Raw genomic sequence first — 115343 nt, forward strand, 5'->3', positions numbered from 1 at the left:
GTCGGAACTGAAGGACGCCCTGCCGGTAGCCTATACCAGCCTGACCATGAGCCCCCACTGCGGCGACGAGGTCAAGTACGAGGTGCTGGAGCGCATCGTCAAAGAATACGAAGGTTTGTTTGCCGCCGGCACCGAAATCCTCGGCCGCAAGATCACCGAGGTCATCACCGTCAACGGCGCCCGTGTCCATCTCGACGACGGTTCGTGGGTCCTGGTCCGCGCCTCGTCGAACAAGCCGGAACTGGTCGTGGTCGTGGAATCCTTACGTTCGGAAGACGACATGCGCGACCTGTTCCGCAAAGAGGTCAAGCCGCGCCTCGCCGCCTATCCCGAAATCGGCGCCTACAACCAGGAAATCTAATCGAACATTTCAAGCTGTTAAGTCGATATATCTACGAACGAACGTGTTTTGTCGTCTCTGGCTGTAAGGGCTTTTGACACAGATGTCTCAGATGAACACAGATGATCATGGTCAGTTGCACTGGTTATGATGTCAGGAAATGAAGGACGCGCCAGGCGCGTCTATGGATGCAGATAAACGACAGCTTCAGTTTCACGGCGCTCTACATCTGTGCGGCCGCATTTATGCGGCATCTGTGTTCATCTGTGCCACCCAACGCGCAAGCGGAGGGTGATCTGTGTTAAAAAGCTATTGTTCCGCCACACGAACAGGTTGGGTTGTGCAACCTACCAGCCGCGATAGTCATGGCTGACGCCAGAACATGACTGCGACACGACCGATCAAGTAACGGATTCAGGCATTTTGAGGAGCGAATCATGCCGGTTGAAAACGAGCGCAAATTCGTCCTGCCGCCCACCTTCGACGCTGGGCGGCTGGACGACTGGGCGCGCGCGGATATCCGTCAGGCCTATCTCGATGACGGCCCGCGTATCCGCCAGATTGGCGGCGAATACCTGTTCACCTATAAGAAATGGGTCCCCCAGGCCAGGGAACTGGTCGAGATCGAAACCTCGATATCACGCGACGATTTTGAGCTGTTATGGCCTCTGCGCGTCGAAGCCGTGCAAAAGACGCGCTATGTGAAGAACATCGGCGACCACGAATGGGTCGTCGATTTCCTGCACGACGACGATGGCGCGACCTATTTCGTCCTGGCCGAGGTCGAGATGCCGCGGTTTCAAGCGGCGCCTGACGTCATTCCCGATGAAATCCGCGACCATATTCTCCATGCCGTCGATGCGGACGATAACCGCTTCACCAACAAGAAACTGTCCGATCGCGACTATGCACGGGACATGCTGGCCAAGGTATCACAATAGGCGGTTAAAGGCTTTCCCATCGCGGCAAGCGGTATTGCCGTGCATCTTCGGCATAATAGGACGCCATGAACCAACCGAATAGGATACCGGAAAATACACCACTTGCCGGCCCCAGCAGGGGAAGCCATGGCTCTGCGACACCCACTGCCATGAAAGCTGCCGAAACAGCACAGACGAGGGCTCCCATGACTCCGCCGAACACGAAACCTGCGATCAAGAAGTTGGCCAGATAGCCGTTGAAGTGCGGCGGTCGCATTGGCAGGCCCAAGGCCCACAGAAAACGCGTTATCGGCGGCGCGTAGTTGTCCGACGATATACCCGTCTGCGCCAGCAACTCCAGCGCTGCTGCCCGTTTTGACCGAAAATCCGTCATCCCCATACCTGCCCGGTTCCCCCGAAGGGTGAACCTACTGTCGGGCCGCCGGCTGTCAAGCATCAGCGGCACATATGATACAGCACAATCCCGCTGGTCGTTGCGACATTGAGGCTGTCAAAACCGCCGTGCATATCGATTCGCACGCTGGTGCAGGCCTCCATCAGGTTGGGCGACAGGCCAGGTCCTTCCGCCCCGAACAGAAAAGCCGAGCGCGCCGCCGGCCGGACCTGATCCAGCGCCACAGCCCCCGACGGGCTGAGTGCGTAGGCCGTCAGGCCGTGCGCCTTCAATGTCCCGGGCAGATCGCTCACGCGAAAGTGCGGGACCTGAAACACGCCGCCAACGCTGACACGGATGGCTTTTCGATATAGCGGATCGCAGCAGGCGTCATCAATGATCACGGCCTCGACACCGAAGGCAGCGGCATTGCGCATCAGGCCGCCCATATTGTCGACATTGGCAATGGCCGACAAGCCGACAAGACGGACGCGCTCCCTGCCCGTTAAAATCTGCGTCAAACTCCGCGGCGGCGCGTACCGCCCGAGCGCAAGGTAGCCGCGATGAATCGGAAAGCCGGCGACCTGATCCATCATCGCCGGATCGACAAGGTAGACCGGCGCGCCGTTCAAGTCCGAAATATCTAACGTCTTCAAACGGTCAGGCGTTGTTAGTACGCTGATACAGACGGCAAGCGGCGAGCGAAACAGCCGTTCCAACACCACTTTGCCCTCGGCCATGAACAGGCCCTCACGTCCCGTCAGGTCGCGATCCTTGACATTGCGATAGAGGTCGAGACGCGGGTCTGACGGGTCTGCAATGTCGATTATAGTCACGGCAGACTGGGACATGGGCTTGCCTGCTGTCCTTCCTTCTGGCATATTGTGATCACAATATTCACGACGCTTCGGCAGCCTGTTAGAAACGGGTTGCGGACCATGGGTCGCATCGGCCGTCCAAATGATGGGCTGCCAAATGCTCGGCTGGGTGTCATGATCGTTCAAATCCAACTGTGAAGACGATTCTCATGTCACACGACAGCTATATGAAATCCAAGGGCAAACGCCATAAAATGACCTTCCAGAAGCGCGGCGCCCGCGACGTGGAAGAAGCCCGCGCCTGGCTGCTCAACCAGAATATCGAGGAGATAGAATGCCTTATCCCGGATCTGGCCGGGGTGGCGCGCGGCAAGATCATGCCGTCGAAAAAGTTCCTCGCCGCGCCCTATATGAATCTGCCCCTGGCCGTCTTCTACCAGACCATTACCGGCGACTATCCCGATCTGGAAGGCATTGTCGGCACGGTCCAGTCCGACACCGATATCTTCCTCAAGCCCGATTTTGCCACCCTGGCCGCCGTGCCCTGGGCCCACGATCCGACCGCTCAGGTCATCCATGATGCCTTCCATCCCGACGGACGTCCTGTCGAGGAAAGCCCGCGCCAGGTGCTGCGTCGCGTGCTCAGCTACTACACGGCCAAGGGCTGGAAGCCGGTCATTGCGCCGGAGCTCGAATTTTACCTCGTCGAAAAGAATGTCGATCCCGACTATCCGCTAAAGCCGCCGATCGGCCGTTCAGGCCGGCCGGAAACCGGCCGCCAGGGCTATTCGATATCGGCGGTCAACGAGTTTGATGCGCTGTTCGAGGACATGTACGAATATTCGGAAAGCCAGGGCCTGGAAATCGACACCCTGATTCACGAATCGGGCGTCGCCCAGATGGAAATCAACCTGCGTCACGGCGACCCGCTGGAACTGGCCGACCAGGTGCTGATGTTCAAGCGGACAATCAAGGAAACGGCGCTGGAGCACGACATCTACGCCACCTTCATGGCCAAGCCGATGGCAAACGAACCGGGCTCGGCGATGCACATCCACCAGTCGATCGTCGACGCCAAGACCGGCCAGAACCTGTTTTCCGACCCCAAGACCGGGGAACCAACCGAGGCCTTCTTTGCCTTCATCGCCGGCCAGCAAAAATACATGCCGGCCATAACCTCGCTGCTGGCGCCCTATGTCAATTCCTACCGCCGCCTGGCCAAGGGCTCGGGTGCTCCGGTCAATACCCAATGGGGCTACGACAACCGCACCGCCGGCCTGCGCGTACCGCCAGCCGATCCGGCCAACCGCCGCCTGGAAAACCGCATTCCGTCGTCGGACGCCAATCCGTACCTCGCCATCGCCGCGGTCCTGGCCTCGGGTTATCTCGGCATGGTCGACAAGCTGAAGCCGGCCGATCCGGTCGACAAGGACGCCTCGACCCTGCCTCAGGGTGACCTGCCCTACTCGCTGGTCCAGGCCATCATCAAGCTGGAACGCGCCCAGCCGATTATCGATATACTGGGCCCGGCGTTTGTGACGGCCTATAGCCGCGTCAAACTCTTTGAGTACGAAACCTTCATGCAGACGATCAGTCCGTGGGAGCGCGAATTCCTGCTACTGAACGTCTGACGTATCATGAAGAATTCCGGTCACCCGCAGGAGTCCTGGTACGCCGACTCAAGTCCAATACGTCCTGACTATCCAGCATTGGATGGTGATCTGCGCGTCGACATCGCCATTGTCGGGGGTGGCTATACCGGCCTGGGTGCGGCGCTTGAACTGGCGCACAGGGGCGTGCGCGTCGCCGTTCTGGAAGGGGCTCAGATCGGTTCCGGCGCCTCAGGCCGCAATGGAGGCCAGGTCCATGTCGGCCAGCGCCTCGATCCGCAGACCCTAGACGACATGTTTGGGGCCGATGTGGCGCGGCAATTCTGGGACATGGCGATAGACGCCCGCGCCAGCCTGCTCGATCTGATCGCGCACCACGCCATCGACTGCGATCTGCGCCATGGCCTGCTTCACGCCTGGCACAAGCCGCGCTTTTCCGAAGATGACGCCGCCTATGCCGATTTCGTCCGGCTCAACTATGGCTATGACAAGCTGTCCCTGCTCAGCCAGGAAGAAACCGCCTCCGAACTGGGCACCAATGCCTATTACGGTGGCCTGTTCGACGAAGGCGGCGGCCACCTTCACCCGCTGAAACTGGCCCTGGGCATGGCGCAGGCCGCCGAGCGCGCTGGCGCGCAGCTGTTTGAACAGACCCAGGTCAGCAAGATCGATACGACAGGCGCCCTGCCCGTCCTGACCACATCACACGGCAGGGTGACGGCCAATACCGTCCTGCTGTGCGGCAACGGCTATATGGAGGGCCTGTCAGAGGCCGTCGACAGCCACGTCATGCCGATCAACAACTTCATCCTGGTGACCGAGCCCCTGCCCGACACCACCATCCTGCCCCAGGACTATGCCGCGTCGGATTCGCGCTTTGTCGTCAACTACTGGCGCAAGACTCCCGACAACCGGTTGTTGTTTGGCGGCGGCGAAAATTACATGCCGTGGTTCCCCAAGGACATAAAGGCTTTCGTCCGTCGTAACATGCTGAAGGTCTATCCCCAGCTCGAGGACGTTCGCATCACCCACGGCTGGGGCGGCACGCTCGCCATTACCATGAGCCGGGCGCCGTTCGTGCGCCGGCTATCGCCCAAGGTCTTTGTCAGCGCCGGCTATAGCGGCCAGGGTGTCGTTCTGGCGCCCTATTTCGGTCGCCTGCTGGCCCGCGCCGTCACAGGCGATGCGCGCGATGTCGAGTTGCTGAGCCGGCTGCCGACACCGGCCTTTTTCGGCGGGCGGGCACTACGCTGGCCGGCCCTGGTGGCGGGACTGAGCTACTACGCCCTGCGGGACCGACTGTAACCAACGGGCCTTGCAGGCAATGCGGTAGAAAGATGCTGCATTGCAAACGACAGATTAAGGCGGGATTAACCTTGTGCCCCTTATCAAGATAACGATTGCATCAGCGACATCTTGCGAGGCCTTACCCAGTGAGCGAAACGGATGCAAATCTGCGCGACATCATCGCCCATTCCACCCGCGCCCGTTCTATCATGTCGGGCAAGGTCAATGACATCCGTTCTGTCAATTCGATGCTGCGCATGCTGGCGCTCAACGCATTGATCGAGGCGCGCCGCGCCGGCGACATGGGTGCGGGCTTCGGTGTCGTCGCCGATGAGGTCAAGGCGATTTCCGGCCGCGTCGAAGTCCTGTCCAGAGATCTCGCCGTGGAACTGCTGGGCGAGATCAATGCCCTCGAACAACTGACCCAGGACATGGCCCGTCTGAGCCGCGGCGCGCGCCTGACCGACCTGGCGCACAATGCCATCGAACTGATCGACCGCAATCTGTATGAGCGGACCTGCGACGTGCGTTGGTGGGCGACGGATTCGGCCTTCGTCGACGCCACCACGGCGCGTGATCCCGCCGCCTGCCTACACGCCTCGCGGCGCCTGGGCGTCATTCTCGATGCCTATACGGTCTATCTCGATCTTTGGCTGTGCGACCTCGATGGCCACGTCATCGCCAATGGCCGCCCCCGCACCTACGAGGTGACGGGGCGTGACGTCAGCAACACCGCGTGGTTTCAGCAGGCGCGAACCTTGCGCAGTGGCAACGACTTCGCCGTCGCCGACATTACCTGTAATCCGCTGCTGAATGGCGCCCAGGTGGCGACCTATGCGACCGGCGTACGCGAAAACGGCGACGCAGATGGCCGTTTGCTTGGCGTACTGGGCGTGCATTTCGATTGGGCGCCCCAAGCCATGGCTATCACCCAGGGCGCGCGCCTGTCGGAAGATGAGCGCAAACGCACGCGCGTGCTGCTGGTTGACGCCAAAGGCCGCATCATCGCCGATTCCTCGGGTAAGGCAGGCTTGACCGAACATCTGAACCTGATCACCGAAGGCCGCGACCACGGTCACTCCACCGCCGCCGATGGTACCGTCACGGCCTTCCATCGTACGCCCGGCTATGAGACCTATGCAGGATTGGGCTGGTACGGCGTCATAGTGCAACGCACCGCATAATCGCCGCAAACCATTGCATAACAAGGTTTTGTCGTTGCGGGCGGAGCCTGTCGTAGCATTTCTGCGACACGTAAGGTGATAAGACCAATTTCGATGGCAAAAAAGCTTACCCTGGGGAATAATTTAACCCGTGATTAAGGTTACACCGTCGAATGAGGATATGTTGCAGCGCAAAAGGAAGCTAAGACATGTCCTCCCCCGTCAGTGCCGGTAGCGTATCCAGTAACTTTTCGACTAAGAGTTCCAGTCAGATTTCCCTGGCCGATATCATCGCCCAGACAACCCGCGCCAAGACCGTCACCAGCCAGCGGGTCCGCGACATCCGCCAGGTCACGGCGAAACTGCGTATCCTGGCCCTGAACGCCCTGATCGAAGCAAAGCACGCCGGCGACAAGGGCGCCGGCTTTTCCGTTGTGGCCGACGAGGTGCGCAATATTTCGGGCGAAGTCGAGGGCCTGGCCAAGGATCTCGGTAATGAGATCGTCACCCTGGAAGGCCTGACCCAGTCCATGGCCCAGCAAAGCCAGGGCTCACGCCTCACCGACCTGGCGCTCAATGCCATCGAACTGATCGATCGTAATCTCTATGAACGGACCTGCGACGTGCGTTGGTGGGCCACCGACTCGGCGCTGGTGAGCCACGCCGGCATGGCGACGCCGCAAAGCCGAACCTATGCCTGTGAACGCCTCGGGGTCATCCTCGATTCCTACACGGTCTATATCGACCTCTGGCTATGCGATCTTCAGGGCAATGTCATAGCCAACGGTCGCCCGGATCGCCATCACGTTATCGGCCGCAATGTTCACGACCGGCTGTGGTTTGCTCGGGCGGCTGCCTTACGCAGCGGCAGCGAATTTGCCGTCGCCGACATCACGACTGAGCCCCTGCTCGGCAATGCCCAGATCGCCACCTACGCCACGGGCGTACGCCGCAACGGCGACGTGAATGGCGAGTTGATCGGCATTCTCGGCATCCACTTCAACTGGGCGCCCCAGGCCGCTGCCATAACCCAGGGCGTACGCCTGTCGGACGAAGAAAAGAACCGCACGCGCGTGCTCATGATCGACGGCCAGGGTCTGGTTATTGCCGCCTCGGACAACAAGGGTCTCCTCAGCGAGCACGTTCGGCTTCGCACCGAGGGCAAGGTGTGCGGACACTATACCGACACCAGTGGCGTCATGCATGCCTTTCACCGCACGCCGGGCTACGAGACCTATTCCGGTCTTGGCTGGTACGGCGTCATCCTGCAGAAGCCGACTTGATCCCTACCAGAAATGGAAGCTGCCATAGCCACTGAGCGCCGGTGAAAGGTCGATCCCCAGCAGGTCGGTGATCGCGAACATGGCCGGAAAGATGATCCGCGCCCCCTGGAAGTAGACCAGCGCCATCAGGCCCAGCATGATGACGGCCTTGTATTTCGGCGGAATAACGATCCGCCATTTGCGGGGCAGCCACGGCTCGACAATGGCAAAGCCGTCGAGGCCCGGAACCGGCAGCATGTTGAGGATAAAGGCCATCAGCTCGAAAAAGGCCAGCAGCATCAGGGCGTCGTACAGCGGGGACGAAACGACGTCGTAAAGTAGCACCGCCAGGCCATAGGCAACGATGGCGCAAACCAGGGTCGCCGCAGGGCCGGCTGCGGCGATAAGCGATCTTTGCCACGGCTTGCGGATAAGATCGGTGCGGATCATCACGGCGCCCCCCGGCAGAGCAATTCCACCCATGACCAGAACCAAGACCGGAAGGAGCACGCTGGCGGGCGTAAAATAGGTTCGCGGATCGAGCGTGAGATAGCCGCTCCTTGCAATCGTATAGTCGCCAAATCGCCAGGCCGTGAAGGCATGGGAGAATTCATGCAGGCAAAGCGTAATGATCCAGGCCAGTAGGACAAAGACGAAGGTCAGGGGCGGAAAGTCAAACGGCAGCAGGTCAAGAGCGACGGCACAGACAAGCGTGGCGGCGACGAGGCCGGGAAAGGCCCATCTGGTTTCAAGTTTCATGGCGCCACCATGGCCAGCAAAGTGGCAAAAGGCAAGTCTACAACGCGCGCAGAATCGGCTCAGCCTCGTTCAACGACCGTTCGACGATGTCGACCAGCCGATCAATCTCGGCCTCGGTGACGATCAGCGGCGGACACATGACCAGGCTGTCGCGGATGCCGCGCACCATCAGGCCGTTCTTGATACACAGATCGCGAACGATAGGCCCGGCCATGCCCTCGCGACCAGTAAAACGCTTGTTTGTACCTGGCTCGGCAACGATTTCCACAGCGCCAATCAGGCCGAGCGAGCGCGCTTCGCCCACCAGTGCGTGCCCGGACAGACGTTTTAACGCCGCTGCCAGATAGGGTCCCGACACGTCGCGCGTACGTTCGATCAGGCCTTCATTCTCCATGATCTCGATATTGGCCAGTGCCACGGCGCTGCAGGTCGGATGGCCGCTATAGGTGTAGCCGTGAACGAAATCGCCGCCCTTTTCGATCAGGGTGTCCACTATGTGGCGCGACACGCCAACGGCCGAGATCGGCAGATAGCCTGACGACAATCCCTTGGCCATGGCGATCAGGTCGGGCTTGACGCCCCAGTGTTCGTGGCCGAACCAGTGGCCCAGACGGCCAAAGCCGCAGATCACTTCGTCGCAGATCAGCAATATGCCGTATTTGCGGCAGATCGCCTCGACCTTGGGCCAGTAGCTATCGGGCGGGATAATAACCCCGCCGGCGCCCTGGACCGGCTCGCCGATAAAGGCGGCGACGTTTTCCGGACCGACGGCGAGGATGCGTTCCTCGATCGAATTGGCGCACCGTGTCGCGAAGACTTCCGGGTCCTCGCCGAAGCCTTCGCCGAACAAATAGGGTTGCAACACATGTTCAACGCCGGGAATCGGCAGGTCGCCCTGTTCGTGCATGAAGGTCATGCCGCCCAGCGATGCGCCAGCAACGGTCGAACCGTGATAGGCGTTCTTGCGCGAGATGAAGATCTTGCGCTGGGGCTCGCCTTTCAGCGCCCAGTAATGGCGGACCAGGCGGAAGATGGTGTCATTGGCTTCGCTGCCCGACGAATTGAAAAAGACGTGAGTCAGGTCCGGGTTCGACGCCTGCATCTTCTCGGCGATCTTGGCCGCCAGGCGCACGGGCGGCGGCGTCGCCGTCTTGAAGAAGGTGTTATAGTAGGGCAGTTCCAGCATCTGCTCATAGGCGACGCGGGCCAGTTCCTCTCGACCATAGCCGACATTGACGCACCACAGCCCCGCCATCCCATCCAGCAGCGACTTACCCTCGGCATCGGTGATGGTGCAGCCTTCGGCGCGCGTGATAATGCGTGAGCCGCCAAGCTCATGCTGCAACTTGTAATCCGACTGCGCCGGCAGGTGATGCGCCAGATCGAGCTTTTTCAACTCGTTCATATCGTAATTGCGGAGTGGTTGGCGAATGGGCACAGTCATGGCGTATCCTCGGAACTTTGGCCGCCAATCTCCCGGATATCGCCGCAAAAGTCAAATATTGTGATCACAATTCCGCGTGTATTTTCCCGGGCTCGACCATGGGCAAACCGCGCAGCGCGCGCCCCATGAGGCCAAAATAGACCTGGCTTTGCGGATGGCGTTCGGCCTGCCATTCCGGATGCCACTGCACGCCCAGCACCTGGGCGCCGCCAATATTGGCGCTGAACGCCTCGATCAGGCCATCCGAGGCCATGGCTTCGACCGTCAGCCCCTCACCCAGTCGGTCAACGCCTTGATAGTGCACGGAATTGACCCACATGTGGCCCGTGCCATAGGCGCGATTGAGCACGCCGCCGGGCGTCAGTTCGACGTCGTGGCCGTGGTCGAACATAGCATCGAACGCAACATCGTCCGCCGCATGGTGATCCAGACCATTGCCGCCATCGCGGCTGCGCAGACCGACATCGCCGCGCAGGGAGCCACCCAGCACGACGTTAATCTCCTGAAAGCCGCGGCAAATGCCGAAGACGGGCTTGCCAGTTGTGATCATGGCTTCGATCATGGCCAAGGACACGGCATCGCGACCGGCATCGAACGGTCCCGCGCAAGAATCGGAGCCGTAAAGATGCGGCTGCAGGTTGGACGGCGAACCGGTCAGCATCAGGCCGTCCAGCCGCGACACCAGGTCGCGCGCCACGGACGCCTCGCCCAGCGGCGGAACCAACAGGGCGTGGCAGTCGCCGAAGGTTACGGCGGCGCGAACATAGCGCTCCATCACGGCGTGGGCGTTCTCAACACCGACGGTGCGGTTGCAGGCCATAATGCCGATGACAGGCGTATCTGCCGTCATGTGTCGAGCCTCAGGAGATAGAACCGGTCGTCCTGCGCCATGCGCGGGAAGTTGGACGGTAACCCCAATGGGTTGATTTTGCCAAAGCCATTTTTCTCGTAAAAACGGTGCGCGGCGAGAAAAGCGCTCGTCGTGCCCAAAAGAATGGCCGTCAGTCCCTGGGCGCGCGCATGGGCCACCAGGTGGTCGAGCAGAGCTTGCGCCACGCCATGCTGTGAACCGCGGCGGTCGGCAGCGACGAACATCTTGCGCAGGACGCCATTGCCCTCGTCAATGTCTTTCAGCGCGATGGTGCCGATTACGCGATCGTCGTCGCGGGCACACCAGAATCCGCCGCCACCGCCGCCATAAAAGCCGTCTACGTCTTCCAGGTCAGGCTGATCGGCGCGCGTTATCGCCACGCCGAACTCCCGCGTCTGGATATCGAGGATCAGATCGATAACGGCCTCGCGATCGGCTGGCCGCCAGGGGCTTATAGGCATGGCGCCGCCTCCATATCAGGCCTTTTCGATACGCGCGGCGTAACAGCCATATTTTGCGTAGTGAGCATGCAGATAGGCAGTGCCCGGCTTGGCCAGAAGACGCTCGATACAGGCTTCGATCGCCTCACCCTCCGCCAGATCGGCGTCGATGATCTCGTGGCCGGTGCTGAAGGCGCGCAAGGACAGGGTACGCCGGCGCATGACCTCCGGGATATCATCGCGGCGGTCATAGGCCTGCGTGGCCCCCTCCAGGACGAAGATGGCATGGCTGGCGCGATAAGGCGTGTCGGCCGGTTGATGAACATAGTTGAGCAGCAGGACGTGCTCGCCGCGCTCGGCGTCGCGCAATTCGATCCGGTCGGGGAAGCCGGGACAGGCATCCGCCTGGCAACGCCGGACGCCACCGAGTTCAAGTTCAGCATCGGAAAGGCCGTAGAGAGGGACGAAGGGCTTGGGGTCGAGACCAAGAATACGAAAGGACATGACAGGCTCCACAGGGTTGTGTCCCCATAGTGCCCTGCCCTGCATGATGGCGAACTCCGCATCTTGCGGTCAATTCGCGGCTAGGACAGCAGGATGGCCGGCGAACAGGCATGGAAGCTGAGCCAGACCTTTTCACCGAGGACAAAATCCTCCTGGTCCCAACGCGTCAGGTTGGGACGCACGACCTTGATCATGGTTCCGCCATTGATCTCGACCTCGTAGATCGACTCGGAACCGAGATAGACCAGGTGGCGCACGACGCCGGCGACGACATTATAGCCGTCCGGCGCATCATCGACCTTGGGTGGGGCGTCGGTGCGCTTATGGATCTCGATCTTTTCCGGGCGGACCGCCGCCCACACCGTCGTCCCGGTCGCGCCGGTGACGCCATGATCGAGATAGATGGGGCCCATATCCTTGGTGTTGACGATGGCGTGGTCGGGTTCGTCGACATCGAGCGTGCCTTCGAACATGTTGACGCTGCCGATAAAGTCGGCGACGAAGCGCGAATTGGGGAATTCGTACAGGTCCGACGGCGTGGCAACCTGCTGCAGGATACCACGGTTCATGACGGCGCAGCGCGTCGCCATGGCCAGGGCTTCGTCCTGGTCGTGTGTGACCATGATGAAGGTGATGCCGACCTTCTGTTGCAGGCTGGTCAGTTCAGAGCGCATCTGGTCGCGCAGCTTGGCATCCAGGGCCGACAGGGGCTCATCCAGGAGCAGCACGCGCGGCTTCTTGACCAAAGCCCGCGCTAGCGCCACACGTTGCCGCTGACCGCCGGACAACTGGTCGGGCTTACGCGTGCCGTAACCACCCAGTTGCACCAGGGTCAGGGCCTCTTCGGCCCGGGCCCGGCGTTCGTCGCCGGGAACCCCGTCCATCTTCAGGCCATAGGCGACATTGTCGAGCACCGTCATATGCGGAAATACGGCGTAGGACTGAAACACCATATTGACCGGTCGCTCATAGGGCGGAGTCGTCGATACGTCCTTGCCGTCGATCAGCACACGACCTTCGGTCGGCATTTCGAAACCGGCCAGCATGCGCAGCAGGGTCGTCTTGCCGCAGCCCGAAGGCCCGAGCAGCGAGAAGAATTCGCCTTCATTGATGGTCAGCGAGACATTATCGACCGCCGACACCTTGCCGAAGCGCTTGGAGACGTTCTCGAACTGGATAATTGCATTCGCCATGGGTCAGTTCTTTTCCGTTGCGCCGCCGTCGTGGCCGGCGGTCAGGGCGCTTGAGCCCTGGAATTTGAGAGCGAGGAAGGTCAGCAGCACCGTTACCGCGATGAGGATGGTCGAGGCGGCGTTGACCTCCGGCGTCACCGAGAAACGGACCATGGAATAGACCTTGACCGGGAAGGTCACGGTATCGGGGCCGGCGGTAAAGAAGGTGATGACGAAATCATCCAGGCTGAGCGTAAAGGCCAGCAGCGCGCCGGCAATCAGCGAGGGCTGCAGATGCGGGATAACGACGTCCATAAGGGCGCGGAATTCCGAGGCGCCCAGGTCCTTGGCGGCCTCTTCCAGTTCGCGGTTGAACGAACCCAGGCGGGCACGCACGACGACGGCCACGAAAGGAAAGGAAAACGAGACGTGGGCGATGATGATGGCGCCCAGGTTCAGCGGCCACGGCAGGCCGACCGGCCACGGCAATATCTTGGCGAAAAAGACCAGCATGCCGACACCCATGCAGATTTCCGGCACGACGATCGGCACCGCCAGGGCGCCGTCGAACAGAGTCTTGCCGGCGAAGCGGAAACGCCACAGGACGATCGCCGCCATGGCGCCAATAACCACAGAAATGACGGTGCAGAAAAAGGCGATGGTCAGCGAATTGCCGAACGCGACGAGCAGGCTCTCGTTATGGAGGGCCTTCTTGTAATATTCGAACGAGAAGCCCTTCCATATCGTGGTGCTGCGCGCGCTGTTAAAGCTGAAAATCATCAAGGTGATCAGAGGGCCGTATAGGAAGACGACAACCGCGGCCAGCCAGGCCTGGATGGGCCAGCGCTTGAGATATTCGAGCGGTCCCGGCGGCATCTTGCGCGGTTTTGCGGCGATGTCGGTCATACGGGCCTCCGCTGGCGGCTGCGCGATTCGACCACGCCCTGGATGGCGATGGCGATAAAGGTGAGATAGACCAGCATAAAGCTGAGCGCCGCGCCGAACGGCCAGTTGTTGGCGCGTTTGAACTGGCTTTCGATGACGTTGGCGATCATCTGCGAATCCGGCCCGCCCAGCAGGTCCGGCGTCAGATAGGAGCCAAGGGCCGGTATGAAGGTGATCAGGATACCCGAGGCGATACCGGCGCCGGCCATCGGGACAACGACATTGAACAGGGTGCGCAGGTGACCCGCGCCAAGGTCCAGTGAGGCTTCAAGCAATGAGCGATCCAACCGGTCCAGCGCCGAATAGAGCGGCAGGATCATGAAGGGCAGGTTGACGAAGACCAGGCCAAAAACAACGGCGAAATTGTTGTTGAGCAGTTCCAGCGGCTGAAAGGCCGCCATGTGGCCGCCGGACAGGCCGTTGACGCCGTTCCAGATAGCCTCCAGCCCCATATTGATCAGGCCCTTGGTGCGCAGGACGGCGATCAGGGCGTAGGTGCGGATCAACAGGTTGGTCCAGAACGGCAGCATGATCAGCAACAGCAGCCACGCCTTGGCCTTCTCCGGCGCGAAGGTGATGGCCAGGGCCACGGGAAAGCCGATGATCAGACACAAAAGCGTGGTGATGCCGGCAATCCAGAAGGATTTCAGGAAGATGTTGAGATAGAGCGGCGAAAAAGCATGGGCGTAGTTCGACCACGTGCCGGTAAAGGCGATATCGACCAGACCCTGGTTCTGGCCGAAACTGTAAACCCAGACGATGCTGAGCGGGACGATGAAGAAAAACACCAGCCAAAACAGCGGCGCACTCAACAAGGTCAGGAATATGCTTTTGGCCTGTCGCCAGGATTGCTCCATCGCCCGCTCCCCTTTTCTGTGATTACGCCTCTTCCGGTTCGGCCGGCATGCCGGCGGCGGCCCGCACGCGTGTCACCAGTTCTTCCATCTTCTGCGCCATTTCCGCGCCGGAGAAGGCCGCGTATTCGCACTTGGCCAGGAGATCGGCCGGCGGGAAGATGATCGGGTTATTCCGGTAGCTGTCGGGCATCAGTGCCTTGGCGGCGGCATTGGGCGTCGGGTACATGATTTCGGTCGAGATTTTCTTGCCGACCTCGGCATCGAGCAGATAGTTGATAAAGGCATGGGCCTCGTCCGGGCTGGGCGCGCCGGTCGGGATGGCCAGGGTATCGGAATTGAGCTGGGAACCTTCCTTGGGGACGACGAAATCGACGTCCGGATTGGTCTTCACCTTCGCCTGGGCTATGTCGCCATTATATTCGATGACGATATCGACGTCACCGCCGGCCAACAGGTCCTGGCCATCGTCGCTGTGGAATTTCAGAACATTGCCACCCTTGACCTGCTTGGTCAGCACTGCCTCGACCTTGGCCAGGACGTCGTCATTGATCGCATTGACGCTGTAGCCGAGATATTTAGCGCACAGGCGAACCAGATCCCCCGATTCCGACAGCCAGGCGATCTTCTTCTTGTAGGCGCTCGACTCGAATATCCACTTCCAGGAATCCGGGATATTGCCGTCACGCATGGTCTTGGTGTTGTAGCCGATACCGAGAACCAGCCAGGTATAGGGCATGGAAAATTTGCGGCCTGGGTCGTAGTCGGGATTGAGGAATTGCGGGTCGATATTCTTGATGTTCGGGATCTTGGCGTGATCCAGCGGCATCAGCAGATTGGCCTGCCCCATGCGCGTGACGAAATCGTTCGACGGGACAATGACGTCGAAGCCGGGATTGCCGGCCTTGAGCTTGGCGAACAGTTCGTCATTGCTGGCAAACAGGCTCATATTGACTTCGGTGCCCGTGGCCGCCTTGAAGTCGTCGAGCGTCGTCGGTCCGATATAGGTGTCCCAGTTGTAGAAGTTCAGCTTCTTCGCTGCCTTGGCGCCTGGCTTGTCGCAGCCAGCCAGACCCGTCAGGGAAATGCCGATGGCTGCGGCGCCCGTCGCAGCCAGCAATGAGCGCCGTGACGGGTTGAAACGATTTGCACTCATAAAGCTGTCTCCTCTGATGAACCACGCCCCGGACCCGCAGAGGAATACGCTACGGGCAGGCTGTCAATCCCCTATTGTGATCACAAGCCGCACAAACCGGTGGATTTGACATTTTTGTTGCACTGCCGTGCCGTCAGGTCACGTGCCACGCACGCGATTAAAAGCGGCCTCCACGGCACGCGCCCTGTCGACGCCGGGCCAGACGGCAAAATCACACAGTTTCAAACGATCCTGGGGCGGGAAAATAACCGGACTGTCGCGATAGCTGGGCTGCATCAAGGCACGCGCCGCGGCGTTGGGCGTTGGATACAGTATCTCCTTGCATATGGCAGCATCGGTATCGGGTGCCATCATGAAGTTGAGAAAGGCATGAGCGGCTTCCGGCTGGCGGGCATTCTTTGGGATCGCCCAGGTATCGGTGAATATCCGGCTGCCTTCGCGCGGCACGACGAAATCGAGGTCCGCGTCCTCGGTCATCCTGATCGCGATATCGCCATTATATTCAATGACCAAATCGACATCGCCGGCGACCAACATTTCCTGGCCGTCGTCATTGTGAAACACGACATGGGGCTTTTGGTCGCGCAACAGTTTTTCGGCCTTGGCCAGTGCTTCTGGCGAGGTGTCATCGGCGCGGTAGCCGAGATATTTGACCGCCAGCCCCATCATGTCGTCGGCTTCGGAAGACCAGGCGATACGGCCATGATATGGGTCGGAGTCAAACACCCACTTCCACGAGTCCGGAATTATACCGGCAGGCATGGCCGACTTGCGATAGCCGATACCGAGCACCAGCCAGGTGTAGGGCACGGTGTAATGGCAGCCAGGATCATACGGCGGATCGCGAAACGACGGCACGATGTTGGCCAGGTTCGGCAGACGCGCGTGGTCCAGTTCGCTCAGCAGACCCGCCTTGATCATACGCCCTGCATAGGTGTTGCTGGGGACGATCACGTCGTACCGGTCGTCGCCCTTACTCAGTTTTTCAAACAGTTCTTCATTGCTGGAGAACAGGGTCATATTGACCTGTGTGCCCGTACGTTTTTTGAAATCCACCAGGGTGGTCGGCCCGATATAGGTGTCCCAGTTGTAGAACTGCAGTGGTTTAGCCCTGTGACCGTTTTGGGCCTGTGCCGTATCGCCGAAGCTGAACGTCGCTGCCACCGCGCCAGTCGCTGCCAGCAGCGAGCGCCGTGAGTATTTCCCCACCATAGTTCCCTCCCCCTGAAAGTTATCAGGCGTTGCGCAGATACCAGTCGTAATCGAGCGACGTGATTTCTTCGTAGAAGCGCGCCTGTTCGGTGCGCTTGACCTTGACATACATGTCGACGAAACGCTCGCCGAGATAGTCGCGCAGAACCGCCGACTTGTCGAGATAATCCACCGCCGCGAACCAGTTGGTCGGCAGGGTCGCACCGGTCTCCGCTGCCACGGCATAGCCGTTGCCGACAACAGCCGGGCCGGGATCGGTCTTTTGGGTGATGCCATGGTGGGCGCAGGCCAGGATGGCCGCCAGGACGAGGTACGGATTGCCGTCGGCGCCGGCGACACGGTGCTCGACATGGCGCGTATGGGCCGGGCCGGCGGTGACACGCAAGGATACGGTGCGGTTATTGACGCCCCAGGTCAGGCCGACCGGGGCGTAGGAATTGGCCTTGAATCGCTTGTAGCTGTTGGCGCCGGGCGCCAGGATGCCCATGACGTCGGCCAGGTGATCCTTCATGCCGCCGATCATGTTGAGCAGCAACGGTGAGCCCTGTGGATCTTCGGCGGCGCACAGATTCTTGCCGTCCTTGTCGGCCACCGAGATATGGACATGGAAACCGGAACCGGCGCGATCCGACCACGGCTTGGCCATGAAGGTCGCCTCGATACCCAGCGACAGGGCGACGCCCTTGGCCAGGCGCTTGTACATCACCGCGTCGTCGGCGGCGCGCAGGGCATCCGGCTTGTGCTTCAGCGTCAGTTCGACCTGGCCCGGGGCGAATTCCGAGATGGCGCCTTCCAGCGGGATATTTTGCGCATCGGCGGTTTCCCACAACTGGCGGAAGAAATCGCCGTGAGCCTCTATCTCGGGCAAGCCGTAGACCTGGATGCCCTTCGGTGTTTCGCCGGTCGTGAACGACGTGGCAGGCTTCAGTTCACCACCCTCCCCGCGTTCGATATCGACCAGGTAATATTCCAGTTCGCAGGCCACGACCGGCGTCAGGCCGTCGGCCTTGTAGCGGTCCAGCACCCTTTGCAGGACGTGGCGCGGGTCGAGATCATTGGGCGTGCCGTCCAGTTCGTACAGTGACAACATGACCTGGCCGACATCGTCGCCCAGCCACGGCGCCGGGACCAGGGTGCCAGGCACTGGGCGGGCGACGCGGTCGGCGTCACCGTCTTCCCATACAAGGCCGGTTTCTTCGCAGTCGGCGCCGAGGGTATCGACCACCAGGATCGAACCCGGCAGGAAGCGACCATATTCGTAGATCGGTAGCAGTTCGTGGCGGCGCAGGCGCTTGCCGCGCGGCACGCCGGTCATTGAGGTGAACAGGATCTCGAAATAGACGATGTGTGGGTTGGCATCGAGAAAAGCGCGGCATTCGTCGGGCGTGGCAACCATCGGGTGGGCAGGCAGAGTCATATCAAGGTCCTGTAAATGGCCGCGAAGGCGTCGACCGCGGCGATAAGCCGGTCGATAGCCTGAGTCTCGGTCTGCGGCGAAATGAGCATCATGTTGTGGAACGGCGCGATCAGGACGCCCTGGTTGATCAAAAACAGATGGAAGGCTTCCAAAAGGTCGTGATCGAGCACCGTGCGCATGGCGGCGGCTGTCTGCGGTGGCTCGGCTGCGAAGATCAGTTCAGCGCGCGCTCCGACATGGACCGTGCACCATGGCAGGCCATGGCGGGCGATAACGGCATTGAGACCGGCGACCAGATGTTCAGCCCCGGCCAGCATATGGTCAAAAGCCTGCGGCGTGGCGATTTCGGTCAGGACCGTATGGATGGCGCGCATGACAAGGGCATTGCCGGACAGGGTCGTGCCGATGCCGGACTGGCCGGGTCCGATCCGCGCCTGGGCCTCATCCATGCGAGCGGCGACCTCGGCTGTGACGCCCCAGACGGCGGCGGGAATACCGCCGGCAATGGCCTTGCCGACAACGAATATGTCGGGTTCTAGGTTATGCAGCCCGCAGTAGCCCGATGGGCCGCTGCTCAGGGTATGGGTTTCGTCATAGATCAGCAGCGTGCCATGTTTACGCGTCAGGGCGCGCAAGGCTTCCAGGAAACCGGAAACAGGCTGGATCATGCCGCAGTTGGTCATGACGGGCTCGGCCAGTACAGCGGCAATATCGTTTTCAGCCAGGGCGGACTCGAGGGCGCGCAGATCGTTGAACGGGATGACGGTCGTGGTCTGGGTCTGGTCGTGGACCTGGCCAATCAATCCATTTTTGTTGGCGGCTTGGCCGTCGTAAAGAGCAACGAAACAGTCATCGACCATGCCGTGATAGCAGCCATCGAAGACCAGGATCTTGTCACGTCTGGTAATCTCCCGTGCCCAGCGAATGACCGCGCGATTGGCGTCCGACGCCGTGGTGGCGACCTGCCATTGGTCGAGATTGAAGCGTTGTTGCAGGAGATGACCGACCGCATTGGCGGTCTCGGTCGGCAGCATAAAGCCGACGCCCTGACCTGCCTGATCGACGATGGAAGCGGCCAGTTCCGGGCGCGCATGACCGAACATCGACGGGGTATCGCCCAGGCAGAAATCGTCGTAATCGTGACCATCGACATCGGTCAGGGTCGCGCCTTGAGCGGACTTCACATAGATCGGAAATGGCGTCGCCCAGTCGCGCATCCAATGCATGGGGACACCGGCGCGCCAGGCCGAGGCCTTTTCCGACAAGGTTTTGCTGGTTGGGTGGGCCTCGGCAAACAGTTCTCGTTGTTCGGAAATGAATATTTGAAGTGAGGTCAAGAGTACCCCCTCCGTCGGCTTCGCCGACACCTCCCCCGCAAGCGGTGGAGGACTGGCTTATTTTCTGCCTGCCACGACTTTGACCGCCCGTACGACCGGGAAAACTGGGCCTTCCCACAACGCGTCTCTACCGCGATGGACTCAAAAGAAAGCAGTCCTCCACCGTAGCGAAGCGTTACGGGGGAGGTGTCGGCGAAGCCGACGGAGGGGGCGCTTCTGCAAAAGTTCACAGATCCCCCAGATTGCCATAGGAGATGTATTTGATATTCAGATACTCCTCCATGCCCTCGATGGCGCCTTCACGGCCGATGCCCGATTCCTTGACGCCGCCGAACGGCGTGACCTCGGTCGAGATCAGACCATCGTTCATGCCGACCATGCCGTATTCCAGTTTCGCCGCAACGCGCATGGCGCGGCCGATATCGCGCGTATAGGCATAGGCAGCCAGGCCGAACGGCGTGTCATTGGCCAGGCGTATCGCCTCGTCTTCACTGGAAAAGCGGAACAATGGCGCCACCGGCCCGAAGATCTCGGTCGAGAAGATTTCCATATCTGCCGTCACATCGGTCAGGATACTGCCCTGGTAGAATAGCGGTCCCTGGGCGTCGACATGGCCGCCGGTCACGACATGGGCGCCATGAGCCACAGCGTCGTCGACCAGGCTCTGGACCTTGTCGATGGCCTTCTGGTTGATCAGCGGCCCAAGCGACGCATCCTCCAACCAGCCGGGTTCCAGCTTCATTGCCTTGACCTTCTCGGCCAGGGCAGAGGCGAAGCGGTCGTAAATACCATCCTGGACCAGGATGCGGTTGGCACAGACACAGGTCTGGCCGGAATTACGGTATTTCGAGATCATGACGCCTTCGATGGCGGCGTCGATATCGGCGTCGTCAAAGACGATAAACGGCGCATTGCCGCCCAACTCCATCGACACCTTCTTCATGGTCGGCGCACATTGGGCGTAGAGCAGTTTGCCGACCGGGGTCGAGCCGGTAAAGGACAGCTTCTTGACCCGCGGATCGGACGTCATGACCGCGCCAACCTCGGCCGCGCGCACGGAGGTGATAATCGAAATCACGCCATCGGGAATGCCGGCCTGTCTGGCGAGGACAAACAGCGCCAGGGCCGACAGCGGCGTTTCCTCCGACGGCTTGATGACGACGGTACAGCCAGCCGCCAAAGCCGGCGCGACCTTGCGCGTGATCATCGAAATCGGGAAGTTCCATGGCGTAATGGCGGCGCAGACCCCGACCGGCTGCTTGATGGTCTGCAGGTGCTTGCCCGGCATGGTCGCTGGAATGGTGCGGCCGTAGGCGCGCTTGGCCTCTTCGGAAAACCACTCCAGGAAGGACGCGCCATAGGCCACCTCGCCGCGCGTTTCCTTAATCGGCCGTCCCTGCTCCAGAGTGACCAGCATGGCCATGTCCTCGGCATGGGCCATGACCAGGTCATTCCATTTTTTAAGAAGGATCGAGCGCGCCTTAGCGGTGAGTTTCGACCAGGCAGGAAACGCGGCGTGGGCAGCAGCAATGGCAGCGGTCGTTTCGGCACTACCCTGTGCCTGGACATAGCACAAAGGCTTCCCGGTCGCGGGATTGACCACGGCAAAACGGTCCGACGCTTGTTCCATGAAGATGAGATCGCCGAGAAGGGTGCGGTGGGAGTCGCTGAGATTCATAAGGAATGCCTTTTTGGATTGGCGCAGTTTAGGACGTTGTTAAGTGCCCCGCCCGGCGCTTCGCGCCACCCTCCCCATAAATGGGGCGGGCAAAAGAAACAGAAGCCCTCAAAGACACAACTACGCTTTGAAACTTATCGAGACCGCTTTCAGGTCGGCGTACTTGTACAATGCGTGCAGCGAACGGTCGCGACCGAAGCCTGACTGCTTAACCCCACCGAACGGCGAGGTGATATCGCAGGCGTCCCAGCCATTGACCCAAACCAGACCCGCCTTCAACGCCTTCGCTGCCCGCATGGCCCGATTTATATTGGACGTCCATACGCCCGACGCCAGGCCGTAGATGGTGTCATTGGCGATTTTATAGGCCTCGGCTTCGTCCTTGAAGGTCAAAACCGATAACACCGGCCCGAATACCTCTTCCTGGGCCAGGACATTGTCCGGGTTGATATTGTCGAGGATACTCGGCTGGACATAGGACCCGCCGCTGTCGGCGTGGACCTGCTGCCCGCCCATCAGCAAGCGCCCGCCTTCGGCCTGGCCGCGCTCGAGATATTCTAACGCGGTATGCATCTGGCGGGGTGATATCATGGCGCCGAACTGCGTCGCCGGATCGAACGGATCGCCGACCCTGATCGCTTTTGCGACGGCGACGACCTTCTCGACAAAGGCATCCTTGATCGAGGCCTCGACCAGAAGGCGCGACGCGGCTGTACAGACCTGGCCCTGATTGTAGAAAACACCCCAGGCCGCGTTGCTGGCCGCGCCGTCCAGATCGTCGCTGTCGGCAAAGACGATCTGCGGCGACTTGCCACCCAGTTCCAGCGACACGCGCTTGAGGTTGCTGTCGGCAGACGCCCGCATCAGCATCCGTCCGACTGGACCCGAGCCGGTGAAGGCGATCATGTCGACATCCATATGCCGCGCCAGGGCGTCGCCGGCTTCGTGGCCCAGGCCGGTAATGACATTCCATACGCCGGGCGGCACGCCAGCTTCCAACGCCAGCTGCGCCGTATAGAGCGCGGTCATCGATGACAACTCGGCCGGCTTCAGGACGATGCTGTTACCCATGGCCAGGGCCGGCGCCACCTTCCACATCGCCATATGCAGCGGGAAGTTCCACGGCACGATGGCGCCGATAACGCCCAGCGGTTCATGGACGACATAGGACAGGCGATCGGACGGTGTCGGCGCGACCTCGCCATAGACCTTGTCGACCGCCTCGGCATAGTAGCGCGTACTCTGGATGGCGAGCGGAATATCGACCCCGCGCGCATCGGAGATCGACTTGCCGGTGTCGAGGCTTTCCAGCAGGGCCAGGTTTTCGGCGTGCTCGCTCATCAGGTCGGCGAGGCGATGCAGGATCTTTTTCTTGGCTTTTGGCGCAAGATTGCGCCAGCGTCCATCCTCGAACGCCGCCCGCGCCGATTTGACGGCGCGGTCGACATCGGCGGCGTCGCAGGCGGCAATGCGATTGATCAGGGTTCCATCGCGCGACGACCTGTTATCGAAGGTCCTGCCGGAATTGGATGCGACCTCGACGCCTTCGATCAGCGCCTTGTCGGGCTTGGCCAGGGCGTTAACGGCCGCCAATACGCCGTCGAGCGAGGAGGCCTGGGTTTGCGGCGGCGAGATCGGCATGGGAAACTCCGGAATTGTGATCACAATTACACACCGGCGCCATGCCGCAAGTCAAGGGCGGCAAGCACAAGATTGCCGCACAATATCGCGATGCCGCGAACTATTTTCCAACCCGCTTGCGCTTGGGCTCCGGCTCGGTCCGCGCCTTGATGACGTCGAGCATCAATTCCATGCCTTCGTGGATATCCGCCGCCATGGAAGCGCGCGCCGCGTCGGCATCGCCCGCCTCGAAGGCTGCAATCATGTCCTGATGGTGATCCTTGGGCAGATGGACCGTGCCCAGCCGTCCGAACACGACGCGCATAAAGGGTCCGACCTGGAGCCACAGCGTCCGCGCCATATCGTAGAACAGGTCGGCATCCGCCCGGCCATAGATGCTGAAGTGGAAATCCTGGTTAGCCTGCATATAGCCGGAAACATCGCCCTTGTGCAGGGCTTCCATCAGCTTGGCGTCATCGTCGCGCAAACGCTTGATGCCGTCACGCGTCATATGGGCAGCCGCCAGGGCCGCCAGTTCGGGCTCGACCCAGTCTCGCGCCTTCATGAGTTGACGGACGCGCTTTTCGGTCAGGTCGGGCACGCGCAACCGCTTGTTCGACGGCTGCAGCTCCAGCGCCTTTTCAGCGATCAGGCGGCGCACGGCCTCGCGCACCGGCATGGGCGACACGCCCAGCATCTGCGCCAGAGTGCGCAGGGACACTGGTTTCAACGGCGGGATCTGGCCCTGGATCAGGGCCTCGGCCAGGGCCTCATAGACCTGATCATGGACCTTGATATCGTTCGGGCCATCGCCGGTTCCCTGTGCGAGATTCACAACAACCATACTCTTTACATTCACCTGGTTACGTCCACTTGGGACTTGTATCGAGGCCTTCAATGTGATCACATTATTGGCGCAACCGCCGATAAGAGAACCACAATGAACGCGCCTGTACTGGATAATTTCTGGATGCCATTTACGCCCAATCGGGCCTTCAAGGCAAAGCCGAAACTGCTGACCTCGGCCAAAGGCATGTATTATGTCGATGCCGACGGCCGCGAGGTCCTGGACGCGGTGGCGGGGCTGTGGTGCGTCAATGCCGGTCATGGGCGTACGAAAATCACCGAAGCCATCCAGAAACAGGCGGCGCAGATGGATTTCGCGCCGACCTTCAACATGGCGCACCCCTTAGCCTTCGAATTCGCCAACCGCCTGGCCGACATCCTGCCCTATGATCTGAAACGCGTCTTCTACACCAATTCCGGTTCGGAATCGGCCGATACGGCGTTGAAGATCGCCCTCGCCTATCAGCGAAACCGCGGCCATGCCGCGAAGACCCGGCTGATCGGTCGCGAACGCGCCTATCACGGAACAGGCTTTGGCGGCATTTCGGTCGGCGGCATCGTCCGCAACCGCATGTATTTCGGCAGCCTGTTGACTGGGGTTGATCACATGCCCCATACCCACGGCGTCGACGGCAATCTGTTCGCCAAGGGCGAACCGGAACACGGCGCCGACCTGGCCGACAACCTGGAACGAATCATCGCCCTGCACGATGCCTCAACGATCGCTGCCGTCATCGTCGAGCCCGTCGCCGGATCGACCGGCGTGCTGATCCCGCCGAAGGGTTACCTGCAACGCTTACGCGCCATCTGCGACAAGCACGATATCCTGCTGATCTTCGACGAAGTCATTACCGGTTTCGGCCGGCTGGGCGCGGCCTTCGGCGCCGACTGGTTCGGTGTGCGGCCCGATATATTGTGCATGGCCAAGGGGATCACCAACGCCGCCGTGCCGATGGGGGCGGTCGCGGTTTCCACGCGCATCCATGACACCTTTATGCAGTGTTCGGATACGCCGATCGAATTCTTCCACGGCTACACCTATTCCGGCCATCCCCTGGCTTGCGCCGCCGGCATCGCGACTCTGGAGGTCTATCAGGAAGACGACCTGTTCAACCGCGCCGCCGCCATGGCGCCCTCCTGGCAACAGGCCGTCCATTCCCTGAAGGACGCCCGCCATGTCATCGATATCCGCAATCTTGGCCTGATCGGCGGTATCGAGCTTGAATCAAGGCCGGGTGCGCCGACCACACGCGCGCTTGAGGTCTTCGACCGCTGTTTCGACAAGGGTGTGATGATCCGCGTCACCGGCGATATCATCGCCCTGTCGCCGCCGCTGATCATCGAGGAGGCGCAGATCGATCGCATTGTGGAGACGATTCGCGGCGCCCTGAGCGAAACCGCCTAAACAGACGCGGAAGCCTGATCTACGCCAGACCGGTCAGTCCCGTCGCCATCAGAACAGCGACCAGGGCAAAAAAAGCGCAGCAGCCGATGATGTTAAATACTTGAGCTTTTAGAAACTTCGGCACCAACAGGATACGCGCCAGAACAATGGCCGCGACAAAGCCCAAGGTAATCTGCCCGGCAAGGGGTTGCAGGCCCAGCTGAGTTATGCCGCCCAGGGTAAACAGAATGACCATCAACCAGAACAGGCCAGTTGCCACCACGCTCAGCGAATGCCAAATGGCCTTTAAAAACAACACATCGACCTCATGAACCAAGCGCAATCCGACAAAGTGTGCAGCACTTTTCGGTTAAATTGCGCGACCACTTTAAGACCCCGGCAAGATAGCCTTAAACCTATTGTGCCTTTATAAGGCCGCCGACTAGACTTGTGCCAACGATTTCGGAGACCGGGCATGTTCAATATCAGCCATCAGATCGAGGCACTTAAACAATCCCTGATCGGCTACATCCTGATGCTGGCCGCGGCCATTATCGGCCTTATATGGATCAGTTTCGGCATCTATAGCTGGGCGACCTCCCTGCTCGGGCCGATATGGGGGCCATTGGCCATTGGCGCTGCCTTTATGCTGCCCGTCATCATCTATCTCGTCGTCAAGATGGTCTCACCGGACGACAAGCGGTCCAGGCACCAGAAGATGTTCGATGAGGCCTTCGCGTCGTCACCGGTCGGCGCCCTGTCGAAGATGATCGAAACCATGTCGCCCCATTCGCCCTTCCTGGCGGCGATCACAGCAGTCGCCGGCGGTTTCGTGGCGACGCGCTTCCCGCAGTTTCTGTCGATCATGGCGGAACTGGTCTCAGCCCTGGGCGACGAGCTGTCGCGCTGGAATTCGCGCAAGGCCGAAAAGGAAGAGCGCAAGGCCGCTGATGATGAACGCCGCGGAAGAACGCCACCGCCCCCTGACGTCGAGCCGGTGTCACGACGCCGCAGCAAGGCCAAGGCTGATATGTACTAAGCTAAAAAAAGCTCCCGGTCGGGAGCTTTTTTCTGTTTCAGAGGTCTTCCTTGAGGATGGCCATTTCGAACATATACGAACCTTCCTCGTCCTCGTCGACATAGACCACGCCGACAAACTCCTCGCCGATAAAGACCTCGGCCGAGTCCTTCTGCTTGCGCGCCTTGAGCTCGAGGCCCTTGGTCTTGAAGATGCTGAAGAGATAATCCTGAACCTTGGTGATTTCGCCTGGAGTCATTGTCGTGCCTCTTTGAATTTTGCGGAGCTCCATCCCAAGTCGCCCCCGGCTATGGCGGGCAACATACCTGCAAATCGCGCGGGCGGGGATAAACTTTTCTGTGACAGTGCCTTAGCCGTCAAGGCCTGGCGGCGCAAACCCCAATGCCCGCTTATCCACACATTGCACGGCAAATGACTAGCTACGGGTTTGGAAGGATTTTTACACAGATGGCACCGATTAACACAGATTTTAGGATGGCGCTTCGCGCTTTCAGGCAGCCCAAGTCAGCAGGGCTGGCAAGCCAACCCTGATATCTGTGTTAATCGGTGACATCTGTGTAAAGCCTTACCTAAGGCCGAAACCGTGCCCGAACTGCCCGAAAATCAGATCGAATAGTCGAGATCGAGATCCGGCATGGTGTGGTCCATCTGCCGGGCCGGATCTTCGCAGGTCTTGCAATTGACCAGACGCGCCGGCACACCGGCCGCCGTACAATGCGCCGGAACGGGCTTCAGCACGACCGAACCCGAGGCGATCTTGGCATAGTCGCCGATCTGGATATTGCCCAATACATTGGCACCCGCGCCCAGCAGGACGCCGCGGCCGATCTTGGGGTGGCGGTCGCCGCGTTCGGCGCCGGTACCGCCGAGCGTCACGCCCTGCAGGATCGAGCAGTCGTCGCCGACCACGGCTGTCTCACCGATAACGATGCCAGTGCCATGGTCGAGAAACACGCCCTTGCCGATGCGCGCCGCCGGATTGATATCGATCTGGAAAAGCTCCGACACGCGACTCTGCAGGAAGTGCGCCATGGTGTGGCGGCCCTCCTGCCACAGCCAGTGCGAGACGCGATAGATCTGCAGCGACAGGAAGCCCTTGAAGAACATAAAGGCCTGGAGATAGCCGCGCGCCGCCGGGTCGCGCTCATAGACAGCCTGCAGGTCGGCCTTCGCATATTCGACCAGCGACGGATCGGCGGCATAGGCCTTTTGCGCCAGTTCGCGCAGGGTCATGCCGCGCAGGGTGTCGTCCGACAGTTTGCGCGCGATATGATAGGACAGGGCTGACGACAGGTCGTCGTGCGACAGAATAGTCGAGTGCAGCAGCGAGGCCAGGCCGGGCTCGGCCGCCAGGGTATCGGCGGCTTCCTGGCGCAGGTTAAGCCAGATCGGCTTGTCGTCCGGCGAAATGACCTCAAAAACCTGAGCCATGCTCTTACCTCAAAACTGCTTCCGCCAGATGGGGCGGCAATTCGCCGCTTACCGCCATATGGTAGACACGCAATACACTTGCAACGGTTAAGCCATCGCGAACCTGACCCATAATAACAGATTTGAGCAGTTGCGAAAAGGGAACGCGCGCAGGAACCAGGTTTTCGGTCTCGTCGGGTTCGGTTTCGCCGGCTTGCAGGCCCATTGCCAGGTAGAGAACCGCGACCTCATCGGTCACCGAGTTCGACATATCGAAGCGCAGTATCTCCTGCCAGGTATCGGCGGTCAGGCCGGTTTCCTCACGCAATTCACGCTTGGCGCCGTCCAGCGGTGCCTCGCCATGCGGCACGCCACCTTCCGGCATCTCCCAACTGAAGGTGCCGAGCGCAAAACGAGCCTGGCCTACCAGGGCGACGGTTCCGTCGTCGAACAGAGGCAAAACGCCGACCGCCAGATTGGCAAAGCGCACAACGCCGTAGTGGCATTCGCGCCCGGTCGGCGCCACGACATCGTGGCTTTCGATACGTATCCACGGATTTTGGAAGACGATCTCATGACGCAGGCTGCGCCATTTCGCGCGCCCCGCCGCAGCCGCCTCGTCATCCCATGGTGGCAGGTTGTTGTCGTCAGCCATTGAATTGCCTTCCACCAACAGATATCTGAAGCCGCAGATGAACGCAGATAGACGCTGATCTCAGGATAGTCCATGCCCCTTTCCCTTTCCGAACTGACGCCCCCCGAATTCGGTCAGCCGCTGCCGCAAAAAGCCTCACCCGAGGTGCTGGAGGCGCTATATTTTCGCCGCAGCGCGCCTGCCCCGACCCTGCATGCGCCGGCGCCATCCGCCGACGAGATGGACCTGCTGATTCGCATCGGATTGCGTGTGCCGGACCACGGCAAGATCGGGCCATGGCGCATCGTCCGCTTTACGCCCGAGACCAAGTCGGCCCTGGTCGAAAAGCTGACCGTCCTGGCAAAAGACCAGCCGGAACCGGGCAAGGCGGTCGGCGCATTGCAAAAACTGTCCATTCCGCCCGAAGCCCTGCTGGTGGTTTCCTCCCCCATCCTGCCGCACAAAATTCCGCTGTGGGAACAACAGTTGTCGGCAGCTGCGGTGTGCCAGACCCTGCTCATTGCGGCCGGCGCCCTGGGTTACGGCGCCAACTGGATCACCGACTGGTACTCCTATGACGAGCCCGCCAAGCGCCTGCTGGGCTTAAGCCCGCTGGAAAACGTCGCCGGCTGGATCTTCCTCGGCACGCCGTCGGAAGCGCCGCTGGAACGCGACCGGCCGAACTATGACGAACGCATAAGCTGGTGGGAGGTCTGATGTTCTGCATTCCGACTATCGGCCCCGACTGCTGGCGCGCCCTGCTGGCAGACCCGGTCAAACATTGGGCAACAGGTTACTCTGCGCGAACCTTGGCATATTGCTGGCAGACGGCTCGCGGACTGCCCCCGGAAATCACGACCGTACTGGGCGCGGACGCTGAACTGTTGCTTGGTATTCCGGAGCACAAGACGCGTTTGCCCGGCGGAAATCGCGCAAGCCAATCCGATCTGTTTGCCTTGCTGCGTCTGGGCGAACGCACCTGCGCGGCAACAATCGAGGGCAAGGTGAACGAACCCTTTGGGCCGACTGTAGGAGAATGGCTTAAAGATGCGTCAGCCGGGAAAAAACTACGCCTCGATTACATTTGCCGCCTCCTGGGACTTGACGAAGTTCCAGCCACCATAAGGTATCAACTGCTTCATCGCACGGCTGCCGCGGTAATCGAAAGCGAACGGTTCAAGACCGATGAAGCCGCGATGCTTGTCCATTCGTTTTCACCCGACAAGGCCTGGTTCGCAGACTTTGCCGCGTTTGCTGCAATGTTCAATCTGGCGGCTCAGCCGGAAACACTTATGTCCTTGCATCTACCTTCCGGCAAAAAGCTGTATCTTGCCTGGGTCACGGGCGCCCCAGAGTTTCTGACTTCTTGAGGCGCCGTCTTGCGACAATATAATGCTTTCTGCGTATCAGAAAACGTCCGGCACCTTCGGCCTGACGCGTTTGCTCCGCCACATGTCGTAGGCCGCGGCCGAAAGCCATGCCGGCACCACCGCTGCAAAGGCATAGAGTCCGGTCAGCATTGCCGCCACCACTGTAAATACCAACGCAAAGATCAGGTAGCTGCCAAGCGGCGGTATCCGGCCCGTCCGCCAGGCCACGAATTCGGCCAGGCCCCATATTACGGCAGCGATCGACAGCTGCGCCAAACCCTTGATATGGACGACAGCACCACCGGCAAAGTCGAGCACACCGGCATCGCCAAGATAGCCACCACCCCAGACGAAGGTAAAGTGGCTCAGGGTCACCAGCAACTGCGCTACGACCGCGAGACCCAGCGCGACAAGGCCACGAACCCAGATTTTCCGCCAGTATTTTTCCATCAGAACGCCTCCGCTGCGTCCTGTTTTCGGCCCGCCGCGATAAGCCACCGGCGCACAAAGGGCGATATGGCCAGCCAGCCGAGGATGATGGCCATCACATACGAGATGATAACGATCGCCAGGCTAATCAGCGCTTCAGTCAGCCATTGTCCGGCCTGGCTGGCGGCGACTATAAAGCCCATCAGGAATGCGCCGAAGATACCAATCCATGCCGCCGTCAGACCGATCGGCAGGGGACGGCGACGGCGCGCATTGCCGACCTCCATGGTGATCCACAACGGCACGCTCAGGGCCAATTCGATGAGGACGGCGCCGGTCAGGAACGCCGGTGTCATCATGCCGTCCAAACTGGAAAGCTCATTTAAAAGCAGGCTGATCAAAACAGATGCCACAATAAACACCAGGGTCAGGACGACCGGCACCATAAGAAGCCCAATCGCCAGACGCCACCACCACCGCCGCCAAATCACCTGCCATAAGCCTGCCATATCACCCCTCTATCGAGGCGCAGCCTATCCCTGACGACGGCAGGGTGCAACTTCGATTTCCAGTGCGTCTACCAGACGATATGGCTGAGGAAACTGCTGTCAGTCGGGATGATGTTGAGCACCAGGATGGTGTTGCCACCGCCGAGATCGATCAGGGTATTGCTGCCCTGGGCCGTCAGGGTGACGCCGCCGCCATAGGCCACGCCATTGCTGTAGGCGTGGATATTGACGAGGTCGTTCTGGCTGGACTTGAAGTCGTTGATCGTGTCCTGGCCGCTGCCCAGGCCAAAGAAGAAGATATCGGCGCCCGCCCCCCCGATCAGGGTGTCATTGCCCGCGCCGCCAGTCAGGATATCCGCGCCATTACCGCCATCCAGACTGTTATTACCGCTGTTGCCAGTGATCGTATTGGCGACGTTGTTGCCCGTGCCGTTGATATTGCCGGCGCCCGTTAGGTTGAAAATCTCGATATAGGCCGAAGCCCCCAGGGCGTAGGTGACCGAGGCATTGACGGCGTCTCCCAGGCCGCCCGTGCTGACGTCGACGGTCACGTCGCCGGCATTGTCGATGACAAAGGTGTCGTTGCCCAAACCGCCCGCCATGGTGTCGGCGCCCGCACCGCCATCGAGGAGATTATTGCCGGCATTGCCGTTAACGGTATTGGCCAGGGCGTTGCCGGTGGCGTTGATATTGGCCGTACCGGTCAAGGTCAGGGTCTCAACATAGACCGCGGTACCCAGGGTGTAGGAGACCGAGGCCTGCACCGTGTCCGTGCCTTCGCCGGTGAGTTCGACAACTGAGTCCGTGGCGCTGTCGACGACATAGGTGTCGTTGCCCAGGCCGCCGGTCAGGGTGTCGTTACCCAGGCCGCCATCCAGCCAGTCATTGCCGTCCAGCCCGAGCAGCTTGTTGTTACCGCCGTTACCGCTGAGCGTATTGCCGAGGGCATTACCGGTGCCGACGAGGTTGCCGGCACCCTGCAAGATCAGGTTTTCGACATTGTCGGTCAGGGTGTAGGTGATGGCAGCATAGATCAGGTCCGTGCCTTCGCCGGTATTTTCGGTCACCAGGTCGGTCGCCCGATCAACATAGTAGGTATCGTTGCCCAGACCGCCGGCCATGGTGTCGGAGCCACCACGCCCATCCAGTATATTGTTGCCGGTACCGCCATTCAGTGTCTCGGCGCGGCTCAACGTGCCGCCATAGGCATTGACATTGCCGCTGGAGGTCATGTTGACGACTTCGATATATTGCGCGCCGATATCGAAGCTGACGCGCGCATTGACCACATCGACCCCGGTACTGTTGGTTTCGATGACGACGTCGCCGGCATTGTCGACCGTATAGGTATCGCTGCCCAAACCGCCGATCATGGTGTCGGCGCCGGAACTGCCGTTCAGGTCGTTATTGCCGCTATTGCCGGTCAGGACGTTGTTGAGCCCGTTGCCCACGACATTGATGTCCGCCGAGCCCGTCAGGGTGACATTCTCGATATACTGGGCCGCGGCCGAATAGGTGGCGATGCTGAAGACAGTATCGATACCGCCCAGATCGGCTTCGTAGACCCGATCGCCGGTATTGTCGACATAGTAGGTATCGTCGCCCAGTCCGCCGGTCATGCTGTCGGCGCCTGCCTTGCCGTCCAACAGGTTGTTGCCGTCATTACCGGTGAGGGCATTGTTGGCGGCGTTGCCGGTGGCGTTGATATTGCCGCTGCCGGCCAGGACCAGTATCTCAAGCGTGCTACCCAGGGTGTAGCCTATCGAGGCAATGACGGTGTCCGTGCCCTGGTTGCCGGCTTCGACGACGACGTCACCGGCGTCATCCACGCGAAAACTGTCATTGCCCAGGCCGCCCGCCAGGGTGTCCGCGCCGCTGCCCCCGTCCAGGGAATCGTTACCGGCCAGACCGGTCAAGCTATTCGCCGCGGCGTTGCCGATCAGGCTGTTGTTCAGCGCGTTGCCGGTGCCGTTGACGGCGCCGACCAGATACATGTTCTCGACATTGTTGCTCAGAGTATAGTCGACATAGGCATAGACCAGGTCGACGCCTTCACCGGTCAGTTCAACCATGGTGTCTGAGGCGCTGTCGACACTATAGGTATCGTCGCCAAGGCCGCCGGTCAGTGTGTCGTTGCCGCCCAGGCCGTCGAGATAATCGTTGCCATCAAGGCCGCTCAGCACGTTCCTGCCGGTATTGCCGGTCAGTATATTGTTGTCGCCATTGCCGGTGCCGTTGATCGCCGCAGTGCCCGAAAGCACCAGGTTTTCGAGATTGGCGCCCAGCGCACAGGTAAAGGTCGCGATGACGGTATCCGCCCCCTCATCGGCGGCTTCGTTCACCGTGTCGCCGACGACGTCCAGGACATAGGTATCGTCGCCCGCCCCGCCGGTCAGGGTGTCGGCACCCGCGCCGCCATCAAGACGGTTATTTCCGCTGCCGGTATTGATATGGTTGGCCAGTCCGTTGCCGGTCAGATTGATCGCGGCATTGCCGAGCTGGCCCAGGTTTTCGATATTGGCGCTCAGCGTATAGGTAACGACCGCATTCACGGCATCATAACCGCCATTCGCCGCCTCGACCACCACATCACTGACGTTGTCGACGATATAGACATCATCGCCCGCACCACCGATCAAGGTATCGGCGCCAAGGTCTCCATCGAGATAGTTGTTATTGCCATTGCCCTGGAGGGTATTATCCAGGCTGTTGCCGACCCCGAAGCTGACATGGCTGCCGGTCAGGACCAGGTTCTCGACATTACCGCCCAGCGCGTAGGTGACATAATCAGCCAGATTGGCAAGCACAGTGTCAGTACCCTCAGCGGCAGCCTCGGTCACCACGTCACCGGCGCTATCGACACCGTAGCTGTCATTGCCCAGACCGCCGGTCAGGGTGTCGTTACCCGCGCCGCCGTCCAGCACGTTATTGCCGCTATTGCCGGTCATGGCATTGTCAAGCGTGTTGCCGGTCGCATTGATATTGCCAGGGCCGGTCTGGATCAGGTCCTCGACATTGAAATCCAAGGTCAGGGTGACGGAAGTGTAGGCCAGGTCATGGCCTTCGCCGGTCGTCTCCACGGCGTGGTCACCGGTGGAATCGAAGTCATAGGTGTCGTCGCCCAGGCCGCCATACATCTTGTCAGCGCCTGCCGCACCGTCGAGCACGTTGTTGCCGGTATTGCCGGTGATGGTGTTGGCCACGCCGTTGCCGGTGCCATTGATGGCGTCGGTACCCGTCAGGGTCAGGTTCTCGAAATTGCTGGCCAGCGTCCAGTTGACCGAGGCTGTCACCAGGTCTGTACCCTGGTTGGCCGCTTCCGTGAGGACATCGCCCGCGCTGTCGACGACAAAGGTATCGCTGCCAGTGCCGCCGGTCAGGCTGTCGTCGCCGCCGCCGCCATCAAGACTGTCATTGCTGCCGTCGCCGATCAGGATGTTGCTGCCGCCATCGCCTGTCAGTTTGTCGGCATAGGCGGAACCGCGGATGTTTTCGATCCCGATCAAGGTATCCGTGCCGGAGCCGCCGGTCACCTGCGCCGTTGACAGGGCGAGGCTGAGCTTGACCCCGGCGCTGGTCGCATCGACATAGGTGACGAAATCGTTGTCGGCGCCGCCGTCGAGCGTATCGTTGCCGCTCCCGCCGCTCAACTGGTCGTTACCGGCCAGGCCCGTAAGCTGGTCGTTGCCGGCACCGCCCGCCAGGATATCGTGGAAACTGCCCCCGGTCAGGGTATCGGCGCTGGTGCCGCCCGCCAGGTTGAGGCTTTCCGGCACATTGCTGACCGTCACCAGGAACGGCTGCTCGTCATATAGCCCGCCATCGCTGGCGCGCACCCTCACCTCATAGACATTGTCGGCGCCCTGGTCGCCCGGCAATTCAAAGTCGGGAGCAACCGCGAAGACCAGCTTGCCTGTAGTGGCATCGATGGTGAACAATGCCGCATCGGCGCCACCGGCGACCGAATAGGTAATCGCGGCACCGGCATCGATGTCGGTCGCGATCAGGGTTGCCACGAAGGTGGTATTTTCGGCCATCATGACGGTGGTGACGGAACTCGAACTGTTCGCCGCGCCGGCATCACGTATGATAACCGGGGCTTCGTTGACATTGCTGACGCTGACCGTGACGGCATGGTCGTCGATACGGCTGCCATTTGTCGCGCGCACAACGACCTTATAGGCATTATCGGCGCCCTGGTCTGAGGGCGTCTCGAAATCAGGCGCCGTGATAAAGCTCAGCGCGCCCGTCGTGGCGTTGATCGTAAAGGCCGCCGCATCATCGCCCCCAACAATGGCATAGCTGATTGAGCCGCTCAGCACAGAGGCAAGGGTCGCGACCGCCATACTGTTCTCCGGCCGGGCGAAGGTGTCCTGTTTGCCTGCCGAAATGGCCGTGCCGCCGTGACCGTCATCGAAGACATAGAAGAAGGTTGCGGGCGTATCGGTCAGGGTGAAGTCAAGGCTGTAACCGCCATTGGTCACGTGGAGCGTCGATCCGCCGACCAGGATCGTGGCGCCCGACACATAGGTGAGCCCCGCCAGGTCGATAACGTCCTGCCCGTCGTTGAAGCCGGTCAGGCCGTTGGCGAACATGCCACCGGACCCCGGTCGGGCGCCGGCATCCAGTGTCAGCACACGCGTCGTGGTCATGCTGTCACCGAAGACGATGGCGCCAGAGCCCGCCGCCGCAACCGAGGCCAGTTCGAGATTACCGCCGGTCAGCGAAATCCCGCCGCTGAAGGTGTTGGCGGTCGCACTGGCGCCGGCCCGCGGATCGAGCACGACGTGTCCGCTGGCGACCGCAATCGCACCGCGCCCCGTGGCCGCCGCCACCGATCCATGTTCGTCAGCGATGACGCCGCTGATCGTCAGCAGCTTTCCCGCCCCAGGATCGAAGGTCACGGTCTGATTGCCCTGGATGAACAGGCCCGAGCCGTAGGCCTTGCCGGAATCCCCGTTGCCGTCGTCGAGGAACCAGCTCCCGAAGCCGCCCGCCCCGCCGGTAACCGATCCGGTTCCCAGTGAGGTGTTGCCGCGAAGGATCAGCGTGCCGCCTTCGACGACGAAGATGTCGCCGCCCGCGCCGAGACCGCCACCACCGCCGGCATAGGCGTCACCACCGCCGAAGCCCCCGGTGCCGGGATTCTCGGGGACATTGCCACCGTCCTGGTTTGTTTCCGGAAACTGCGACCCGCCGCCACCGCCGCCGAAACCACCATTCGCGCCCTGAGACCAACTGCTGCCACCGCCACCGCCGAAACCGCCCGGCGTCGCGGCATTGCCGTAGAAGCTGTAATAATATCCCATCCCGCCATAGCCGAACGGTTCCGGCACGCCCTCAGGCGCCGCGCCGTCGAAATAGCTGAAATCCACACCGCCATTGCCCCTGAGGCCACCGCCACCACCGCCGTCACGAACGGGTGGACCGATATTGACCGAACCCGCGCCGCCATTGCCGCCCTGCGCCGCCGTATTGACGAAGCTTACGTCCTCGATCGTCACCGTGCCGCCCGGGGCGATGAACAACCCGCCGCCAAGACCGGCGCCGCCACCGCCACCACCGTGGAGACTGTAGGCGCCGTCGCCGCCCTTGGTGACCGTATTCTGGATGGTCAGGTTTTCGATGATGACATTGCCCTGATAGACAAACAGGCCCGGATTGCCACCGCCGCCATCCAGAGTCCCGCCCGTGCCGTCGATCGTCAGGGTGACGCCGGATTGCAGGCTGATGGCGCCGAGTCCGGCGCTGCTGACGGTGCCGGAAATCAGAATCGTCAGATCGAGTGGCTCACCGCCGGTATGCTGGGTGGCATTGGCCGCCGAGATCGCCGAGGCCAGGCTGTCATAGACCGCCGTCCCGCCGTGGCCATCAGACGCCAGGACGATCGAAGTCGGCACGCGGCCGCCCAGCGTAAGCGTATCGCTTATCGTGCCATTGCTGACCGTCAGGGTCGAACCGGACAGCGTCCAGCTCATCTGACTGTGGTCGGCACTGAAGCTGAGGCCGGTCAGGTCGATCACCGCCAGACCGTCGACGATGGCGTAGGCGCCGGGCTTCAAGTCGTTGATCACCGGCGTAAAGGCGTAGGTCGTGTCGCCGGTCTTGTTAAAGGCAGCCTGGTCGATTTCGAGCGTGCAGATCGCGCCGTAATAGTCCTGGAAGGAAATGGTGCCTGAGGCGTTCGCCGTGTGGAAGGCTACGGTCATCGAGCCCAGGTCTTCCCGGATGGCGAAGTCCTGATGGAAGCCGGTGCCGCCGTCGTTCAGGTCGATGTGTGAATGCTTCACCTGGCCGATATCGTAATTGTAGATCGCCGCCAGGGTATCGGCGAGATCCGTGTCGTTATTGACCTTCAGGTGATCGATGCCCAGGTCGAGGAACTGGTCAAAGGCCGAGGCGTAGATTCGCGTGCCGCCGTGGCCATCGTCGCCGAGCACAAAATGGCTGGGGTGGGATCCCGTCAGGTGGAGGATATCGACTTCGAGGCCGTTGCTGACAGTCAGGGTGCCATCCACCGCCAGTGACCAGGTATTGACGCGAAAAGCCAGATCCGGCAGGTCAATGGTCGCCAACCCTTCGCCGGCAAAATTCTCGATCTCTCCACTCATCTCGAATTCGTAAGTGGCCACCTGGACGAGGGTGCTGTGCGCCAATTGCACCTCGCCGTGGTTGGTGCCGTTAAGGTCGAAAACCACCGTGCCGGTGAAGGGACCGCCGGTGAAGCTGAGCGTCTCCGAACCGCGATCGTGATCCTGCAGGATATAGGTGCCGCTGTAATCGGAACCGTCGACGGTAACCAGGCTGTCGCGCACCCGTGCTCCGGCCAGGTAATGAAGGACGACGGTCAGGTCATTGCTCGTATGAAGATTGAAGATATTGGTGTCCGGCAGCAGGGTCAGCAGGGTGCCGGGTTCACCCTGACGGTCGGGATCGTCGCTCCACTGCGCCAGGGCCTCGCCGTTGGAGGTTAGGCCGACCAGGCGAATATTCCCGTCCACCCGGATGACTCCGAGATGATCATTGTCGTAGCGGCGGGTGAACATGTCCAACGTGCCGCCGGTATCGCCCGGGAAATGGATAATATTAAAGTCCGGGACGTCCAGTCCAAAGTCGAACGTGAAAGGATCGCCAGAACTGAGCGCGGCCATATCGAGCGTACCGCCCCATACAACACCGTCTCCGACCGTCAGCATGCCGCCGGGATTGGCCTTGACGATCATCTCGCTGTTGAACGACGCCCCAGGCTGAAGGTTCAGGTGACCGTTGCCGAAAAAGAAAAAGGCGCTGTGGTTGTTGTGGACGAGCGGCACCTGGGTGGTGTGGTTCGTCACGCCAAGCGCCACGTCACCGATGGTGATGGTGCCGGACAGGAAATTGACTCCGCCCAGCTGGATTTCACCGTCACCGGTGAGCACCAGATTGCCGCGTCCGGAATAGCGGCTGTCGGAACCGTGCATGTCGGCGATGCCGCCGTCGAAGGCAATGACCTGGTAACGCACAGCGCCCAAGGTCAGGGTCTGGTCGCCGGCCAGGAACATATTGTTGCCGTAGCCTTGTCCCGGACTGACGGCGACACCACCCTGGGCGTAGTTGTTGGTGAAGATGGTCCCTGATTCGATCGTAAGGTGCCCACCGGCCTCGACATAGACAGCACCGCCCGCCCCAAGTCCGCCACCGCCCGTAGAAATATAGGGCGAGACCGCACCGGTATCGGGGTCGAGATAGACGCCGTCGGTACCGTCCCCGGCGCCGAACCCGCCGGCACCGCCCTCGGCGCCGATACCGCCACCGCCACCGCCGCCACCGAAGCCGCCATTACCACCGTAAAAATCATAGTCCGCTGTCGGCGCGCCGCCGCCGCCGCCGCCGCCGCCATAACCGCCATTGCCGCCGCCGGCACCGCCGCCGCCGCCGCCGCCGCCCCAGCCACCGTTGCCGCCCTGCGTGGGAACGCCTTTTGTGTCGGCGGGCAAGCCATATACCGTCTGGTGGTTTGACTGGCCCGGCAGATCCGGAACGTGGATGACATGCTTGTGCCGGATAGCCAGATAGGCGTTGTCAAGCAGGTCACGCATGCTCTTATCGCCATCGACGATCTGGTTCATGATGACCGACGGCGCGAGGGCGATCACCTTCCTGCCAAAGGCATAGAAGAGACGCGTAGCCAAACCGGCCTTGGTCGCCGCCTGCAGGCCCTTGAGTTCCGCTAAGGCGGCCGCCTTCGCCCCGTTGTAGGCGCCCTTGACAGAGAAGGCGACGGTAATCACGTCCGAGGCAATTCCGGCTATGGCAGTGAGTGACCAGTCATTGTTGTCCGCATCGGTCTTCAGGTCGGCGGCCAGCTGCGCCAGGCCGGCCGCGAAACCGAATTCGGGAAAAGCAATGCCCGCGACGACGGTCGTGACCGTCGAGACAAGGTCAGCATAAGGAAAGGCTTCGATGTGTTTTGTGTCGGGATTATAGTAGGCCTCCGAGGAGCCGCCGCCGACACCGCCGCCGCCGCCGCCGGACAAGACCGAACCGCCCGACGACCCGGCGCCACCATATTTACCACCAGGCTGGTATCCGCTGATCACCGTTTCCGCGTCCAGGTTAATGTCCCAGCCGGCAAAGCTGAAGGTGGTAACCTGGTCCTGTTGCTGACCGCCACCATGGCCGGCGGACGCCTTGCCGATAACCGAGCCACGCAAGCCACTAACGATATAGGTGTTAGACGAATACACCTCCAGGGCCGAGTACCTGCCGTCGGCCTGGCGCCCGACACCGCCGCCGCCGCCGCCGCCGTTAAACACCAAGTGGCCGTTGTCGCCATGGGCGGAACTGCCGCCATTACCCCCGAGCCCACCACCACCGCCACCGCCGTTAGCGGTGGGATCAGCCAATCCGCCGTGACCGCCGACCGCCGTATCGCCGGTAAAATTGACGTTGCGCAGCGTGACATTGGCGCCTGCGCCGACATAGAGCCCGCCGCCCAGGCCCGCGCCGCCGCCGCCACCGGCGATACCGCTGCCGCCGTCACCGCCAAAGGCCACGGTATTGATGAAGCCGATACTTTCCAGGGCTACGTCGCCGGCCAACACGCGCAGGCCGCTGGTCTCGCTCTTGCCGTCCAGCGCCCAGCCATTGCCGTTGATGACAAGGTGCATATTGGGATTATCCAGCGCCGGCAGGTCGACAGGATGTCCAAAAACGTCGTGCAGAGTCTCAATAGGCCCCATGAAATTGAGGGTGATATTGTTGATCTTGTGTCCCGCGCTGTCGACATAGGTGCCCAGATCAATCGCCGTCAGGACGTCGAACAATTGCCCATAGCCGACGACATTGATCGTCATGGTGGGATCAGCGCCGGTGATTTCGGAGACGGTGTAGCCAGCGGAGTCGCTGCCAGAGGGTGTAGCTGGTGCTGCCGGGCCAGCGACAGAGGGCTCCGGCGAAACTCCGATGGAGACCGCGTCGGGATGCACGGGCGTGTCCGTTGCGACCGCAACCGTGGCAGAGGCAGAGGAGATAGCCGTGGCACTAGACAGACTTAAGCCAGTTACGGTCTCTGCTCCCGACTTATGCGCCAGAACGCTTGACACGCCGGCCACATCGTCGCCAGCCAAGGCGGACGACATGGTTGTATTGGCTTCGATAATGTCTGTCGGGAGCGCTGACGTGGCTTCAGTCCATGGCGTGGGCGGTGCCGCGTTATTGGCCAGTTCATGTCCCGGATATCCGGAATCCGCGGAGGTCGAGTCCGAATCTGGCGATCCGAGCTCATCGGTTATCTTGAACTTCATCTCACGCCCCTTTGCCGCCCGCCCGGTCCGGCGGACGTTTGCAGTGCAAACAAGACATACACTGTGAAGCGGAGGTCAAGGCTTGGTCAAAAATGTCCACCCTGAGAGTCAGAATAGCTCAGCGCTGTTAGCCTCGCGGCCAATCTTTGCCCGCCAGCGCGCGACAAATGGGGTCAAAATGAGCCAGGCCAGGACGATGGCGCTGACATAGATCGCCACAAGGACGGCGATGGTCGAGCCGATGCTCCCCAGCGACATGCCCACCGATGATTCGCCAAGCCAGGACTCAATCCGGGCACCCGCCGCGAAAAGCCCTATCAGGCAAGCGCTGCTCAAGGCCATCCACGCTGCGGTCAGTTCCGGCGGAAGCGGTCGCCTCCTGCGGCGATTACCGATTTCCATGGCAATCCACGGCGGTACCGCCAGGACAATTTCCGTGAGGGCGATAGCGGGAAACGCAGCGCTCAGACCGCTCAACAGCCCGCTGGCCGAAAAATAGCCGCCGGAAAAAAGGCTGATTATGATGAAAATGAGAAATGCGGGCGGTGTCGTTACGAGAGGCGTTGCTATGGCGCCCGTAATCGCCCGAAACCACCAGCGCTTCCACAGATCTTCCATGCCGCTTCCCCCTGCCAGATAGCTTATCGCCGGCCGCGCTCGAGTACAACGCCGAAATCAGTGTCTTCCGGATGGCCTGCGGGCTGCTACGCCCCCTTGGCAGATCGGTGAAATCTCCCTAGGCTACCGTCCGGGCGTACAGGGGGCAACCATGAGCAAAGATAGCCGTGACGGCGCAGGCCAGGACAAGGAAACATTCGCACAGGCCGTACTGGCGGCTTTTCGCGCCGCCGCCTGGAGGGACAAGCTCGACTACGATGCCGCCGACAGCACCATCGACACCGGCGCCGGTGGAGTCCTGTATCTGGGCAATGTCTACCAGGACTGGCTGAAGGCCAAAACTGCAGACGAAAAACAAGCGCAAGTGACATTACTGGTGCGCCTTGCGACCCAGGGCGCGCAAAGTGGCAAGGATAGCAATGACTTCAGCAAGGTCAGCCCGAACCTGTTACCGACTCTGCGTAACCGCGCCTTTATCGAAAACCTGTGGTTGGTAACAGGCTTTCCCCAAGACTATGCCAGTCTTTGCAGCCGCCCTTTCTGCGACGAGCTCAGCGTCATACTTACCATTAACATGCCTGAGAGCATCGCCATGCTTCCGCCGGATCAGTTGAAGACGTGGGGCAAGACGTTCGATGAGGTCATGGTGACAGCCATGTCCAATCTCCGGGCGTTTAAAAAGCCCGACTTCCAGCCCCTGAACGGCTTCTACATCCTCAACAGCGACACCTTCTACGATCCGTCCGTCTTGCTGATGCCCGAAGCATTCCAGGCATTGACGCTTAAAGGCGAGCCGGTCGTTGTCGCCATCTCGCGCACCCTGGTCGCCGTGGCCGGCGCTGACGATACGGCGGGCATGAAGGCCATGGCCGAATTCGTCGAAGAACAGTACCCTCAGGATGCACGCCCTATTTCCTACACGCCGCTCATTCTGCACCAGGGTGGCTGGAAAGCCGTCGCCAACGCACCCGAAACGACCCCGAGCCTGCACCGCTTGCAACAACTCAATCGATTGACCGACTATAACAGCCAGCAGGCGTCACTCAACGCCTACAACGCCAAACAGGGCCGCGACATCTATGTCGGGCAGATCGAAGCGATCGAAGACAATGGGCGCCTGTTGACGTGGTCCAGTCTCGTATGCGGAATCACCACCCTGCTACCGGAATGCGACGTCGTCATCCTGGCGCCGGCCGACATGAAACATCCTTTTGCCCGTCGCTTCACAGACGTCATGCGGGTATGCCGCGGCACGTCGCTCGAACCGGACACATGGCCGCCGCTACACGTCTTTGCAACAGGCCCGAGCGATGATGAGATCAAACAGCTTCGTGAAACCTGCAAGGCCCCGTCGGAATTTCCCGATGCCGGCTTCGACAAGGCGTGACTTAGCCCCGGCCACGATAAGTTGCGACGCCAAAGTCGGGGACCAAGACGCCCTTGGGCGGCTCGGCCGTCTGCCAGAAGACATCGATCGGGATACCACCGCGCGGATACCAGAAGCCGCCGATGCGCAGCCAGCGCGGCTCAAGCAGATCGCGCAGACGTTTGGCGATATGGATTGTGCAGTCCTCGTGGAAGGCGCCGTGATTGCGGAAGCTGGTCAGGAACAGCTTCAGCGACTTGGATTCGACCAGCCATTCACCCGGCACATAGTCGATGACGATATGGGCAAAGTCGGGCTGACCGGTCACCGGACATAGCGAGGTGAATTCCGGCGCCGTAAAGCGGGCGACATAATCGATATCCGGGTGCGGGTTGGGCACGCGTTCCAACACGGCCTGGGCTGGATCGGTCGGCTGGGCGGTGTGGCCGCCGAGTTGGGTCAGGTTGTCGGTGTAGTGGGTCATGGCTCCTATTTAGCGCTCAAGCACAGTTACGCAAGGGTGCTATTTCTTTCCCTTTACGTTCACGTCAATTTCTGATTATCTGCCGCCCTAAAAAGAGGACTCGCCACAAAAGGACTGCTATGGCCATCCCTGCTTCGCTTGCCCGCAATCTGCGCTTTCCGGCGATCGCCGCGCCGATGTTCCTGGTCTCCGGCCCGGATCTGGTCATCGCCACGTGCAAATCGGGTATGATCGGTACCTTTCCGGCGCTGAACCAGCGCACGACCGAGGGTTATGAGGACTGGCTGAACCAGATCGAGGCCGCACTTGGGCCCGACGACTGCGCCTATGGCGTCAATATGATCGTCCACCCGACCAATACGCGCCTGCTCGCCGATATGCAGATCACGGTGGCGCATAAGGTGCCGTTGGTCATCACCTCGCTTGGCGCGGTCAAGGATGTGGTCGACGCTGTTCACAGCTATGGCGGCGTTGTCTTTCACGACGTTATCAATTCACGCCACGCCAAAAAGGCCATGGAGGCCGGAGTCGACGGCCTGATCCTGGTCTCGGCCGGCGCCGGTGGCCATGCCGGCAACCAGCATCCCTTCGCCCTGTTGAACGAGGTGCGCGCCTTCTTCAAGGGCACTATTATCCTGTCTGGCGCCCTGTCGACTGGCCGCGACGTGGCGGCCGCCCTCATGGCCGGGGCCGATCTTGGTTATATGGGCACGCGCTTCATCGCCACGACCGAAGCCCAGGCCGATCCGGGCTACAAACAGATGCTGATCGACACCACGGCCAAGGACATCACCTATACCGACGCCATTTCTGGCATAAATGCCAACTTCCTGACGCCCTCCCTTGTCAATCACGGCCTCGATCCGGCGGCGGCGAAAGACCCGCACCACAAGATCGACATGGCCGCCGAACTGGATACCGAAGCCAAGGCCTGGAAGACCATCTGGTCGGCCGGCCATGGGGTTGGCTCGATCCACGAGGTCCTGGCGACAGCCGACCTGATCGCGCGGTTAAAAACGGAATTCACTGAGGCCCGGACGGACTTTTCCGCCAAAGCCGCCGTCTACTGAAACGCAACCAACGCCTGTTCGATATCGTCGATCAGGTCGTCGGCGTCTTCAAGTCCGACATAGAAGCGGATCGATGACCCGGCCATGTAGGGATCGGGCGCATCGTTGAGCTTAGGTCGCGAGCGGACCTGCGGCTCGCAATTAACCGCCAGGCTCTCATAGCCCCCCCACGAAAAGCCCAGGCCGAACAATTTGAGTTTATTCAGAAAAGCCTGCGACTGCCGCTCGCCGTCGCCTTTGAAGATGACCATGAACAGCCCGTTCGACCCGGTGAAATCGCGGGCAAAGACGTCGTGCCGCGGATGGCTCTCCAGCCCCGGATGGACCACGGTCAGCACTTCCGGCCGCTTGTCCAGCCAGCGGGCAATCTTCAATGCGCTGTCACCGCTTTGCTTCAGGCGCAGATGCAGCGAACGCAAGCCGCGCGTCGCCAGATAGCTTTCGTCGGCCGAGGTAAAGAAGCCCCACGCCTTGATCGTGTTGTACAGGGTCTTGGCCAGCTTCGGGTCTGCGACGCTGACCGATCCGATCAGGATATCGCTGTGCCCGCCGGCATATTTGGTCAGGGCCTGCATGCTGAGGTCGATACCGTGGGCAAGAGGTTTGAACAGCACGCCGGCGCCATAGGTATTGTCGCACAGGGTCAAGATACCGCGCGCCTTCGCCGCTGCCGCGATAGCCGGAATATCCTGAATATCGAAGGTCAGCGAGCCCGGGCTTTCGACATAGATCATCTTCGTCGCGGGCGTCGCCAGAGCCAGCACGTCATAGGCCGACAGGGCCGGATCGTAATAGCGCGTCACCACGCCGTAGCGCTTCAGTTGCGTTTCGAGAAACCGCCGCACCGGCGCATAGCAGCTGTTGACGACCAGGACGTCGTCACCGGCCTGCAAAAAGGCAAAGAACGGCACGGTCAAGGCCGCCAAACCGCTGGGCAGGATAAACGACTGAACAGCCCCTTCCAGATCGGCGATCAGTCCGCACAATTCACGCTGGGTCGACAGGCCGTCAGTGCCGTAGGTCGGCTTGATGTCCTCGTTGTAGAGTACCTCGGCGCTTTCCATCAGCACGGTCGAGCCGCGTTCGACGGCTGCGTTGACGGCACGACGGGAATGGGCGCGGTTCAACGTGGCGGATGTCAGGCGGGTGGTCTCTTTAGGCGAGGTGGGTTTGGGCATGGCGCAGGTCTCCTGCAACCGCTTCAACCGCGAAACGCAATGAAATTCAAGCCATAAGACCTATCGATACCGATCAGACGGGCTTATCGAGGCCGTGCCTTTGCAGAAAGGCCAGCGCCGTCGGCCCCCATGGCAGCAACTGCCCCTCCGGATTGCGCAACGGAAAACCGTGCGTATTGCCTTCGTAGAGGTGCAATTCGGACGGAATCTTCGCTGCTTTCAGAGCCTCGTAAATCAAAATGGCGTTCTGCATCGGCACCGCCGGATCGTCGGTCGTGCCGCCGATAAAGGTCGGCGGCGTATCGGCGGCGACATGCAGTTCTATCGACGAATGCAGGCGCTGGTCCTCGGTCGGCGCGTCGCCGAACATCTGCTTCAGCGAACCCTTATGGGCATAGGGTTCGGTCATGGTAATAACCGGATATAGCAAGGCGGCTACATCCGGCCTGGCCGGCAAGTTGTCGATCGCGTCGATCGGCGCATAGCTCTGTTCGGCAAAGCGCGTCGCCAGCAATCCGGCGACATGACCGCCGGCCGAAAAGCCCATAATCGCGACGCGATTGGCATCGAACCCCAGTTCCGCGGCGCGCGATCGGATCAGCCGGATGGCGCGCTGGGCGTCCTGCAAGGCCACGTCAGGCCCCGCCGCCCAGCCATCGGCCGGCAGCCGGTAATCCATGGTGAAGACGGTATAGCCGAGGCTGGCCAGCCAGGCATCGATCTCGCCACCTGCTTTCGACACCGCCACCCGCATATAGCCGCCGCCCGGCATCAGCAGCACAGCGCCGCCATTTGGCTTGGCTGGCCTACGTAACATCAACCACGGCTTGGTGACGTTGAGAAAAGCCGTGTCAGTTGGGTTGGCGCTGCGCAGTACCGTGTGCTCGGTAACCGTGACCTTTTCACCGCCCGGTGCTGCGCCCGGCCAGATATCCTGGAACGAGATATCCGATGCCTCCGTCCAGCCTGGCTTCGGTGCCGCCGCAGCCGCCAGGGCAAGGGTCAGAAGTGTCCGGCGATGCATGGCGTTATCCTGTACTGCGTGATCGATCACGACGTTATTTGCGCGATTTTGCACACATTACAGGATCAATGCCGGGCTGTCAGCAGAATTTGGGCTGCGAACATCAGCCGTCGAGCAACTGCTTGCTGAGCACCAGGCAGTAGTCGTGATAGAATTTCACGGTGTCGTCGCCGGAGTCGTAGAGGGCCTGCATATTGGCGACCAGGACATTATCGATATAGTCGTTGGGATCATGGCCGGTTGCCTGCAGCGCAAGTTTCAGCCAGGCCCGCCCCAAGGTGGTATTCAACGTCTTCTCGTCACTCCCTTCGGCTGCCATATAGGCTGCGCCCAGGGTCGATGCTGCGCAGACCTCGGCCGCCTGGGTGCTGTTGATGTCGGGCTTGTCGTGGCGGCGGACGCTATCCATGTCCATGGCAAAGGCCTGCGAGGCCAGGGCCATAATCGCGACGCCGGTGAGCACGGCCGGAATGATCTTCTTCATTGTGGTTTCCCCTGTATAAACAGGTGTTCAACCTAACCCGGATAGACTGCCGCGACCACCCCCTGAACGGGGGTGACAGGGTGACAATTTCCGTTAGGTCAATTTGCCGGATGGTCGTCACGCCGGGAGGCCGTCACCATGTCTTGTCGAAAGACCACTATGGCGTATAGTTGCGGCAGGGGGACATGCCATGCGGTTTTCTGCCGCTGAGCAGCCACATTCAGTGTAGAAAGAATTTTTACACAGATGGCTCAGATGAACACGGATGGGACAGCTGTCGCCTCCGCGCAGCGCTTCAACGCCGCAATGAAGGGCGCTGCGCACCCGTTGCACCGGGAATCATCTGTGAAATCTGCGACATCTGTGTAAACCAATTCTCCTGAGATTCCGCTGGACGAACAAAAACGGCTGACCTCCCGGCCAGCCGCTCCTATGTATTTTCAAAACGCCGTTCACGCCGCCTTGTCGGTTTTCACCTTGCCGAAGCGGCCGTAGAAGGTCTCGCCCTTGGCGGCCATGTCGCGCAGCAGTTGCGGCGGCGCGAAACGGTCGCCATAGGCCGCTGTCATCCGATCCAGTTCGGCGACAAAGGCCGCCGCGCCGATCGAGTCGATCAGCGACACAATCCCACCCGACCACGGTGCGAAGCCCCAGCCGAGGATCGAGCCAACATCGGCTTCGCGTGGATCAGTAATGACGCCCTCTTCAAAGCAGCGAGCCGCCGTCACGGCCTGGACATACAGCAGGCGCTTTTTCAGTTCCTCGACCAGCGGCGGATCGGCCTCGACCACGGTCACCGGGAACAGTTCCGATACGCCGGGCCACAGCGACTTGTTGCCGCCAGCCGCCGGATAGTCATAGAAACCCTTGCCGTTCTTACGCCCCAGGCGTCCGTCGGCAACCATGCCTGCGACTTCCTTTTCACCGGGGATCGGCACATAGGCGGCGCCCTCGGCCTTGGCGGTTTCGGACGTTATCTTGACCAGCAGATCCAACGCCACATCGTCCATCATTTCCAGCGGACCGCGCGGCATGCCTGTCATACGGCCGACATTGTCGATAATGGCCGGGCTATAGCCTTCGGACCACAGGTGCAGGCCTTCGGCGGTGAACGGGATGAAGCAGCGATTGGCGAAGAAGTAGCGCGAGTCGTTGACGACGATCGGCGTCTTCTTGATCTTCAGCACGTAGTCGATCGCCTTGGCCAGGGTCTCATCCGACGTCGCCTGGCCCAGGATGATTTCGACCAGCAGCATCTTGTCGACCGGCGAGAAGAAGTGGATGCCAATGAAGTTTGCCGGACGCACCGAGGCTTCGGCGAGATGGCTGATCGGAATGGTCGAGGTGTTGGAACCGAAGACGGCCGTGTCGGCCAAATAGGCCTCAGCGGCCTTGGTGACGGTGGCCTTCAGGTCGGAGTTCTCGAACACGGCTTCGACAACCAGGTCGGAACCCTTGATCAGGGTGTAGTCCGGCGTGGCGGTGATCAGGTCCAAAGCTGCCTGACCGGCCTCCTTGGTCATCTTGCCGCGCGACACCTGCTTCATCACCAGCTCTTCGCAATGCTTCTTGCCCTTGTCGGCCGACTCCTGGTCGCGATCGAGCAGGATAGTCTTGATGCCGGCGATCGCCTGGACATAGGCGATGCCCGCACCCATCATGCCGGCGCCGATGACGGCGACCTGGCTGAACTCGGTCTTGGCATAGCCTTCCGGACGGCCGGAGCCCTTGCCGATCTGCTGCATCGAGAAGAAGAAGGTGCGCATCATGGCCTTGGCCTGCGGCGTCATCAGCGTCTTGCTGAAATAGCGCGTCTCAATGCGGATGGCGGTGTCGAACGGCACCTGCAGACCCTCATAGACCGAATGCATCAGGTTCACCACGGCGGGATAGTTGCCGTAGGACTGCTTGCGCAGCAGGGCATTGCCCATGATGAAGACCTGGCTGCCCATCGGATGATAGGGTCCGCCGCCGGGGATTTTGAAATCCTTCTTGTCCCAGGGCGCGACCGGATCACCTTTGGTCTTGATCCAGGTTTTCGCCGCGGCGACTTCCTGGCCGGCTTCGACGACTTCGTTGACCAATCCCATGCCCAGGGCTTCCTGGGGCTTGAAGCTCTTGCCTTCCGACATGGCCAGCAAGGCCGCCTGGACACCGATCAGGCGCGGCATGCGCTGGCTTCCGCCACCACCCGGGAAGATACCGATCTTGATCTCCGGCAGGCCGACCTGGGTCTTGGGGCCATTGCCCATGACGCGGTAGTGACAGGCCATGGACAGTTCCAGCCCGCCACCCAGCGCCAGGCCGTTGATGGCGGCGACGACGGGCTTGCCGCATGTTTCCAGGACGCGATAGACGCGATTCATTTCGAACGCAGCGTCGAAGGTGGCTTTCAGGGCCGCTTCGCCCTCGCCTTCGACCACCCAGCCACCGCCGAACAGCTCTTCCAGATCGGCGCCGGCGCAGAAGCCGGTCGTCTTGCCCGAGGTAATGACGACGCCCTTAATCTCGGCTTCAGCCTTGGCGCGGTTGGCGATGGTTTCGACATCGGCCAGGGCGCCCTTGGTGAAGGTGTTCATGGTCTTGCCCGGCACGTCGAAGGTGCAGAGCAAAATGCCGTCGGCGTCGAGTTCGGTTTTGAAGTTTTCCATAATTGTTCTCCCTCGATCCTGTTCTTAAACGCGTTCGATCACGGTCGCGGTGGCCATGCCGCCACCAACGCACAACACGGCCAGGCCGGTCGACTTGCCCGACCGTTCCAGTTCGTCGGCCAGGGTGCCGAGGATCATGGCGCCGGTCGCGCCCAGCGGATGGCCCATGGCGATGGCGCCGCCGCAGACATTGATCTTGTCGTGGGGGATATCCAAAACCTGCATGTAGCGCAGCACCACGGCGGCAAAGGCTTCGTTCAGTTCATAGAGGTCGATGTCCGACACTTCCATGCCCAGCTTCTTCAGCAGCTTTTCGGTGACATAGGACGGACCGGTCAGCATGATCGACGGCTCCGAACCGATCGACGCCGTGCCGACGATCCGCGCCTTGGCCTTCAGCCCGGTAATGACACCCGACTCTTTCGAGCCGACCAGAACGGCGGCCGCACCGTCGACGATCGACGACGAATTGCCCGGCGTGTGGACGTGGTTGACGCGTTCGACCTCAGGATAGCGCTGGGTGATGACGGCATCGAAGGCCATCTCACCCAGGCCGGCGAACGACGGGTTCAACCCGCCCAGGATCTGCATATCGGTATTGGGACGCACGGTTTCGTCGTGGTCGAGCGCAGTGATGCCCAACTGGTCCTTGATCGGCACCACGGAGCCCTTGAAGCGGCCATCCGCCCATGACCTGGCGGCGCGCTTGTGGCTTTCGACCGAATAGGCGTCGACGTCGGTGCGCGAAAAACCCCACTTGGTGGCGATCATGTCGGCCGACACGCCTTGCGGGACGAAATACTGTGGGAAGGCGCCGGCGACATCGATCGCCCATGCTCCCCCGTCCGAACCCATGGGGATGCGGCTCATGCATTCGACGCCGCCGCCAATCGCCATGGTCGCTTCGCCCGACACCACCTTGGCGGCGGCGATATTGACGGCTTCCAGACCCGAGGCGCAGAAGCGGTTGACCTGGGCGCCGGCCGTCAGTTGCGAATAGCCAGCCGCCAGGACCGCGGCGCGGGCGATGTCGCCGCCCTGTTCACCGACCGGCGTCACGCAGCCCCACGACACGTCGTCGACCAGTGTGGTGTCCAGGCTGTTGCGGTCGCGCAGGGCGGCCAGGACCTGGGCCGACAGGTCCAGCGCCGTGATCTGGTGCAGCGAGCCGTCCTTCTTGCCCTTGCCGCGTGGAGAACGGACATGGTCATAGATATAGGCTGAATTTTCGGGGGTCGGCATCGGGTCTGTCCTCCAGGCTCGGCTGGCGTTGCAAGCGCTTGTTTGGTTGCGCGATAGATGCGCCAGCTTTACGCGAACGTCAAGATAATGCAGAAAATTATTCTAATTTGGCGGAAAAGCGCTACCGAAGCGTCTATAATTATCATACTTATTTCTTGACCCTGTGGCACAGTCGGATTAGCACAACCCTATGGACACCTCACCTCACATCGCGCCGCTCACCGGCACCGCCACGAAGATCACCCGGATCGAGACCTTTGCCGTACCACCGCGCTGGCTGTTCGTACGGATCGAAACCGCCGATGGCGCCGTCGGCTGGGGCGAAGCCTCGCTGGAAGGCCATACCGAAGCCACGGACGGCGCCTTTGTCGAGATCCGCGAGCGCTTTATCGGTCACGACCCGGAACGCATCGAAGACATGTGGCAGACCTTCCACCGCCTCGGCTTCTATCGCGGCGGTCCGGTGCTGATGTCGGCCCTGTCCGGCCTCGACCAGGCCCTATGGGACCTGAAGGCGCGTCGTCTGGGCGTGCCCGTATGGCAGTTGCTCGGCGGACGGGTGCGCGATCGCATCCAGGTCTATAGCTGGATCGGCGGCGACCGCCCGTCCGACGTCGTCGCAGCCGCCAAGGCCCGCCTCGACCAGGGCTTCAAGGCCGTCAAGATGAACGCCACCGAAGACCTCGGCTGGCTCGATTCGCCGCGCCAGCTCGACGCCACCCTGGAGCGCTTCCTGGCTGTGCGTGATCTAGGGTTAGACGTCGGTCTCGACTTCCATGGCCGCGTCCACAAGCCGATGGCCAAGCAACTGGCCAAGCTGCTGGAACCGCACCGTCCGCTGTTTATCGAAGAGCCCCTGCTCAGCGAACACCCGGAAGGCATTGCGCAACTGGCGGCCATGACCACGACGCCGATCGCGTTGGGCGAACGCCTGTACAGCCGCTGGGACTTCAAGCCCTATTTCGAAGCCGCCAGCGTCGACATCATCCAGCCCGACCTCAGCCACGCCGGCGGTATCTCCGAAGTGCGCCGCATCGCCGCCATGGCCGAAGCCTATGACGTCGCCATCGCCCCGCACTGCCCGCTGGGACCGCTGGCCCTAGCCGCCTGCCTGCAGATCGGCGCCTCGACGCCGAACCATGTCATCCAGGAAAGCTCGATCGGCATTCATTACAACACCAGCGGCCACGACCTGCTGACCTACATGTCCAATCCGGAAGTGTTCGACATCAAGGATGGCTATATCGACGTGCTGACCGGCCCCGGCCTCGGCATCGAGGTCAATGAAGCCCTGATCCGCGAAATGGCCAAGGACTGCCCCCCCTGGCGCAACCCAGCTTGGCGCGGGCCGGATGGCTATGTAAGAGAATGGTAGGATTTGAATCCACAGATTACACAGATTACACAGATTGAGATGCGGATTGCTGACACGATAGTGACGGGTCGGCTCATGATGAAGGAGCGCCAAAGGCGCTCATTAACGATCGGTGATTTCACGCTTCTGCTGATCTCATCCGGAAATAATCTGTGAAATCTGTGTAATCTGTGGATAAACAAATACATACAGGGAAACTCCCATGACCGAGATTATCCGCCGAACCAAGCCCGGCGCACTGTTGGGCGAAGGCCCCCTGTGGTCGAAGCGTGACCAATGCATCTACTGGGTCGATATTCTCAGCCATAAGCTCCACGCCTGGTACCTCAATGGCCGCGAACGCGAATGGCATTTCAAGGAGCCGATCTGCTGGGTTATCGAACGCGAAAAGGGCGGTATGATTGCCGGCCTGATGTCCGGCTTCGCCCAGCTCAGCCTCGATCCCTTTATCGTCCGCCATATCGGCCTGCCCTATCCGCACGAGCCGATGAATCGCCTCAACGACGCCAAGGCCGACGACCGCGGCCGCATCTGGGCCGGCTCGATGCACAAACCCGTCGAAAAGGTTTCCGGCGCCTTTTATCGCCTCAATGCCGACCTGACCTTCCATGAGGTCGATGGCCCGTACAAGATCGCCAACGGTCCAGCCTTCACCGCCGATCACAAACGCGTCTTCCATACCGACACCGGCGTCGGCGAAATCTATGTCTTCGATATCGACGAGCATGGCGAACTGAGCAACAAACGCCTGTGGCTGGCCTTCCCCGACGAATGGGGCGGTCCCGACGGCATGACGGTCGACGCGCAAAACGGCCTGTGGGTCGCCCATTGGGGTGCTGGCCGCATCACGCGCTTCCATATGGACGCCACGGTCGACTTCTTTATCGAGCTGCCGGCGAAACAGATCACCTCGATGACCTTTGCCGGCGACGACCTCGACCGACTGTTCGTCACCTCGGCGGCCGAAGGCCTGCCCACCGATCGTGAAGCCGGGACACTGTTCGAAATCCCAAGTGAACTTCTGCAGGGCCATACCGGCCTTGAACCGCAGAAGTTTAAGGGCTAAAGCGCAATCCGAGAAAGTGTGCCGCACCGCACGGGCGGCCCCGTTTTCGGTTAAATTGCGCGACCAGAAAAAACCCGGCACGTCATAAAGTATCAGAGAATCCCCATGTCCGCTGAACCGCCCGCCCTGCTCGCCGCCGATTGGGGCACGACCAATTTCCGCCTGTTCCTGTTCAGCGCCGACGGCGAGATCATCGCCCGCCACACCGCCAATATCGGTCTGAAAAATCTCGGTGTGCTCAGTTTCGAACAGGCCCTGACCTCGGTCATGAAGGGCGATTTCGAACGTCCGGACCTGCCGATCCTGTTGTCGGGCATGGTCGGTTCGCGTACCGGCTGGGCCGAAGCCCCCTATGTCGCCTGCCCCGCCGGCCTGAACGAGGTCGTCGCCGGCCTGGTCGGCGCCCCGGCCGACAAGCTGAAGGTCAAGATCGTTCCCGGACTGAACGCCGAAGCCGACCATCCCGGCCTGATCAATGTCATGCGCGGTGAAGAAACCCAGATCTTCGGCGTCTCGCGCAAGACCGGTGAAGGCGTCTTCGTCCTGCCCGGCACCCACTGTAAGTGGGCGTCGGTCGAAGGCGGCGTCATCACCGGCTTTTCCAGCTACATGACCGGCGAGATGTTCAGCGTCCTGAAGGCGCATTCAATCCTCGGCGACCTGATGCATGACGATATCGACGACGAGGACGCCTTCAAATTGGGCGTCGACCGCGCCATGAACGACAAGTCGTTCCTGTCCCTGGTCTTTTCCGTGCGCACCGAAGGCCTGTTCGGCCATATCAAGCCGGAAAGCCTGTCGTCCTACCTGTCCGGCCTGCTGATCGGCTCCGAAATCCGCGCCGAAAGCCTCCGCCACGGTATACGCCCGGTCGGGCTGATCGGCGACGGCACGCTCAGCAATCTCTACAAGCGCGCCCTGCTCCACACCGGCTTCACCGACGTGACGCAATATAATGGCGACGACGCCTCGGCCGGTGGCCTTTGGGCCATCGCGCAGCAAGGACGCCTGATATGACGCCTTCTCTTACTGCCCGCTGGCAGGATGCCCTTGACACCTTGCCGCTGGTCGCCATCCTGCGCGGCTTAAGGCCATCTGAAGCCCTGGCGGTCGGAGAAATGTTGGTCGAGGCCGGCTTCAAGGTGCTGGAAGTGCCGCTCAATTCGCCCGATCCGTTCGACAGCATCAAGATCCTGGCCGACGCCCTGGGCGACCGCGCCATTGTCGGCGCCGGCACGGTGCTGAAGGTCGAGGACGTCGAAACGCTAAAGGCCGTTGGCGGCGAGATCTGCATCTCGCCCAATGCCAACCCCGACGTCATCCGCCGCGCCAAGTCGCTGGGCATGATCTCTTTCCCGGCCTTCTATACGGCGACCGAAGCTTTTTCGGCCGTCGAGGCCGGCGCTGACGCGCTGAAGCTGTTCCCAGCCGAACTGGCCGGCCCGAAAGGCCTGAAGGCGCTGAAAGCCGTCCTGCCGAAAAACCTGCCGGTCTTTCCGGTCGGCGGTGTCGAACCCGGCAATATGCAGGCCTATCTCGACGTCGGCGCCCACGGCTTCGGCATCGGCTCGTCGGTTTATAAGCCTGGCGATACCCCCGAGATCGTCTATGCCAAGGCCAAGGCCTTTACCGACGCCTGGGCCGCGCTGTAAAAAAATCCCCTCTTCCCGCTTGCGGGGAGAGGGTTAGGGTGAGGGGCTTTTCGGTCGAAGTCGCCAACTCCGACTTTGACCGAAAAGCCCCTCATCCGGCCCGCTCGGGCGACCCCGTTCGGCCACCTTCTCCCCTCGCGAGGGGAGAAGGGAATAATCCGCAGCCCTGCGAGTTTTCATGTCCCTGCCCTTCACCATCCGCCCGGCCGTGCCCGCCGATATCCCGGCCCTGGAAGTCCTGATCGCCCGTTCGGCGCGCGGGCTCAGCCGCAGCGACTATTCCGACCGTGAAATCGAGGCCGCCGTCGCCCACGTCTTCGGCGTCGATTCCGAACTGGTTGCCGATGGCACCTATTTCGTCGTCGAACGCGACGGCGAAGCCCTGGCCTGCGGCGGGTGGAGCCGGCGCAAGACCCTGTTCGGTGGTGATAACTATGCCGCTCGGGAATCGGGTTTTCTCGACCCTGCCGTCGATGCTGCCAAGATCCGCGCCTTCTTCGTCAGCCCCGACCAGGCGCGCCAAGGCATCGGCCGCGCCCTCCTGACCCATTGCGAAAACGCCGCCCTGTCTTATGGCTTCACAACCGCCGAAATGATGGCCACCCTGCCCGGCGTGCATTTCTACAGCCAATGCGGCTATGTCGGGGCAGAGACCGTCACCCATGTCACCCCCGACGGCGAGACCGTGCGCTTCATGCCGATGACCCGGCGCCTGACCGCCAGCTAAACGCCTCCCCTTCCCTATCGTCAGCCTTCCGGCCTCTTCGCACATGCAGCGAAGAATATTCGGATCATGACCGGATTGTGACAATCTTCTTTGGTTGCGCTGCACAATTTCCAGCCAAAAACGTAAAACATTCTTAATCAGATATGTCACCCTGACCTTGGCACAGCAAGCGTTCTGGTGAAATTCCCGGCGCCTGCTTCCTTAGCACTTGCAAAATTCAAACCCGTTTTAAGCTCTGGGGATATAACAATATGCACGTAACGCGTAAGCAACTCATGTCATGCGTAAGCGGTATCATACTGCTGTCATGCGCACCCGGCCTGGCCGCCGCACAGGACAAACCCGACGACGCCATCACGGTTATCGTCACCGGTACACGCACGTCCGGCTTGAAAGCCGTCGACAGTGCCGCTCCCGTTCAACTCGTCGATGCCGCTTCACTGAAACGCGTTGGCCAGACCGACCTGGCCCAGGCCCTGTCCCAGACCGTGCCGTCCCTGACGGTCCAGGCCTTCGGTGGCGACATGGCCAATAACACGCTGTCGGCGCGCCTGCGCGGCATCAGCCCGAACGACACCCTGGTCCTGATCAATGGCAAGCGCCGGCACGGCAGCGCCAGTATCGCGGTCCTGGGCGGACCCTACCAGGGCGGCGCGGCAGCTGACTTCAGCTTCCTGCCTGTCGGATCCATCGACCATATCGAAGTCCTGACCGACGGCGCGGCCGCGCAATACGGCACGGATGCCATTGCCGGCGTCGTCAACGTCATTCTGAAGAAGTCGTCCGGCGGTACCCTGACCGCCACCACCGGCCAGTATTTCGACGAAGGCGGCGCGACCGCCGACCTGTCGGGCAGCTATGGCTTCACGCCGACCGACAAGTCCTTCCTCAACATGTCCTTTGTTGCCAAGTATCACGGCTACAGCGATCGCGGCGCCATCGACCCCCGCGTCGCACCACAAACCGTTCTCTATCCCAACCTGACAACGGCCCCGGGCTATCCCCACCTGAACCACATCCACGGCGACGGCGCCCAAAACCTGTACACCTTCGCCTATAATTACGGCTACGACCTGAACGACGAGTGGCAGATGTACAGCTTCGGCACCTGGGGCGCCAAGAAGAGCAGCTCCTACGAAAACTGGCGTCCGCCCAACCGTCTCCCGGTCATGTATCCGCTCGGCTTCAATCCGCACGAAAGCTCGTCCGAAACTGACCACGCCTATACCTTTGGGATGAGCGGCACCCTGGCCGACTGGAGCGTCGACCTGAGCACCACCTACGGCAAGGACGACCTGCAGATTTCCAACTACGGCGGCGGCAACGTCTCGCTCTATAATGACACAGGGGCGACGCCGTCCGAATTCTATATCGGCGCCTTTATCTTCGGCCAATGGACCGGCAACCTCGACATCAGCCGTGAATTCGACTTCGGCATGGCCGGCCCGCTGACCCTGGCAATGGGTATCGAAGCGCGCAATGAGTCCTATGAGATCAAGCCAGGCGACGCTGCCTCGACCTACAAGGAAGGCTCCCAGGCCTTCCCGGGCTTCGAACTGACCGACGCCGGCAAGAACGATCGCACCAATGCTTCGATCTATATCGACGCCGCGTTCAAACCTGTGGAAGCCCTGAGCGTCGACCTCGCCGCACGTTTCGAAGAGTATAGCGACTTCGGTTCGGCCACGGTGGGCAAGGCCACGGCACGCTACGACTTCTCGCCCGGCTTCGCCGTTCGCGGTACCGTCAGCACCGGCTTCCGTGCCCCGACCATGGCGGAAGGCTTCTATTCGGCCACTAACGTGTCGCCGACCTCGGCCTTCGTGCAGTTGCCACCCAACTCGGCCGCCGCCAAGCAACTAGGCATCAACGGCCTGAAGCCTGAAAAATCGACCAATTACAGCCTCGGTTTCGTCGCCCACCCGGTCCCTGCCATGACCCTGACGGTCGACGCCTATCAGATCGAGATTACCGACCGTATCATCGCCACCGGCTCGGTCTACGGCAAGCGTAACAATGTCGAGGTCAATCCCGCGGTGACCGCCGCTATCCTGGCCAATGGCAATGAACTCGACTCGACGGTCAAGGACACCGGCGTCAACCTGTTCCTCAACGGCGCGGACACGACGACCAAGGGCGCCGAGTTTGTCATGACCTATCCGAGCGACTTCGGTTCGTGGGGCAAGGTCGACTGGTCGTTCTCGGGCGCTTACACGGAGACCACGGTCGACAGGCTTCTCGACGCCTCCAGCGTCCTGCCGGCCTCCATCCTGTTCGATGCCAATGCCGTCGCCATCCTGGAAACCCAGAATCCGAAGTACCGCCTTATCGGCGGCGCCTACTGGACCAAGGGCCGCTGGGCGGTCAGCCTGAAGGAAACCCTGAACGGGGAATCCTCCAGCATGGACCTCGGCGACGACGACGTCTGGTACAAGTCGACCATCGAAAGCGCCCTGATCACCGATCTGGACATCGCCTTCAAGGTCGGGGCAGGCGTCAAGCTGTCGATCGGCGCCAACAACCTGTTCAACAGCTATCCGGACAAGCAGAACAAGGACCTGCTGCAATCCTACTTCAACGCCGGCGATAACTCGGCGGTGGCGCAGTATCCGTCCTACTCGCCGTTCGGCATCAATGGCGGTTACTACTACGCCAAGGTAAGCTACGCGTTCTGATGGCGCGCACCGGGTGTTCGCGGGTGGCCACAGCCCGCGGACACCCTTCGCGTTCGTCCGTATTGCCACAGTTCCCGCATTTTGACATTTTTATGTCGTTGGCACCTTGACGGTACCGCGATTTCGGTAACTATCTTGTCTTTTCGTACAAGCGCAAAGCAGCGAAAAAGCAGATAGCCGCCGAAATGGCCGGGTCGTCTGTCAGATGTGCAGCAGGAAACGTATCAGAAAGAGCCTTTGAGACAGTAGCTACTGTTTTTAGTAAGGTTTTTTGTACGACATGCTGGACACTGCCGACCGGAAAATCCTCAAACTTCTGCAAAACAACGGCAGAATGACCAATCATGAGCTTGCAACTCAGTGTAACATCTCGCCATCCGCCTGCCATGAAAGATTCAAGCGCCTGCGTGATGAAGGCTATATTATGGGCTTCTCGGCGATACTTGATGCCGACAAACTCAACAAAGCCTTTCTGATCTATGTGCAGGTTCGTCTGTCCTCGATGAGCGGAACGGCTTCGGAAGATTTTACGTCGGCCGCCAAAAATATACCCGACATCATGGAATGTTACATGATTATTGGCGGTTTCGACTATCTGCTGAAGATCCGCGTCGCCGACCTTCAAGCCTATCGCAGCTTTATGGGCGATACCCTGTCTCAGATGCCGTGGGTGCGTGAAATCCGCTCCTTCGCCGTCCTGGAAGAAGTCAAACATTCGACTTCCCTTCCCCTTTGACGCCTCTTTACCGATAATTCTACAGGAGACCGGACATGACCACACGACGGCAGATACTGATGCGTTTTACGGCAGCAGCCGGCATTGCCGGTGGCTATGCCGCCATGCACGCGCTGGGCCTGGCCGAAGGGGGTGAAGCCTGGGCCGGAACGCCGGATCTGCCGGCAGGGTCCGGCGCCGGCACAAAGGTGGTCATACTGGGCGCAGGCGTTGCCGGCATGTCGGCGGCCTGGGAGCTGGGCAAGGCCGGCTATCAGTGCACGGTGCTGGAAGCCCGCGACCGGGTTGGCGGCCGCAACTGGTCGATCCGCAAGGGTACGGTGCTGGAACTGAACAACGGCACCAAGCAGATCTGCGAATTCGACGAAGGCCAGTATTTCAACGCCGGACCGGCGCGTATCCCCAGCCACCACACGGCGACTCTGGGCTACGTCAAGGAATTCGGCGTCAAGATGGAGACCGAGGTCAACTATTCGGGCAGCGCCCTGATCCAGACCGATCGTCTCAATGGCGGCAAGCCGATCCAGATGCGCCAGGCCGTCTATGACTATCGCGGCCACATGGCTGAACTTCTGGCCAAGTGCACGAAGAAAGGCGCGCTCGATGACGCCTTCAGCGCTGCCGACCGCGACAAACTTATCGCCGGCCTGGGCAGCTGGGGCAAGCTGGGCGCCGATCTCAGCTATGTCGGCTCGGACACCAACGGCATGACGGTCGCACCAGGCGCCGGCGACACCAAGACGGTGGCCTTGCCCGCCCTGCCCTTCTCCGTGGTCAGCGATCCCTTTGTCATGGGCGTCGCCGGCTTCCAGGACATTATCGACATGCAGGCGACCATGCAGCAGCCGGTCGGCGGCATGGACCGCATCCCCATGGCCTTCGCCGCCAGGCTGGGCGACGTCATCAAGAAGCAGTGCGAGGTCAAACGCATCCGCCGCAAGGGCAAGGGTGTCGAGGTCATGTACTACGACAAGATCAGCGGTGAGGCCGACAGCATCACCGCCGACTACTGTATCTGCACCATCCCGATGGGCGTCCTGGCCGGTATCCCCAATGACTTCTCGCCCGACCGGCAGGCGGCGATCAAGCGCAATACCGTCTATGGTGACGGCTACAAGATCGCCTTCCAGAGCCCGCGCTTCTGGGAAACCGAGGCCCAGATCTATGGCGGCCTGTCCTTTACCGATCGCGACACCTTCCTGACCTGGTACCCCAGCTACGACTACCACGCCGAACAGGGTATCGTCGTCGCCGGCTACAATTTTAACGGCCTGATGGGGGCGCGCAGCTTGCCCGATCAGTTCGAATACGCCCGCGGCACCGTGGAACGCCTTCATCCCGGCCAGTCGGCGAAATTGCATTCGCCGATCGCCATTCACTGGGGCAAGGTGCCCTATACGCTTGGCCTCGGCAGCAATATGTGCGACGAAGATCCGGCCGGTTACACCCTGCTCAGCCAGGCCGATGGCCCCTTCTATTTCGCCGGCGAGCACCTGAGTTATGTCAAGGCGTGGCAGCAGGGCGCCTTCGTGTCATCCCACCGCGTCGTCGCGATGATCGCGGAACGTCAAAAGAGCCTGAAAGCCTGAGTCAGAGGAAACCTATCATGAAGCGATATCTTGCCGCCGCCTGCGCCCTGTCCCTGCTGATCGCGGCGCCCATTGCTGCCGAAGCCAAGGTCAAGGCGCATCCCGCCAAGCCCGTCGTGCCTGCCGTCACGGCGCCGGCTCCGGTCGTGCATAACTACCCCGCCCCGGAAGCCGCCATCGCCTCGACCGTCGTCGTTCCGCCGGGTTACACCACTGTCTATGTCAGCGGCATGGTGCCCGACGTCGCCGACCTGACGGCGCCGGCCGGCTCCTACGCCGCCTATGGCAGCACCGAGGTACAGACCGAATCCGTACTTGCCAAGCTGGACGCCGCGCTGAAGGCCCAGGGCTGCACCTTCGGCGATGTCGTGTCGATGCATGTCTTCCTGGTCGGTGATCCGGCGCTCGACAACAAGCTCGACTTTGCCGGCATGATGAAGGCCTATAAGCGTCACTTCGGCACGCCGGACCAGCCCAATCGCCCGACCCGCGCGACGGTCCAGGTCGCCGCCCTCGCTGCCCCCGGTTTCCTGGTTGAGATCGAAGTGATAGCCGTTAAGGCCGCCAAGTAAGCGGTCTGCGGGCGGCATGACCTGCGGCGTAATATTTTGATTTTACAGTAATTTTTTACCGCGGAAAGCGCCGAAAAGTCGGAAAGACGCAGAAATCTCGGTTACGCCCTCTACCGCGCGAAGCGCCTTCTTGTCAGGTGCAGTTTGATTGCGCTTCGCGCGGGAGATACCTCAGCCTGAATTTCTGCGTCTTTCCGACTTTTCGGCGCTTTCCGCGGTGAAAATTACTGTAAAACCAGTCTATTGCGCCAGAGATGTAGCCAATCACGAGCGACAAAGACCCGACGTCACATCTACACCACTTCCATCGCCTGGACTTCGAACGCCCGCCGCGCCGCGCGTATGCGGTCGTGATGCGCATTGGCCCAGTCCATCAGTCCCAACAATGGCGGCATCAGGCTCTCGCCCATCTCCGTCAAGCGATACTCGACGCTGGGCGGGACCGTCGCGAAAACATGACGGCTGATAATGCCGTCGCGCTGGAGATCGCGCAGGCTTTGGGTCAGCATGCGTTGTGAAATATCCGGCACGGCGCGCTTCAGTTCGCCGAAGCGGTGCGGCCGCACCGCCAGGGCCAGCAACAGCAGGCTGGACCACTTGTCGCCGACATGATCGAGGATATCGCGCACAGGACAGGCGGCGGCATCGAGTTTGCCCGATGTCGCCTGGGCCAGGATATCGCCCATGACCGCCCGCATCGCGTCCGTAATGACCGGTTCCTTCAAGGTAACCACCTTCCCAAAAACTGCCGCCTTTACAGCCGCAAAGAAAGGACTATATCCCAATAGTCTCTTTATGAGACCTTATATCATTTGGAGACTAAAATGTCCACAATTCTCGTCACCGGCGCCAACGGCCATCTCGGCCGCCTCGTTATCGACGCCCTGCTCGACAAGGGCGCAACCGTTATCGCCGCCTCGCGCGATCCGTCAAAGCTGGCCGATCTCGCGGCCCGCGGCCTGGATACCCGCCGCGCCGATTTCGACGACCGAGCCTCGCTTGAAGCCGCTTTTGCCGGCGTCGACCGCGTCTTGATCATCTCGACCGACAGCCTGGGCTCGGGTCAGCGCCTGCAGCAACACCTGGCCGCCGTCGCCGCAGCTCAGGCCGCTGGCGTCAAGCATATCGTCTATACCTCCATGCCCAATCCGGACGGGTCGGCCGTTACCTTCGCCGGCGACCACCTGGGCACTGAAAACGCCATCAAGGCGACCGGCATCCCCTACACTATCCTGCGCAACGCCTGGTACCAGGAAAACCTGTTTATGAGCCTGCCGTCCGCCCTGGCTTCCGGTCAGTGGTACAGCGCCAATGGTGATGGCAGGATCGGCCACATCGCCCGCGCCGACTGCGCCCGTGCCGCAGCCGCCGTCCTGCTCGATCCGCCCGTCAACCAGACCCTGACCCTTACCGGTCCGCAGGCATTCACCACCGCAGAGGTCGCCGCCCTGGTCAGCGACATCACCGGCAAGCCGATCCAGGTCATCGACGTGACGGACGAACAACTGGCCGGCGGGCTGAAGCATGCCGGCCTGCCCGAAGCCCTGATCCCCATGCTGGTCTCGTTCGACACCAATACCCGCCACGGCGGCTTCGACATCGTTACCGATGCCGTCGAAAGCCTGACCGGCCAGGCGCCCGTGAGCCTGCGCGCTTTTCTGGAAGCCAACAAAGCTGCTTTCTGACCCGGTACGATGTTGCAAAGCCCGTCCATATTGGTATGGACGGGTTATGCGCATAATTCCCGTCGAACCCGATCATGTTTCGGCCCTGTCCGCCCTGGCGGCCGAGACCTTCAGCGAAACCTTCGGCCATCTCTACCCGCCGCAGGATCTCACGGCTTTTCTGACCACCTCTTACGCCGTGCCGAAAATGCTGGCCGAGATCACCGCACCCGATCAATACTGGCGCATTGCGCTTGACGACCAGAACTACGCCGTGGCCTATCTGCAATGTGGCCCGGTCACCTTGCCGCACACCGAAGCCGACCGCGCCTCCCAGGGCGAACTGAAGCGCATCTATGTCCGCCATAGCCATCAGGGTCACGGTCTCGGCAAGACCCTGGTCGAACTGGCCATGACGTGGATGCACGAAACCTATGGCGACGCACCGCAATGGATCGGCGTGTGGAGCGGCAATGTGAAAGCCCAGGCGCTCTATGCCGCCTATGGTTTCGCCCGCGTGGGGGGCTACATCTTCCCAGTCGGCGAGACACTCGATGAAGAATTTATCCTGCGCCGGTTCCCTTGAATTCAAGCCTCCGCCCGGCAGACGTGAGCCGACACGGTTCCCGACAGGCGCTGATCGGGGACGATAGATACCCCCGTCAGATCGCCACCGTCGCGCGGCAGGCGCACGATCATCTTGTTGGCCGGATGCGACCAGCGCGACGCATCGATGTCGAAGCGGTCCGAGCGACCGTCGGCATAGGTCGTGTAAAGGTGATAACGCCGCGCATCCGGCGAGGTCAGTTCGACCACGACATTGACATTGCCGCGCACCTTTCCGGCCTTCATCGTCAGCACCGACGTCTGGCCGAGCTTGACCGGGACCGCGGCGCCCTTCAGCATTGCCGCGTTACCACAGTCGCCCTCGGCGGCGCCCAGGATCAACGGAAAACTCTCAGCTTCGCGAAGGTTATGGTACTGCAGTTCCCAGATCAGGAACTTCGGCTTGGCCTGGGCATAGTCGTCGGACAGCAGGTACGAAACGATCGATGAGAGAAAGCCGCCGCCGCCAATGGCGTAGTTGGTGATATCGGAATGCAACTGCTCGCGCAGGAAGCCGCTAAAATTGGCCACATCCACCGTGCTGAAGCTGGTCCCGACCAGCACGACGCCAATGTCACCGCCACCGAGCAGACCGCCGGAATCGGCTGCCGCAGCAGCCGTGCGGAACATGGTGCGCGCCGGCGGCACATAAGGGACCTTGCAAATGCGCGATGCCTGCGTACGCAGAACCTGAGGCGTTGCCTTCGAAAAGGTGGAGGTGGTAAAATCTGTGCGCGGCAAGGCTTTGTAGTCCGGATAGCGCGAAACCTCGCGCTGAAGGGCAATGGCGGACACATAGGCGCCATAGGCTGTCCAGTGGATATCCTGCGACTGATAATACTGCCTCGCCTCGGCATTCAGATTCACCGACGTATCTCTGAAAACCGAGAAAGTATCGGGAACGCCGATCCCAATGCCCCTCAGACGATTGAGGGTCGTGTTGTAGCTGGTCAGCGCGACATCGGGCGAGAACCGCTGGGCCTGCGACACGGTCGGATCGATAAACTCCCGCATGGTGGCCCCGCGCGGCGGCGCGACGAAAACAATAAGCTTGACCTTCGCTTTGGCCAACTGCTTGTTCAGTCGCGAGAAATTGTCGAGTAAGGCGCCGTCAGCCGGGGCCTGCACGGTCAGGTCCGGTGCGGAGCGAAAAAGCCATTCGCCTTTGCCTTTGACGAGGACATCGACTGTTCCGCTCCCATAGGATTCGTGTTCATTGAGCTGCGGACAAATCCAGGGCGGCGATGCTGCGGCCGGCACCGTCGTCGCCGGTGTCGCAGCCTGGGTCGCCAGCCCGCTGAACGCGGTCAGCACTGCCAGCAGGCCTGTACCCGCTTTTTTGACAAGAAGGGCGAAAGAAGGCTTTTTCATAAGGCAGATTCCAGTGAGCCGGCGCGCCGGCCAGCAAAGGTGGCCACCACTGCGACCAGGGTATATGCGAGGAGAAGGAGGGGCAGAGAGGCGAACTGCATGGGGTCGGACGTCACGCGGTCGAACACCAGCAAGGCCCAACCCAGGCCGACGGCCAAAGCAACAAATACCAGCGTTCCCAGGCGTTTTTGCCCCTTCAACAGGATGGCCCAGGCGGAAAAAGCAATCAGGCACAGGATTGCATAGAAAGACGCGCCTGCCGCACCGCTGCCAGCGGCGAGAAGCTTGCCCAGACGGGCAGCGGACCGGCTCAGCGCACCCACGCCGTCTAGTCTCAGAAAGGCGGATGCGTCCGTAAAGCGGTCGACGATGTAATAGGCGGCAGCCGCCGGTTCCAGGCCACGCGTCGAGACATTCGCCACCGCCAGAACGGCTACGGTCAGCAAGGCCGCGACAACAAAGGCCAGGGCGTTGCGGCCGAGCGTGGTCCAGTTGCTGCCCAGGGCAGCCTGAGCAAAGACAAGGGACAGGAGAAGGCTGCAAGCCAGACCGGCACTGTAATCGAACATGATGGCGACGGCGCCAGCCAGGGCCGACAGCGCAGTCATTCTCCACGGCGACTGGCTCCACGACAACCGAGTTCCGATTAAAAAGACTGCTGCGACGGCGACCGGCCATAACAAGGCGCCAAATCCAAGCGACAGGCTGGTCAGGCTATAGGCGACGGCGGTAAGGGTCGCGACCCCCAGCACACCCGCCTTGAACAACGTCAAGTCGCCCTGGCGTTTCAGAAGGAAGATCGCTCCGAGCCCAATGGCGGCGGCAAAGATCGCCTGTACGACAAGCCAGATGCTCATCGGCGCCAAGGCCAGGGCCAGTCGCGACAGACCGCGCAGGCCCAGGGGATTCCCCGCCAGAGCGCGCGTATCGAAACCCGTGCTGCTGTCCATATAGGCGATATCGCGAACCATTTGACAGGTTCCCAAAACCCGTTCGGGGTCACGCGGAATCTGCGGCGCAAACAGGTAGTCTGAAAACTTCTTGTCGGTTGTGACGAGCAGGCCCGCGATATCGCAATCCGGCCCGATCCGGCCCAGCTTTGCGGTCGACCGGTAGGCAGCCTGGTCGGCGAATACCTGACCACCGACAAAGGCGTTCTTGACCAGAGGGGCAGGATTGGCAAGGCGGGCAACCGCCACCAGCGCAAGGGCGACCAGCAACACGGCGACAGCTGCAACGGCACCCAGCACTGCGGCACCTCCCCAGGTCATTGTCTTATCCTTGATCATGGTTGGGCTTTCACAGGTGACGATAAGGCTGGCGTGACGGCGGCGGACGCAGGCGAGGTGACAACATGTGCTGGCGCCGCAGTTGCCGGCCTTGTCGCAGGCGCGGCATGTGCAGGTGCTGCGGGTGCGACGGTCGCCTTCTGGGGCACCATCTGATTGTAGATGGCGATGGCCGGCTTGAACTTTCGGTTCTTGGCCTGCTCGAAGAGACTGATGGCCTTGCCGTGGTCGGCTGGCCCGCCACGGCCCTCCAACAGATAGATTCCGTACCAGTACTGCGCTTCAGGATCGCCGGCTTCGGCACCCTTCTGCAGCCAGACGCGCGCGTCCGGCAGTGACTTGGGCACGCCCTCGCCTGTCTCGTAACAATAGGACAGCATGATCATGGCTTCCGGGCTTCCGGCGTCGGCGGCGCGACGGTAAAGTCCTGCCGCCTGGACGGGGTCGTGGCTTACCCCGTAGCCGGTGGCAAAGCTGCGCGCCATTTCGACGGTGCCTTCCAGGTTACCGGCGCGGTCCGCCTGCTCGAAAAAGGCAAAGGCCCTGGCTGGGTCGACGCGCACGCCGGCGCCACTGGCATAGGCGCGCCCAAGGTCGACATAGGCATTGCTTTCGCCGTGCAGCGACGCTTCGCGCAGCCAGCGTACGGCGTTCTGCGCTGCATCGGGTTCCTGCAACGTAAAATAGAGAGCGCCGAGCTTGCGCATCGCACCCGCGCTGCCCTGCTTGACGCCGGCTTCGAGGAAGGCTTTGGCGCGCAAACGGTCCTGCGGCACCACTTCGCCGAGCGAGTAGGCTTCCGCCATGATGAGCAGAAGATTGGTCGAGGTCGCCCCCTGTTCGAGCGCACTGCTCGCCCAGTTGAAGGCTTCGGCGTCGTTGCGCGGCACGATGTCGTCACCACGGCTGTAGCGGCCGGCCAGTTCGACCTGCGCACCGCGACGGCCTCCCTTGGCAGCCTGCAGCAGATAGACGAAAGCGGTTCTGCGATCGGCGACCAGTCCATGCTGACCACTGTTGTAAAATGTATAGAGAGTCCAGGCTGCCGACGCATTTCCGTCTTTGGCCGCACTGCCGAGCAAGGCCAGCGCTTCCGCGTTGGTCTGCGGCGTTTCCGGCTTGCGCGCCAGCAACATGTCCGCCAGTTCATAGCTGGACGTGCCCGATCCCTTGGCTATGGCCTTGCGGAAATACAGCTCCGCCTGCGTAGCGTCAGGTTTCGTACCGCGGCCCAGTTTGAAATCGCGCCCCAGTTCGGTATAGGCGCCCACCGACTTGCCGTCGCGGGCGGCATCCATCGCCAGGCCGTGGGCCTCGACTGCGGCATTGGGTCTGCCGTCCAGCCGCAGCAGGTCAATCTGGCGCAATCGCGCCGCGTTGCTGTTCAGTTTGACAGCGCGATTGTACCATTCGCGCGCCGTATTGACGTCTTTGCTTACACCCACGCCTTCACGATAGCTGTCGCCTACCTTGACCATCGATTCCACGTTACCGGCCTGGGCTTCGGTCAACTGGCTGATGAACTGGCGATAACGAATATCGTTCAGAAGATGCGGGCTCTTCGACGGCAGGCTGCGGCTCTCCAGCAAACCTATCAGTTCTTCGGAAGCCGTGTCATTGCTTTCCGAGGCCCGGGTCAGCAGCCGCAAGATCTCCATCTTGTCGCCGTCGGGGCGCTCTTTCATCTGCTGGGCCAAAAGCAGCGTGGCGCGCTTGTTGCCAGCCTGCGCGGCCGCACGGATCGCGGCCGTCGCTTCATCCGGCGACCGCGCCAGGTTTGGCTGCGCGATCAGCAACTGGGCCAGGGCCAGTCGCGCCCGATCGGCATATTTGGGGTGCATTGCCGCCCGGCGCAGCATCTGCGCTGCGCGCCATCCCGCCTTGCCGTCGGACGCCAACTGGGGGGCGCGGATCAGCAACAGGGCTTCGTAATAGTCGGCCGCCGCGTCATCGACAGCGCGCAGGCGTTCGATCGTCGACCAGGCGACCTTTGGCCGCCCCGCCTTCAATGCTACGTCCGCTGCCGCCGCGGCAGCGCTCAATCGTGCTTCCGGCCGCATCTGCCAGAAGACCATGCCCGCCACACCGACACCGACCGCGGCGGTGGCCGCTATTAAAAAGATAGCCCAGCGAGACTCAGAGGCTTTCGTCATGACATTTCCTATTCAGCATCGTCAGCAGCTTCGACGCCGGCTTCTGCCGTTTCCTGATCCGCATCGCGGCTGCCCTGGCACATGGCCTGATGGCCGGCAGCGGGTGGCAGCGCATCGACGACGTTGCTCATATAGCCGTTGTTTCTGAACTTGCAGACCTTGTCGGCGACCACAGCCGGACAGGTCGACCGCACGACAAAGCCCTCGCCTTGAAGGCGTGTAACTTCGCGGGTAAGGGGTGCGAGGTCGCCCTGCAGCATCTTCTCGTTGGAACCGATGAATTGGTTGCCCTTGAACGCGACTGCACCGAAACCTGTCGCTGTAATGCCGGAACCGTTATGCTTGTCGATCGTATTGTCGACGATCGCCACCGACACGAACTTGATGTAGGGATCCTTCTTGACGTCACGCAAAGGGAAGCCCGGAACCTCTCTGGGATCGCCGATATAGATATTGACGCCGGTCCGATCTGTTGTGGACAGCTGATTGTGGAATATACCCACGTCGGTACTGTTGCGCACCTTGACGGCATCGCCACGGTTACCGAAGACCACATTGGCCGCCATGATGTTGCACGGGCTTTCGTAAGCCGCCATGCCCTCCTGACCGTTACCCCAGACGCGGTTGGCGTAGACGACATTGCCTGCGGAGATACGGTCCAGCATGATGCCGGTACCGTGATTGTCGAAGACGATATTGCCGACAATCCACGAGTCGTCGACCTCGCGCGAACCGATGATTCCATGCTTTTTAAGCGCACCGTAACTGGTGTTGTAGGCAATGATCAGGCGCTGGGAGAAATCGTGCGGGTCGACGCCGTAGATGACATTGTTCTTGTATTCATTGCCGACCAGCGCGACATCGTCAGCCGCATTGGTGAAGAAACCGAAATACAGGTCTTCGAAACTGTTTTGCACGACCGTGCCCGTCGGGCGCGGCAAGGCGCCCGGCCGGCGTTCAACGATCTCGATCGGCCCTTGCGAATAGGAAAAGCCGTAGCCCTTGTCGCCGCCAAAGCCCAGATGATGGAAATGCGAGCCGTCTGCGTTCATCACGGACCCACCCCAGCTGATGACAAACGGCCGGAACTGACGCTTCGACTCGAAATTAAGCGCGGCATAACTCCGTGTTTTGGGGTCCCATCCGGAGACTGTCACATCGTGGAACCACAGCTTGCCGGCATTGACGATAAAGACCCCGGTTTCGGAATTCATCCGCAATTCGTTGGCATCCGTCCCGGAAATGATCAGGGTGGCTGTGGGTCCGATCAGCAAAGGCACATTCAACACGTAACGCCCGCCCTTGCGGACCAGCAGGTCCCCCTCGCCTATCTCGGCCAGGCGCCGTGACAGGGTTTCCAGCGTCAGCACGCCGGATTCGATATGGATGTAGCGTGGATAACGCGTGCCCTGCGCCTGGACCGGAAAGACGCGTTCACCGATCGAGCGGAAGGTATTGTTCACCTGTGAGACGAACTTGGTGTTGTAGGCGCTGTATTCCATCGGAATGACGAAAACGCGGCCTTCATCGGTCGTCAGGGGTATCTTGTCGCTGACACTTTGACGCGTATAGCTGGCCAGGCGCGGCGGTACAGGAACGGCTTCGCCCGCCTTGTCATTATCCAGGCCATAATAGGTATAGCCCTGGGCCTTCAGAATCACCTGGCGCTCGGAATCGGTCTTGCCGGGATTGTTCGCCTGACCATCCAGCACTTGGAAGCTGTCGAGTGCCTCGGCACTGCTCATGGCCAGCTGATGCATGGTGGCAACCCGTTCCTTGTATTCGGGTATTGCCTGGGCATAGTGCGCCGCCGTCTCGAAATTACGATTGCCCGCCAACACTTCGACGACACGTTCCAGCGCGGCGGTCATCTGATCGTCATCGATGGCCCACGCCAGAAGCCCATCGACCTTTGCCATGTCGGATGTCTTCGCCTGGGCGCCGGCCAGGCGCGCCAGCGCCTTCGTGTAACCCTCGCTGTCGCCGGCAAGGGCATCAGGCAGGAAGGTCTGCGCCTTGTCCGGCTGCCCGGCAGAGGCATAGGCATAGATGGCGGCAGCGGACACGGACTGGATGTCGGCGACCGACTTTGCCGCCGCACGCACCGAGTCGATATTCGCCAGCATCTTGCCGACCTTAACCGTCTCCAGCCGCCTGGCATAGGCGTCCGTGGCATAGGCCAGGACCCAGGCACGGGTGCCTGGCGACTTCTGGTCATTCGCCAGGTGCTCGATATCTCCCGGATGGCCTCGGGCGGCCAGGAAGATGGCCTGGAACATGGCGGCGGAGTCATGCTGTCCCGCACCACGAAGTGCTCCAATGGCATTTTCCGTCGTCTTCCATTCCAGCGCTGTCATCGACTTCCTGATCACGTCGCTCAGGACCGTGGCTTTCGCAACCGGATCGGTGACGCGTCTGGCATATGTCAGCGCCTTGGGAAATTCATTGGATCGCAGGTAGATCTCGGCCAGATTTTTGTTGATACGCGTCTTTGCAAGGCGCGGCGTAAAAATCGAAGTGAGGCTCAACACCTGTTTCGTGGCCGCCGTCGTGTGTTCGGCCATGTGCGAATTGGCATAGCGCGCAGCAACTTCGGAAAGGACTTCGGCCTTCTGCGACGCGTCGGTCAGGCTTTGGACCAAACGTTCGGCGATCGAAAGTCGGGAGTTTTCGGCATTGCCCATGGCCAGCCCAAACAAGGCCTTGTCCCGGGTCGCCTTGAGCGTGATCCCGAAGGCCGCTCTTTCCACAATATCGCGCTGCTCACCGGACTGCGCTTCGCTCACCAGCGTCAGCAGTAGATCGTCACGTTGCGGCAAGCCGGCTTTTGCCGCCAGCGCCGCCGTTGCCGCCGCGTCGATTGCGCCGCGTACGCGCAGGACTTCCGCCGCTTCGAGCAATTCGGTACTGCGGTTTTCCAGAGCCACAGCGTTCAGTCCGCGAAAGGGCGCCAGTTCGGGCGCGCGCAAATCACCGGTCTGCAATTGCATCTGCGCCACGCGCGCCAGGACGGCGGCGCGACTTTCGGGATTGGAAATACTGGTCGCCCAGATGACGGCTTGAGGACGCCCCTTGACCGAATAGGCCAGTGGCCCCGTCATGGCGGCGACCAATGGATCGCGCTGCGCCGCCGGGACGTCCGCGAGCTTTACATAGCCCACGGTCAGGGTCTCGGCACTGGCGGCATAGTCGCCTGCCTCTATCTGACGACGCGCGATCGACAGCAGTCCGGTTGTCCGGCCAGAGGGATCCGGCTCGCGTTCGGTTACGAAGCGTGCCGTGGTAAGCAGGCGGCGGCGGTCGTCGACAGCGACCTCGGGCTGCCCGGCCCGACCGATCAGGAAGCTCGAATAGGTATCGAGCAGTTTCAGATAGCCCGCCGACGTGTCGACCTTGGGGTCCTGGAGGCTGGCCTGGTCGTAGAGGTTCAGAGCCTCGGCCATGGCCGCCTGGCGCTGGGCCGGATCCTGCATCTTGTTGGCGCTCGCCAGCAGTTGGTCAGCCTTCACAGCGTCCTGTGAGACCGTTGTCGTCGGAGCGCCTGCGACCGGCGCAGCTACCTTGCCGCACCCTGCCATCAGGCTGGTGCACAGACCCATCATCAGTATCGTGACAGCGGCCCTGCCGGCTCTCAGCAGAGGGAAACCGGCAAAGCCTGCGGAGTTTGCCTGTATCATGCCCCGCCTCCGGTTGGTTTCGTCACGCTCATCCACACATACCTTTCCGGTATTTCCCAAATGACCCATTCCGGCCGGGCCTCGTCCAACGTCTGGCCTTTCAGCAGGCTTTCCATCGGAATAAATGGTCCAGATCCCTTTTCGGCCGAATTCACCAGCTCGACACCGAGATCACGCTCAAGATAATTGGCAAAGCCCCAGCGTTCGTCGGCGCTGTAACTGGTGCCGACCAGCAGCACGGGAGTCGCGGCCTCACCGAACAGTCCGCCTTCTTCACCCGTGTTCTGCGCAGCTTCCGTCGCATGGCTGAAGACAGGCTGGATCAGGCTGTCGGGCTTGGGGCCCAGCGATCGGAACACCGGTCCAAGGGACACAAAGGTGAGCAGATCGCCATCCATTGACTGCGGTGCCTTGTAGCTGACCTGCAGGCGATGTGCTTCCGGCGGCGCCTTGACCCCGCCGTCCTGCTGAATCGCAGCGGCGATTGCGCCTGCGGCCGCCTCGGCGCCTGCCGGTGTCCAGTGCGTGTCTGTACGGAAATAGGCCGGCTCGCGCGCCTTGACGCCCAGCAGGGCGGGACGCAGGTCGACAACATGCACACCCTCACCAGTCAGTCCGCTGATAAGGCGGTCATACACAGGTTCCAGGGTCTGCGGCCATTGGTAACGCTGCAGGTTTTCGCCGTAGATTCGCGTCTTGGACGGAACAATGGCCACGATCAGGTGGATGCCTCGGCCCGCCAGGGCTTTTTGTGCTTCGGCCGCCGCCTTCAGGGTCGCATCGACCCCGGTCGCGGCGCGCGGCGCCTCGAATTCTTCCTTCGAAAAGAGCCAGTCGTTTTCACCGGCCAGAACGCCTTCGCGCCCTTCGTGGAACAGGCCCCAGGACACTGCGGTCCAGGCCTCGACGGAGGGCTCGCGTATCGCCAGATGCTTGTCGAAGCCCGACGAAAACTCATGCGCCCAGCGCCCGCTCAACAGGCCGGCCAGGTCGATCTTGGGCGCGTCGACACCACGCACCACCGGGTCCGCATAGCCGATCGCGGCCAGGCCCAAGCCCATGACCACCCCCAGTATCGCTGTCAACTTGTCGCTCATGAGATTAACGGACTATCGCTGTCAGAATTGAAAATAGAGAAAGGGTGAGAAGGTCGAGGCGCTCAGGCGGGTCAGGCTGATGATCAAAAGCAAACCAAGCATGACCAATTCCAGGCGCGACCCGCGTGCCGGCACGTAGTCGCGGCCGGTCCAGGCCTGGCGTACGCCAAGGCCGATCATGATCGCCGCCAGGGCCAGAAAAACCAGATTGGTATAGCTCTGCTGCCACGCCACGGCCTGCGCCGGCATCACGCCGTGCAATCCGATCATGCCGCCGTAGACGGACAGGGCGTTTTCCACGGTGGGCGCGCGGAACATGACCCAACCGATCAGCACGATCAGCATGGTCAACGGCCAGGCAGCATAGTGCAAAAAGCGCGTCGGCACCTTGCCGGCGGACTTGGCATAGCGCTCCAGCGCCATGACACCGCCATGCAGGCCGCCCCACAGGATAAAGGTCCAGTTGGCGCCGTGCCAGAAACCACCGATCAGCATGGTCAGGATCAGGTTGCGATAGGTCTTGGCTTCACCCAGGCGATTACCGCCCAGCGGGATGTAGAGGTAATCACGCAGCCAGGTCGACAGGGAGATATGCCAGCGCCGCCAGAATTCGGTTATGCTGCGCGAAGCATAAGGATTGTCGAAATTCTCGATGAATTTGAACCCCATCATCCAGGCCAGGCCGACGGCCATGCTGGAATAGCCCATGAAATCGAAAAACAGCTGTCCGGCATAGGCAAAAGCCCCAAGCCAGGCCTCGAACATCGACGGACGGGCGGTAGCGAAGGCGTGGTCGGCAATCGGCGCAATGGTATCGGCCAGGATGATCTTGGTCGCCAGACCATAGACGAAGCGGCGCACCCCTTCGGCAAAGCCCTTGATCGTATGGACGCGGCCGTGGAACTGCGCCTCCAGGTCCTTATACCTCAGGACCGGTCCGGCGATCAGTTGGGGAAAAATTGCCTTGAAGGCGGCCAGGTCGATAAGATTTGTCGTCGCAACCACGTCACGGCGCCAGACATCGACAAGATAGCTGACGGCCTGGAAGGTGAAGAAGGAAATCCCGATCGGCAGCAGGACATGCGAGACGAAGCTGTCATGGCTGCCGAAACTATGAACGACGAGATTCAGGTTCTCGACGAAGAAGTTCATGTATTTGAAATACAGCAGGGCCAGCAGGTCGACCCCGACCCCGACCGCCAAAGCGATATTACGGTGCTTCTTGTCCGTCGCCTTGTCGATCACTATGGCCACGCCATAGTTCCACAACGTCACCAGAACCAGCAGCAGCAGCATATCGATGCGCCACCAGCCATAGAATATGTAGCTGCCGACGACAATGGCCAGGTTTTTGAAGCGCGCAGGCGTCAGGTAGTAGACCGCCAGAAAGGCGGGCAGGAACAGGTATATGAAGATGTTGGATGAAAATACCATGCCTGCTCCCCTTTCCGGTCAAGTTTGATGCTGGTTTCGAAAAGCGTGCCTAGCGTGAAGTTTCGCTCTTGACCCAGATGACCTTCAGCTTGCCGCCGATCTCCATGGCGATCGAGGAATAGGCATTGCCACGTTCGACGGTCTGGGGTTCGACATTGCCGATGGCCGCGGCGCCATCGAACACGGCAAAGCCGGACGTCGCCGAATTGACGGCCCGGAAGCCGGCGCGCTGCGGATCGGTATCGGGCACGATGACCGCCTTGCCGTCTGCGGTCTTCAGCGACAGGTTGGCGCGTCCGGTCAGGTTATAGAAGGTGATCAGCCCCTTGACCTTGCTCTCGACGCGCGGATCGCGGATCAGCACGCTTGCCGGTTGGGCCTGTGTGCCGGCCACGACAAAGGTATAGTACTGGCCATCGACCAGGTTGAGCGGCACATCGACCGATCCAACCGTGACCGTCGTCTTTCCGGCCGGTACGATCTTGTAGGCGCTGGCGCTGCCAGCGGCGGCGCTGTACTTGACCTTGCCTACCGTGACCTCGGCGGCGTGCCCGTCGTCCGGACTGGACACAACACGGACGAAAACCGAGTTCGGCGGCGGGGCAGCGGCATACAGGCCCGCGTCGACATTACCGGCATGCGCCGCCATTGGCAAAGCCAGGGCGAGACAGAGAGCGCCGGGCACCAACCAGGATTGAAGTCTAGTCGTTTTCATCGTCATCTCCTTCGTTCGATTTCGTCAATTTCTATGACCGGAAGCCCCGGCCGGGGTACGCTTCTTTGCTGGCGATAAGGCTTTCGCAGCGCTCAGCTCCTGGCTTTGCGCTTCGGAGCTTTCGCGACTGCCCTGGTCTTTTTTGCAAACAACAGGGTGAGATTCCCCCCCAGCCCGCTCGCCGCCAGCGGGCGCATCTTGCCGAGCCGCGTACTCCAGCGGCTGCGTCCCGGAAAACGCGACTCGTAGATTTCCAGCCAGGCGATGTCGTTGGGATCGACCGAAGCGCCATCGCTGCCCAGCGCCTCCTGATCGGCGCCGGCCAAGCTGGCGATGAGGGCCGGGTTATCGATCTGGGCCAGGGTAAAGTCGACAAGGCGATGCAGGGCTTCGGAATTGGCGCTGTAAAGTGCCATATTGCCATTCCTGGCCGCCGCCTCGGCGATCATGACCAGCGGCCCCACGGAGTAGGTGTGATAGGACAGCGCACGTTGCCCGCGCAGCAGTTCCAGCGGCAGAGCGCCATCCGCCGTTACCTGGTCGATCCCGATCCTTGCCGCCTGGACACCCCAGTCAAAATAGTCGCGGCGATTGACGGCGATGCCGGCCGACAAAACCGCAAGCCCGGCCCAATAGCGATGATTGTTGCGCGCAGTCTGCGACTGCTGAACAGCATAGAATTGCAGGGTGCTGCTGGCCTGGGCGTCAAGCCAGTTACAGGCCGTTGCGCAGACGGAACCGCCGAGCGCGTCCTGGACCTGCAACAACGCCAGAGCGGCCGGGCCGGTCATTATCAGACGACTGAAATAGCCGGTCTCATTGGATACATCCTTCAAGGCGTCGGCATTAGCCCACTTCCCGATCAGGCCACCAACCTGTGCTGCGGCTTCCAGGTCGTGCCCCTGGCTGTCGACATAGCGGTTTGCCGAGCGCACGACGGCCTTGGCAAAGACGCGCAGCGGCGCCACCGACCGTTCATAAGCATCTGAGAGGTCGGGATCGACAATGGACCGTGTCGGATCGTCCTTGCGGTACCGGGACTCGTTGCTCAGCCCCGACACGGGTTCCGTGGCGGGCAGGCTTTTGGGCGCGCTGGCCTTCTTCCTGGCCGTCGGCACGGTAAAGGGAGGACGCAGACTGGCTTGCGCTGCCGCGGCGGGTGCCGCAACGGCGAGCAGCGAGGCTCCCATTCCCATCAATATGTCGCGCCGTGCCGCCAGCATAGGGCTATCTACGTCCTTCAAGGCCATCAGAAACGTCGCTGCACAGACACATAGATTTGGTTGTCGTTGCGGTCGTAATTTACGGCGCTGTCATCAATCCCGAGGTGGACATAGCTGATGCGGAATTCGGTCTTTTCGCGATAGACCAGGGTCGGCCCGACTTCGAACCGCGTCCGGACCGTCGTGCGGTGGCCCGAATTGCCCTTGGCGTCCAGCGACGTCTCGTCATAGCGCGCCGAGCGCACCGAACCGGCAATCGAGCCGTCGACCTGCCAGTTGCCGGCCGTCCTGAGTCTGCGCACATAGCTGCCCGACAGACTGATCGAGGCCTGCCTTAACGACGGATCGGTCGGGCGGTCGCTGAGCAGGCTGATGCCACCGGTCAGGCCGTAACCGCCTCGCGCCGGTGATACTTGCGCCGACAGGGTTTGACGCCAGCCGTCGCGGCCGACGCGGCGGTCGTCCATATGCTCGACTTCGTAGTGCCCTTCCAGACGGCGTGAACCCATAATCTGTGTGTAGGTAACATAGCCGCCGGCCCCCTGGTTCAGCAGCTTCCCGCCGCGGTAGGTGCGATCGTACAACGCCCCGGCTTCGGCCTTGGCTGTCCAGGCGGAGATCGGAAATTCAACGCCCAGGGTCGTTGCCAGCTTGGCGCGATCGAGCGGGTCCAAGGTCCACTGGTCGACGATATCGATGCCGGCCGAGGCCGTCAGGTAATTGTATTGGCTGCCGATACGGTGGCGATAGTCGACGCTACCCCCGACAACGGTTGCGGCGTCTGAGAATTTCTCATTACCCGGATAAGGCACCGTATCGTCTTCACCGGGAACGGCGGATACGATGACCGGCGCGTTGTCGTCATATTGCAGCCCGCCGTTAACGGCCCCGGTCAGCAGGTGGTTCGGTGTGGCCGCGGCAAAATCATCGGCCGCCGACTTGACGTTGGTGGCTATGGACGGCGTCGCGGGCGCAGCGGCCACGGCGTCGATATCGGCCTTGGCGGCCGAAAACGCAAAGCGCTGGCGGTTGATCGAAGCGCGACGCAGCTGGGCGCGCTGCTGCCATTCTGGCGAATAGGCCGGATTGGCGACGATGGCATCATAGGTAGCCAGCGCCAGCAACGGACGTGAAGCCGCGCGATCGCTTTCAGCCTGGACCATCAGCTTGGAAACCTGGGCGTCCATCTCACGTGCGTCAATCCGCTGAACGACGCGATCACGCCGGCCGACCAGGTCCGGATCGACGCCATCGAACGTAATACTCGCTACCGTCGCGCGCGCGTCACCGAACAGGCCGGCCAGCGCCTGATGGTCGGCCAGGCCCAACTTGCCGGCAATGACGACGTTGGTCGAGGCATTAGGATAGGCCGAAAGGGCCGCCTGGTCCGCCGCGACGGCGCCGGCGAAATCACCTGTGTCAACCCGCAGGTCTGCCGCCTCGAAAGCCGACCTGGCGGCGACATCGACACGTTTCTGCGCCAGGGTGACATCGATGCCGGCTGCCTGCGCAGCCAGATCCGGATCCGCCGAGCGATTGATTGAACCCAGCCACGTTGAGGCTTCGTCGAGATTGCCCTTCTTCAGGCTGATGGTCGCCAGCTTTAGCTTGACGCGGTCCGAATAGGCCGCCGGCACAGGGCAAGGCTGGGTCAACAAGGGCTTGAAAGCCGCTTCCGAACCGGTCACGTCGCCGGCCTTGAGAAGTTTGTCCGCCTGATCGAAAGCGCCCTTCGCCTGGGACACGCCTTCGCGATAGGTGATATCGGACAACAAAGACTGTGCCTGCCTGCGTACCTTGCGCAGACGCGATTTGCCGGCCTTGGCCGCCAGCGTTTTCGCCTCGTCCCACCGCCCCTGCTGAGCCCTGATGCGGGCCAGGCGCAGATAGGCGCGATGGGCGGTGTCGTTCCGATCGGCGCGGACATGGGAAAGCGGGAGCAGTTTGCTCTCCGCCAGATCGTAATTTCCGGCGTCATAGGCCACATCAGCGTCATAAAGACGCCGCGCCATGGGTGACAGTTTCCCAGGAGTCCGCGTCTTGGCCGGCCCGTCCGACATGGCCAGCGGACGAGCCGGACAGACTTCGTCTGCGGCGGCGTGACCGCCGGCCATCATCAGTACAAAGGCCAGGGCGGAAAGGAGCCCGCCGCCCGTTTTCTGCCCGAAAGAATGGGCCGGCCTTGAAGACTGGACCTGCTTGCAAATCTGGCGGCTCATGGGATTATGTCCTAGTTGAACAGTCGGATGGTATTGATCCGCACGGACGCCGGCTGGCCGACCATCGACGCGGGCAGCTTGCTGTCGAACCGAACACGAACGACCGCCGACAACTGGATGATGCCCTGTGAAACCTTGGCATAGGCATTGGTCTCGCCGAAGGTCGGCAGGACGATGCGCTCGACGCGGCCAGTGTAGTAACGGTCGCCGACAAAGATATCGGCGACGATCTTGTCACCCGGACGAATGCGGCGCGCTGATTCCAACGGCACGATGAATTCGCCGCCCATGCGACCCGACATCGGCACGATCTGGACGATGGGCGCACCACGGGCGATAAAGGCGCCTGGTGCTGCCAGGGCTTCACCCATCACGCAGTCGCAATTGCTGGCGACATTGGCGACCGTGCCGTCAAGCCCTTCGATGCTCGAGACATTCTGGTTCGGCAATACGTGCTGACCCGGCTTGGCGTCGACCGAAAGCACGGTGCCGGCCTTGGGGGCGCGGACCATCTGGGCGTCCGGACTGGCCAGGACGCCGTCGGCCTTCAGAACGAAGGCACGCGAATAGGCGCTGTAACCGATATAGCCGACGAGACCGAGGCCGATCGACCACAGGATGCTGAGCAGAACCAGACGTTGTATCGTCGGCCCAAGCTTCTTGCTGCCCGGATCGTCCTTTTTCTGCAGGCGCGCGCCCGTGAAATTTTCACGCTTGACGATGGCCAGGACGTCCCCCGACGTGACGACTTCACCCGACAACTGCGCACCGATCAGGTACTGCAGCAGCGAGAGACTGCTTGGATTCAGATCGCTGAACTCGAAACCTGCCGTCTTCGACTCGGCGTGGGCCTGCCGGACCTCGCCCTGCAGATCCAGCTCGAACGCAAAGCCTTCGAAGCGGAACATCAGGACCAGGGGAATGATCTCTCCGATTGCCGGCAGGACCTCGAAGGGCCCCACGCGCATCCCGGCGACCGACCAGTCCGTCGCTTCATAGACCTTATCCTCGATACGCACGGCAATGGGCACGCGAAGCCGGACGTGCTGTCGCTGGGAGGAGGCTTCATGAACAATTCTAACCGACATACGCTATCCTCATAGCAGGGGCCCTCAAAACAGGGGCAAAATCGAAAAGGGCTTGATGACGCCGATATAGGTGGCGACACAGGCGATGAAGAAGAGAATGGCCGTAACGTGCATGGCGACCGAGGTCATGTTGATGATCTTGCGGCTGAAGGCATTCAGGTCACGCGAAACCGTTGTGTTTTGCCGCGTCCACTTCTGCTTATCGAGGCGGAAGAAGATGTAAGTCTTGACCATCGAGCCGTAGACCTGGTTGAAGAACAACAGGAACGGGAAGGTCCAGCTGACATTCTTGCGGGCGGTCAGGAGCGCCAGGGTTTGCACGAAGCGGGTCACGGCGATCCAGTAGGCATAGACCACCAGCGCCAGCGGCCCGTAATAGAGGGTCAGCATGATCGCCGCGACCGGCCCGACGGTTGCCGTCCACATGCTCATCCGTTGGTCAAGAATGGTCCACCAGACGAACAATCCGGTCTTGCGTGGTCCCAGAGCCAGGGCGCGGCCATTGGTACGCAGCATATTGCCGAACCAGCGCACCATCAGCATGGTGGCGGCGCGTAAGAAATTGCCATCCGGCGGAGACTCGACGGTGCTTACCGTCACGTCGGGGATATAGGCCATCTTGCCGCCGTTTTTCAGAATCCAGAACCAGGTGCTCTTGTCATCGCCGGTCAGGAACTGGAAGGTGCCCAGACGCCAGTGGTCGACACTGTCGCTCTCAAGCTGCCGGATGAAGGTGGGATCGGTCGCGACTTCGATGCGGAAGGCCGACATGCGGCCGGTCAGGGTCAGCACGCGCCGCGACAGTCCCATGGAACACATGAGAATCTGCCGCTGGGCAAAGCGCATATTGTACCACTCGTGGAACACCCGGGCGCCGCGCACTTCGCAGATCTCGTCGGTCGTGAAAGCACTGATGTCCGGCATGACCTTGAAGAAAGGCAGGCTGCGTTGCAGGCAGAAGGGTTCAAGAACCGTGTCACCGTCAACCACGACCACGACCGAACCGGCGGGCGGCAGCATCTGCTGGATGGTCCGCAGCCCCTGGGCCAGGGCATCGCGTTTGCCGGAACCGGCGATCCGAATGAAGGCCAGCCTCACGTGTTCGGGCGGATTGAGCGACAGGAAGATGTCCTTGACCAGCCGCTGGTCGCACATCTCGACCACCGAAGCCACCAGCGTGACCGGAATACTGGTCCGGGACGCTTCGTCGATCGCTGCGCGATAGACTTCGGCACTCGTTTCGGTATCGATCCGAAAACTGGTCAGCAGCAGATAGCAATGCGTCGGCATGCCGTCCTGCCCCATATCGTCGGCCTGCCGCCGCAAACGCGGAAACACCATCTTCCGGTAGATGAGCGAACGCGCGAGATGGGTGGCGGCCCAGAGGTACCGCCACGACGCGATGAAGCCCAATGCCAGAAGGAAGTGTGCCGACTGCGGGTTGAACAGCTCGGAAGGCATGGCCAAACTTATTGCAAGCAACAAGACGGCATAGCCGAGTAGTCCACTCATTACGCGATTCCCTTCAGTGCCCGGTCCGTTACCAGCACAGGCCTGCGTAATCGAGGTTGTTGCTCCGGACTTCCTTGGAAACACGGACAAAATCGATCACGAGCTGATCGTCGCGCTTGCCGATGATCGCTTCACCGAAACGGCGGTCGCCGTTACCAACCACCAGCACGTCGGCATCAATACTGGCCTCATCGATCGTCTCGACCATCAGGTCGGCCAGGTGCGGCAGGTGGGCGCGGACGTAGCTGAGATTGGCGCCGGTCAGGGCCGAGTAGCGGACGTTTTCGTCGAAGATCTTGATCTTGAAACCCTTGCCGTGCAGGCGCTCGGCAATTTCAACCAGCGGCGATTCGCGCAGGTCGTCCGTGCCGGCCTTGAAGCTGAGCCCCAGGATGGCGACGTTCTTCTTGCCGGTCGCGGCAATCATGTTGAAAGCGCGATCGATCTGGGTCTGGTTGGATTCGGCAACCGCATCGAGCAGCGGCGTCGCCACTTCCATCGAACGCGCACTGTAACGCAGGGCGCGCAAATCCTTGGGCAGGCAGGAGCCGCCGTAGGCCATGCCGGGCTTCATATAGACGGGCGAGATATTCAAGCGGCGGTCGGCGCAAACGGCTTCCATGACCTTGTGGCCATCGATGCCGGCAGCCTTGGCAATATTGCCGATTTCGTTGGCGAACGAAATCTTCGTGGCGTGCCAGCAGTTGTTGGCATATTTGATCGCTTCGGCCGTCTTGATGTCGACGATGAATTCCGGCGAGGTCAGCTTTTGATTGATTTCGCGCAGACGGGTCAGGGTCGCCTGATCCTCGACACCCAGGACGACAACCGCCGGATCTTCGTAGTCGGCAATGGCGGTCGCTTCGCGCAGGAATTCCGGATAGTAGGCCAGGCCGAAATCGACGCCGGCCTTCTTGCCGCTGACGCGTTCCAGGATCGGGATAACCGTCTTGCCCATCGAACCGGGCAGCATGGTCGAACGCATGACGACCGAGTGGAAGCCGTCCTTGATACGGATGGCATTGCCGATGTCTTCGGCGACCGCCGCGACGTAGGACAGGTCGAGATTACCATTGCGCATGCTGGGCGTGCCGACGCAAACGATCGACAGGTCGGTATTGAGAATGGCGTATTCGGCGTCGGTGCCCGCGGTCAGCAGGCCGTTTTCGACGGCCGACATGAGCAATTCCGGCAGGCCGGGCTCAACGATGGGCGAGATGCCCTTGCCCAGGGCTTCCGCCTTGGCCGGGCTGATGTCGATCGCGTGGACAGCAAAGCCGTCCTTGCAGATGCAGGCGGCGGTCACGGCGCCGACATATCCGATACCAAAAACGCTGACGCGAGTCTTGCCTGCTGTGGCTGTCATAACTGTATCCCCGGAAGAGCTTGGAAGGGTTGGAAAATTTACTAACTAATTGGAAATGCTATGCCACACTTTTATCGCAGCGCAACATTTTAATGATGGTTAATGATAATTAACGGGCTCACTTTATTCGTATATTTAGAAACATAATGTTATTTATGCGGTGTCAAAATTAAATTTCAGCATTTCGATATTTCAACGTTGAAAGAAAAGCCAGAGATGGCGCAAGCTCCGTTCGCCCCACGCAAGAATTTGGCACGGTCCTTACGCCCTTTTGGCGATTGGCCAGCAATTAAAAATAATTCTTGTAAAGTATAGGATATTGTGATGCTTTTATGGGAGATGGCCATAAGGGCGAGAAACGCTCGGCGGCAAATGGCATTTCCGGCCCCGGAACGTGTCTACCCAGTCGATAGCCTGCTCTCGCAAGGTTGCAATTTCAGTTTTTTTGAAAAATTCAATTAGAAAAGTTGCAATATTTAACATCACAAATGTGAAATATAGTGTAATAAAAGTGTCATATTTTATTGCGACTGCACAATATTGCTGCAACGCAACACGTAACATAGGCTTTTGATTTCACACGGCAACCGTGCAATCATACCCGAGTAAATTGCCTCCGAGCCTTCCCGGCAACCCGGGCGGGCTGCCGGTCTGTTTACAATATTACCGCGCGCGAATGAGCTTGGCAGCCTCGGCCGCCTTCTTGACGTCCTGGGCGCGTGCCAGCGGCGCCAGCAGGATGCCGCTCGGTGTCGAGATAACCATGATGTCCGACAGGCCGATGACCGCCACCACGGGGCCGGCATCATTGCGGATCAGGCAGTTCTCCGCCTCGATCAGGATGGCGTCGCCCTTGATATGGTTGGAGCGATCATCCTTGTCGCCCAGCCGCCATAGTTCGGCAAAGCCGCCGACGTCCGCCCAGCCGATGTCGCACGGCACGACCGCCGAACGTTTGGTCTGTTCCATCACCGCATAGTCGACGCTGATCGACGGCACTTCGCCGAAGCTGACCGCTTCCAGCCTGACCGCCACGCCGTCGCGTTCCGCTGCGTCATAGGCCTTGCGGCACGCCGCCAGGACCTCGGGCGCATGGATTTCCAGTTCTTCCAGCATCACCTGCGGCGAGAACAGGAAGATGCCGGCGTTCCATACATGCCGCCCGCCTTCGACATACTGCGTCGCCGTCGCCAGGTCCGGCTTTTCGAGGAACTTTTCGATCTCGTAGATCCCGTCGGACAGTTCCGCCCCACGCGCGATATAGCCAAAGCCTGTCTCCGGGTGGCCGGGCGTGATGCCGAAGGTGACGATCCGCGATTGCGCCGTTTCGGACGCCGCCACGATGGTAGCGTGAAAATCAGCCGGTTTGGTAATAACATGATCGGCCGGCACCATCAGGATCAGGGCGTCGGGCGCCAGTTCCAGCCCACTCAGCGCCGCCATGGCCGCCACAGCCGCCGTATTGCGCCCGAACGGTTCCAGAATCACCGCTTGCGGGGCCTTGCCGATCTGTTCCAGCTGCGCCGTCACAAGGTCGAAATGGCCCTGGCCGCAGATCGCCACCGGATTGAGATAGTTGTCACCGATCAGCCGCAGCGCCGTTTCCTGGATCATCGTATTGGCCGTCGCGATGGCATGGAACTGCTTGGGCGCGGTTGGCGTCGACAAGGGCCACAGGCGCGTGCCGGAACCGCCCGACATGATGACCGGCAAGATATTGATAGACATAACTTTATCCCTTGATTTTAGTGAGTTCCGCGCGGTTCTGCGCTGTCACGAGTCAGGGTCCAGGGGCCGTGCCCCTGGCGTCCCTTCAGATTTCCTGGTTGTAGGCGCCGATTTCGGGATAGGCGGCGAGGCGCGGCTTGACCTCTTTGCGGAACAGGTCGCGCATGTCATCTTCCGAACGTAAGGATTCCACGACCACGACCAGTTCCGGCTTGTTCGACGAGGCGCGGACCAGGACCCACGAACCGTCGTCGAGATGGACGCGGGCGCCATTGACGGTGATGACCTCGGTGATCTTGCGGCCGAGGATYTCGGTGCCGGCGGCAAACARACCTTCGTATTCTTTGACGATGCGCTCCAGCACCTCGTACTTGACCTCGTCGCCGCAGTGSGGGCTCATGGTCAGGCTGGTATAGGCKACCGGCAGGGCGTCCTTCAGTTCCGACAGGCTCTTGCCCGGATTGCGATCCAGCATCGACAGGACGGCTTCGGCGGCGACCAGKCCGTCGTCATAGCCGCGACCGATCGGACCCGACAGGAAGAAGTGGCCCGACTTCTCGAACCCGGCCAGGGCCTTCAGTTCCGCGGTCTTGCGCTTGATATAGCTGTGGCCGGTTTTCCAGTAGACGGTCTTGGCGCCATTGGCCTTGAGGACCTCATCGGTGGCATAGAGGCCGGTCGACTTGACATCGACGACGAAGGTCGCGTCCTTGTAGATGGCGGACAGATCGCGGGCCAGCATCAGCCCGATCTTGTCGGCGAAGATTTCCTGGCCGGTATTGTCGACCACGCCGCAGCGGTCGCCGTCGCCATCGAAGCCGAGCGCCAGGTCGGCGCCGTGCTCGATCACGGCCTTACTCATTTCATGGAGCATTTCGTGGTCTTCGGGATTGGGATTGTACTTGGGGAAGGTCGCATCGAGATTGCAGTCCATCTCGATAACTTCGGCGCCCATGGCGCGCAGGGTCTGGGGTGCGAAGGCGCCTGCCGTGCCGTTGCCACAGGCGCAGACGACTTTCAGCTTGCGCTTCAGTTTCAGCTTGGATGAGATGTCGTCCATATAGCGTTGCTGGACGCCGTCGACGCGCTTCAAGCTGCCGCCAGGACGCTCGATCCCCAAGCCGCCGAGGACGATCTCCTTCAGTCTGCCCATCTCATCCGGCCCGAAGGTCAGCGGTGCCTGGCAGCCCATCTTGACGCCGGTCCAGCCATTGTCGTTGTGCGAGGCCGTGACCATGGCGACGCACTGTGCATCGAGGTCGAACTGAGCGAAATAGGCGATCGGCGACAGGCACAGGCCGATATCGATGACCTCGATCCCGGCCTGCATCAGCCCCAGGATCAGGGCATTCTTGATATTGGTCGAATAGGAACGGAAGTCGTGGCCGGTGACCAGTTTCGGCGTCACGCCGCGCTCATATATGTAGGTCCCGAGCCCCAGGCCCAGGGCCTGGATCCCCAGCAGGTTGATCTCCTTGCCGAAGATCCAGCGGGCGTCGTATTCGCGAAAGCCCGTCGCCTTGACCAGGGCGATCGTCTCGAAGTCGTAGGAATTTTCAGATATCGCGGGCTTGGGCAGCAGGGTCATAAACATCTCTTCAGGTAAGTGTACAAATCAGAATTATCAGCCATTCCACCCTGAAGGCGGCTCAGCTGACGACGGCGTCTTTAGCAAACAGGAACGTCAGGTCTCCGCCCAGCCGGTGCGCCACCATGGGACGGTAGGATTTCAGCCAGGGCTTGAGCCGTTCATCACCAAAACGGGCAAAGTACGGCTCCATCCACGCCAACTGCGTGTCTTTCAGCGTTCCATCGAGATCCTGCACCTCGCCGGCCTGCTCAACAAACACCTGTGGATTTTCTAATCCCGTCAAGACCAGATCGACCAGGCGATGGATGGCGCCGTTGTTTCGCGTATAGGGCGTCGCATCGCCATTGGCGATCAGCGCCTCGGCCTGCAGAACGAGCGGCGACAGGGAAAAATTATGGTAGTGCAAGGCCTTGCTGCGTCGCGCCATCTCTAAGGGCAGCACGCCATCGGCGCCGATCTGCTGGCACGCCCGCCCGAACCCCTGCCCGGCCCATTCAAACGCTTCCGGATCGTTCAGAACAATGGCTGTCGCCCCTACAGCCCAATTAGCCCAGTAGCGATGGTTGTTGGAACGGCTGACCTCGCTCGTCCTGCTGTTGAAATTTGCCACTACCAGCCCCTTGAGCCGGTTAAGCCAATCGACAATCATCTTGCGACTGGCCTGGCTGATATAGGGATCCTGGCGAATCTTAAGATAGGTTGTGGCCACGCTGGCCAAGGCCCAGGCCTGGACCATCCGACCCTGCTCGGTAACGCCCTCCTCCATGGCCCCGGCTTGCGCCCACTGTTCCAGCCATTGCGCTGCGCAGATGGCAATCTCGCTGGCCCGCGGCTGTGACTTGACGTAGCGGTCCGATATGCGGACCAGCGGGTTATAAAAAGTGCTGACCTTCTTCAGCTTGTCCTGATACGCTTCGTCCTTGTCCGGATCGACAATGGAAGAGTTGGTGCCGGCCTCGTATTTCGACTCATGATCCAGCACGATCACCGGCGTCGGCGGCTTTTCACAATCCAGATCGGTCGCCGGCGTCCCGAGCGCCGCACGCGCGCTGGCCACATCAAAGGGCGATTTCAAGCCGGGAAACTGCAGGTCCGGGATTGTCGAGTCATAACGAGAACTGGCCGCATGCGCCGAACGGCAGGCATTAAGTAGCGGTAGCCCCAGGACCGTCAGTGCTAAAAACGCTCTTCGTTCAAGGTTAGACTTGGCTAGGTTGGACATGGACAGACCGGAAATTGCCTGGGACAGGCCACCCCGCGACGGCCCGCACACATATTGTGCATCGCACAAATATATGTCAATTTTTTTCTGTTAACGCTCACAATCCTTTAACAGGTATAATAAAATTTACGACGCGACGCACAAAAGCCGAAGCGGATCGGTCTTCTCAGCACGATCCACGCCCCGTCACGACGCATCGCCCCGGATCAGACAACCCAAATGTCGGTGGCACTCAGTGATGGCATGTGATCCAGCCTGGCAAACGCCACCTGCGCCTGACCGCCCACACCATCGGCATCGTAATAGAGTATACCGCTCGCCTGATCGTAGATGATATGCTGGCTGGCGTTCGTGGCCGCGGTCCCATTGACGAAGTCGGCGGCAGTCAGCTTGCCGAGGTGCAGGTTGCCGAAAGCCAGATGATCGAGATCGATCATGTCGTGCTTCGACTTGAAATCGCTGATCAGATCGATATTGCCACCGCCCAAGCGGGTGTCGAAAAGGAAGGTATCATCGCCGGTACTGCCGCTTAGCGTATCCGCCCCCAGACCGCCGGCCAGGATATTGTTGGCGGTGCTGCCAGTGATCTTGTTGTCGAGATCGTTACCGCGCCCGATAATCGCCGTCAGCTCCGTCAGGCTCAGGTCGTCGACATTCTCGCCCAGGGTAAAACTGACCGTAGACTTGACCATATCATGACCGCCGTCGATGGATTCGACAGCGCGATCACCGCTATTGTCGACCATATAGGTATCGTCCCCTGCCCCGCCGACCAGCGTATCGCGGCCCTCGCCGCCGTCCAGAATGTCATTGCCGGCCAGACCGCGCAGCGTATTGTCGGCGGCATTGCCGGTGATGGCATTGGCCAGGTCATTACCGGTACCCGACACGGCCGTTCCGGTCAGGGTCAGGGCTTCAACCTGCTCTCCCAGGGTGAAGGACGCTGAACTGATCACCATGTCCTTGCCACCCCCGGACACTTCGATGACCAGGTCTGCTGTGTTGTCGACATAGTAGGTGTCATTGCCGGCCAGCCCCCGCATCATATCGGCGCCGGTCCCGCCATCCAACACATTGGCGCCGGCATTGCCGGTCAGGGTATTGGCCGCGGCATTGCCATAGCCATTGAGATTGGCGATACCCGTCAGGGTCAGCCCTTCGACATACTGGCTCAGCGTATAGCTGACCGAAGAGAGCACCAGATCCTCACCGCCCAATCCGCGCGAATCGACCTCGACAACCACATCAGCAGTTGCGTCGACGATATAGGTGTCATTGCCGTCCTCGCCCACCATGCGATCACCACCGGCGCCGCCGTTCAGACGATCCTCGCCGGCGCCGCCGTACAGCCTGTCATTGCCCCCATTGCCATTGAGCAAATCGTCGCCGCCGTCGCCGTTCAGTGTATCCGCCTTGGCGCCGCCACGCAGAACGTCACGGTCGGCCGCCCCGGTCAGGTCGACAGTGGCCGTCGGCAACGACAGGTTGGTCAATCCGCCCAGCCCGGCGCCCGCCGAGTGGCCAAAATCCAGTCCGTAAAAGGCGACTTCGCCATTGCCGCTGCCCGTGTCCTTGTTGACGCCCATATAGACGCCGGCCTTGAAATAGAGCTTGTCGTCTTTCCAAACAGCGTTCACCGCCGTACTGGCGACATAGGTTTCGCCGTCGGCCAGTATCGTCACCGTGACCAGCTTGGACGTCACCTCGATCTTGTAGGAAAACTTCTCGCCGAGCTCGACACTGGGAGCAGCGCCTTTCGCATTGGCGAACTCGAAATGCATTTCGGAGTTCTTGGCGCCGGCCTGGTCATTTACAAAGTATAGATGCCCATCGTCATAGTATAGGCGGACCAGTTCCTCATCTTCACCATGGACCTGGCCAATGATGATCTTTCCGGCCGCACCGCTGGTCAGCACCGGGAGTTCGTTGACGGACAAGGTCGCCGTCATGACACCACCCTGGGCGGGGTTCCACGCCGCTTCTGATCCGTTCGACATTTCCCGAAGTTCGGACCGGGCGTATTTGGTGCCTGAAGTCGTTGCTCCGTCCACCAAAGCCGTCAGGATCATGGATCCGTCAGGACCGAGGTGGAAGTGCCTGACGTCCTCAAACCCTGTCAGTCTGGTGACTTCCGCCGCCCTGCCGCCACTTCCGCCGCCCGTGTCGACCGGCAGGGTGAGCTTCCAGTTGTTTATATTAAATTTACTAGAAATGTATGCCATTGCTGTCCCCAATACAGAACGCGTATTACCCAATACGAGTTTTATGGGGCGAAATATTATTCAGCCGACAACCAATTAAGTGAATTTCATCTTTACCAATTTTATTTCATACAATTTGTGCCGAATTTATACCGCACATGCTCACATGTTGCCAAAATACCGCTACTGCCCATGCCAAAACCAGTCGATATAAAGGAAATGACATATCTGCGCGCGGTAATCCTGCGTCAAATCCGGCCGGTCGATTCCCGTACAATGATCTCGTGCGGCAGGATATGGCGCATCTGGGCATCGCGGGGCAGGGTCGCATCGCCGCCAATATCAAGAATCTGCAAGCTGCGCCGCGCCATTTCGAGATAGGGCTGGCGCACGGTCGTCAGGGCCGGCCAGACAGCCGAGGATATGGGGGCGTCGTCGAAACCGACGACCGACAGGTCGGCGGGAATATTCAGTCCCATCTTGTGGGCCACGGTACAGGTCGCCGCCGCCATTTCATCGTTGGAGGCGAAGATAGCGGTCGGGCGATCCGCCAGGTGCAAGAGCTTTTCCGCCGCCTCGATTCCGGAGCGGAAATTGAACAGGCCGTCGGCGACATAGTTTTTCGGCGGCCGCGGCAGGCCGGCGGCCTCGAAGGCTTCGTGAAAACCGAGGCGTCGCAGAAGGGATGCGGCGTGATCGGGATGGCCGGCGATATGGGCAATGCGCCTATGCCCCAGCGACAGCAGGTAGTCGGTGACGTCGCGCGCTGCCAGGCGGTCATCCATGACCACCGACGGGTATTGCGTGTCCGGTGTCGTCGGCGAGATCAGAACGCAATGAATGCCGCGCGCCTTCAAAAAGGTCTTTAGCTTACCATAATCGCATAGCGGTGGCAGCAGAACCAGTTCCTTGAGGTCGGCATCGACGATAAACCTTTCCATGTCCTCATCGAACTGACGCTCGCCTGGCACGAACAGTTCAACGGCGAGGTATTTTCCGACCTCCATACAGGCCGTCATCATCGCATGGTGAAAACGTCCCTGGTAGCCGCCGGCCGGATCTTCGAGCAGAATCCCGACGGAGGTCTTGGCGTGTCCAAGGCGCAACTGCCTTGCCTGGGCATTGATTCGGTAGTCGAGCTTGTTCATGGCGTCCAGGACACGGGCGCGTGTCGAGTCCTTCACCGCCTTGTCTTCATTGAGGACACGTGACACGGTCTTAGCCGAAACGCCGGCCAGTTCGGCCACATCATAGATTGTCGACATGTCTTCCCTAACTTTGTCCGGTTAGTCTAGTCCCTCGCCGAAAGTGTTGCAAGATGACAACTGCGGCAACATGTTAGCGCTACCCCTTGCCTATTCGCCGAAAACCACTTTTGAAAAAAGACATCGATGACATTTAGATTGACATTTAGTGTCATTTTGAGCGACTATAGGGACAAGTCGAGACATTTCGTGAATCTTTGGCTCACGGACGCTTCGGCGACGGTCACCGGCAGTTTCGCCGTGTGTGCGTACCACATGTCCGTCAGGACATGTGCCTTCCGGAGGCCTGAGACGGCCTCTGTTCTTCCCCCCCAACTGGCAATTTTGCCTTCCGTGGCTTCATCGCCACGGAAGGTCTTTTTGCGCCACGCCTGTTTCTGGCGTAAGTTGGTACAACATTCTATTTCGCCCCCGCGTGCGCTATCAAGAATTTGAAAAGAAAGAATTTTCCCACAGATTTCACAGATTAGCACAGATTTTAAGCATCTGGTGTGCTCGACCGCGCAGCGGGCCTTATCTGCTGGACAAGCCGCTGTTGCGACAATTAAGTTATTGAAAATCTGTGTTAATCTGTGAAAATCTGTGGGCAAAACTATTGGAAAGTGACTGTATCTTCCCGATGCATCTTCGATGTCCGATCGCCGCCCTTCGACGACTTAGGTAGCTCGTCGCATTTGTCACGACTATATCAAGCATCGTTTGGCCGCCGAACGTTACACCGCAGCCCGGACTTCGGCCGTCGGGTGTGTGGGCTGGCAGTATTGCGCCACATAGGCGGCGTGCTGGGGCAATGACGCGGTGGTCTTGTTGACATTGTCGCGCAGGGTCGTCAGCAGGCGATTCAGTTCTTCAGGACTGAGCTTGCCGGCAATGGGATGGTAGCTGCGCGGCATAATCCCCTGCCCCATCATCACCTGGACCCAGCTGTTCTCGGCGAACAGTTCCTCGTTCTTGCGGAAGACGCGCCCGGTCTCACGGAACAGCTCGATCTTCTGGGCCAGCGAGTCGGGGATAGCCATGCTGGCGCAATGACGCCAGAAGGCGCTGTCGCGGCGATCGGTCGCCACATAGTGCAGGATCAGGAAGTCGCGGATCTGCACCATGTCCTGGTTCTGCTGGTCGTTGAATTCCGCGATATCGCGTGGACTGACCTCGCCTTGCGGCAGCATGCGGATCAGGCGGAGGATAGACCTCTGGATCAGATGGATGCTGGTCGCTTCCAGCGGTTCCATAAATCCGCTCGACAACCCGATGGCGATACAGTTGCGGTGCCATTGTTTCCGCCGCGCTCCGGTAACGAAGCGCAGGACGTTCGGCTCGGTAATGACCTTGCCTTCGACCTTGGCCAGCAGACGTTCCATCGCGTCATCGCGCGACAGGTAGCGACTGCAATAGACGATGCCGTTGCCGGTGCGATGCTGCAGCGGAATGCGCCACTGCCAGCCGGCGTCGTGCGCCATGGCGCGCGTATAGGGCAGCGCCGGGCCGGTATTTTCGGTCTGGACGGCAATGGCGGAATCGCACGGCAGCCAGTGCGTCCAATCGTCATAGCCGGCATGCAGCGCCTGTTCGATCAACAGGCCGCGGAAACCCGTGCAGTCGAGAAACAGGTCGCCTTCGATGCGTTCGCCCGATTCCAGCTGCAGCGCCGCGATATTTCCGCTTTCCCCATCGAGGTCTACCTGGGCGATCTTGCCTTCGACGCGCCGCGTGCCATCGCCAATCGCCATGTCGCGCAGGAACTTGGCGAACCGCGTGGCGTCAAGCTGGTAGGCATAGTTCATCCGGTCGTCGGGCAGGTGGGCGAACTTGCCCTGCAGAGCCGCCACCAGTTCCAGGCAGTAGTCGTCATAGGAGGCCGTGTGCCCGTTTTGCAGGCCATGCAGCCAGAAGTGCTGAAACCCGGCCGACCAGTGGTCCTTGCCGGTCGCACCGAAGGAATGGAAATACCGCGTGCCCACGTCCTTCCAGTCGTCGAACAGGATGCCCAATTTGAAGGTGGCTTCGGTCGCCCGCATGAATTCGGCTTCGTTGATACCGAGCAGGCGATTGAAGGTGACGAGCGGCGGAATGGTCGATTCACCCACCCCGACCGTGCCGATGGCGTCGGATTCGACCAGGGTCAGGGCGACGGTGCGGCCCATGGTCCGGGCGATGGCCGCAGCGGCCATCCAGCCGGCGGTGCCGCCGCCGGCGACGACGATACGCATGGTCTTGTGCTGGTTCATTGGCTGAGTTGCCTTAACAAAAATCCGCGGATACGCGCGGCACTTTCGGGGGTAAGCGGCGACAGGACGCCGCGCGCCTCTTCGGGAATGTGATCGACGACCTCGGGGCCATTGGAGAATACATAATAGTCGAACATGTCGCGCCAGTGCTGGCGTTCGTCCTCCGGCAGGCCGCGAATGGCCATCATGGCCAGGTTAAGCGCCTCCTGAGGTTGGCCGAGCCAGCGCGGCGTCTCACGCCACCAGTAGTTGACCAACACATTAAAGGCCTCGAGCCCTTCGACGTGGTGCCACCACATGGACGGGATATAGAGCGCGTCGCCGGCCTCGAGTTCCACGGTCTGGGCGTGCGCCAGGGCTTCGCGAAAGCGCGAGAAACGTTCGAAGTCGGGATTGTGGAAATCGACCATGCTGACCGCGCGTCCGGCCGGCGTATTGTCTACCGGTCCGAGATACAGATTGCGGAACTGTTCGCGCGGAAACAGCGTAAAGCGCCGCCGCCCGACCGCGACACAGGCCAGATTGTGCGGAAAATCGTTGTGCGCCGCTATGCGCGTCCGCGTGCCCATCCAGATGCTGGCCATGCAATTGCGGTCGCCGAGGTCGACATGGTTTTCCTCATGCAGGCCGTTGAAATATTCATGGACATCGATCGAGGCCAGATAGATGGGCGGCGGATCCTTCATCGTCTCGGCCACATCGATCTGGGCGAAGATGTCCGGCAGCTTAGTCTTCATCGTGCGGAAATTCATCGCCATGTCGCTGTTGTAAAACAGCCGCCCGCCCGAACCCGGTTCGCCGACCGACACCACAAACCGGGTATCGCGCCGCCGCCGCAACAGATAGTCGCGCGCATCGCGACCCGACCGACGGCCCGCCTGAACCAGCGGCCAGCCAGACACCAGGCCGCGCACGACGAAGGGGCGGTCGGCCGCCTTCAAACGCGCATCCAAATCTGCCGCATCGGCGACCTCTATCTCCGGAATGCGCGCCAGTGTCGCGAACAGGCTGTGGCTATCGTCAGACATTCAACAGACGGCTGTTCTTGCGGTCGACCAGCGCGCCGATATTGGATAGTGAGGCCAAGGCCATATAGATCGGCAACAGATAGTCCTTGGCATGCAGCGCGACCACGTCGTCCGCTTCGAGCGCGCGAAACCGCTCTTCATGGATGACATGAAAGCCGACAAACCGGTTCGTCGAACCGTCATTGAGGGTAATGTCGAGCGCCATCGGCTCGAGCAGATTGTATTTTACAAGCGCCGCATAAAAGTCGGCCGACGCCTGATAGCCGGCGTCGAGTTCGCCCAGCTTTTCGGCAATGGTTTCCATATAGGGGGTGGGCCGACCATGGTCGTCAAACACCCGCATGCCCTCGCCGTCCGAGATCCGCGCGCTGGCCATATCGATATGGACCTGCTTTTCACCCTTGCCGCCGGTCGGCAGGCCAATCAGGAAGGGCTGGATATCGATGGCCAGCGGGCGATAACGCGCCGTCCAGCGGTCACCGTCAAGAAACAGGTTTTCGCCGTTCTCGAAACCGAACAAGGCGAAGGCCGAGAAAGCGTCGCGTTCGGCATTCATCCGAAAGAGGATCGGATATTCATTCTGCACCTGACGGAATTCCGCCGGCACGGTGACGCAGCACATGACATCGTCGCCCATCTCGGGGCCGCGGTAGGTGCTAACACGCAGGTCGCGATGCGTGTCCGCGGTCAGAATCGCATGTTTTGACATTTCACCCGTTCATTTCTCTCGTAAGCAAGGGGTCTGTGGAAAACCCTGAGGAAGACTGATTTTGATTTAGATTTTCGTTAAGAGCATCGAGATAGGCGCGATTGGTTGGCAAACCGGCGGCCAGTGCCCGCGTCCGCTGACCGGCCTGTTTGACGGCCTGGAGGGCAGCGTCCCGCAACGGTATTTTCATGACGCCGTCCGGTGCTGCAGCAAAACCCATGCCGAACAGGATATATTGATAGCTGGCGGCGGGAAACACTTCCTGAACCGCCGGAAGATCGAATTCGGACGGCGCCTGATATTTCCACACTTCCAGAAGATCAGCCAGCCGGGCCGGAATCGACGCTGCCGCACGATGGTCCTGCCAGTAGGGCTCCTGCCTGCGGCTCAGCACGTAATGCAGCTTCAGGAACTCGACGATCCGATCCCAGCGATAGCGAAACAAGGCGTTGAAGCGTCGTGCCTGAACATCCATGGCGGCGCGGTTGCCAGGGAAATTATGCACCAACGTCTCGAGCGCCAGTTCGATCATCACAATGGCCGAGGCCTCGAGCGGTTCGAGGAAGCCGGCGGCCTGGCCGATGGCCAGGACATTGCGCTCCCAGGCGCGTTCGCGATGCCCCGAACGGAAGCTGAGCCGCCGCGACGACACGGCGGCCAGATCGATTCCCGGCACCGTTGCGCCGAGGTAGATGTGAAGCGCCGCCTCGGCCTCGCCATCGCTCATATGGGACGATGAATAGACGCAGCCGATACCGCGGCGCGTCGGCAGTCCGATATCCCAGATCCATCCAGCGGCATGGGCCGTGGCCGTGGTCTGGGATGCAATGGCGCTCTGCGGCGGCACCGGGATCTGGGCCGCCAGGGCGCGATCATTGAACAGTTCGGAACTGCGATCGATAAAGGGCACGCCATAGCAACCGTCGATCAGCAGGGCCGCATGGCCAGTGCAGTCGATAAACAGGTGCCCGCCAATGGCGCCGTGCGCCCGGGTTTCGACCGCGGCCACATCGCCATCGTCGCGGCGTGTGACATGGGTCACGTGGTCGGAAATATGCCGCACACCAAGCTTTTCCGTCGCATGGCGCGACAGCAGCCTTGCCAGCTTTACGGCGTCCAAATGATAGGCGTAGTTGAGCGCGCCGGCAAAGTCGGGCATCGTCCGCTGACGCGGCGCCAGCCCCAGGGCGCAGATGTCCGGCTGCGGGCCGACAAATTCGGCAAAGGATTTCGCATTACCGCCGTCGCGCCACGCGGCGACGCAATCGCCAGCTTCAAGGGATGGTGGCGGCACGAAGGGATGAAAGTAGCTATCATTGGGCGTGCCATCGCGCCAGCCGTCAAAACGCGATCCCTGTTTGAAGGAGGCATCGCAGGCCAGCAGAAATTCAGTCTCGCCGATGCCGATGCGCTGCAGCGTCCGGCGAATGGTCGGCCATGTCCCCTCGCCTACGCCGATCGTCGGCACATCGGGAGATTCGATCAGGGTAACGGATAATCTGGATTTTGCGGAAGGATCGGCAGACGCGGCCAATACGCAGGCCGTCAGCCAACCGGCGGTTCCACCGCCTACGACCACGATCTCAGTAATTGGCTCCGTGATGGGCTCAGTCACAGGGTTGTCCATGGAAACTCAAGAGTCCTCAAGGCGAAGACAGTATACTGGGCGAAGTGAAGAGAAGCTATCCCGGACCTGGGATAGCTTCTCAACATTATCGTTAGAGCTGGAGTTCAGTCGACTAGAAGGTCAGGCGAACACCTACAGCATACCGGGCGAAGCCGGGCGCCGCGTACCGGACGTTGTTGACCGAGCGACCGTGGACGCGACGGCTTTCGTTGGTCAGGTTGATACCTTCGACGAAGGCGGTCACACCGGGCTTGAACTCCCAGCTTGCACTGCCGTCGACCTGGCCATAGGCCTCGACATAGGCCGGGTTAGGTCCGGTGCCGGCGAGGAATTCACCACGCCAGTTGTAGGCGATACGTGCCTGGATGCCATTCTTGTCGTAGAAGGCAACCGCGTTGGCACTGTCGCTGAGGCCCGTCAGTGCAAATTGCGTTACGCTGGCCGGCTTGGTGTTGTCGTAGATCGCATCGCCGTCAACCTTGGTGTAGTTGACGATGAAACCGAAGCCCGTATCCGTGAAGCTGTGCTGGACGTTGAATTCCCAGCCATGCAGGGCCGAGGTCACATCGCTGTTCGTCGGCGTGGTAATCTGGAAGACCAGATCAGGATCTTCAGGCAGGCCCAGGATATTGCCGGTGATGAAACCGGAGCTGTCCGTACCCGTCTGCACCGTCGAAGCCGGATAGTGGGTGAAGATGTACTGACGGATACCGCCGGGCATCGACGCGGCACCAGCCGCAACGGCAGCGTTGTAACGCGGCCCCTGGTACGGTGTCTTCAGGCCGAACGCCGTGGCGTTGAACCGGCCGGTCGAGATGAAGTTCGATACGTCCTTATGGAAATAGCCGATCGAAACATAGCTTTCCTTGCCGTAGTACCATTCCGCCGACAGATCGAGGTTTTTCGATTCGTAGGGGAGCAGTCCGGGATTGCCCTGGCTGCCTGTGCCGCCGCCGACGCGGAACAGTTGGTCCAGCGTACGGCCGCCCTGCATGCTGGCATAGTCGGCACGCGTGATCGTCGTGCTGGACGAGGCGCGAACCACGACATTTTCCAGCGGACGGAAGTCGAAGTCGATAGCCGGCAGCAGTTCCTGATAGTGACCCTTGAAAGCGGTGAAATCGCTGCCGCCGTTGAAGGCGATATTGAATTCGTTCGCCGCGACCCAGGCCGTCGATGTCGGAACCGGGACCAGGGCCGCCGAGTCGACGTCGGTCGTTTCATAGCGCAGGCCGGCAACAACGTGGGCCGGACGATCGAACATGTCGAACTTGGTGTTCAACTGAACGTACGAAGCGAAGGTCTTTTCTTCGATGCGGCGATCGGTCGAATACGGTGCCAGGCAGCTCAGGGTGCCGCCGCAGACCTGGTGCTTGCTGTCCAGGATGGCGACCAGGTCTTCGAAGTCGGCCGCGATGTACTGCGGCGGGATGCCGCTGGCGCCGTCAAGGCCGTCGAACTTGTCGGGCAGGCTGACGAGGTGGAAGACGTCGTCCGGAACTTCCGAGGCCGGACCGACGCCGCCCCAGGTATCGTGCTGTATGTAACCGAAGGCCGAGCGAACCTTGTTGTCGATCGTCGACACGCCGAAATCGAGGCTGTCGAAGAAGCCGGCGTCTTCGAAGGTGTAACGGCTCTTCAACTGGACTTCGTCGATCTGGTCCTTGAAATAGGCGTTGCGGAAGGCGTTGCCCGTCGGCGTGACCCTGGACTTGTCCAGATAATCGATTCCCGGATGCATGCTGTAGGTCAGGACCGGCAGATAGCTGTCGTAGCTGACCTTCTGGTCCGCGACGCCGAAGATGGCGGTGCCGACCGACATGTTGGAGCCATACGGGCTGGTCGGGGTCGATTCCGCGGTCGAATGATGCGCATCCAGTTCCACGGCCAGTTGGTCGAGCGGGCGCCACTTCAGATTGATACCGGTCGACTTGTTTTCGGTCTGGTTGGCCACCAGGCTGCCCGAATAGGACAGGTCCTTGTTTTCGCCGGCGCCGAAGTGTTCGGAATACCAGACCGGACCGGCCACCGGGCCGTCGGTCCAGGCGCTGGACACGTCGTTGAAGTTAAACCACACGCCGGTCGACGACTGACGATCGGTGACCTTGTTCTTCGAATAGGTGTAGTCGACGGTCGCCGTCAGGGTATCGGTCGGACGGAACTGCAGGACCAACTGGCCATTGACGCGTTCGCGTTCGATATCATGGATATCGTAGGCGGCGTTCTGCTGGACTTCGTAGACGTCGGTCGGATCCGGACGGTTGGTGATCTTGGCGGCGCCGGGCGTTCCCGGTTGAGCCAGCGAACCCCAGTTGTTTTCGCTACCCAGGTAACCGTCGCGCCAGCCGGCGCTGAAGTCGTTGTTGCTGGCACTGCGCTTTTGATACGAACCCGTCAGCAGGACGCCGAACCTGTCGTCGGCAAAGGTGTCGCTGATGATGCCCGAGATTTCCGGAGTCGCGTCAGTGCCGGAATTTTGCGAGGTGTCGTACACGGCCTTGACGCCGACGCTGCCGCGCAGGCCGGCCTTGTCGAACGGACGCGGCGTACGGATAACGATAACCGAACCGATGCCGCCGGAATCGACCGACGCGCGGCCCGACTTGTAGACATCGACGCCCGCGACACCTTCCGACGCCAGGTTGGCGAAGTCGAACGAACGCGACGACGGCGCGCTGGCCCCATCACCCAAGGTCGATGTCGGCATCTGGCGCCCATTCAGGGTCACCAGGTTGAATTCCGGTCCGAAACCGCGGACGGTCACGAAGGAGCCTTCGCCGTTGGAACGGTCGATCGACACGCCGGTGATGCGTTGCAGAGATTCGGCGAGGTTCGTATCCGGGAACTTGCCCATGTCTTCCGCCGAGATGGAATCGACGACGCCCTGCCCTTTTTGCTTGGCTTGCATCGAGCTGCGAAGGCTGCCCCGGATGCCGGTAACGACGACAACCGTCGCATCGGACGAGGCGGCGGCAGGTGCTGCATCCTGCGCGAAGGTACTTGTTGACAGCGCTGTCAGGGATACGCCCGTCATAAGGGCGACGCCCAGGGCTCCCTTGAACAACGCTTTCCCGACTAAGTGTGATGACATGTGTTTTTCGTCCCTAATTTGTTGTTGAGCTCTTACAGAGTGACTCTTCATGGCCAACTTGACCCTTTGGCGCCGGCGCCTTTTTGCCCCTTGTGTCCATTAGAACACTGCTTGTGTCAATTTTTGTCCTATTCGACAAAAAATGCCCACGCACAGAGAAAGTGAATAACTCGTTGTTATAATTAAATAACTTGACTGCACCGCCAAGCATCATCATATTACAAATGACGAGATGTCCATTTCCGACATGCTGGTTTTTGCAAAGAGCCAACATTATGTCAATAAAATTGTCATCGATGTCATAACGTATGACCGAAATATCGAATGTTGCGTTCCGCATGTTGCAATAGTGCATCATGAAACGCTACGGGTCGCAGAGCGCGGCCCGGGACCAGGAACAGGGGAACTTGAAGCAGGATATGGCGACGATATATGACATCGCGGACCTGGCGGGCGTGTCGGCGAAAACCGTGTCCCGGGTGCTCAATGAAGACAAGGCCGTCAAGCCGGTGACGCGGGAGCGCGTGCTGGAGGCAGCTTCGCGTCTCGACTATCGTCCCAATACCCAGGCACGCCAACTCAGGCTGGGCGCGCGAAGCTCGATCGGCCTGATGCTCGAGGATCCGTCCAGCGGCTACCAGGCGCGCTTCCACCACGCCATGCTGACCGCCTGCATGGAGGCGGACAGATATCTCACCATCGAACTGTTCGACCCGCAGCTCGTCGCCTGGGAAGACTATCTCGACCGTTTTATCGCCGACGCCCAGATCAGCGACATGATTCTGCTGCCGACCCTGTGCGATTTCGGTCCGCTGAAAAGCTTCCTGAAAAGTCGCAATATCAACTGTGTCCTGATTTCACCCTCGACGCCCGACAGCCATTATGCTTCGGTTGCCATGGACGACCACCTGGCGGCGCGTGGCGTCACCGAATACCTGCTGCAGATGGGCCATAGCCGAATCGCCCATATCGGCGGCCACCCCGATCACGCAGCGTCACTCCTGCGCCGCAACGGCTTCTATGAAGCCTTCGATGTCGTCGGCGCGCCGCGTCCGCCGCAGGCCTATGTGGAACAAGGCAATTTCTCGTTCCGCTCGGGCATCGAAGCAACGACACGCCTGCTCAGCCTGCCCAACCGTCCGACCGCGATCTTTGCCTGCAACGACGAAATGGCCGCCGCCGCCTGTTCGGTGGCACACAAGATGGGCATCCGAATCCCCGAAGACCTGGCCGTTGTCGGTTTCGACGACGCGCCGATCTCATCGGCCGTGTGGCCGACCCTGACCACCGTGCGTCAGCCCTATCTCGAAATGGCTAGGCGTTGCGTCCAGATCCTGAAAGCTGCCGGCGACGTCCTGAAACCGAGCGATACCCAGGTGCGCCATATCGTGCCGCATGAGATTATCCTTCGCGAAACAACCGAATCCCACCGCCCCGGCGCCATTGCCGGCGTGGCGGAATGAGACAAGTAAAAGGTATATCCACAGATTACACCGATTACGCAGATTGTTCGAGCGCGGCATCACCGGCAGTCACCAAGATGATTTAATGGGTCGCTTCGCGATCGATATAGTTCGCAGCGCAAAAAAAATTTCAGCTAAAGCACTGAAAAATCTGTGTAATCTGTGTAATCTGTGGATCAAACATCTTAATAGAGAAGCCGCATGCTGAAACATCTGTTCGCGACGTGCATGCTAACTGCCTGTCTCATCGCGCCCCACGCCACAGCCGCGCCGGTAGGCCTGATGGCCGGCACAGGCAAGGCCAATATCGACCCCGCTCCGGCCCTGTTTCCGCTCGATAACGGCACGGGCGACGCGCCGATGGTCGCTATCCATGACTCGCTGTTCGCCCGCGCCCTGTTTCTGCAGAGCCAGGACACCAGGGCCCTGATCGTCGCCGCCGACATGATCATACTGCCGGACGATGCCTATGACCGGATCGTGGCGAGAATCACGGCCACCTATGGCATTCCCGCCGATCATATTCTGTTGTCGGTCACCCATTGTCATACCGTGCCATGGTCGCTGGCCAGGGGCTATGAACAGACCGTCAGCGACGGCATCATGGCAGCGATATCCCAGGCGTTGAGCCACCCCGAGCCCGTCACGGTGGGCCGCGGCGACGGCCAGGCCTTTCTCAATATCAACCGTGACGAACAGGTGGGATCAAGCTTTATCCTGGGCCAGGATCCACAAGGCCCGTCCGATAAAACCGTACGCGTCACGGCCTTTTTCCGTTCCGACAAGACGCCGCTCGCCATTCTCGCCAACTATGCTGTCCACGCCGTCACCCTGCACAGTTCCAAAACCGCGCCGGATGGCCGCAACGCCATGGTCAGCGCCGATCTGCCCGGCGTCACCGACACCTTCGTCGACGACCATTACGGTCCGGGTACCATGACCCTGTGGACCAGCGGCGCCGCCGGCGATCAGAACCCGATCCTGATGTCCTTCTATATGGAACCCGACAGCAGCGGCAAGGTCGTCACCGGCGACCTGAAAGACGCAGGTTTCATCATCACCCAGCGCTTCGGCGAGAACCTTGGCCGCGAAATCATCCGCGTTACGAACGCCATGAAACCGCGCGCCGTCACAGTCCCCCTTCGCGGAGCGCAAGCGATACTGAACTGCCCGGCCAAGGCCGATCCGGCGGCCACGAAGCCTTTGCGCCTGTCCTATCTCGGCATCGGCGATATCGACCTGCTGGCGGTTTCCGGCGAAGTCGTCACGCATATCGACCAGACCCTGCGCAAGCGCAATGCCGGCCGCGATCCCATCCTGCTGACCCTGACCAACGGCTATGACGGCTATATTCCAGACGACGACAGCTATGCCCGCGGCCAGACCTTCGAGGTCGGCAAGACGTCGTTCGCGCCGGGCTGCGCCGAGACCGGTATCGCCGACATGGCGGCAAAGCTGCTGGCGCAACATCCGCACGCCAGGCCCGCGGCCCATCGCACAAAAAAAGGCAGCCCACGCCATCATCCGAAGCGGAAATAACCTAATTACCCCCTAAGGCGCAAACCCTTCAGGCGGTGGGGGCCCCTAAGAACAGGTTCAGGGTCAGACGCCCGATTGCCGGATCGGAGCTAAGCCGGGAGGGGTTGACCTGTCCCGAATGCAGCAGATTGGAATTGTAGACGGCCAACCGGTTATAACGTAAGTCAACCTTGCCGATCCGCTCGAAAAGCGGGTGGTCTCCCACGGTGTAACCCGGCGCGACAAGATTGGCCATCTCCGACCGCATCGCCTGATCATAGGCCTTGATCGTGGCCGGTGTCTGCCGTTCGATGCCTGTGCTGCGATGGCGGTAAAAACCCGTACCGCCCTGCGTCTCGTCGCACAGAAAAACCAGAACCGCCAGGCTCCGGCCGTTGAGATTATCGACGTGCGGTATCGTCTGCATGATGTGAAGCGCCCGCGGCATGATCGTCACCAGGCCGAAATAGCCGTTTTCCGCCTTTGCCTCCTCAGAAGACAGGCCAAAAGTCGCTGCCAGTGGCGCCAGCAACCCCTCGGCAAGTTGCGTCATGAAGGCTTGAGTCAACGGCGCATTCAGGCCCGGGTAGAAGGTGGGCGGCCGGACAAAGGCGGCTTCGCGCCGGCCATAGGCTTCGATCTCCGCGGCATTGCCGAAGACATCGTCGATGACAAGAATGGTGGAACCTTCATGTCCGACGACAAAGCTCGAGGCTTGCGCATTCGGATTAAGAACAGGATCGGGGAGAGACATACACGGCCCTTGTCGTATCACCCAAGCCAAAATTCAGGATACGAAATTTGAGTTAAGTCCATGCGTTAGCAGTATAAATTTGCCTGTCAATGCCAGAGCGCCTTATCGACCCTATACGGATATCAGGTTTGGCAGATTTGCAAACAATCTAAACTCTGTCTAATTTGATGGCATGGAAAAAATGAACATTCCCGATCTCAGCTATAATCCTGCGGCGCGTATCGAGGCGCGCTTCATGGGTATCGACCGGCGGCCCCTGCTCATTATCGACAGCGTTTTACGGTATCCCGAACAACTTGTAAAATACGCCGTCGAACATGGCCAGTTCAGGACGCCCCATGGAACGTCCTATTATCCCGGGATGAATGGAGTCTTGCCGCAGAACTACGGTACAACCCTGTTGCCGGCGTTACGACCGATATTGGAAGGCGTTTTCTTCATTCCAAGAGACAAGCCGGTAAGCCTCGACAGCTATTTCGGCCTGGCGACCTACGATGTTAAGGCGTTGAAACCAGAGCAATGTGTCCCGCATTTTGATTCTTCGAACCCCTTTCGCGTCGCCCTTATTCATTTTCTCTTCAAAAAGCCCTATGGCGGTACGGCGTTTTTTCGCCATTTGCCGACGATGTATGAATCCGTCGCCGGCGAGCGCTTCAAGCCGTACTGCGCTCAGGTTACCCAGGAACTGGAAACGCTGGTAACACCCCAGGCCTATGTCAGCACGGAAACGCCACGCTATTCACAGATCGACTATGTCGAAGGGATTTACAACCGCCTGATTGCATTTAGCACGACCAGCCTGCATTCCGGCATCCTGAACGAAGTCGAGTTGAGCACCGATCCCGATGTTGGGCGACTTACGGCAAACTGCTTTGTCGAGGTCTGTAACTAGTGTCGCGTCACAGTGACTATGAAAAAAAGCGGATTACGCCGCCATCCGAAGAGGAAATGACATAATCCGTTCGAGGCCGTGAGCGGTCGTCTCCTGATTATCCCGCCACCGTATCCTCTTCCGGTACCACCAAACCGCCGTTGCCCAGCAGGTACCGTTTCGGTTCGAACAGCGGCAGGCCGGCGGCAATATTGGCCTCGATCACCTCGACGGCATGGTCAGGACGGGTGATATCGACGCCGCGCAGCGCGTCCAGCCCGTAGTTCCACCACTGCAGGCGCACCAGGGCTTCGACGACCTCGGGCGCGAAGCGGAGCTTTTTCGGTACGGCCGGAATGCCGCCGACGACGGTATAGGGCGCGACATCGCGGGTAACCACGGCCCGGCCGGCGATCACCGCGCCGTCGCCGATCCTGACGCCCTGGGCGATGACGGCGCCTTCGCCGATCCATACGTCGTTGCCGATCTCGATCTTGCCGAAGCGCGCATTGACGATCTTGCGCCACCCGGCCTTCGAGCGGGCAAAAGATTCTACATTTTCGGCATAATAACGCTGAAGCGGCGCGTCGTCCGGCCAGCGGTCAGTATAGGTCAACTGGAACATCGGATGCGGGCTGAGGAACTGCGTCGGATGCTGGACCTGGCCGGTGCTTATGCCGCCCGCGATCGAGCAAAACCGGCCGATCGACGCGATATTGCGCATCGCCGTGCCGTCGCCACCGGCGATATAGCTATAGGCACCCATGCGCCCGATATCGTAGACGCCGCGACGGATATCGACCGGCGTTTCGACAACGATCTGCGTACAGCCCCAGCCGAGAACGACATGCTTGGCCGCGTTTTTGGGCAGGGCAATACCCGAGTTCAACGTGCGGTCTCCCTAATCGTCTGAATGGTGTTGTTATAAAACGCGCCGGGCCGTGGCAACTGTTTTATAAACCTTGTTTCCGTTGATCCCCTTGAGCTTGATCCGTTCACGCCCTAACTTGCAGCCATGGCCTCCAAGACAACCCTGAACGCCAAGAACCTCGAAGCGCTCGGCGCCGCGCAACTGGCGGAACTTCTGATGGAAATCAGCGAGGGCAACGCCAATGCCAAACGACGGCTTCGCTTCGAACTGGCTGGCGCGGAAAGCCCGGACAAACTCGGCAACGAGATCCGCAAACGCCTGACCGCCATCGGCGCCGCGACGACCAATGTCGGCTGGCGGACCCTCAAAGCCTTCCGCAGCGATCTGAATACCCAACGCCGGCTGATTGCCGAACAGGTCGCGACCTCCAATCCGGAAGATGCGGCGGACCTGATGTGGCAATTGATCGGCCTTGGCGACGACATCATCGAACGCACCAGCGATGCTTCCGGCGGCGTGGTAGGCGTTTTTCGCGAAGCCTGTCAGGACCTCGGCAGCATCCTGCCGACAACGCAACACGACGTCTTCCTGGATCTGCCCCGGATCGTCGCCGCGGTTGCGCAGAATACCTACGGTCAGAACGATACCCTGATCAGCGACCTGGCCACGCATCTGGGTCACGATGCCCTTGTCGAACTTCGCAGCCTGGTCATGGCCTCGGCCCATGGACCGGCAAAGGCGTCCGCGATCCGGCCGCGTTCCGCAAAGCGCTGGCGCAAGCGCGTGCTGACGGCGTCGGAAAGCCTGCGCAAACGACCGCGCGCCGACTCGATCCGCGTAGCGCTTCTGGCCCTGGCCGACGCCCTGGGCGATGTCGATTCCTACATTGCCCTGCAGACCGACCGCCACATGCCGGCCCAGGCGGCGCGCATTGCCAGGCGGCTGCTCGATGGCGGCAGGCCCGACCGGGCATTGCAGGTCCTCGACGAAACCCGGCAGACGCCCCGACAGGCCGTGCTGGATGACTGGTCCGACGTCCGAATTCTGGTGCTGGAAGCCCTGGGTCGCAAGCTTGACGCCCAACAGGCCAGGCTCGACCGCTTCCATCACACCCTGGATGCCGCCCATCTGCGCGCCTATCTGAAACGACTTCCCGATTTCGACGATATCGAGGCCGAGGACGAAGCCCTGGACTTTACGAAAACCTTTCCGGACGCCAATGCCGCCCTGGCCTTTCTCATCACCTGGCCGGCGATGGAACGGGCTGCCGACATGGTGCTGAAACGCGCCGGCGAGCTTGACGGCAACGACGACAAGGCGATGACCTTTGCCGCCGACCGCCTGTCGAGCCGGTATCCGCTGGCCGCGCTGCGCCTGCATCGCCAGATCGTCGAAGCCGCCCTGATCCAGGGTTCGGACAAGGCCCAGGAGGCAGCGGTCCTGCCTTTCCTGGAGGCCGAAAGCCTGGCCCGCCATATCGATGACTTCGGCCAGCACGAGGATCATGAGGCGTGGCGGAAGCGTCTCGACACCACCTACGCCCGGCGGCGGATTTTCTGGAACGCCTTGCCGGCGAGTGTCAAGGGCGGCTGACGGTCGAGAACGGCCAGTTCAATCGGCGGTTCGCCGCAGCCACAGGACCATAGCCCACGCATAGCCCTCGTTCTTCAGGCGCTTAATCACCTCCATCGCTCGGACTGTGCGCCGGTGGCCGGTAAGAGTACCCTGAACCGGCTTGAACTGAGCCGCGCCGAAGCGACGCGCTATCACAAGATCAGCCACAACCCGGCGGCTATCGAGAAAACCTTCGTGGATATGTTCACCGAGGCTCACGGCAAACAAGCGCCGCGTCAAATCATCCTCGATCTGGACGCCACCGATGATCCATTGCACGGCCACCAGGAAGGGCGGTTCTTCCACGGCTATTACGACAGCTATTGCTACTTGCCGCTCTACATCTTCTGTGGCCGGCACCTGCTGGCGGCCAAGCTGCGCGCGTCCAACATCGACGGTGCGGCAGGCTCGGTCGAAGAAGTGACCAGGATCGTCGGCCAGATACGCCAGAAGTGGCCACGCGTCCGCATCCTGCTGCGTGCCGACAGCGGCTTTTGCCGCGAAAACCTGATGATCTGGTGCGAACAGAACCGGGTGGATTATGTCTTTGGCCTGGCCCGCAATAAACGCCTAGTGGCGGAGATCGAAGCCGAACGGGCGCAGGCTGAAGCTGAGGCTTCCACCAGCGGCAAGCCGGGCCGCCGCTTCAAGGACTTCATGTGGACCACGCTCGACAGCTGGGCCTGTCGCAGACGGGTCATCGCCAAGGCCAGTGTACGCAGGGCGAGGCCAATCCGCGTTTCATCGTCACCTCCTTGAAGGCGGCCGAACACCAAGCCCGCGAACTCTACGAAAAAGTCTATTGCGCCCGAGGCGGGATGGAAAACCGTATCAAAGAGTGCCAGGTCGACCTGTTCGCTGACCGGACGTCCACGGCCACCCTGCGCGCCAACCAGTTGCGCCTGTGGTTCGCTTCCATGGCCTATGTGCTTCTGTGCGCTCTTCGACGGATCGGGCTGGCCCACACCGAGTTCGCCCACGCCACCTGTGCAACCTTGCGGCTCAAATTGCTCGAGATCGGCGCCCTGGTCACAATCTCGGTCCGCAGGATCAGGGTCGCCATGACATCGGCCTATCCCTGGAAACAGGAATGGGCGCTGGCTCATGTGCGATTATCCCGCGCCGCCTGAGCCCCCGATCTCGCCCCGAACAGCAACAATGGAGAAAAATCAGACCTGTCGCAGCCGACCGAAATCCGGGCGGACCAAGCCCTGTTCCATAGGCACTGACAAAAGCCGAAATCACCCAAACGCCACCCCACTGATGCTAAAAGCATCAACGGTGTGAGATATCCGGGCTAATAGGCTCTCCCCAACCACCTACTCATGGTCAGATATATCGGAGAGCCCATGAAAATTGGCAAACATCAACGCATTTGAAGTCACTGCAACACAGCCCAGAACTTGATTCAAAATCCATATAGGAGGGGTTGCTATCTTGAGAAAAAATGAACATGTCATCGGTAGCTATTGACATCCATAGCGGGTGCGAGTGACATTGGATTAAATTTTAGCGAGAGTGACATTGTGCTTGGCAACGCGATCACTGATTGGACACCTAATCGTCGTTGGAAATCGCTACGTTGCGAGCGTGAACACTGAAGAAATAATCTTTGGTCTATTCAAATACTATGGGAGGGGATAATGATTAACGGCTATGAAATTTCTGCCGACCAAATAGTTCTCATAGCGGGCCCCTCTGGATCCGGAAAATCAACCCTAGCCAAAAGCCTGTCGGACATTTTCGGATGTGATATTCTGAATCTTGATAGGTATTTTCTTGATGAAAGTATGGTCCCTAAAGAACCCGGAGGAAATGATTCTTTGGTACCGCAATGGGAATCCGTCACTGCATTAGATGTTGATAGAATAAGGAAGGATATAGGAACAATCATAAACTCTAAAACATGCCTTGTACCGATCTACTCATTTGAAGAGAATAAGAGAGTCGGAGAGGAGGTAGTTTTTTTTCGCGGATGCGGATTAATAATTGACGGAATTAATTCATTTTTCTTTTCTGGATTAATAAGGGAATTGAGACTGAAATGTCTTAAGCTATATATTGACATAGATGTTGACTACAGAGACCAAATACTTAGAAAACGGGATAGCGAAGATCGAAAAAAAAGTGATGCCTATTTTTTTGAGCGCCTAGCAACCCTCAAAACTGGTGAAATGCGCTGGATACATGCCCAAAAAGGCGATGCTGACTTAGTCGTGAAAAGAATGCGCAGTATTAGTTTTTCTTAGGCAATGGTCACTGGAGTTACTATGGACACCTTAGATCCCACTCTGCCGCGACGTTTTTTCACGAAAATAACTGAAAAATTCAAACCAACGCAAAAGGCGGCAACCTTTGTAACCACTCACATATTACCAGATAGACCCTATTTCCTACAAGCGCTCTCAGATGTCTCCGACATAATTTCAATAACACCCAAACCAAAGTCCATACATAGAAATACGTTATCTTGGCTGTCACATAAATATAAAATTGATTTCAGGACGAGGGCGACCGAAGATGATTTGGAGGAATTTCATGAAATCATAGAAGAGCGGGCCGGTGACTCGCGCCTAATCTTCGTAGATGTGGGAGGATATTATTCTGATATTATAGAGTCACTTTTTATATCATATGGGAACCGCCTGTGCGGGGTGGTAGAGGATACCGAGAATGGCCATCAAAGATATTCCCGAATAACACCTTCACCAATGCCAATGATTTCAGTAGCCCGGAGTCCTTTGAAAAATCCGGAAGATTTCCTAATTGGACAGTCAATTGTTTTCTCAGCTGAAGCGCTACTAAGGCAAAATGGGGACATATTACAAGGCCGTAGAGCAGCTGTATTAGGTTATGGAAAATTAGGCCGAAGTATTGCAAGCACATTACGAGAGCGTCATGTCGAGACGATCGTTATGGACACCGATAGTGTACGTCTAGTCGAAGCACACTCTCATGGATTTCCGGTAGCTACTACAGCCGACAAAGCTCTTTCAGAGGTAGGTTTAGTTTTTAGTGCAACGGGCAATTTGGCACTGGATATCCCTGAATTTCTCAAACTACCGTCAGGATGTTACATTGCAACTGCAACATCTTCTGACGACGAAATAGTTACCAAGTCGTTGAAAGAGTTTTTCAAACGTAGACGAATTTCAGATTTCGTTTCTAAATACGAGCCTCGCCATAGAACGACAAGCGCCGCCAGCGGAATGAAAGACAAGCATTTTTATCTGCTAAATCACGGCCAAGCCGTTAATTTCTTGCATGGCGCTGTCGTCGGTCCGTTCATATATCTAATCCAAGCTGAGATAGTTGCTGCGGTCGGTATTTTAAGTGGGGCACCGGTCACTCCTATGATAGAACCGAGCAACGAGCTTAACGAGCTTGCTTCAGAACATCGAACATGGATAGCTGATCAGTGGCTGGAAATATTTGGCCAGTAGCCAATAGGTGGTAGGATAAACGCATGGAAAAATATCAATCTTTGGAACACGAATGGCGCGTTCAACCAGATAGACAGTCCTGGAACAAGTTGATGGAGAGTGCGTCCCACATTCCTGGCGTCGTTGTCGAGTCCGGCCGAGTTAGCGATCTAGTACTGGGCCGGCATGGTTTCGATTCCGTTGCAATCGATGGGTTTATAGTTCGATTAAGAGGGCCTGAGCCATACCGATTGGAACTAAAAGAGCGGCTTCAAGAAGGGGTATGGCAAGAAACTACAATTAAAATCGATTCAGCCGCCGCAGCGCTAGTCATATTGAAACGACTTGACTTGAGACCACATTTAGTAATCGATCGCACTAGGTATACATTTAAATCTAAGCAATTCGTTTTGTGCTTTGACGACGTAGACAATCTCGGGTGTTTTGTTGAAGTCGAGGCGGAGAGCGCGAGCGCGGCCTCCGATCCATTAACAAGGATAGTAACCGAACTCAATGCCCTACCGCATTTGCCACCCTACGGTGATATTGTAAGAGATAGATTGTTAGACGGAGCTTTTAGATTAGATTTTGAAAAATATTTACACAATTACGCAGACAAACTTGGTGAAAACCTAGCTAGTTAATACTGCCATCTTTAAGGCCGTTTATCAGCAGGTGTATATCGCTATCGCTCAATGAAATGCTCGAGCGAAGATGTATGCCTTCCTTCCGAAGGCGTTCGACAGCATTGCCTTCAGTCCTATCAATAACTGTGAAAGCGTTTGTCACATGAAAGCCTTCTTTTCGAAGGCCCTCGATAGCGTCAAATAACAAATCCCCATCCGAAGAGATATCGTCGACCAGAATGACCTTTTCATTTTTTTGACAAAATCCTTCAACATGCCTCGAAGCCAGGACATCGTCACGAACAAACAATGACTTAAGCTTTAATGCTCGCGCAACATCACGACCTAGCAGAACGTTGCCACGCTTAGGGCACGCGATCACTGTTATCGAACTTTCGGCACACGTATCTCGAACTAAAGCCGTCAAACAATTTGTTATGACTTCCAGATGCGCATCAATGTGAACGGCCGACAGAAGGTCGTTGAAGTACTCAAATCGCAAAGTGCCGTGCGGCCCAAGGGCAATCCCTCCTTCAGACTGACGTGCGAAACGAGCAATAATTTTGTTTAACTCGTTAAGGTCAGAGCTACCTGTCGACCGTTCCATTGATAATCCCAATCCCGCTATGCCCCTAGCTCGCCTTTGGAATAAATAAACTCACGACTATGATCTTCAAAGTTGAAAAGCTCGTCGAGTTGGAAAAACCGCGATATCTCCGCCTCAGCGGCCTCTTGCGAGTCTGATGCGTGAACCACATTCGCCTGAATACTCATGGCAAGGTCGCCACGAATGGTGCCTGGAGCTGCCTCACGGGCTTTTGTGATACCACATATTTGGCGCACTGTAGCAACGGCCTCAACACCTTCCCAGCAGGTTACTATCGCTGGGCTGCTTCTCATAAAGTTTGCGATTTCCGGATAAAAGGGCTTATCAAGTAAGTGCTGATAATGCACATTTAGAATTTCGTCAGTTAAAACAAGCATTTTCATGCCAATCAGCTTCAACCCCTTAGCCTCTAACCTAGAAATTACTGCTCCGACTAAACGGCGCTGAAGACCGTCGGGTTTAATCAGAAGTAGGGTCCGTTCCATATGTATCCTTTATCAAAAAGAGGTAACTGCTATCAGTGCGGCAGGGCACCCGATGAGGCCTGTCGATAAACTGCCCGTGCTAAGGATGCAAGATCCAAGCTTGTTGTTGTTAAGAATTGTAGGCTCTTCAGGTCCGTTTGCTCACGTGTGGAGTTGGAGCGCGCCACCCCCGGCTCTCCCAAATCCGAGCCAAAGTCGACCAAGACTGCATCGCTTCCTCGCGAACGCATATCTGATACAACTGAAATTGGCAGAAAACCCAAACGAGCAATGACTCCAACCGTGTGAGCCAACGCAGCGAGAAGGGTTGGTTCTGCTCGTTCACCTACCACGTCGGTCAGAGCATATGGAATATATTCCTCCAAGATTACTCCGGAGTTGAAACCGTAGAGAACCGGGGTGCTGACGCCGTATTTGGCCACCATATGCCGCTTATGAATCCAGCGCTCTTGAATGTGTTCAATGCTGTTTCCTGCGGATACATCGGGCACGCACGCTTTTAATACCAAACGCTTTGGCAATTCGTCCCGGATGATTACGTCAAGTATTAGCACGTAAGTCTCGGAACCAGCTCTATACCATTCGCTTACCGTCTTAACGTCACAAAATTTTGACAGGTCATCGATCACGCCCGCTTTTAAAAACCCTTGTGCGAGATTTTCGGTTTCAAATATCGCCTGGAGTTCGGAAACTAAGGACCAAGCCATGTGTAGGAACCAATAATGTCGGGAGCCTCGGGCTATCCTTCCCATATCGACGTGTCAACACTTCTCGAAGGAAATGGCGCTAAACGGTTTGCTCGGTCTGCTTCCAATCATCAATTTTAGATAAATATTGCGATTGCAAAACCTTAAAAAGTCTTCAATGCAAAAGTCAACTGAAACTCTTGGCCGATGATTGCTGCGTTTCTCGCGCCAACGCTGAACGAAATCAATGACCCGACATTCACGAAAATAGAATAGCCGACATCAGGTTGGTGAAGATGCTGGTGCGCAAAAGCGAGACCAATGCGATATTCCCGAAGTTCGGCCATCATGTTGATGAATGCCCGCGTGGTGACCGTCTGAAACTCACCTATATAAAGAACGATCTCCTAGCTTCGTGCCCGCTTTCAGCCCGACTAAGCATTGCAGGTCCTCGACGAAACGCGGCAGACGCCCCGACTGGTCATGCCGGATGACTGGTCCGACGTCCGAATCCTAGTGCTGGAAGCCCTGGGTCGCAAGCTCGATGCCCAACAGGCCAGGCTCGACCGCTTCCATCACACCCTGGATGCCGCCCATCTGCGCGCCTACCTGAAACGACTGCCCGATTTCGACGATATCGAGGCCGAGGACGAAGCCCTGGACTTTACGAAGACATTTCCGGACGCCAATGCCGCCCTGGCCTTTCTCATCACCTGGCCGGCGATGGAGCGGGCTGCCGACATGGTTCTGAAACGCGCCGGCGAGCTTGACGGCAACGACGACAAGGCGATGACCTTTGCCGCAGACCGCCTGTCGAGCCGGTATCCGCTGGCGGCTCTTCGGCTGCATCGCCAGATCGTCGAAGCCGCCCTGATCCAGGGTTCCGACAAGGCCCAGGAGGCAGCGGTCTTGCCTTTCCTGGAGGCCGAAAGCCTGGCCCGCCATATCGATGACTTCGGCCAGCACGAGGATCATGAGGCGTGGCGGAAGCGTCTCGACACCACCTACGCCCGGCGGCGGACTTTCTGGAACGCCTTGCCGGCGAGTGTAAAAGGCAACTGACGGGCGAGAACGGACCCGAGCCTGAGGAAACACCCTCCCGCGCCCGCACATCGAGGGCCGCACATATCCTCATGCCCCACAGCCAATGGCTCCAATAAGGCGGCAATACTTATTGACAATAGCTATAACGTATAACTATTGTATCCATAAAATGAAAATGCAGTGAGGCGACGATGTTCCTGAAAAATGCCTGGTATGTGGCTGGCACGCCGGACGAAATCGCAGCCAAACCCCTGGGCCGGCAAATTTGCGGCGAGCACATGGTCTTCTATCGCGGGGCCGGAGGACGGGTCGCCGCACTGGAGAATTTTTGCCCGCACAGGGGCGCTCCTCTGTCCCTGGGCTTCGTCGAAGATGGCAATCTGGTCTGCGGCTATCACGGCCTGAAAATGGGCTGCGATGGCAAGACCGTCGACATGCCGGGACAACGTGTCCGCGGCTTTCCGCCGATCAGGGCTTTTCCCGTCGAAGAACGTTACGGCTTCATCTGGGTCTGGCCGGGCGAGGTGGAAAAGGCCGATCCAGCCCTGATTCATCACCTTGAATGGGCAGAGAGCTCCGAATGGGCTTATGGCGGTGGGCTGTACCATATCAACTGCGACTATCGCCTGATGATCGACAACCTGATGGACCTGACGCACGAAACCTATGTCCACGGCTCCAGTATCGGCCAAAAGGAGATCGACGAAGCTGCACCCTTGACCCGGATGGAAGGCGACCAGGTCGTCACCAGCCGTCACATGGAAAATATTCCTGCCCCGCCCTTCTGGCGCATGGCCCTGCGTGCCAACGGCCTTGCTGATGATGTGCCTGTCGACCGCTGGCAGATCTGCCGCTTTACCGCCCCCAGCCACGTCATGATCGAAGTGGGCGTGGCCCATGCCGGCCATGGCGGCTATCAGGCGCCCGCCCAGGTCAAGGCGTCCAGCATCGTGGTCGACTTTATCACACCGGAAACCGAAACCTCGATCTGGTATTTCTGGGGCATGGCGCGTCATTTCAAACCGGATGACCAGGCCTTGACCGCCAGCATCCGCGAAGGTCAGGGTGCGATTTTCAGCGAAGACCTGGACATGCTGGAGCAACAGCAGAAAAACCTGCTCATCCACCGCGACCGCAATCTGCTCAAGCTCAATATCGATGCCGGCGGCGTTCAGTCGCGGCGCCTGTTGGAGCGTTTGATTGCCGCTGAAAGGACGTCGGACGAGTCGCTTTCGACCGTCGGAGCCTGACCATGTTCAAGGTTCGTGTGGCGGGAAAGACCATTGAAGCCAGGGACGTCTGTGCTTTCGACCTGGTTCATCCGGACGGTCTGGACCTGCCGGCCTTTACCGCCGGCGCGCACATAGATGTCCACCTGCCTGGCGGTCTCATCCGTCAGTATTCCCTGTGCAACAGTCCGATCGAGCGCCACCGTTACCGCATTGCTGTCCTCAAGGCCCCAACCTCGCGCGGCGGTTCGGAGGCCATGCACGCGCAGGTTCAAATCGGAGACATCCTGCAGATCGGTGAGCCGCGTAATCTGTTTGCCCTGTCCAGGGAGGCCTCACCTCCCCTCTTGTTTGCCGGCGGGATCGGCATAACTCCCATCCTGGCAATGGCGCAGCATCTAACCTCGTCCGGGGAAGCCTTTTCTCTGCACTATTGCGCGCGCTCTCCCGACCGGGCGGCGTTTCTGCAAACTCTCGCGGCGTCAGAATGGTCTGGAACCGTGGCCACCTATTTCGACGACGGCGCAGCGGAACAGAAACTGGATGCGGCCGCCATTCTGGTAAAAGCCGCCCCTCAGGCGCATCTCTATGTCTGCGGGCCAACCGGTTTTATGGATCATATTCTGCAAACCGCGCGTAGCCTCGGCTGGGCGGAGACGCGCCTGCATCGCGAATATTTTACGGCCGCGCCGGTCGATCATGCTGCCGACGACGCGTTCAGCGTCAAGATCGCCAGTTCAGGCCTTATCCTTGAAATCCCGGCCAACAAAACCGCATTGGAAACCTTGATCGACAACGGCTTCGACATTCCCATGTCGTGCGAACAAGGCATCTGCGGCACCTGCCTGACCGGGGTGTTGGACGGCCTGCCCGATCATCGCGACCAGTTTCAAACGGAGGAGGAGCAGGCGCGCAACGACCAGTTCACGCC

General features: G+C 60.1%; 91 protein-coding genes and 3 pseudogenes (1 of these 94 running past the window's edge). 34 read left to right on the plus strand and 60 right to left on the minus strand.

What is annotated here, in order from left to right; all coding sequences use genetic code 11:
• Together AC1DXO_RS18700 and AC1DXO_RS18705 are read left to right on the plus strand one after the other, a co-directional pair.
• Window positions 1-361: pseudogene (locus tag AC1DXO_RS18700) on the plus strand (phosphomannomutase/phosphoglucomutase); the annotation flags it as partial.
• A gap of 416 nt (window positions 362-777) precedes the next feature.
• Window positions 778-1281, plus strand: a complete 504-nt coding sequence (locus AC1DXO_RS18705) for a hypothetical protein (protein ID WP_476979699.1) — start codon at window positions 778-780, stop codon at window positions 1279-1281.
• 4 nt (window positions 1282-1285) lie between these two features.
• Here the strand turns inward: AC1DXO_RS18705 and AC1DXO_RS18710 are convergent, their stop codons facing one another.
• Window positions 1286-1654, minus strand: coding sequence for a DUF6404 family protein (locus tag AC1DXO_RS18710; protein WP_476979700.1), 369 nt, complete (start codon window positions 1652-1654; stop codon window positions 1286-1288).
• Window positions 1655-1716: 62 nt separating this feature from the next.
• The gene (locus AC1DXO_RS18715) at window positions 1717-2505 is read right to left on the minus strand and encodes a TrmH family RNA methyltransferase (protein ID WP_476979701.1); all 789 of its coding nucleotides are present in this window, start codon (window positions 2503-2505) and stop codon (window positions 1717-1719) included.
• Window positions 2506-2699: 194 nt separating this feature from the next.
• Between AC1DXO_RS18715 and AC1DXO_RS18720 the strand changes: the two genes are divergently transcribed.
• The 4 genes from AC1DXO_RS18720 (at window position 2700) to AC1DXO_RS18735 (ending at window position 7815) form a co-directional block, all read left to right on the plus strand.
• Window positions 2700-4103 carry a glutamine synthetase family protein gene (locus AC1DXO_RS18720; RefSeq protein WP_476979892.1) on the plus strand — a complete coding sequence of 468 codons (1404 nt, stop codon included), beginning with the start codon at window positions 2700-2702 and terminating at the stop codon, window positions 4101-4103.
• Between the two features lie 6 nt (window positions 4104-4109).
• Complete coding sequence (locus AC1DXO_RS18725; RefSeq protein ID WP_476979702.1) at window positions 4110-5387, plus strand: NAD(P)/FAD-dependent oxidoreductase; 1278 nt, start codon at window positions 4110-4112, stop codon at window positions 5385-5387.
• 128 nt (window positions 5388-5515) lie between these two features.
• Window positions 5516-6553, plus strand: a complete 1038-nt coding sequence (locus AC1DXO_RS18730) for a methyl-accepting chemotaxis protein (protein WP_476979703.1) — start codon at window positions 5516-5518, stop codon at window positions 6551-6553.
• Window positions 6554-6741: 188 nt separating this feature from the next.
• Window positions 6742-7815: a methyl-accepting chemotaxis protein gene (locus AC1DXO_RS18735; RefSeq protein WP_476979704.1), complete on the plus strand. Its 1074-nt coding sequence runs from the start codon at window positions 6742-6744 to the stop codon at window positions 7813-7815.
• Between the two features lie 3 nt (window positions 7816-7818).
• On the opposite strand, the gene AC1DXO_RS18740 is transcribed toward AC1DXO_RS18735, so the two are convergent.
• From AC1DXO_RS18740 to AC1DXO_RS18810, 15 genes are all read right to left on the minus strand, one after another.
• Window positions 7819-8553 (minus strand): site-2 protease family protein, encoded by a 735-nt coding sequence (locus AC1DXO_RS18740; protein WP_476979705.1) that lies wholly within the window; start codon window positions 8551-8553, stop codon window positions 7819-7821.
• 37 nt (window positions 8554-8590) lie between these two features.
• Window positions 8591-9985: an aspartate aminotransferase family protein gene (locus AC1DXO_RS18745; protein ID WP_476979893.1), complete on the minus strand. Its 1395-nt coding sequence runs from the start codon at window positions 9983-9985 to the stop codon at window positions 8591-8593.
• 76 nt (window positions 9986-10061) lie between these two features.
• Window positions 10062-10847, minus strand: coding sequence for a gamma-glutamyl-gamma-aminobutyrate hydrolase family protein (locus tag AC1DXO_RS18750; RefSeq protein WP_476979706.1), 786 nt, complete (start codon window positions 10845-10847; stop codon window positions 10062-10064).
• Window positions 10844-11329 (minus strand): GNAT family N-acetyltransferase, encoded by a 486-nt coding sequence (locus AC1DXO_RS18755; protein ID WP_476979707.1) that lies wholly within the window; start codon window positions 11327-11329, stop codon window positions 10844-10846. Before AC1DXO_RS18755 ends, AC1DXO_RS18750 begins: the two co-directional genes overlap by 4 nt.
• Window positions 11330-11344: 15 nt before the next feature.
• On the minus strand, window positions 11345-11812 hold the full coding sequence (locus AC1DXO_RS18760; protein ID WP_476979708.1) for a DUF1203 domain-containing protein: 468 nt from the start codon (window positions 11810-11812) through the stop codon (window positions 11345-11347).
• An 80-nt stretch (window positions 11813-11892) separates the two neighbouring features.
• Complete coding sequence (locus AC1DXO_RS18765) at window positions 11893-13005, minus strand: ABC transporter ATP-binding protein (protein ID WP_476979709.1); 1113 nt, start codon at window positions 13003-13005, stop codon at window positions 11893-11895.
• Between the two features lie 3 nt (window positions 13006-13008).
• A complete protein-coding gene (locus tag AC1DXO_RS18770; protein WP_476979710.1) occupies window positions 13009-13890 on the minus strand; it encodes an ABC transporter permease in 882 nt (293 codons plus the stop codon).
• Complete coding sequence (locus AC1DXO_RS18775) at window positions 13887-14786, minus strand: ABC transporter permease (RefSeq protein WP_476979711.1); 900 nt, start codon at window positions 14784-14786, stop codon at window positions 13887-13889. Before AC1DXO_RS18775 ends, AC1DXO_RS18770 begins: the two co-directional genes overlap by 4 nt.
• A 22-nt stretch (window positions 14787-14808) precedes the next feature.
• Complete coding sequence (locus tag AC1DXO_RS18780; RefSeq protein ID WP_476979712.1) at window positions 14809-15939, minus strand: polyamine ABC transporter substrate-binding protein; 1131 nt, start codon at window positions 15937-15939, stop codon at window positions 14809-14811.
• Between the two features lie 138 nt (window positions 15940-16077).
• The gene (locus tag AC1DXO_RS18785; RefSeq protein WP_476979713.1) at window positions 16078-17151 is read right to left on the minus strand and encodes an ABC transporter substrate-binding protein; all 1074 of its coding nucleotides are present in this window, start codon (window positions 17149-17151) and stop codon (window positions 16078-16080) included.
• A gap of 22 nt (window positions 17152-17173) precedes the next feature.
• The gene (locus AC1DXO_RS18790) at window positions 17174-18547 is read right to left on the minus strand and encodes a glutamine synthetase family protein (protein ID WP_476979894.1); all 1374 of its coding nucleotides are present in this window, start codon (window positions 18545-18547) and stop codon (window positions 17174-17176) included.
• A gap of 17 nt (window positions 18548-18564) precedes the next feature.
• A complete protein-coding gene (locus AC1DXO_RS18795) occupies window positions 18565-19935 on the minus strand; it encodes an aspartate aminotransferase family protein (protein WP_476979714.1) in 1371 nt (456 codons plus the stop codon).
• 196 nt (window positions 19936-20131) lie between these two features.
• Window positions 20132-21583, minus strand: coding sequence for an NAD-dependent succinate-semialdehyde dehydrogenase (locus AC1DXO_RS18800; RefSeq protein ID WP_476979715.1), 1452 nt, complete (start codon window positions 21581-21583; stop codon window positions 20132-20134).
• A 120-nt stretch (window positions 21584-21703) separates the two neighbouring features.
• Window positions 21704-23224: an aldehyde dehydrogenase gene (locus AC1DXO_RS18805; protein ID WP_476979716.1), complete on the minus strand. Its 1521-nt coding sequence runs from the start codon at window positions 23222-23224 to the stop codon at window positions 21704-21706.
• A gap of 100 nt (window positions 23225-23324) precedes the next feature.
• Window positions 23325-24047: a GntR family transcriptional regulator gene (locus AC1DXO_RS18810; protein ID WP_476979717.1), complete on the minus strand. Its 723-nt coding sequence runs from the start codon at window positions 24045-24047 to the stop codon at window positions 23325-23327.
• 96 nt (window positions 24048-24143) lie between these two features.
• Between AC1DXO_RS18810 and aptA the strand changes: the two genes are divergently transcribed.
• Window positions 24144-25454: an omega-aminotransferase AptA gene (gene aptA / locus AC1DXO_RS18815; protein ID WP_476979718.1), complete on the plus strand. Its 1311-nt coding sequence runs from the start codon at window positions 24144-24146 to the stop codon at window positions 25452-25454.
• 19 nt (window positions 25455-25473) lie between these two features.
• On the opposite strand, the gene AC1DXO_RS18820 is transcribed toward aptA, so the two are convergent.
• Window positions 25474-25752 (minus strand): hypothetical protein, encoded by a 279-nt coding sequence (locus tag AC1DXO_RS18820; RefSeq protein ID WP_476979719.1) that lies wholly within the window; start codon window positions 25750-25752, stop codon window positions 25474-25476.
• 156 nt (window positions 25753-25908) lie between these two features.
• Here AC1DXO_RS18820 and AC1DXO_RS18825 point away from each other — a divergent pair, with 156 nt between their 5' ends.
• Window positions 25909-26472 (plus strand): hypothetical protein, encoded by a 564-nt coding sequence (locus AC1DXO_RS18825; protein ID WP_476979720.1) that lies wholly within the window; start codon window positions 25909-25911, stop codon window positions 26470-26472.
• Window positions 26473-26509: 37 nt separating this feature from the next.
• Here AC1DXO_RS18825 and AC1DXO_RS18830 read toward each other — a convergent pair whose 3' ends face one another.
• The 3 genes from AC1DXO_RS18830 to AC1DXO_RS18840 all read right to left on the minus strand — a co-directional run bounded on the left by AC1DXO_RS18830 (window position 26510) and on the right by AC1DXO_RS18840 (window position 28537).
• Complete coding sequence (locus tag AC1DXO_RS18830; RefSeq protein ID WP_476979721.1) at window positions 26510-26710, minus strand: DUF3126 family protein; 201 nt, start codon at window positions 26708-26710, stop codon at window positions 26510-26512.
• A 365-nt stretch (window positions 26711-27075) separates the two neighbouring features.
• Window positions 27076-27903, minus strand: coding sequence for a serine O-acetyltransferase (cysE, locus tag AC1DXO_RS18835; RefSeq protein WP_476979722.1), 828 nt, complete (start codon window positions 27901-27903; stop codon window positions 27076-27078).
• Between the two features lie 4 nt (window positions 27904-27907).
• On the minus strand, window positions 27908-28537 hold the full coding sequence (locus AC1DXO_RS18840) for an NUDIX domain-containing protein (RefSeq protein WP_476979723.1): 630 nt from the start codon (window positions 28535-28537) through the stop codon (window positions 27908-27910).
• Window positions 28538-28609: 72 nt separating this feature from the next.
• Here AC1DXO_RS18840 and AC1DXO_RS18845 point away from each other — a divergent pair, with 72 nt between their 5' ends.
• Window positions 28610-29233: a nitroreductase family protein gene (locus AC1DXO_RS18845; protein ID WP_476979724.1), complete on the plus strand. Its 624-nt coding sequence runs from the start codon at window positions 28610-28612 to the stop codon at window positions 29231-29233.
• Window positions 29233-29886, plus strand: a complete 654-nt coding sequence (locus tag AC1DXO_RS18850; RefSeq protein ID WP_476979725.1) for a DUF6946 family protein — start codon at window positions 29233-29235, stop codon at window positions 29884-29886. The genes AC1DXO_RS18845 and AC1DXO_RS18850 overlap by 1 nt, the downstream gene beginning before the upstream one ends.
• Before the next feature lie 36 nt (window positions 29887-29922).
• Here AC1DXO_RS18850 and AC1DXO_RS18855 read toward each other — a convergent pair whose 3' ends face one another.
• The 4 genes from AC1DXO_RS18855 to AC1DXO_RS18870 all read right to left on the minus strand — a co-directional run bounded on the left by AC1DXO_RS18855 (window position 29923) and on the right by AC1DXO_RS18870 (window position 41227).
• Window positions 29923-30336 (minus strand): hypothetical protein, encoded by a 414-nt coding sequence (locus AC1DXO_RS18855; protein WP_476979726.1) that lies wholly within the window; start codon window positions 30334-30336, stop codon window positions 29923-29925.
• On the minus strand, window positions 30336-30824 hold the full coding sequence (locus AC1DXO_RS18860; protein ID WP_476979727.1) for a hypothetical protein: 489 nt from the start codon (window positions 30822-30824) through the stop codon (window positions 30336-30338). Before AC1DXO_RS18860 ends, AC1DXO_RS18855 begins: the two co-directional genes overlap by 1 nt.
• 68 nt (window positions 30825-30892) lie before the next feature.
• Window positions 30893-40609 (minus strand): beta strand repeat-containing protein, encoded by a 9717-nt coding sequence (locus AC1DXO_RS18865; RefSeq protein WP_476979728.1) that lies wholly within the window; start codon window positions 40607-40609, stop codon window positions 30893-30895.
• A 108-nt stretch (window positions 40610-40717) separates the two neighbouring features.
• A complete protein-coding gene (locus tag AC1DXO_RS18870; protein ID WP_476979729.1) occupies window positions 40718-41227 on the minus strand; it encodes a hypothetical protein in 510 nt (169 codons plus the stop codon).
• Between the two features lie 151 nt (window positions 41228-41378).
• On the opposite strand from AC1DXO_RS18870, the gene AC1DXO_RS18875 reads away from it, so the two are divergent.
• Window positions 41379-42614 (plus strand): DUF1444 domain-containing protein, encoded by a 1236-nt coding sequence (locus tag AC1DXO_RS18875; protein WP_476979730.1) that lies wholly within the window; start codon window positions 41379-41381, stop codon window positions 42612-42614.
• 1 nt (window position 42615) lies between these two features.
• Here the strand turns inward: AC1DXO_RS18875 and queF are convergent, their stop codons facing one another.
• Entirely contained in the window at window positions 42616-43077 is a 462-nt protein-coding gene (gene queF, locus AC1DXO_RS18880; RefSeq protein ID WP_476979731.1) for a preQ(1) synthase, read from the minus strand.
• 119 nt (window positions 43078-43196) lie between these two features.
• On the opposite strand from queF, the gene AC1DXO_RS18885 reads away from it, so the two are divergent.
• A complete protein-coding gene (locus AC1DXO_RS18885) occupies window positions 43197-44147 on the plus strand; it encodes an NAD(P)H-dependent flavin oxidoreductase (protein WP_476979732.1) in 951 nt (316 codons plus the stop codon).
• Here AC1DXO_RS18885 and metC read toward each other — a convergent pair.
• The 5 genes from metC to AC1DXO_RS18910 form a co-directional block, all read right to left on the minus strand.
• A complete protein-coding gene (gene metC, locus AC1DXO_RS18890) occupies window positions 44141-45325 on the minus strand; it encodes a cystathionine beta-lyase (RefSeq protein WP_476979733.1) in 1185 nt (394 codons plus the stop codon). The genes AC1DXO_RS18885 and metC overlap by 7 nt on opposite strands.
• 73 nt (window positions 45326-45398) lie before the next feature.
• Entirely contained in the window at window positions 45399-46349 is a 951-nt protein-coding gene (locus AC1DXO_RS18895) for an alpha/beta hydrolase (protein ID WP_476979734.1), read from the minus strand.
• A gap of 103 nt (window positions 46350-46452) precedes the next feature.
• Window positions 46453-46833 carry a hypothetical protein gene (locus AC1DXO_RS18900; RefSeq protein WP_476979735.1) on the minus strand — a complete coding sequence of 127 codons (381 nt, stop codon included), beginning with the start codon at window positions 46831-46833 and terminating at the stop codon, window positions 46453-46455.
• A gap of 452 nt (window positions 46834-47285) precedes the next feature.
• Complete coding sequence (locus tag AC1DXO_RS18905; protein ID WP_476979736.1) at window positions 47286-49484, minus strand: 3-hydroxyacyl-CoA dehydrogenase NAD-binding domain-containing protein; 2199 nt, start codon at window positions 49482-49484, stop codon at window positions 47286-47288.
• Between the two features lie 24 nt (window positions 49485-49508).
• Window positions 49509-50726, minus strand: a complete 1218-nt coding sequence (locus AC1DXO_RS18910; protein WP_476979737.1) for an acetyl-CoA C-acetyltransferase — start codon at window positions 50724-50726, stop codon at window positions 49509-49511.
• Window positions 50727-50916: 190 nt separating this feature from the next.
• Here AC1DXO_RS18910 and dgoD point away from each other — a divergent pair, with 190 nt between their 5' ends.
• The 9 genes from dgoD (at window position 50917) to AC1DXO_RS18955 (ending at window position 61118) form a co-directional block, all read left to right on the plus strand.
• Window positions 50917-52101: a galactonate dehydratase gene (gene dgoD, locus AC1DXO_RS18915; RefSeq protein WP_476979738.1), complete on the plus strand. Its 1185-nt coding sequence runs from the start codon at window positions 50917-50919 to the stop codon at window positions 52099-52101.
• Between the two features lie 202 nt (window positions 52102-52303).
• Window positions 52304-53167, plus strand: coding sequence for an SMP-30/gluconolactonase/LRE family protein (locus AC1DXO_RS18920; RefSeq protein WP_476979739.1), 864 nt, complete (start codon window positions 52304-52306; stop codon window positions 53165-53167).
• A 105-nt stretch (window positions 53168-53272) separates the two neighbouring features.
• Window positions 53273-54184, plus strand: coding sequence for a 2-dehydro-3-deoxygalactonokinase (locus AC1DXO_RS18925; RefSeq protein ID WP_476979740.1), 912 nt, complete (start codon window positions 53273-53275; stop codon window positions 54182-54184).
• Window positions 54181-54819: a 2-dehydro-3-deoxy-6-phosphogalactonate aldolase gene (locus AC1DXO_RS18930; RefSeq protein WP_476979741.1), complete on the plus strand. Its 639-nt coding sequence runs from the start codon at window positions 54181-54183 to the stop codon at window positions 54817-54819. Before AC1DXO_RS18925 ends, AC1DXO_RS18930 begins: the two co-directional genes overlap by 4 nt.
• 178 nt (window positions 54820-54997) lie before the next feature.
• Window positions 54998-55546: a GNAT family N-acetyltransferase gene (locus AC1DXO_RS18935; protein WP_476979742.1), complete on the plus strand. Its 549-nt coding sequence runs from the start codon at window positions 54998-55000 to the stop codon at window positions 55544-55546.
• A gap of 251 nt (window positions 55547-55797) precedes the next feature.
• Window positions 55798-58221 (plus strand): TonB-dependent receptor plug domain-containing protein, encoded by a 2424-nt coding sequence (locus AC1DXO_RS18940; RefSeq protein ID WP_476979743.1) that lies wholly within the window; start codon window positions 55798-55800, stop codon window positions 58219-58221.
• Window positions 58222-58501: 280 nt separating this feature from the next.
• A complete protein-coding gene (locus AC1DXO_RS18945) occupies window positions 58502-58957 on the plus strand; it encodes a winged helix-turn-helix transcriptional regulator (RefSeq protein WP_476979744.1) in 456 nt (151 codons plus the stop codon).
• 35 nt (window positions 58958-58992) lie between these two features.
• A complete protein-coding gene (locus tag AC1DXO_RS18950; protein ID WP_476979745.1) occupies window positions 58993-60546 on the plus strand; it encodes a flavin monoamine oxidase family protein in 1554 nt (517 codons plus the stop codon).
• Between the two features lie 17 nt (window positions 60547-60563).
• Complete coding sequence (locus tag AC1DXO_RS18955; RefSeq protein ID WP_476979746.1) at window positions 60564-61118, plus strand: RidA family protein; 555 nt, start codon at window positions 60564-60566, stop codon at window positions 61116-61118.
• A 293-nt stretch (window positions 61119-61411) separates the two neighbouring features.
• On the opposite strand, the gene AC1DXO_RS18960 is transcribed toward AC1DXO_RS18955, so the two are convergent.
• Window positions 61412-61843 carry a winged helix-turn-helix transcriptional regulator gene (locus tag AC1DXO_RS18960; protein ID WP_476979747.1) on the minus strand — a complete coding sequence of 144 codons (432 nt, stop codon included), beginning with the start codon at window positions 61841-61843 and terminating at the stop codon, window positions 61412-61414.
• A gap of 99 nt (window positions 61844-61942) precedes the next feature.
• Between AC1DXO_RS18960 and AC1DXO_RS18965 the strand changes: the two genes are divergently transcribed.
• Together AC1DXO_RS18965 and AC1DXO_RS18970 are read left to right on the plus strand one after the other, a co-directional pair.
• On the plus strand, window positions 61943-62803 hold the full coding sequence (locus tag AC1DXO_RS18965) for an SDR family oxidoreductase (RefSeq protein ID WP_476979748.1): 861 nt from the start codon (window positions 61943-61945) through the stop codon (window positions 62801-62803).
• Window positions 62804-62849: 46 nt separating this feature from the next.
• Entirely contained in the window at window positions 62850-63368 is a 519-nt protein-coding gene (locus tag AC1DXO_RS18970; RefSeq protein WP_476979749.1) for a GNAT family N-acetyltransferase, read from the plus strand.
• A 2-nt stretch (window positions 63369-63370) separates the two neighbouring features.
• Here the strand turns inward: AC1DXO_RS18970 and AC1DXO_RS18975 are convergent, their stop codons facing one another.
• The 22 genes from AC1DXO_RS18975 to AC1DXO_RS19080 all read right to left on the minus strand — a co-directional run bounded on the left by AC1DXO_RS18975 (window position 63371) and on the right by AC1DXO_RS19080 (window position 99222).
• Window positions 63371-64759: an alginate O-acetyltransferase AlgX-related protein gene (locus AC1DXO_RS18975; RefSeq protein ID WP_476979750.1), complete on the minus strand. Its 1389-nt coding sequence runs from the start codon at window positions 64757-64759 to the stop codon at window positions 63371-63373.
• The gene (locus AC1DXO_RS18980; RefSeq protein ID WP_476979751.1) at window positions 64756-66030 is read right to left on the minus strand and encodes a hypothetical protein; all 1275 of its coding nucleotides are present in this window, start codon (window positions 66028-66030) and stop codon (window positions 64756-64758) included. The genes AC1DXO_RS18975 and AC1DXO_RS18980 overlap by 4 nt, the downstream gene beginning before the upstream one ends.
• 14 nt (window positions 66031-66044) lie before the next feature.
• Window positions 66045-68201 carry a hypothetical protein gene (locus AC1DXO_RS18985; protein WP_476979752.1) on the minus strand — a complete coding sequence of 719 codons (2157 nt, stop codon included), beginning with the start codon at window positions 68199-68201 and terminating at the stop codon, window positions 66045-66047.
• Between the two features lie 8 nt (window positions 68202-68209).
• Window positions 68210-71878: a right-handed parallel beta-helix repeat-containing protein gene (locus AC1DXO_RS18990; RefSeq protein WP_476979753.1), complete on the minus strand. Its 3669-nt coding sequence runs from the start codon at window positions 71876-71878 to the stop codon at window positions 68210-68212.
• Window positions 71875-72975: an alginate O-acetyltransferase AlgX-related protein gene (locus tag AC1DXO_RS18995; protein ID WP_476979754.1), complete on the minus strand. Its 1101-nt coding sequence runs from the start codon at window positions 72973-72975 to the stop codon at window positions 71875-71877. Before AC1DXO_RS18995 ends, AC1DXO_RS18990 begins: the two co-directional genes overlap by 4 nt.
• A gap of 21 nt (window positions 72976-72996) precedes the next feature.
• Entirely contained in the window at window positions 72997-74409 is a 1413-nt protein-coding gene (locus tag AC1DXO_RS19000) for an MBOAT family O-acyltransferase (RefSeq protein WP_476979755.1), read from the minus strand.
• 49 nt (window positions 74410-74458) lie between these two features.
• Window positions 74459-75124: an alginate O-acetyltransferase AlgF gene (locus AC1DXO_RS19005; protein WP_476979756.1), complete on the minus strand. Its 666-nt coding sequence runs from the start codon at window positions 75122-75124 to the stop codon at window positions 74459-74461.
• A gap of 92 nt (window positions 75125-75216) precedes the next feature.
• The gene (locus AC1DXO_RS19010; RefSeq protein WP_476979757.1) at window positions 75217-76374 is read right to left on the minus strand and encodes an alginate lyase family protein; all 1158 of its coding nucleotides are present in this window, start codon (window positions 76372-76374) and stop codon (window positions 75217-75219) included.
• Window positions 76374-78566, minus strand: coding sequence for a tetratricopeptide repeat protein (locus tag AC1DXO_RS19015; protein WP_476979758.1), 2193 nt, complete (start codon window positions 78564-78566; stop codon window positions 76374-76376). The genes AC1DXO_RS19010 and AC1DXO_RS19015 overlap by 1 nt, the downstream gene beginning before the upstream one ends.
• Window positions 78567-78577: 11 nt before the next feature.
• Window positions 78578-79654 carry a PilZ domain-containing protein gene (locus tag AC1DXO_RS19020; RefSeq protein WP_476979759.1) on the minus strand — a complete coding sequence of 359 codons (1077 nt, stop codon included), beginning with the start codon at window positions 79652-79654 and terminating at the stop codon, window positions 78578-78580.
• A gap of 24 nt (window positions 79655-79678) precedes the next feature.
• Window positions 79679-81166 carry a glycosyltransferase gene (locus tag AC1DXO_RS19025; RefSeq protein WP_476979760.1) on the minus strand — a complete coding sequence of 496 codons (1488 nt, stop codon included), beginning with the start codon at window positions 81164-81166 and terminating at the stop codon, window positions 79679-79681.
• A gap of 28 nt (window positions 81167-81194) precedes the next feature.
• Window positions 81195-82532, minus strand: coding sequence for a nucleotide sugar dehydrogenase (locus AC1DXO_RS19030; protein ID WP_476979761.1), 1338 nt, complete (start codon window positions 82530-82532; stop codon window positions 81195-81197).
• Between the two features lie 663 nt (window positions 82533-83195).
• On the minus strand, window positions 83196-84260 hold the full coding sequence (locus tag AC1DXO_RS19035) for a mannose-1-phosphate guanylyltransferase/mannose-6-phosphate isomerase (RefSeq protein WP_476979762.1): 1065 nt from the start codon (window positions 84258-84260) through the stop codon (window positions 83196-83198).
• 85 nt (window positions 84261-84345) lie between these two features.
• The gene (locus tag AC1DXO_RS19040; protein WP_476979763.1) at window positions 84346-85848 is read right to left on the minus strand and encodes a phosphomannomutase/phosphoglucomutase; all 1503 of its coding nucleotides are present in this window, start codon (window positions 85846-85848) and stop codon (window positions 84346-84348) included.
• Between the two features lie 61 nt (window positions 85849-85909).
• Window positions 85910-87142, minus strand: coding sequence for an alginate lyase family protein (locus tag AC1DXO_RS19045; protein WP_476979764.1), 1233 nt, complete (start codon window positions 87140-87142; stop codon window positions 85910-85912).
• A 137-nt stretch (window positions 87143-87279) separates the two neighbouring features.
• Window positions 87280-89295: a polysaccharide lyase family 7 protein gene (locus AC1DXO_RS19050; protein ID WP_476979765.1), complete on the minus strand. Its 2016-nt coding sequence runs from the start codon at window positions 89293-89295 to the stop codon at window positions 87280-87282.
• A gap of 227 nt (window positions 89296-89522) precedes the next feature.
• A complete protein-coding gene (locus AC1DXO_RS19055; protein WP_476979766.1) occupies window positions 89523-90539 on the minus strand; it encodes a LacI family DNA-binding transcriptional regulator in 1017 nt (338 codons plus the stop codon).
• A 713-nt stretch (window positions 90540-91252) separates the two neighbouring features.
• Entirely contained in the window at window positions 91253-92767 is a 1515-nt protein-coding gene (locus AC1DXO_RS19060; RefSeq protein ID WP_476979767.1) for a tryptophan halogenase family protein, read from the minus strand.
• Entirely contained in the window at window positions 92764-93795 is a 1032-nt protein-coding gene (locus tag AC1DXO_RS19065) for a cupin-like domain-containing protein (RefSeq protein WP_476979768.1), read from the minus strand. Before AC1DXO_RS19065 ends, AC1DXO_RS19060 begins: the two co-directional genes overlap by 4 nt.
• Window positions 93788-94504, minus strand: a complete 717-nt coding sequence (locus tag AC1DXO_RS19070) for a SapC family protein (RefSeq protein ID WP_476979769.1) — start codon at window positions 94502-94504, stop codon at window positions 93788-93790. The genes AC1DXO_RS19065 and AC1DXO_RS19070 overlap by 8 nt, the downstream gene beginning before the upstream one ends.
• 1 nt (window position 94505) lies before the next feature.
• Window positions 94506-96119 carry a tryptophan halogenase family protein gene (locus tag AC1DXO_RS19075; protein ID WP_476979770.1) on the minus strand — a complete coding sequence of 538 codons (1614 nt, stop codon included), beginning with the start codon at window positions 96117-96119 and terminating at the stop codon, window positions 94506-94508.
• Window positions 96120-96243: 124 nt separating this feature from the next.
• Window positions 96244-99222, minus strand: coding sequence for a TonB-dependent receptor (locus AC1DXO_RS19080; protein ID WP_476979771.1), 2979 nt, complete (start codon window positions 99220-99222; stop codon window positions 96244-96246).
• Window positions 99223-99641: 419 nt separating this feature from the next.
• On the opposite strand from AC1DXO_RS19080, the gene AC1DXO_RS19085 reads away from it, so the two are divergent.
• Window positions 99642-100685 (plus strand): LacI family DNA-binding transcriptional regulator, encoded by a 1044-nt coding sequence (locus AC1DXO_RS19085; RefSeq protein ID WP_476979772.1) that lies wholly within the window; start codon window positions 99642-99644, stop codon window positions 100683-100685.
• A gap of 201 nt (window positions 100686-100886) precedes the next feature.
• A complete protein-coding gene (locus AC1DXO_RS19090; protein WP_476979773.1) occupies window positions 100887-102224 on the plus strand; it encodes a hypothetical protein in 1338 nt (445 codons plus the stop codon).
• 28 nt (window positions 102225-102252) lie between these two features.
• Here the strand turns inward: AC1DXO_RS19090 and AC1DXO_RS19095 are convergent, their stop codons facing one another.
• Window positions 102253-102957, minus strand: a complete 705-nt coding sequence (locus tag AC1DXO_RS19095; RefSeq protein ID WP_476979774.1) for a DUF6445 family protein — start codon at window positions 102955-102957, stop codon at window positions 102253-102255.
• A 181-nt stretch (window positions 102958-103138) separates the two neighbouring features.
• Here AC1DXO_RS19095 and AC1DXO_RS19100 point away from each other — a divergent pair, with 181 nt between their 5' ends.
• Window positions 103139-103849 (plus strand): DUF6445 family protein, encoded by a 711-nt coding sequence (locus AC1DXO_RS19100; protein WP_476979775.1) that lies wholly within the window; start codon window positions 103139-103141, stop codon window positions 103847-103849.
• Between the two features lie 327 nt (window positions 103850-104176).
• On the opposite strand, the pseudogene AC1DXO_RS19105 reads toward AC1DXO_RS19100, so the two are convergent.
• Window positions 104177-104321: pseudogene (locus AC1DXO_RS19105) on the minus strand (type B chloramphenicol O-acetyltransferase); the annotation flags it as partial.
• Between the two features lie 522 nt (window positions 104322-104843).
• Between AC1DXO_RS19105 and AC1DXO_RS19110 the strand changes: the two are divergent.
• The 5 genes and pseudogenes from AC1DXO_RS19110 (at window position 104844) to AC1DXO_RS19130 (ending at window position 110379) form a co-directional block, all read left to right on the plus strand.
• Window positions 104844-106292: a DUF6880 family protein gene (locus tag AC1DXO_RS19110; RefSeq protein ID WP_476979776.1), complete on the plus strand. Its 1449-nt coding sequence runs from the start codon at window positions 104844-104846 to the stop codon at window positions 106290-106292.
• Window positions 106293-106340: 48 nt separating this feature from the next.
• Window positions 106341-107443: pseudogene (locus tag AC1DXO_RS19115) on the plus strand (IS1380 family transposase); the annotation flags it as partial.
• 513 nt (window positions 107444-107956) lie between these two features.
• The gene (locus tag AC1DXO_RS19120) at window positions 107957-108562 is read left to right on the plus strand and encodes a uridine kinase family protein (RefSeq protein ID WP_476979777.1); all 606 of its coding nucleotides are present in this window, start codon (window positions 107957-107959) and stop codon (window positions 108560-108562) included.
• A gap of 21 nt (window positions 108563-108583) precedes the next feature.
• Entirely contained in the window at window positions 108584-109756 is a 1173-nt protein-coding gene (locus tag AC1DXO_RS19125; RefSeq protein WP_476979778.1) for an adenosylhomocysteinase, read from the plus strand.
• Between the two features lie 23 nt (window positions 109757-109779).
• Entirely contained in the window at window positions 109780-110379 is a 600-nt protein-coding gene (locus AC1DXO_RS19130) for a CYTH domain-containing protein (RefSeq protein WP_476979779.1), read from the plus strand.
• Here AC1DXO_RS19130 and AC1DXO_RS19135 read toward each other — a convergent pair.
• The 4 genes from AC1DXO_RS19135 to AC1DXO_RS19150 form a co-directional block, all read right to left on the minus strand.
• Window positions 110372-110968: a hypothetical protein gene (locus AC1DXO_RS19135; RefSeq protein WP_476979780.1), complete on the minus strand. Its 597-nt coding sequence runs from the start codon at window positions 110966-110968 to the stop codon at window positions 110372-110374. The genes AC1DXO_RS19130 and AC1DXO_RS19135 overlap by 8 nt on opposite strands.
• A gap of 17 nt (window positions 110969-110985) precedes the next feature.
• Window positions 110986-111453 carry a nucleoside-diphosphate kinase gene (gene ndk / locus AC1DXO_RS19140; protein ID WP_476979781.1) on the minus strand — a complete coding sequence of 156 codons (468 nt, stop codon included), beginning with the start codon at window positions 111451-111453 and terminating at the stop codon, window positions 110986-110988.
• Between the two features lie 32 nt (window positions 111454-111485).
• Window positions 111486-112160, minus strand: coding sequence for a hypothetical protein (locus AC1DXO_RS19145; protein WP_476979782.1), 675 nt, complete (start codon window positions 112158-112160; stop codon window positions 111486-111488).
• 143 nt (window positions 112161-112303) lie between these two features.
• Entirely contained in the window at window positions 112304-112489 is a 186-nt protein-coding gene (locus AC1DXO_RS19150) for a hypothetical protein (RefSeq protein ID WP_476979783.1), read from the minus strand.
• Window positions 112490-112580: 91 nt separating this feature from the next.
• On the opposite strand from AC1DXO_RS19150, the gene AC1DXO_RS19155 reads away from it, so the two are divergent.
• The 3 genes from AC1DXO_RS19155 to AC1DXO_RS19165 all read left to right on the plus strand — a co-directional run.
• A complete protein-coding gene (locus tag AC1DXO_RS19155; RefSeq protein WP_476979784.1) occupies window positions 112581-113201 on the plus strand; it encodes a DUF6880 family protein in 621 nt (206 codons plus the stop codon).
• A 173-nt stretch (window positions 113202-113374) separates the two neighbouring features.
• Window positions 113375-114433, plus strand: coding sequence for a Rieske 2Fe-2S domain-containing protein (locus tag AC1DXO_RS19160; RefSeq protein WP_476979785.1), 1059 nt, complete (start codon window positions 113375-113377; stop codon window positions 114431-114433).
• 2 nt (window positions 114434-114435) lie between these two features.
• On the plus strand, window positions 114436-115343 hold the 5' portion of the coding sequence (locus AC1DXO_RS19165; protein WP_476979786.1) for a PDR/VanB family oxidoreductase. 46 nt of this gene lie beyond the right edge of the window; only the first 908 of its 954 coding nucleotides appear in the window; its start codon is at window positions 114436-114438; the stop codon falls past the right edge of the window.

This window comes from Asticcacaulis sp. P2_C5 (assembly GCF_056404555.1).

Bases quoted from the DNA above. Each gene is read 5' to 3' on its own strand.
- AC1DXO_RS19095 (WP_476979774.1), bottom strand. From the start codon at position 102,957: ATGTCTCTCCCCGATCCTGTTCTTAATCCGAATGCGCAAGCCTCGAGC.
- AC1DXO_RS18785 (WP_476979713.1), bottom strand. From the start codon at position 17,151: ATGGTGGGGAAATACTCACGGCGCTCGCTGCTGGCAGCGACTGGCGCG.
- AC1DXO_RS18965 (WP_476979748.1), top strand. From the start codon at position 61,943: ATGTCCACAATTCTCGTCACCGGCGCCAACGGCCATCTCGGCCGCCTC.
- AC1DXO_RS18975 (WP_476979750.1), bottom strand. From the start codon at position 64,759: ATGAAAAAGCCTTCTTTCGCCCTTCTTGTCAAAAAAGCGGGTACAGGC.
- AC1DXO_RS18945 (WP_476979744.1), top strand. From the start codon at position 58,502: ATGCTGGACACTGCCGACCGGAAAATCCTCAAACTTCTGCAAAACAAC.
- AC1DXO_RS18775 (WP_476979711.1), bottom strand. From the start codon at position 14,786: ATGGAGCAATCCTGGCGACAGGCCAAAAGCATATTCCTGACCTTGTTG.
- AC1DXO_RS18875 (WP_476979730.1), top strand. From the start codon at position 41,379: ATGAGCAAAGATAGCCGTGACGGCGCAGGCCAGGACAAGGAAACATTC.
- aptA (WP_476979718.1), top strand. From the start codon at position 24,144: ATGAACGCGCCTGTACTGGATAATTTCTGGATGCCATTTACGCCCAAT.
- AC1DXO_RS19065 (WP_476979768.1), bottom strand. From the start codon at position 93,795: ATGTCTGACGATAGCCACAGCCTGTTCGCGACACTGGCGCGCATTCCG.
- AC1DXO_RS18995 (WP_476979754.1), bottom strand. From the start codon at position 72,975: ATGAGCGACAAGTTGACAGCGATACTGGGGGTGGTCATGGGCTTGGGC.
- AC1DXO_RS19025 (WP_476979760.1), bottom strand. From the start codon at position 81,166: ATGAGTGGACTACTCGGCTATGCCGTCTTGTTGCTTGCAATAAGTTTG.
- AC1DXO_RS19080 (WP_476979771.1), bottom strand. From the start codon at position 99,222: ATGTCATCACACTTAGTCGGGAAAGCGTTGTTCAAGGGAGCCCTGGGC.
- AC1DXO_RS19090 (WP_476979773.1), top strand. From the start codon at position 100,887: ATGCTGAAACATCTGTTCGCGACGTGCATGCTAACTGCCTGTCTCATC.
- AC1DXO_RS19145 (WP_476979782.1), bottom strand. From the start codon at position 112,160: ATGGCTTGGTCCTTAGTTTCCGAACTCCAGGCGATATTTGAAACCGAA.
- AC1DXO_RS18825 (WP_476979720.1), top strand. From the start codon at position 25,909: ATGTTCAATATCAGCCATCAGATCGAGGCACTTAAACAATCCCTGATC.
- AC1DXO_RS19005 (WP_476979756.1), bottom strand. From the start codon at position 75,124: ATGAAAACGACTAGACTTCAATCCTGGTTGGTGCCCGGCGCTCTCTGT.
- AC1DXO_RS19085 (WP_476979772.1), top strand. From the start codon at position 99,642: ATGGCGACGATATATGACATCGCGGACCTGGCGGGCGTGTCGGCGAAA.
- AC1DXO_RS18870 (WP_476979729.1), bottom strand. From the start codon at position 41,227: ATGGAAGATCTGTGGAAGCGCTGGTGGTTTCGGGCGATTACGGGCGCC.
- AC1DXO_RS18845 (WP_476979724.1), top strand. From the start codon at position 28,610: ATGCCCCTTTCCCTTTCCGAACTGACGCCCCCCGAATTCGGTCAGCCG.
- AC1DXO_RS18970 (WP_476979749.1), top strand. From the start codon at position 62,850: ATGCGCATAATTCCCGTCGAACCCGATCATGTTTCGGCCCTGTCCGCC.
- AC1DXO_RS18735 (WP_476979704.1), top strand. From the start codon at position 6,742: ATGTCCTCCCCCGTCAGTGCCGGTAGCGTATCCAGTAACTTTTCGACT.
- AC1DXO_RS18755 (WP_476979707.1), bottom strand. From the start codon at position 11,329: ATGCCTATAAGCCCCTGGCGGCCAGCCGATCGCGAGGCCGTTATCGAT.
- AC1DXO_RS19130 (WP_476979779.1), top strand. From the start codon at position 109,780: ATGGAAAAATATCAATCTTTGGAACACGAATGGCGCGTTCAACCAGAT.
- AC1DXO_RS19125 (WP_476979778.1), top strand. From the start codon at position 108,584: ATGGACACCTTAGATCCCACTCTGCCGCGACGTTTTTTCACGAAAATA.
- AC1DXO_RS18805 (WP_476979716.1), bottom strand. From the start codon at position 23,224: ATGCCGATCTCGCCGCCGCAAACCCAGGCCTCCTCGCTCGACGGCGTA.
- AC1DXO_RS18980 (WP_476979751.1), bottom strand. From the start codon at position 66,030: ATGACCTGGGGAGGTGCCGCAGTGCTGGGTGCCGTTGCAGCTGTCGCC.
- AC1DXO_RS19160 (WP_476979785.1), top strand. From the start codon at position 113,375: ATGTTCCTGAAAAATGCCTGGTATGTGGCTGGCACGCCGGACGAAATC.
- AC1DXO_RS18740 (WP_476979705.1), bottom strand. From the start codon at position 8,553: ATGAAACTTGAAACCAGATGGGCCTTTCCCGGCCTCGTCGCCGCCACG.
- AC1DXO_RS18860 (WP_476979727.1), bottom strand. From the start codon at position 30,824: ATGGCAGGCTTATGGCAGGTGATTTGGCGGCGGTGGTGGTGGCGTCTG.
- AC1DXO_RS18850 (WP_476979725.1), top strand. From the start codon at position 29,233: ATGTTCTGCATTCCGACTATCGGCCCCGACTGCTGGCGCGCCCTGCTG.
- queF (WP_476979731.1), bottom strand. From the start codon at position 43,077: ATGACCCACTACACCGACAACCTGACCCAACTCGGCGGCCACACCGCC.
- AC1DXO_RS19015 (WP_476979758.1), bottom strand. From the start codon at position 78,566: ATGAGCCGCCAGATTTGCAAGCAGGTCCAGTCTTCAAGGCCGGCCCAT.
- AC1DXO_RS19030 (WP_476979761.1), bottom strand. From the start codon at position 82,532: ATGACAGCCACAGCAGGCAAGACTCGCGTCAGCGTTTTTGGTATCGGA.
- AC1DXO_RS18720 (WP_476979892.1), top strand. From the start codon at position 2,700: ATGAAATCCAAGGGCAAACGCCATAAAATGACCTTCCAGAAGCGCGGC.
- AC1DXO_RS19060 (WP_476979767.1), bottom strand. From the start codon at position 92,767: ATGAACCAGCACAAGACCATGCGTATCGTCGTCGCCGGCGGCGGCACC.
- AC1DXO_RS18905 (WP_476979736.1), bottom strand. From the start codon at position 49,484: ATGGAAAACTTCAAAACCGAACTCGACGCCGACGGCATTTTGCTCTGC.
- AC1DXO_RS19050 (WP_476979765.1), bottom strand. From the start codon at position 89,295: ATGGCATACATTTCTAGTAAATTTAATATAAACAACTGGAAGCTCACC.
- AC1DXO_RS19135 (WP_476979780.1), bottom strand. From the start codon at position 110,968: ATGGAACGGTCGACAGGTAGCTCTGACCTTAACGAGTTAAACAAAATT.
- AC1DXO_RS18710 (WP_476979700.1), bottom strand. From the start codon at position 1,654: ATGACGGATTTTCGGTCAAAACGGGCAGCAGCGCTGGAGTTGCTGGCG.
- AC1DXO_RS18725 (WP_476979702.1), top strand. From the start codon at position 4,110: ATGAAGAATTCCGGTCACCCGCAGGAGTCCTGGTACGCCGACTCAAGT.
- AC1DXO_RS18810 (WP_476979717.1), bottom strand. From the start codon at position 24,047: ATGGTTGTTGTGAATCTCGCACAGGGAACCGGCGATGGCCCGAACGAT.
- cysE (WP_476979722.1), bottom strand. From the start codon at position 27,903: ATGGCTCAGGTTTTTGAGGTCATTTCGCCGGACGACAAGCCGATCTGG.
- AC1DXO_RS19110 (WP_476979776.1), top strand. From the start codon at position 104,844: ATGGCCTCCAAGACAACCCTGAACGCCAAGAACCTCGAAGCGCTCGGC.
- AC1DXO_RS18715 (WP_476979701.1), bottom strand. From the start codon at position 2,505: ATGTCCCAGTCTGCCGTGACTATAATCGACATTGCAGACCCGTCAGAC.
- AC1DXO_RS18955 (WP_476979746.1), top strand. From the start codon at position 60,564: ATGAAGCGATATCTTGCCGCCGCCTGCGCCCTGTCCCTGCTGATCGCG.
- AC1DXO_RS18855 (WP_476979726.1), bottom strand. From the start codon at position 30,336: ATGGAAAAATACTGGCGGAAAATCTGGGTTCGTGGCCTTGTCGCGCTG.
- AC1DXO_RS18780 (WP_476979712.1), bottom strand. From the start codon at position 15,939: ATGAGTGCAAATCGTTTCAACCCGTCACGGCGCTCATTGCTGGCTGCG.
- AC1DXO_RS18935 (WP_476979742.1), top strand. From the start codon at position 54,998: ATGTCCCTGCCCTTCACCATCCGCCCGGCCGTGCCCGCCGATATCCCG.
- AC1DXO_RS19055 (WP_476979766.1), bottom strand. From the start codon at position 90,539: ATGTCGACAATCTATGATGTGGCCGAACTGGCCGGCGTTTCGGCTAAG.
- AC1DXO_RS18760 (WP_476979708.1), bottom strand. From the start codon at position 11,812: ATGTCCTTTCGTATTCTTGGTCTCGACCCCAAGCCCTTCGTCCCTCTC.
- AC1DXO_RS18705 (WP_476979699.1), top strand. From the start codon at position 778: ATGCCGGTTGAAAACGAGCGCAAATTCGTCCTGCCGCCCACCTTCGAC.
- dgoD (WP_476979738.1), top strand. From the start codon at position 50,917: ATGGACACCTCACCTCACATCGCGCCGCTCACCGGCACCGCCACGAAG.
- AC1DXO_RS18800 (WP_476979715.1), bottom strand. From the start codon at position 21,583: ATGAATCTCAGCGACTCCCACCGCACCCTTCTCGGCGATCTCATCTTC.
- AC1DXO_RS18750 (WP_476979706.1), bottom strand. From the start codon at position 10,847: ATGACGGCAGATACGCCTGTCATCGGCATTATGGCCTGCAACCGCACC.
- AC1DXO_RS18990 (WP_476979753.1), bottom strand. From the start codon at position 71,878: ATGATACAGGCAAACTCCGCAGGCTTTGCCGGTTTCCCTCTGCTGAGA.
- AC1DXO_RS18940 (WP_476979743.1), top strand. From the start codon at position 55,798: ATGCACGTAACGCGTAAGCAACTCATGTCATGCGTAAGCGGTATCATA.
- AC1DXO_RS18985 (WP_476979752.1), bottom strand. From the start codon at position 68,201: ATGACGAAAGCCTCTGAGTCTCGCTGGGCTATCTTTTTAATAGCGGCC.
- AC1DXO_RS18865 (WP_476979728.1), bottom strand. From the start codon at position 40,609: ATGAAGTTCAAGATAACCGATGAGCTCGGATCGCCAGATTCGGACTCG.
- AC1DXO_RS19000 (WP_476979755.1), bottom strand. From the start codon at position 74,409: ATGGTATTTTCATCCAACATCTTCATATACCTGTTCCTGCCCGCCTTT.
- ndk (WP_476979781.1), bottom strand. From the start codon at position 111,453: ATGGAACGGACCCTACTTCTGATTAAACCCGACGGTCTTCAGCGCCGT.
- AC1DXO_RS18830 (WP_476979721.1), bottom strand. From the start codon at position 26,710: ATGACTCCAGGCGAAATCACCAAGGTTCAGGATTATCTCTTCAGCATC.
- AC1DXO_RS18925 (WP_476979740.1), top strand. From the start codon at position 53,273: ATGTCCGCTGAACCGCCCGCCCTGCTCGCCGCCGATTGGGGCACGACC.
- AC1DXO_RS18930 (WP_476979741.1), top strand. From the start codon at position 54,181: ATGACGCCTTCTCTTACTGCCCGCTGGCAGGATGCCCTTGACACCTTG.
- AC1DXO_RS19150 (WP_476979783.1), bottom strand. From the start codon at position 112,489: ATGATGGCCGAACTTCGGGAATATCGCATTGGTCTCGCTTTTGCGCAC.
- metC (WP_476979733.1), bottom strand. From the start codon at position 45,325: ATGCCCAAACCCACCTCGCCTAAAGAGACCACCCGCCTGACATCCGCC.
- AC1DXO_RS19020 (WP_476979759.1), bottom strand. From the start codon at position 79,654: ATGTCGGTTAGAATTGTTCATGAAGCCTCCTCCCAGCGACAGCACGTC.
- AC1DXO_RS18895 (WP_476979734.1), bottom strand. From the start codon at position 46,349: ATGCATCGCCGGACACTTCTGACCCTTGCCCTGGCGGCTGCGGCGGCA.
- AC1DXO_RS18910 (WP_476979737.1), bottom strand. From the start codon at position 50,726: ATGCCGACCCCCGAAAATTCAGCCTATATCTATGACCATGTCCGTTCT.
- AC1DXO_RS18770 (WP_476979710.1), bottom strand. From the start codon at position 13,890: ATGACCGACATCGCCGCAAAACCGCGCAAGATGCCGCCGGGACCGCTC.
- AC1DXO_RS18790 (WP_476979894.1), bottom strand. From the start codon at position 18,547: ATGGTTGCCACGCCCGACGAATGCCGCGCTTTTCTCGATGCCAACCCA.
- AC1DXO_RS19100 (WP_476979775.1), top strand. From the start codon at position 103,139: ATGAACATTCCCGATCTCAGCTATAATCCTGCGGCGCGTATCGAGGCG.
- AC1DXO_RS18840 (WP_476979723.1), bottom strand. From the start codon at position 28,537: ATGGCTGACGACAACAACCTGCCACCATGGGATGACGAGGCGGCTGCG.
- AC1DXO_RS18920 (WP_476979739.1), top strand. From the start codon at position 52,304: ATGACCGAGATTATCCGCCGAACCAAGCCCGGCGCACTGTTGGGCGAA.
- AC1DXO_RS19070 (WP_476979769.1), bottom strand. From the start codon at position 94,504: ATGTCAAAACATGCGATTCTGACCGCGGACACGCATCGCGACCTGCGT.
- AC1DXO_RS19010 (WP_476979757.1), bottom strand. From the start codon at position 76,374: ATGGCCTTGAAGGACGTAGATAGCCCTATGCTGGCGGCACGGCGCGAC.
- AC1DXO_RS18900 (WP_476979735.1), bottom strand. From the start codon at position 46,833: ATGAAGAAGATCATTCCGGCCGTGCTCACCGGCGTCGCGATTATGGCC.
- AC1DXO_RS19120 (WP_476979777.1), top strand. From the start codon at position 107,957: ATGATTAACGGCTATGAAATTTCTGCCGACCAAATAGTTCTCATAGCG.
- AC1DXO_RS18885 (WP_476979732.1), top strand. From the start codon at position 43,197: ATGGCCATCCCTGCTTCGCTTGCCCGCAATCTGCGCTTTCCGGCGATC.
- AC1DXO_RS18950 (WP_476979745.1), top strand. From the start codon at position 58,993: ATGACCACACGACGGCAGATACTGATGCGTTTTACGGCAGCAGCCGGC.
- AC1DXO_RS19035 (WP_476979762.1), bottom strand. From the start codon at position 84,260: ATGTCTATCAATATCTTGCCGGTCATCATGTCGGGCGGTTCCGGCACG.
- AC1DXO_RS18765 (WP_476979709.1), bottom strand. From the start codon at position 13,005: ATGGCGAATGCAATTATCCAGTTCGAGAACGTCTCCAAGCGCTTCGGC.